Source organism: Nostoc sp., assembly GCF_036916985.1.
GTDB lineage: Bacteria > Cyanobacteriota > Cyanobacteriia > Cyanobacteriales > Nostocaceae > Nostoc.
Window position 1 is genome coordinate 57,672 of record NZ_JBALFD010000022.1, and the last position, 115,343, is coordinate 173,014.

Sequence of the window (115,343 nt, forward strand, 5' to 3'; positions counted from 1 at the left end):
CTCCCGTTAGCGGTAATTTCATTATGCAGGTACTACGTTGTTCCCCTAGAAAAGAAATCCTCAGCCTCAATGTCAGTTTGGGGCGTGGCGGTGAAGCTTGTGTTTACACAGTGCCATCCGATAACAACTTGGTGGCGAAGATTTACCACAAGCCAACTACTGCCCATGCTGATAAACTCCAGGCGATGCTAGCCAATCCGCCAGAAAACCCAACGGCTAGTTTAGGGCATATATCTATCGCTTGGCCAGAGGATTTATTACGGGCGGCAGATGGCAAAAATAGCATCCTGGGGTTTTTGATGCCACGCATTCAAGGGATGCGTCCCATCATCGACTTTTACAACCCCAGAACCCGTCGCCAACACTGCCCCCTATTCAACTATCAGTACCTGCTCCGCACGGCGCGTAACCTAGCGGCGGCTTTTGCAGCTTTGCACGCTAGTGGATATTGTATTGGTGATGTGAACGAGTCCAATATTCTCGTCAGTGACACCGCACTGGTGACTTTGATAGACACAGACTCTTTCCAAGTACCAGACCCAAACAATAATGTTGTTTATCGCTGTCCGGTGGGTAAGCCAGAGTTTACTCCACCAGAACTACAGAATAAAACTTTTGCTCAACACGATCGCGAAATCTCTCACGATTTATTTGGGTTATCGGTGCTAGTCTTTCAACTCTTAATGGAAGGCACTCACCCATTTTCGGGGATATTTCAAGGCGCGATTGAGCCACCACCCTACGAAGCACGCATTGCATCGGGTCATTTCACTTACAGCGAAAAGCGTTACGTACCCTACCTGCCAACACCCATTGCACCCCCTTGGGAAATTCTCCATCCTAGCTTACAAGAGCTATTTATCCGTTGTTTTGAAGAGGGTCACAATAACCCACAACTGCGCCCCAGTGCCCAAACTTGGCTTTCAGCAATCGCGGAAGCGGAAGATTCCCTGATTACCTGCACGACAAATCCCCAGCATCGCTACAACAACCACATGCGTAGCTGTCCGTGGTGTGAACGTACCGTGCGATTAGGTGGACGCGACCCCTTTCCATCACATCGGGCTATAGAAGCTAGAGAACATTTACAACCGCGAATCAAGCCAAGAAAGCGCTACAATCAAACACCGCATTTTCCGCAGCGTGGGATGTCACCGCAGCTAAGTAATTACTGGCAACCAATAATTACCCCCAGTGGTTCATCTTATAAACCTTCCAAGAAGTCAAAATTGTATCCGGTTGTTTTCTGCTTGCTGGGTTTTGGTCTATTGGGATATGCCGACTTAATGATTAAATTTACTCAGCCGTTGGTTTCCCAAAATGCCTACACCCAACAAACAATCAAGTCTCTCAAGCCAAATAATAAACTTAGCTTTGCTGATTCCTATCAGCAAGGTTATATTGCTTACAAAGAGCGAGACTATGACAAAGCAATTGTCAGCTTTACCGAAGCGATTGAACAAGAACCTACACATGCCAGAGCAATTGTAAATCGCGGTAATGCTCGCTATAACCTGAAAGACTATGAAGGAGCAGTTACAGATTATAGCCAAGCTCTCCAAATCAATCCCAATCAAATCAAAGCTCTGGTGAATCGGGGCAATGCCCGCTATATGCTAGCCGAATATAGCAACGATCCCGATCAAGAGTATAAACTAGCGATCGCTGACTATAATCAGGCTATTGGTCTGGATAAGAATGAAATCGAAGCTTATATCAGACGGGGAATTGTCCGCGCCCAAATGGCTAAATATAGCGGTGAATCCCAACAGGTTTACAGAAGAGCGATCGCAGATTTTACTTACGCCATCAAACTTAATATATCTAAAGCCGAAGCTTACTTTCAGCGGGGTGCTGTCTATTATCAAATTGCTCAATATAGCAGCAATTATGAGCAAGAATATCATCAAGCGATCGCTGACTTTAACCAAGCATTAATCCTCAGCCCCAAACTAGCAAAAGCATATCTCAAACGAGGTATGGTTCGCTATGAACTAGCACAATATGGTGGTAGTGAATCTAACCAAAACCAGACGAAAGCTGTTGAAGATATACAGGCATCTGCCAAAATATTTCTTGACCAAAATGACATGGATAATTACCAGCAAGCACTCAGTAACTTATGCGTAGTCGTAGAAAATAAATGTGATCCTTTATTCCAAGGAGCAAATAACGGCGAAAAAACTAACTAGAAATAAGTAGTTTTTATTACCTGCATATTTTTGGTTTTGATTGAAAAAATCAAGCCTGACTAGGGTTAGCTGGTGCTAATCCTAGCTATTTTATTGGTGATATTTTTATTCAATTAATTAAGTAGTTTATTTTCATGTTTATAGATATTCATACAGCTTTTATATAGAAAAGATTTTAATTTATATTTCCTTTATAATTTTGCCGGAAATTACAGTTAGATTATTGACGGAGAAAAAGAAATCAGAAATCAATTTTCCTCCATCTAAGTGCATCCTCTTCATATCGATAAAGTTAACCAATTTTAGATTTTAGGTTTGCGGTTTGGGATTAGTCATTGAACGTCACGAGCGTCAGAGTAGATTTATTACACCCACTTTCAGAGCAGGGTATGTACCAAAAAACTCTTTTAATCTAAAATCCAAAATCCAAAATCTGAAATTGGCACGGTCAAATAATTATATCCCTACAAATCTCCGAGGTAATTGCATGAAAGCGGTGATTTTGGCTGGAGGTCTTGGTACACGCCTCAGTGAAGAAACTAGTATCAGACCCAAGCCGATGGTTGAAATTGGTGGTAAGCCAATTCTCTGGCACATCATGAAAACTTACTCAGCCCACGGCATTAATGACTTCATCATTTGTTGTGGTTACAAAGGTTACGTCATTAAAGAGTATTTTGCTAACTACTTTTTACACATGTCAGATGTTACCTTTGACATGCGCTTTAACCAGATGAATGTGCATTCTGGTTATGCAGAACCCTGGCGCGTCACCTTAGTAAATACGGGTGATAATACCATGACAGGCGGACGCTTAAAGCGAATCAGCGAGCATCTTGGTAATGAGACTTTTTGCTTTACTTATGGTGATGGTGTAAGTAATATTAATATCACAGAGCTAGTTAACTTTCACAAACAGCAAAAGAGCTTAGGAACACTCACAGCCGTTCAACCAGCCGGACGTTTTGGTGCTATTTCTTTAGGATATGAGCAAACCAAAATCACCAGCTTTCGGGAAAAGCCGGAAGGTGATGGAGCTTGGATTAATGGCGGTTATTTTGTGTTAGAACCAGAAGTAATCAACTTAATTGCTGATGACTCTACAGTGTGGGAGCAAGAGCCATTAGAAAAGCTAGCTGATATGGAACAGCTATCTGCTTTCAGACATGATGGATTTTGGCAACCAATGGATACTTTACGCGATAAAAACTATCTCGAAGGGCTGTGGAAAAACAATCAGGCTCCTTGGAAGGTATGGTAAGGGGATTGGGAGCTGGGGACTGGGGATTGGGGATTGGGAAGATTTGAATGAAGATTCACATCCAAACCAAATCTTACTCATATTTTCTTACCCAGTACCCAGTACCCATTACCCAATCCCAAATAACTTTATAGATTTACTGTAATTTGAAGTGCGATAATACTAATGTATGATTTTGCGGTTATAGGTGGGGGAATAGTTGGACTCTCGACAGCGTTGGCTTTAGGAAAACGCTATCCCAATGCCCGGATTTTAGTACTAGAAAAAGAGAGTCAATGGGCATTTCACCAAACAGGCAATAATAGCGGGGTAATTCATTCTGGTATTTACTACAAACCAGGAAGTTTCAAAGCTAAATTTTGTCGTGATGGTTCTCGCTCAATGGTAGAATTTTGCCAAGAGCATGGAATTGACCATGACGTTTGTGGGAAAGTGATTGTCGCAACTGAAGAACAAGAGCTACCACGCTTAGAAAATCTCTACAAACGTGGCTTAGATAATGGCATAGAAGTCCAGAGAATCAGCCCCGAAGAAGTCAAGGAAATTGAACCTCACGTAAGATGTGTAGGTGGAATTCGGGTATACTCAACTGGCATTGTTAATTACAAGCAAGTTTGTTTCAAATATGCCCAGCTAATTCAACAGCAGGGTGGAGATTTACACCTCAATACAAAAGTCCTGAAAATCTCTGCAAGTGGTAAAAATCAGGTATTGCAAACAAACAAGGGTAACTTTGAAACCCGCTTTGTAATTAATTGTACTGGATTGCATAGCGATCGCACCGCCAAACTAGGTCAAGTTGAACCCCAAGCCAAAATTGTCCCATTCCGGGGAGAATACTACGAACTCACCCCAGAAAAACGCTATCTGGTCAAGACATTAATTTACCCAGTTCCCAATCCAGATTTCCCCTTCCTGGGTGTCCACTTCACCCGAATGATTGATGGTAGCGTCCATGCAGGGCCAAACGCGGTTCTATCGCTCAAACGCGAAGGTTACAAAAAAACCGACTTTGACTTACGGGATTTTCTGGAAGTTATCACCTATCCAGGTTTTTGGAAGTTAGCAGCCAAACACGCTGATGAAGGTATCCAAGAAATCATTCGTTCCTTTAGCAAAGCAGCCTTCACCAGAAGTTTGCAAAAACTAATTCCCGAAGTTCAAGCAGAAGACCTAGTTCCCACCCATGCAGGTGTTCGCGCTCAAGCCTTAATGAACGATGGCAAGCTTGTAGACGACTTTTTGATTGTTTCTGGTCAAAACTCCATTCATGTTTGCAATGCTCCTTCTCCGGCTGCCACATCTTCTCTAGAAATTGGCAAAGCGCTTGTGGCAGAAATTCCGCAACTTTCCCATCTAAATAGTGTGGTAACTGCATAGATAACATCGTTATTATTTCCGGGACTGTTGAATTAAGGGATGAATCTTGTATAGTGAGCATCTTTTCTCTACCTGCCTAGAAATACAAGAGACTGGTAAGATACCCATCCCACAAGATAAAAAGTGTAGTGCATCAATTAAGAACCGCTATAGGTGCTACCCAATGGGTTAGTCGGCAAACTGTGTAATGATTGTTAGCCGAATTATACATAGCACTTCTGGTTTTAGTCCAATGACCTAACCCCCAACCCCTTCCCTACAAGGGAATGGGAGTAAGATTCAAAACCTCTCTCCTCTTAGGAGAGAGGAATGGAAGTGAGGTCGAGTTATTGCATACAAACGAAAAATATAGCGGTTCCCTCTTAGATGCAACACCCTATAGGGCGAATATCTGTGCGTCCCTACTAAACGAAGAATTTAACTCATCAATACAAAGGCATTAACCACAATGAAAATATTAGTAACTGGCACAGAAGGCTATCTAGGTTCATTATTACCCCCTCTGTTAATTGAACGAGGACATGAAGTTATTGGTCTAGATACCGGCTTCTATAAAGTTGGTTGGCTTTACAACGCGAGTGGCGTAACACCCAAAACCCTCAACAAAGATATCCGCAACATCACCCCTGATGATTTGGAAGGTATTGAAGCCATAGTCCACATGGCAGAACTCTCCAACGACCCAGCCGGACAATTGGCACCAAATATTACCTACGAAATTAATCATGTAGGTTCAGTTCGTCTAGCTAGTCTGGCTAAGGCTATGGGTGTGCGTCGCTTCGTATATATGTCTTCGTGCAGTGTCTACGGTGTTGCTACCGCAGGTGATGTCACAGAAGAATCCCCAGTGAATCCCCAAACAGCCTACGCAGAATGCAAAACTCTCGTAGAAAGAGATGTCAGACCACTCGCTGACGATGACTTCTCTCCCACCTTTATGCGGAATGCTACAGCCTTTGGTGCTTCCCCCAGAATGCGTTTTGATATTGTTTTAAACAACTTAGCTGGGTTGGCATGGACTAGCAAAGAAATCAAAATGATTAGTGATGGTACACCTTGGCGGCCATTAGTCCACGCATTGGATATTTGCAAAGCCATAGTCTGCACCTTAGAAGCACCACGCGATATTGTACATAACCAAATCTTCAATGTGGGAGATACAGCAAATAACTATCGCGTTAAAGAAATCGCAGAAATTATTGCTGATATTTTCCCCGATTGTAAATTGTCCTTTGGTGACAACGGCGCAGATAACCGCAGTTATCGCGTATCCTTCGAGAAAATCAACACAATCTTACCTGGATTTAAGTGTGATTGGAATGCCCGACTTGGTGCCCAGCAGCTATTTGATTTATTTAGTCAAATACACATGGCTGAAGATACTTTCTTGTTTAGAGGATTTACTCGCTTAAAACAGCTAGAGTATCTGATTCGGACAGAGCAAATTGACAAAGATTTCTTCTGGAATAAAAAGTAGCTAGAGTTAGCTATTAGTGTGTAAATAAAAATTTAATTGTAGGAAATAGTCGTAATTCCTGTTTTGTAAATCAGGTATAAGCCACAAACCTATAAGAGTAAAATATACACACTAATAGCAACAAAAAAAGGTTTTTCAGACTTATTTTATCCACCAAATTATTTGCAATCAGTGACTTGAAAATTATGGCGATCGCAAAATGTCGTTTTAGTGGTCAACCTCTGCACCAAACCTTTATTGATCTAGGAATGTCACCTTTAGCCAATGCTTATCTTAGAGCAGAACAGCTAAATAATGCCGAAAAATTTTATCCTCTCCACGCTTATGTATCTGAAGACACTCTCTTAGTTCAATTAGAACAATTTGAAACTCCAGATCATATTTTTAGTGACTATGCTTATTTTTCTTCTTACTCGGTCAGTTGGCTAAAACATGCTAAAGCCTATACTGATATGATGGTAGAAAAGTTCAACTTTAATCATCATAATCAAGTTATTGAAATTGCCAGTAACGACGGCTACTTACTGCAATATTTTTTAGAGAAGGGAATCCCCGTTTTAGGCATAGAACCAGCGGCAAATATTGCCAAGGTTGCTGAAGACAGAGGCATTCCTAGTATCAACAAGTTTTTTGGAGTCGAAACAGCCAAAGAACTCGTGATACAAGGAAAACTAGCTGACCTTTTGATCGGTAATAATGTTTTAGCTCATGTACCGGATCTAAATGATTTTATCGCTGGGATGAAACTCATCCTCAAACCTAATGGTATTTTGACGATGGAGTTTCCTCACATCTTACAACTGATTCAAAAAAATCAGTTTGATACGATTTATCATGAGCATTTTTCTTACTTCTCATTCCTGACTATTGAGAAAATTTTTGCAGCACACAATTTGCAACTTTTTGACGTAGAAGAATTATCAACTCATGGTGGTTCACTAAGAATTTATGCCAAACATAACTCCGCCGATCATATCAGCATTAGTGAACGAGTTAGCCATTTGAAAGCTAAGGAAATTGCTGCTGGACTACATCGTATGGAGACTTACATTACATTTGGAGAAAAAGCCAAAGAAACAAAGCATAAGCTATTAAATTTTCTCTTAAAAGCTAAAGCAGAAGGTAAATCAATCGCTGGCTATGGCGCACCAGCTAAAGGCAATACATTGCTGAATTACTGTGGAATTGGAAAAGATTTTATTGATTACACAGTAGATTCCAATCCTTATAAACAGGGACTATTTTTACCTGGTACTCATATTCCTATCTTTGAACCAGATAAAATCCGTGAAACCAAACCAGATTATGTCCTAATTTTACCTTGGAATCTCAAGGAAGAAATTATGGAACAAATGGCATTTATTGGTGAATGGGGTGGACAGTTTGTCGTACCCATTCCTGAAGTAAAAATTTATCCCTGTCCTATTCCGGATAGGCTTTTAATAGCGTCGTAATTACTAAAGAGAAGCAAAAACGCCTCTTATTACTTACTAATAATTGAACTTTTTTGAGTAATTAAAAGGCGCATCTCTTATAAAAGTTATGTCGTCAAATCGCAAATAACTCAATTGCAAAGCAGCTTTTTAATTACTTAGTCTGCTGTTAATACTGGTTCTTCTTAACTACAGAGTTGAGCTTAATATGAATAAATTGCTGACCATTGCTATTCCAACATTCAATCGCGCCCAGCTTTTAGACAAACAACTTACTTGGTTAGCCAAATCTATTAAAGGCTTTGAGTCTGACTGTGAAATCTTTATTTCTGATAATTGCTCTACAGATAATACCCAAGAAGTAATTAAAAAATGGCAGATAATTCTCAGTAATGTAAAATTTACGTCAAATAGAAATAGTGAAAATATTGGCGTAATGGGTAATATTGCTTGTTGTTTAAAAGCCCCAACTAGTAAATATATTTGGACAATTGGTGATGACGATCCAATCCAGGAGAGAACTTTAGGGTATGTATTAACAACACTAAAAAAACATTCAGATTTAGCACTAATGTTTTTAAATTTCTCTGGTCGCCAAAAACGAACGGGTCAACTTGTTGTAGAACGCTGGTTAAATAGCGATCGCGACGAACTAAGAGTTGATGGTAAAACTGTATTTCAAAGTTATCTAAACGAAAACTTTGGTGGTGTACTTTTTATATCAGCAGCAATTTATCGCACAGATTTAGTACAACGCGCTTTACAAAAGTGGCCATCTGCTACTAGTAATTGGGCATCTCAAGCATATTGGACTGCATTTTGCGCTGCTCATGGAAGTGTCATTATCACTAAAGACACTTATTTAGAATGTACTATGGGTGCTAGTCTTTTGGATCTTGATCCAACATGGAACTTTAGAATGCGATATGCGTTCATACCTGAAGTTTATATAAAACTACTAAAGGTAGGATATCCTCATAAGTTTTGTCAGAAAATGATTTGGCAGAATTTCCAACAAAAAACTGACTTGAAAATCTTATTAGGTGCTTTAAAACGCTGGCCTTTATTGACAATTAAGACATTTATTCCTTACCTAAGTTTTTTAAGTATATCAGCTTGGGCAATTCTTTTTCCACCCAAACAGCTAGAGAATAGCCTGTAGCTTAGTGTGTTAATTGCCAAGTTATTGTTCTTGGCGATAACCACTCATATATCAATTTTATTAACTACTATTTCTTACCATGCCTAAATTACTGACCATTGCTATACCCACTTATAATCGTGCTGAGTTACTTGATAAACAGTTAGCATGGCTAGCTCAAACTATCAAAGGTTTTGAAGATGATTGTGAAATTTTAGTTTCTGATAATTGTTCTACAGACAATACTCAAGAGGTGATAAAAAAATGGCAAGCAACACTTAGTAATATCACATTTAAATCAAATAAAAATCCTAAAAATTTAGGCGTTGTCAAAAATATCATGTATTGCCTAAATTCTACAATAACAAAATATGTTTGGACAATTGGTGATGATGACCCGATTCAAGATAGAGCCATTGCTTATGTAATTAGCAAGCTCAAGCAATATGAAGATTTATCCTTATTGTTTCTCAACTTTTCCGGTCGCAACCAAATTACTGGTGAAGCAGTTCATCCACCCACAATTGTTGGTAATCGCTGGTTTGATATAGATAGTGAAGAAGGTGATGGTGATGGTAAAGCTATATTTGAGCATTGTTTCTCAAAAAGTGTCGGTGCAGTCATTTTTCTGACTGCTACAATCTACCGCACTGATTTAGTGAAACGCGCTCTCCAAAATTGGCAAGATGCTGAAAATAACTGGATATCTTTAGCATATTTAGCTGGGTATTGTGCTGCTAATGGTCGTGCAATTGTCACGAAAGAGACTTATTTAGAATGTGTTGTTGGTGTGAGTTATTGGCAGAAAGAGCCAAAGTCTGCACTATTAATGCAATACAAACACATACCCGAAGTGATTTTGAAATTGGAGCAGAGTGGATATTCTAAGCAGTTTTGTAGGCGAATGCTTTTGCAAAATGGCAAAGAAGTCAACTTGAAAGTTTTCTTGGGTGCTTTAAGAAGATGGCCTATGTCAGCAATTAAGACAGTAGTTCCATTTTTGGCTTTAGTCAGTTTGTGTGCTTTTGATGTGATGGTTTCTAAAGAATTTACTTTAGCAGAATCAGGTGAAATATCTACTCAAGAAGTACAGAGCTATAAGCCATAATCTACTGATAAATTTACATCAAAACTAGAAGGGATTAACACCATGCTTAGTGTAATTAAACGCAAAATATCTACACTATCTTCTGACTTAGAATATTATATAGCACGTTGGAAGCATAGCAAAAATCTACCAGCATTGGAAGGACGCGATCGCAAAATCCTTAATGCTCTCAAAAAAGATGGCGTTTATGCCACAACTCTGGCAGATTTGGGATTAAACTCTAGCTCCGAACTGCTCAAAGCTGCTTACCATCAATTGTCTCAGATGGAAAATCCCAACAACGACCATCTAGATGAAAAATTACCACAAATTTCTACAGTTACAGGCTTACCAGAATTTTATGCCTGGGGAATGGAGAAAAGGCTACTCAACATCATCGAAAATTATATTGGTCTTCCTATTGCTTTTCATGGTGTACATTTACGTAAAGATTTCAAGAGCAAACATCAGTTTGGTACATTACTATGGCATAGCGATGCCGAAGACCGTCGCATTATCAAAATCTTTATTTACTTGAGTGATGTAGAAGAAAAAACTGGGCCTTTTCAATACATTCCCCGCTCTTTAACTTCCTTGTTTAGTTGGAATTATATTCAGCTTTTCTACAAACTTTGGAAGTCAGGCTATATGGGTATCGATGATGAAGAAGTAAAACCAGTCATCCCCAAATCAGCTTGGAAATCCTGCCCAGGCCCAGCAGGTACAGTTCTGATTGTAGATACGAAAAATACTTTGCATCACGGCACAGTCCGCACAGAAGACCGGTCAACACTATTCTTTTGTTACACCGCAAATCCTCCCGAAAGACCAGACCTCTGCACCCAATACTGGGATGATACTTATCCCAGAGCAGAGTTACGTTCTGCATCAGATGTAATGTCTGTTTAGGGACTAATTATTTACTGTGGAGTGGGCATCTTGCCCGCATTTGGTTACTGGGCAGGCGAGACACCACCCCACAAAATTGGATAATTTATTTCTTGGAAATCCTTTAATCTGCGGACATTCTAAGACTCAACATTAATCTCAAAGGAATCATCATGATTTTCACCGAAACCGCACTCAAAGACGCATTCATTATTGACTTAGAAGAAAAGCCAGACCACCGTGGTTTTTTCGCTCGGTCTTTCTGCGCTCAAGAATTTGAAGCACACGGATTAAAGCCAACAGTTGCTCAATGTAACCTGTCTTTTAACTACAAAAAAGGCACTATCCGAGGAATGCACTATCAAATTCTGCCAGCAGCAGAAACGAAATTGATTCGCTGTACTAAAGGCGCTATTTATGACGTAATTATTGATATGCGTCCTGAATCTCCTAGCTTTTTATCACACATTGGTGTAGAGCTAACCCCAGAAAACCGCCGTGCTTTGTATGTTCCAGAAATGTTTGCTCATGGCTATCAAGCACTCACAGATGAGACTGAAGTCGTATATCAAGTGGGTGAATTTTACACCCCAGGATATGAAAGAGGTTTACGCTATGACGATCCATTCTTTAACATTGATTGGCCTCTAGATGTAACTGAAATATCTCAGAAAGATTTAAATTGGCCTTTGTTGAGAATGATGACTGTTGGCGGTACAGCTTCTAGATAAATTTAAACTCTTTATCTACACCTCCATCTGATACCCATTTCTTTCTTTCTTTCTTTCTTTCTTTCTTTCTTTCTTTCTTTCTTTCTTTCTTTGTGTCCTTTGCGCCCTTCGCGGTAGCCTGCGGCAAGCCGCTCTGCGTCTACGTTCCTCATATAGTTTGATGCATCTTCATACTAATTCTGTATGAAGAAAAAATAATTAACTTAGGTAGAAATAAATGCCAAATAATATTCTATCTCGTGTTGGAAATACTATCTCTTTCGTCTCCAACAAAGTCCAGGCTCGGATCAATTACGCTAAGACATTACAGGTTGTTTCCCTAAAGACTAAACAGCCTTTCAAAGGAAATGCACTTCTTTCTTATCGGATTGAACCATTTCTCATCAAACCAGGTCAGGCTGTGCCCAATGACCAGAGTTGGAACTGGGAATGTCTACTAATCGCCCAAACTTTTTTAGACATGGGCTATAACGTTGACGTTATCCAGTTCCACAATGATAAATTCGTTCCTCAAAAAGACTACGCATTTTTCATTGATATCCGTCATCGGCTAGAAGCACTTGCACCAAAGCTGAATAAAGATTGCATCAAAATTTTCCACGTTGACATTGCTAATATGATCTTTCGCAATGCAGCAGAATGCAACAGACTTCTAGAACTCCAACAACGCCGAGGAATTACCTTACGTCCACAGCGATTTGAAACACCCAACTTAGGAATTGAATATGCCGATTACGCTACTGTATTAGGCAACAATTTCACAGTTGATACATTCAAATATGCTAACAAACCAATGTATCGCATTCCCATTTCTTCATCACTTGTTTATCCCTCTCCTGACGAGAAAGATTTTGAAGCGGTAAGAAAGAATTTTATCTGGTTTGGTGGTAGCGCTTTAGTTCTCAAAGGATTAGACTTGGTTTTAGATGCCTTTGCCCAAATGCCGGAATACCATTTAACAGTTTGTGGACCGGTAAGCAATGATAAAGAGTTTGAACGAGCTTTCTATAAAGAACTGTATGAAACACCAAATATCCATACTTATGGGTGGATTGATGTTAGTAGCCCTGACTTTTTAAAGATTACAAATAATTGTTTAGGACTTGTTTATCCTTCCGTTTCTGAGGGACAGGCAGGTGCAGTAATCACTAGCTTGCAAGCCGGCTTAATTCCGATTTTAAGCTATGAATCTGGTGTGGATGTTCATGATTTTGGTGTCATTTTCGATAATCTTTCCCTTGAAGAAATTCAGGCGAAAGTTAGAAGTATTTCCAATTTACATGCTGAAGACCTCAAGCTGATGTCTTTGAAGGCATGGGAATACGCAAGAGCAAATCATACCAAAGAAAAGTTTGCCCAAGCCTACAGAAATGCTGTGGAGCAAATTATCGAAAATCACAGCCAGAAAAAACAGACATCTAGCAAACAACTGGTTAGCATTTAGCCCTGGCGATTAGAAATCGCACGCCAGTTGCTCATGGGGGAAACCCCCTTGGCGCTAGCCTCTCCCTTTGGGAGAAGACCGCACTGGCTTGGCTATACAAACCTAGACGCTTTGCGGCTTCCCGTAGGGTAGTTAAGGAAAAATTAAGGGTTTTAAACCCACCTCCGTGGGTTTTGCCTGTGTAGCCGTGACTTCTAGTCGTTTGGTTTAAGATGTCGCTAACACCAAATGTACTTAATATTTAGCTGTAATAAATTATTAAGTGCAAAATTATCGAGAATTTGTAACACAACAAACAGTTCCAAAAAGGAGTTTAGTTCATGATTATTATCGATCGCGCCTTACAAGCTCGTGCAGCAGCAGGAAATCCTATCAAAGTGGGAATGATTGGTGCTGGTTTCATGGGTCGAGGAATTGCCAACCAAATTGTCAATTCAGTGCCAGGAATGGAGTTAGTTGCTATCTCCAATCGTCAGATTGATGCAGCTAAACAAGCTTATTCGGAAGCAGGAATTGAAGATATTCAAGTTGTTGCAACTGTCAGCGAATTAGAAGATGCGATCGCTAACGGTAAATATGCAGTCACAGAAGACGCTAAATTACTGTGTCGGGCCGAGGGCATCGATGCATTAATCGAAGTCACAGGTGCAGTAGAATTTGGCGCTCACATCGTTATGGAAGCGATCGCCCACCGCAAACATGTGATCATGATGAATGCCGAACTCGACGGCACTATTGGCCCCATCCTGAAAGTGTATGCCGACAAAGCAGGCGTCATTCTCAGCGCTTGTGATGGCGATCAGCCAGGGGTACAAATGAACCTTTACCGCTTTGTGAAAAGCATTGGTTTAACTCCGTTATTATGCGGTAACATTAAAGGACTCCAAGACCCTTATCGCAATCCCACCACCCAGGAAGGATTTGCTAAACGTTGGGGTCAAAAGCCCCACATGGTGGCTAGCTTCGCTGACGGAACCAAAATTTCCTTTGAGCAAGCGATCGTTGCCAATGCCACAGGCATGAAAGTTGCCAAACGGGGAATGCTGGGATATAACTTCAACGGTTATGTCGATGAAATGGCCCATATATATGATGTTGAACAACTCAAAGAACTGGGCGGCATTGTCGATTATGTAGTTGGAGCAAAACCAGGCCCAGGCGTATATGTATTTGCCACTCACGACGACCCCAAGCAACAGCACTATCTCAATTTATACAAATTAGGCGAAGGCCCGCTTTACAACTTCTATACTCCTTATCACCTCTGTCATTTTGAAGTTCCCTTGTCCGTAGCGCGTGCTGTTCTCTTTGGTGATGCCGTTATGTCTCCACTAGCAGGCCCGCTAGTAGATGTTGTCACCACTGCCAAAATCGACCTGAAAGCAGGAGAAACCTTAGATGGCATCGGCTACTACATGACTTACGGACAATGTGAAAATTCCGATATCGTCCAACAGCAAAATCTTCTACCAATCGGTCTAGCTGAAGGGTGCCGCCTCAAACGAGATATTTCTAAAGATCAAGTCCTCACTTATGAGGATGTAGAATTACCCGAAGGCAGACTTTGCGACCAACTACGAACTGAGCAAAACAATTATTTCGCTCCAGAAAAAATCTTAGTAGCGGTTGGATAATATCGGTTCTAAAGATATTTGCGAGAAATGAATTGGCTGTAGGGGCGTACAGCTTTATGCCCCTAATACGTTTCGGATCAGATCCCCCCGCCTGCGGCGACCCCCTTAAGAAGGGGGTAAAAATTACAAAAAGCCCCCCTTTTTAAGGGGGGTTGGGGGGATCTCCGAGGCCCCTACCAACGTATTTGTCGCCAGAATTTCGTCAAGAGGATAGGAAGCTATACTGCGGGACACTAAAGTTGTTGATAGTAACTTGCTGGGGAGCGTTTAAACAACCCCGATCGAAACTTTAGGTCAAATTCATGAAAATTGCTCTCGTCCACGATTATTTAACCCAGCGAGGTGGGGCAGAGCGTGTGTTTGAACTGCTTTGTAAGCGCTATCCTGAAGCAGATATTTTCACATCTTTGTACGATCCCCAAAAAACTATTGATCTAGGCGATCGCATCGTTAATACAACCTTCTTACAAAAGATTCCTGGTGCAGCAAAATATTTTAGGTCAATGGCTCCTCTATATTTTCCTGCCTTTCGTGCTTTGGATCTGCAAGACTACGATTTAATTATTAGCAGTAGCACCAGCTTTGCCAAAGCAGTGCGAAAAAACCCCAATGCTCGCCACATTTGTTTTTGTCATAATGTCACCCGTTTTTTATGGGATACAGCAACTTATTTAAGAGAGTACGGAGACTATAGATATTTTGCTCCTTTAATCGAACAAGTATTTCAATTAATGAGAAAGGTAGACCTGAAATATGCACAGGAGCCTGACCTTTACATTGCTAACTCTAGTGTTGTTGCCCGCCGGATTGAAAATATCTATGGCAAAAAGGCAATGATGGTAAATTATCCAATTGATACTAGTAAATTTGTTTTTTCAGATATAAAAGATGAATATTATCTGGCCTCCGCTCGGATGATCAGTTATAAGCGACTTGATATAATAGTCGAAGCTTTTAATTGGTTAGGGTGGCGGCTATTAATATCTGGTGACGGGCCTGAACTTGCACGGTTAAAATCCAAAGCATTACAAAATATTGTGTTCTTAGGACACGTAAGTGATAGAACCCGCAAAGACTTGTTTTCCAAAGCCAAGTCTATTATTGTCGCAGCCTTAGAAGACTACGGATTAGTGCCAGTAGAGGCTAATGCTAGCGGCACACCAGTCATCGCATACGGAGCAGGTGGAGTATTAGATACTCAAATCCCAGGTGAAACAGGAGTCTTTTTCAAAAGGCAAACACCCGAATCTCTACAACTTGCATTACTAGAAGCCAACGGCATTTCTTGGGATTACGATCGCATCCGTAATCATGCAGTAGCAAATTTTTCAGAGAATGCTTTCTTTGGTAAGGTTGAGCAAATTATTAACCAAGCTTGTGGCGTGCATCAATTATTCATTTGATTTCTGAATCTCTTTCCACTATAAGATTACCTATTTATTTTCTCTCTCGTCTTTAGCGGTTTGTAAAAAATAGGTATTCTTCGGAGAATCTCTTAGCGTAAATCTCGAAGACAAGGATATAAAAGTGGTTCAAACTAGTCTAAATCCTCAGATAACTCCCGCTGCTGAAAGTGAACCAAGTTACGGACAAATGTTTGCCGTATTTGTGCGGAGATTTCCGTGGTTCTTAGCAGTATTAATTAGTTGTATTGCTATTGCTAGCATAGTAACTGTAAAGACCAAGCCTACTTATAAAAGTTCTATGCAGCTGCTAGTAGAACCTAACTATCAAGGTAAAACGGAGGGTGGTGCTGGGGTAGATAACCAGTTTACTGACTCTAATGTGGTCATAGATACTGCCACCCAGCTTAACTTGATGCAAAGTTCAGGACTTATCCAAAAAGCAGTTGATAAACTTCAGTCTGATTATCCAGATATAACTTCAGGTGAAATTAAAGCTTCTTTGGTCTTAACTCAATTAAGGAGCAAAGAAGATAATGTCGCTACAAAAATCTTTCAAGTTGAATACACTGCTGGAGATCCAGAAAAGACCCAAAAAGTTCTGGGTGCAATTCGCCAAGTTTATGTCGAATATAACAAACAACAACAGAATTCGCGTTTACAAAAAGGTCTGCAAATTATCAGGGAACAGTTAAGTAAAGCCAGTGAAGAAGTAAACGCAGCTGAGACAAATTTACAAAGATTTCGGAGAAATCAAAACTTAATCGATCCAGAGTCACAAGCCAAAGCGATTGAAACAGCTTTGAACAATATTGCCCAAGAACGACAGACAACTCGTGCCCAGTATGGGGAAGCTTTGGCACGCCAAAAATCTTTAGAAGAACAACTTAACCGTTCTCCTCAAAATGCTCTAGTTGCTTCTCGTTTGAGTCAGTCTACTCGCTATCAAAGCTTACTGAACGAAATTCAAAAAAGCGAACTGGCACTAGCACAAGAACGCTTACGCTTTACAGATGAAACTCCGAGTGTGCAAAAGCTCAAAGAACAACTCCAAGGACAAAAGGAATTATTGCAACAAGAGGTAGGAAGAACTTTAGGCGGAAAGTCTTCTGGTGCATTCACTTCTGGAGATTCTCTTCTCGAACGAGGACAACTTGGCCAAATTGATCTCAGCCTTGCTGGTCAGCTAGTGGAAACGCAAACCAATATAGTTGCTTTAACTGCTCGCGATCAAAGTTTGGCTCAAAAAGAAAACGAGCTACGTTTTGAAATCAAACGTTTCCCGCCTCTGTTGGCTTATTATAATCGGATGCTACCACAGTTGCAATTTAGTCGTGAAAGATTGGAGCAACTTTTAAGAGCAGAACAGCAATTACGGCAAGAACTTTCCAAAGGTGGATTTAATTGGGAAGTGGTGGAAGATCCTCAAAAAGGCGCACAATTGGGCCCCAATCTCCAGCAGAATTTACTGTTAGGTGCTGTAGTTGGGTTAATGTTAGGAGGTATTGCTGCCTTTATTCGGGAATCGGCTGATGATGCAGTTCACACCACTGCTGAATTAGAGAAGCAAATGGCCATGCCGTTATTGGGAACAACCCCCAAATTACCGCCAGCCAAACCCAAAGAATCAATGATCAAGTTGCCTTTTGGCAAGCCAGAAGTTCTCGCCCCCTGGACGATTCAGGTATTGCAATCTCCACCGCGTTGGGAATCGCTGGATCTGATTTACAAAAACATTGAACTTTTAAATACTGTTACTAATTTAAAATCTTTGATGATTACTTCGGCTTTAGCCGATGAGGGTAAATCAGCTTTGGCGCTGGGTTTGGCGATGAGTGCTGCCCGTTTACACAAAAGGGTACTGCTGATTGATGCCAATTTACGCGACCCCAGTTTGCACGAACAACTGAATCTTCCTAATGAACAGGGACTTTCAACTCTATTGGCGAGTGATACAACTCTACCCAACCAAATTAGTCTTCAATACTCAGGTTCCGCCTACATCGATATTTTGACTGCTGGTCCCAAACCTGCCGACCCCGCAAATCTGTTGAGTTCCCCACGAATGATGCAATTAATGGCAGCATTTGAGGAAAACTATGATTTGGTACTCATAGATGCTCCCCCAGTTCTCGGCTTGGTGGATGCCATGCTGACTGCATCATCTTGCCGTAGCGTGGTCATGGTGGCAAGCATTGGTATTGTGACACGAAGTCAGCTTACTCAAGCGACAGCGATGTTGAGTAAGTTAAATCTGATTGGGGTTGTAGCTAATGGGGTATCAAACTCTAGTATTAATTACGTACCCAATATCAAACAACAGCAATTAGCTCTACGTCAAGCTGTAGAAAAGTAGCTAGTACTGCTAGATGATAAATCCCCGACTTCTTTGAGAAGTCGGGGATTTTGCGTTTCGTATTTGTAACCAAAATTTCATTTTGTTGCAATCAGGAAAAATTAAGTATATTTATGCTATCTTTACTGGTTTTCAGAGAAATCACTGGCTCTTTAAAGAGTAAATAAAGAATTTATTTGAGCGATCGCTATTTCTACATAGTCTTATATTCTAGAGATTAAAGCACTTCCATAAAGGTTAGAACACAACTCTAGACTAGTTTTGGGCAATCTATCGACACAATGAACACCTTAGCCTAATTAAACATAGATATAAATTCATGGGTAATTTACCTCTACACTTTAGCATACTCAGTACTGAGTTATGAGTGCTGAGTTTTGAAGTTGAGTACTCAGTACTTTCGCACTATGGTAAACGCCCCGCCCCTCTGGTGCGTCCGCTGCGCGAACGTGGGTGGTCTTTTAACTCAGCACGGGCTAAACGCCCCGCTACCGCTAACGGAACTCAGAACTCAGCACTCTTCATTACTGTCAGTAGTTCCCGGAAAATCATGATTTACCCATGAATGTTAATAGTAGCGTTAAGAAGTAAAAAGCAAAAAGATAATCCCCATAAATAAATTTAGTTGCTCTCAAACGATTTTTCTTTTTCTTTCTTTTGCCTTTTAACTTTTTACTTTTGCCTTGTTCGGTGACTGCTACATATCTAATTAGTATCTGTCTAATTTGTACATCTCTACACCAGCAGAATTCTGCACAATAAATGCTTGGCTGAGTGGTAAATAATAACATATTTTGCCCTCAATTATCTCCAACTTTTTGGAGTTACAACAAGATTTGGATTTGGGTCTTTGGCATTGATAGCCTTTGATAACTCCTCAGCAATTCACTCCTGTATAATCCCAAAGACTTATGGCAACTTCAGTAATTCCAACTCTAGAGAATTTATATGATGTAACCCAGCAACAGCAAGGTAATCGCTCTGGGTACTGCACACTCCAGTGGCGACGGGGTAAGCTTTTGGTGAAGCCGCTTGGACGAGTTAAACAACCATATCTACCTGCATTAGATAATAAGCGATCGCTAGTAGAATGCTTACAACATTCTCCTGTAAGTTTGGTAAGCATAGATGCAAAACTGGGTGAAACTTTACTCAGGTTTTGGGCGGATGCGTGTGAAGAAGCTCAAAAACCAATATTTCTCAGCTTACCTGCTAGCAAGAAACTGCCTAACCAACCCTGGAGAAAATTACAGCGACTAATTGATTGGATTGCTGCTTTCGTCTTACTGCTATTAGTAAGTCCAGTCATATTGGGATTGATTGTATTAATGCAGGTTTATTCACCAGGATCAGTTTTTTGTCGTGAATGGCGTGTTGGAGAACGGGGTAAATTTTTTCGAGCAATTAGGTTTTGCACAACTACAAAGCATAACATCACACCATTAGGGCGTTGGATGCATAAATATGGCCTTGACAATTTGCCACAGTTATTTAACGTTCTGCGTGGTGACATGAGTTTGACCGGTTCTTGTTGTTGGACTTTGGAAGATGCAGTACAGCTAAATAAACTACCAGAAATTACAGCTTCATGGGAAGTAGAACCACAGTCTCACCTGTTACATCTAGATAGCCAAACACTGTAATTTTCTGTGCGGTAATTGATGATTTCATTTACCGCACTGAGGCGAAAACAAAAATTGCTCACGTAGAATCTATAGCACAATACATTTCAGTTAAGCTTCTCTTCCTTTGTGTCCTTTGCGGTAGTCTGCGGCAAGCCGCTCCGCGTCTACGTTAAAAAAAATCACATTGACAAAGAAAAAACCCTTAAGCGAACTGTATTGATCTATAGCAGTCTATCTACCTTGCCAAACTATTATTATAAAATTCATGAATTTGAATCTTCCACAAGCACTCAGTAATCTGCTCAAAGCTACTAGCTTCTGGCAGGATAACTATTTGATATTGCGAGAATTTAAACACTTTCGCAAAATTGCCATTTTAGCTCTGGTATTCTCGATTTTTGCAGCGACCTTTGAAGGCGTGAGTATTGGTTTTTTACTTTCCTTCTTGCAAAGTTTAACTAGCCCCAATGCTCAACCTGTCCAAACAGGAATAGCTTGGTTTGATATTTGGATTTTAGGAGCTAAAACATCAGCAATTAATCGTTTATACCGTGTATCTTTGCTGATTTTATTGAGTACTTGGTTACGTGCCGCCTTCAATTATTTTTCTCAAGTTTATACTGAATTATCTCAACTACATCTTGCCGATCGCTTACGTAAGCAAATTTTTGAACAATTACAATCCTTATCACTCAGTTACTTTGCCAAAACTCGTTCTGGTGAACTAATTAACACAATTACCACAGAAATCGAAAGGATTAGACAGGGTTTCAGTGGCGGAGCATTTTTAGTAACTAGAGGACTAACAACCTTTGTCTACTTAATATCAATGTTTTTGATATCGTGGCAATTAACAGTAATTTCTGCATTACTATTCACACTTTTAGGTGTGGGGTTGTCAAATCTGAATGCTAGAGTCAGAGAATCAAGTTTTGGCATGACAACTGCTAATGCTAACTTTACATCAACAGCCATAGAATTTATTAATGGTATTCGTACTGTTCACACCTGTGGTACTCAAGAATTTGAGCGTCAGCGTTACTATAAAGCTAGCGATAAGGTAATCAGTACTACAACAAAAGTTGTGTTTACCTGGACACTCGTTAAGCCAATTGCTGAAGGGGTAGCGACTACAGTATTGATCGGAATGATTATTTTGGCTTTCACTAGCCTTGTAACTAACGGAACACTACAAGTTGCTTCTTTACTAACCTTTTTCTTTGTGCTATTTCGCTTCATCCCATTTGTGCAAGATATTAATGGCACGAGAGCATATCTCAGTACTTTGCATGGTTCAGCAGACAACATTAAAAATCTGTTGACAAGTGATAAAAAATATTACTTTCAAAATGGCAAAGTTGAGTTCAAGGGATTAAAAAGGTCAATAGATTTAGTATCTGTGGATTTTGGCTATGATGAAGAAAATCTAGTCTTGCATAATATTACCCTGACAATTGAAAAGGGAAAAATGACAGCATTAGTTGGAGCGTCTGGTGCTGGTAAAACAACTCTTGCTGATTTAATTCCTCGCTTTTATAATGCTACAGATGGATATCTTTACATCGATGAAGTTGATATACGCCAGTTTGAAATTAACTCCTTACGTCGTAAAATAGCTGTTGTCAGTCAGGATACTTTTATCTTCAATACTAATGTTTGGGAGAATATTTCTTACGGGACTCCAGAAGCGACTAATGATGAAATTCAAGCAGCTGCTAAACTAGCAAATGCATTAGAATTTATTTTGGAAATGCCCGAAGGTTTTGATACCCAATTGGGAGATAGAGGTGTTAGATTATCTGGAGGACAAAGACAGCGAATTGCTATCGCACGTGCCTTACTGCGGAACCCAGAAATCTTGATTTTAGATGAAGCAACTAGCGCACTAGATTCACTATCTGAGCGGTTAATTCAAGATTCATTAGAAAAGCTATCTGTAGGTAAAACAGTAATTGCGATCGCTCACCGTCTTTCTACCATTTCTAAGGCAGATAAAGTTGTAGTTTTAGAACAGGGAAGGATAGTAGAGCAAGGTAAATATCAAGAACTCTTGGAACTCAAAGGTAAGCTTTGGAAATATCATCAAATGCAGTATGAAGTAAGACCATTGGATTAGAAATAATATCCAATTGCCAAAGTACCCGCAACATGTTTATCGGCTGTAAATCTCTACAGCCGTAAATCTCTAACTATGTATCAGTAGTTTTTAAATAGTAAAATAACAGGTTTTTAAATACTTATTGTCTCTACAAATAAGTATTTAAAATTAATGCTCTATTCTTAAAAATAACAGGAAATATGTATCAGAAAACATTTGACAAAAACCTTGTTTATCAATGCTCCAATTTTAATGTCGGTGGAAGCGGAGGTGTTGAAACTTATTTAGCTTCTCTATTTGAACATCGACCACCTGATATTAGCGATCGCGTGTTAAAATCACTGAAAAATATCGATCAAAGCCAGTTCAAACTGCTGCACATCCACAGTCCAGATTTGCTATTGCAGCTTACAGGCGAATGTCCGACTATCTTCAGCGTTCATAATCACTCATTATACTGTCCTAGTGGCACAAAATACTTAGCAGGTCAGCAGACAGTCTGCGATCGCAACTTCTCTTACTTAGGATGTACCTGGGGTAAATTAGTAGATAAGTGTGGTAGCCGTAAACCCTTAAGAACTCTTAAAGAACTGCAAACCACTCATCAGTTTTTAGATGTATTAAAAAAGATAAAAATTACTTTTATTGCTAATAGCGAATATGTCCGGCAAGAGTTAATTAAAAATGGTGTACCTCCAGAACAAACTGTAACTCTACACTGTGGAATCTCTATACCACAAACAGCAACAGCACCTTTGAGTTTAGAAGTCCATCAAAATCATAGAATTTTATTTGCTGGACGGATTGTTTCTGATAAAGGTCTGGAATGGTTACTCAAAACCTTAATACATACAGACTCAAAAATTCAACTTGATATTGCAGGTGAAGGTTGGGAACGACCACGATTAGAAAAGTTAGCAAATACCCTTGGATTGAATAACCGGATCACTTGGCATGGTTGGTGCGATGCTGACAAATTAAATAAACTTTATCAACAGTGTTTTGCAGTTATCTTTCCCAGTGTTTGGCCTGAACCTGCTGGTCTTATAACTCTAGAATCTTATGCTCGTTATCGACCTGTAATTGCTAGTGCAGTCGGAGGGATTCCAGAACATTTACAAGATGCAGAAACGGGTATTCTTGTTCCAGCTAATGATATCCAAAAGCTGGCTGATGCTATTAATGAGTTGTATATAGATCATCCAAAAAGCCGATACATGGGTGAACAAGGTCATGCTTTATTGATGAAGGAATTTACAATGGCTGCTCATGTAAATAATCTCCGAAAAATTTATGCAAAAACAATAGCTGAATTTCCTGATAAAGCTAAAAAAATATATAGCATTTCTCAAGCTAAATAAAGTTTAGTTTGGTCAACATATTAATAGGATTTACGCAATAGCTCTCTGAAACCCTCTTCCCTTCGCGCCCTTTGCGTTCTTTGCGGTTCGTTCTTCCATAATTTTGCGTAAGTCCTGTATTAAATGGTGCATCTTTTATCTATGAAATATAAAGAGAGAAAAATATGTCATTGCATCAAGAATCCCAACAACCTTTAGTCAGCGTTATTATCCCCACCTATAATCGACCAGAGTATCTCAAGCAAGCGATCGCCAGTGCTATAAAACAAACTTATCAAAATATTGAAATTATTATTTCTGATAATTGTAGTTCAGAAAATCCCCAAGAACTCGTCGCATCTTTTGGTGATTCACGCATCAAATTTTGGCGACATCAGCAAAATGTGGGTATGTTAGCTAATCAGCTGCATGGCTTCAAGATGGCGCGAGGTAAATATGTTGCTAGTCTCCATGACGATGATATCTGGAATGAAGACTTTTTAGCAAAGCTTGTACCACTACTAGAAGCAAATTCTGATTTAATTATCGCTTTTTGTGACCAATATATCATAGATAGTAATGGCATAATTATTGATGTTGGAACTGAAGAAAATACACGTGCTTATAAGCGAGATAAACTAGCAAAAGGAATTCATCAACCTTTTTACAAAATTGGATTGGTAGATAAAAGCATACCTACCGCAGCATCTTGTGTGATTCGCAATAATTTTGTGAATTGGGATAGTATTCCCTCAGAAGTTGGCGGTATGTGGGATTTATATTTAGCTTATCTATGCTGTATATCTGGTCATGGCGCTTACTATTATCCAGAAAGATTGACGCGATATCGTGCCCATGAGCAAACTGATACTATGCTCAGTGGTAGTCGAGATGTGCAGGCAAAACTCCGCAAAGCTAAAAGCGAAATGTTTTGTTATCAAGTCTTTATGGAAGATGCTCGTCTACAAGAATTTAGAATTTATTTTCAACAAAAATGGTTGGAAGCTAATACCACTTTTGGAATTGGTTTGCTACGAAGTGAACAGATAGCAGCATCACGTCCTTATTTTTGGAAGACATTGAAAAAACAAAAGTTTAATGTCCGAACTCTGGCGGCATTTGGTCTGAGTTTTACTCCGCGTTTTTTAGCCAACAAGTTAATGCGAATATCGAAGTAATCGAGGAATTGCACCTAAGTTATAGAAGTTATCTTTTAAACTAACCGCAGAGACGCAGAGGGCACAGAGAGAATAAAAATATTTTCAATTTTTATTTTGCATCTTTATGTGAGTTTATATTACTAAGGAAGATAGTGTATGAAACTTTGTATTGTTACTCATAAAATCAAAAAAGGTGATGGTCAGGGGCGGGTAAACTACGAAGTTGCTCAGGAAGCAATTCGTCGTGGTCATGAACTGACATTATTAGCTAGTGAAGTTGCACCAGAGCTAGAAGATAATAGCCAAGTTAATTGGATTAAAATTCCAGTTAAAGGCTATCCTACGGAATTTGTACGTAATTTTATATTTGCCCAAAAAAGTGCAGATTGGTTACGTCAACATCGCTCTGATATTGATTTAGTTAAAGTCAATGGAGCAATTAACATGGCTGCGGCTGATGTGAATGCTGTACATTTTGTCCACAGTTCATGGTTGCGATCGCCTGTTCATATTTCCCGCGATCGCCGCGATTTATATGGTTTCTACCAATGGCTGTTTACGGCTTTTAATGCCCGTTGGGAAAAACAGGCTTTCCAAAAAGCGCAGGTTGTGGTGGCTGTGTCGGAAAAGGTAGCTCAAGAATTAGTCAACATTGGTGTACCGCGTTCTCGGATTCGGGTAATTGTCAATGGCGTTGACTTAGAAGAGTTTACCCCCGGTGAAAGCAATCGTCAAAAATTAGGTTTACCGGAGAATGTCACCTTAGCCCTGTTTGCCGGAGACATCCGCACACCTAGAAAGAATTTAGATACAGTTTTACACGCCTTGGTGCAAGTTCCCGATTTACATTTGGCGGTGGTAGGTCATATCGAAGGTAGTCCCTTCCCACAACTAGCGGCTTCTTTGGGGTTAAGCGATCGCGTGCATTTTGTCGGATTTCGTCGTGATATCCCCGAAATTATGCGGTCAGTAGATTTATTTATATTTCCTTCCCGATATGAAGCTTGTAGCCTCGTATTGTTAGAAGCACTTTCTTCAGGACTACCAGTAATTACTGCCACAGCTACCGGGGGTGCAGAGTTGGTGACGCCAGAATGTGGCATCGTTTTAACCGACTCAAATGATATCGATGCTTTGGCTGTGGCGATGATGTCCTTGGTAAGGGATTCTGCCCTAATGCAACAGATGAGTCAATCAGCTCGTTCTGTGGCAGAACAACACAGCTGGACTACTATGGCTCAAACTTATGTGGATCTATTCGAGGAGTTAAGCAAGAATGCGGAACACCGTTCTGATACCAACTTATCGCCGTCCACAAGACTTATCACGCTGCCTTTTGGCGCTACAAGAGCAAACTAAACCAGTCGATCAGGTGATAGTGGTTGTCCGCGATACAGATGTAGAAACTTGGCAATTTCTGGCGCAACTAAACACAGACAAATTGCCACTGCATACTGTGAAAGTAACTGAACCTGGGGTAGTAGCAGCCCTCAACGCCGGACTAGCAGCAGTGGAGGGCGATATTGTTTCCATTACTGATGATGATGCCGCACCTCACCCCGATTGGTTGGAGCGCATCGCCGCTTACTTTACCTGTGATAGTCGTCTCGGCGGTCTGGGAGGGCGTGATTGGATACACCACGGCAGCAAACTAGAAGACGAATCCCGCCCAGTAGTGGGACAGTTGCAATGGTTTGGGCGAGTCATTGGCAACCATCATCTGGGAGTGGGAGAACCCCGCGAAGTGGATATTCTCAAGGGCGTAAACATGAGTTTTCGTACCCAAGCAATCGGACGATTACGTTTTGACGAGCGAATGCGCGGTACTGGAGCGCAGGTACACTTTGAGATGGCGTTTACTCTGACATTAAAGCGGGCTGGTTGGAAGATAATTTACGATCCTAACGTTGCTGTAGATCATTATCCAGCACAACGTTTTGATGAAGATCAGCGAAATAACTTTAATGAAATTGCCTTTATTAATTTAGTCCATAATGAAACCTTAGTTATACTAGAGCATTTGCCATTTATCCGCCGGATTGTATTTTTATTTTGGGCAGTATTAGTGGGTACATGCGATAGTTTGGGTTTAGTACAATGGCTGAGATTTTTACCTAGCCAAGGGCAGTTGGCAGGGAAAAAGTTATTAGCATCTTGGCGTGGACGGTGGCAGGGATATAAACAATTCGTAATTCGTAATTCGTAATGAATTCAATTTTTTCTTAGTTCTAGTTTACAGACTGGGAATTAAGACGCTTGGGCTACTGTCTCTAAAGAGCCAGTAATCCAAAATCTAAAATCTAAAATCTAAAATTGAATGAATTCTAAGCAGATACTTTTCAATAGTTTTTTACAAGAAAACTATTCTCCCGAAGAGCGATCGCAACAGGGGTGGATGGCGATCGCAGGCTTTATACTACTAACTGTAGTTTGCTATTTTGCTGGTGCTACTGCCGCATTGCGCCTAATTTACCCAGTGACAGCTTTAGCAGTAGGCATATTTTTATACTTGCGCCATCCCATTCTCTATATCAGCTTTACCTGGTGGATTTGGTTTCTCACACCTTTAGCTACCCGCTTAGTTGACTATCGAGTGGGTTGGGACGCTACTCGTCAAATGCTGATAGCACCTTACTTGGTAGTTTTTGTCACCATAGCAACATTCTTCCGACACTTTCCCCGCGCTTCTCGTGAAGGGGCTTTGCCGTTTGTTTTGGCTTTTATCGGAGTGTTTTATGGCTTTCTCATCGGTCTGGTTTATAACCCACCTATCCCTGTAGCACGCGGATTGATGGATTGGCTTAGTCCGATTATCTTCGCTTTTCACTTATTTATAAACTGGCGAGATTATCCTACCTATCGTCAGAATATTCAGCGAACATTTCTCTGGTGTGTGTTGATTTTAGGAACTTATGGCGTATATCAATTTGTGGTAGCTCCTGAGTGGGATAGGTACTGGCTGATACAATCAAAACTATTCATGAGTTCGGGAAATCCTGTACCTTTTGGGATGCGCGTCTGGAGTACATTGCACTCAGTCGGCCCCTTTGGTTCGGTTATGCAGGCTGGGTTACTGTTATTGTTTACCAGTTCAGGAAACTTAATTTTTCCAGCTTCAGCTGTTGGTTACTTGTCCTTTCTATTGACGCAAGCGCGGACTAATTGGGGGGGCTGGTTATTTGGAATAATTATGATTATGGGTTCAGTCAAAGCCAAAATTCAAATGCGCTTAATTACCATAATTGTGGTTATGGCAATTTGTGTCGTGCCGTTGACAACTATCGAGCCAATTGCTGGAGTTGTAGCAACCCGTTTGGAAACTTTTTCTAATCTTCAAGAAGATGGCAGCTTTAAAGATAGATCGGGAAGTTATGACAAAAACCTTGGTTTAGCCCTTTCTAATGGTTTAGGTAACGGCTTAGGAAATATCTGGAAAGTCAACGAAAAAACTGGTCAAATTGAAGTGGTGGTAATTGATAGTGGCATCTTGGATATGTTTTTCACCCTGGGCTGGTTTGGAGCCATCTTTTATATGGGTGGATTAATTTTGTTAATTGTTAGTGTTAGCAGCTATGGTGAAGGTCGTTTTGATAGCTTTATCAGTGCTGCCCGTGCCATTGGTATCAGTTCTGCTTCACAGCTAGTTATCGGTAGCGGTATGTTGAGTGTAGCCGGGATGATTCTTTGGGGATTTTTAGCTATGGCGATGGCAGGACATAAGTACTATAGCAATTCCAAAGATCCTCGACTTCTCTAATAAGTCGAGAATCCGATAAATCTTACAACTTAAATAGGACACTTATAGATTATGAAAGTAATTATTGTAATGCCACTGGCCGAGCAACGAGGCGGCGGTGAAATGATGCTTTGGGATTTGGTACAGCAGGGACGTAATGCTGGTGTCGAGTGGCTGGTGATATTTTTAGAAGACGGCCCAATGGTCGAACAAGTAAAGTCCCTTGGTATTGATGCGCGAGTTGTGGAAAGTGGACGTTTACGCCAAATCCACCGTTTTATTGGTACTGTTTTGCGGATAGCTGCGATCGCACGCCGCGAACGTGCAGATATAATTGTCAATTGGATGTGGATTACGCATATATCAGGAGGTTTGGCGGCAATGCTAGCGAGACTGCCTGCTGTGTGGTATCAACTAGAAGTACCCAGTGATAAAACTTGGTTAGTACGAATTGCTACTTTAATTCCAGCCCGTGCAATTATCACCCTTTCCCAAGATGGCAAGCAAGCACAGGCAGAGATTTGGCCCCACAGACCAACACCTTTAGTTTATCCTGGTGTCGCATTAGACCGATTTGAGCCTAATGCTTTACCAACTCCAGAAGAAGCACGGCGGAAACTAGGCTTACCTTTACACGGGCCATTGATTGGAATTGTGGGACGATTGCAACGATGGAAGGGAATGCATGTATTGGTGCAGGCGATGCCCAAAATTTTACAAAAGTATCCCGATGCCCATTGTGTGGTGGTTGGCGGTAAGCACGATTTGGAGCCGGATTATGAAGACTTCTTAAAAGCCGAAATCACCACTTTAGGCTTAAAAGACCAAGTAATTATGGCTGGACTACAGCGTAATATCCCAGAGTGGGTGCAGGCGATGGATGTATTCGTTCATGCGTCAGATAAAGAACCCTTTGGGATTGTGATTATTGAGGCGATGGCATTGGGTAAACCTGTAATTGCTGGTAATGCAGGCGGGCCGACAGAGATTATTACCGATGGTATGAATGGACTATTAACACCTTACGGCGATGCGGATAAATTAGCGATCGCAATTCTCCGCTATCTTGACGAGCAAGAATTTGCCCGAAGTGCTGGAATAGCCGCCAGACAACGCGCCCTCGATTTTTCAACACAGAATTATGCCCAAAATTTTATTAGTGCAATTCGTTCTGCAATTCCAAGTGTTTCATAGGTTGAATGAAACACTAAACTTCTTGCAAAAGACAATTTTATGAAAACATAACTACAGATTTAGACTGATTAATTATCTATGTAAATCTGTAGTTAAAAACAAAAAAATAGATTGAAAGGAATTAAATCAATGTTGATTGATAGCCGTAAATTACCAATAGATGAAATTATCAATACCGAAATTTGTATAGTTGGTGCTGGCCCAGCAGGAATTACACTTGCACGAGAACTAATTGGGCAAGACTTTCGAGTTTGCTTACTAGAAAGTGGTGATTTGGAATTTAATCAAGAGACTGCATCCCTTGGTGAAGGCGAAACCGTTGGAGATCCTTTTCCACCTTTACAAGATATGCGCCATCGCCAATTTGGTGGAATGGCTAATGTCTGGAATATTGAAATTAATAAAAATCAACTTGGTTTAAGGCACGTACCGTTAGACGAAATAGATTTTGAAAAAAGAGATTGGGTTCCATATAGTGGCTGGCCTTTTAATAAATCTCATCTGAATCCATATTATGAACGCGCTCAAGCAGTCTGTAAACTCGGTTCCTTTGCTTATGAAGCTGAGGCTTGGGAAAATGCTCAATCTCCTCGGACACATTTCACAAGTGACCGAGTTACTACTAGTATGTTTCAGTTTGGCCCACGCGATATTTTCACCAATGAATATCGTCACCAAATTAATCAATCTCCTAATATCACCACATTCCTGAACGCTAACGTGGTAGAAATTGAGGCCGACGAAGCAGCCCAAACGGTTAAACGCGTGCAAGTAGCGTGTTTATCTGGTAATAAATTTTGGGTGGCTGCAAAAATATTTATTTTAGCCGCAGGTGGTATTGAGAACGCACGTTTATTATTACTATCAAACCGAATTCAAAAGAATGGATTAGGCAATCAACATGATTTAGTGGGTAGGTTCTTTATGGATCATCCTTTTATCCGTTGTGGTATGCTTGTTCCGCAAAATCGCAAAATCTTCAATTCGATGGCTTTGTATGACTTACGCCGGGTGAATAATGTCACAGTAATGGGAAAATTTGCCCTAACGGAACAAGTGATGCGCCGCGAAAAATTACTAAATATGACTGCGTTGTTATATCCCAGAGATGAAAGATTTAGGTCGCCTGCAAAGGCTTCTGCGAAAATTTTGTTCTCTTCACTTCGGCAAAGACAGTTACCTAAAAATATTCTTCAACATTTACAAAAAGTCATTACTAATATTGATGATTTAGTAGCTGATTGGTATAAGTATAATGTCAAAAAAGAATATTTGTTCCCTGATTTGAGTCATGGAGGATGGTCTGAACATGAAGGTAATGAACAGAAATATACAAAATTTGAAGTTCTCAGCCAAACTGAACAAACCCCAAATCCAGATAATCGGGTAACACTCAGTAATCAACTAGATAAACTTGGCTGTCCTCAAGCAAAATTAATTAATCATTGGGGAAAAATAGATATTTGCAGTGTGAAGCGATCGCAGTTAGTATTTGCACAAGAGTTTGCGAGTGCAGGTCTGGGTGAATTGCAGATTGAATTGGATGGAGATCGTCCAGTTGCTTCTCTTAGTACCCATCATAATATGGGAACAACGCGTATGCATCATGACCCAAAACAAGGAGTAGTCGATGCAAATTGTCAAGTTCACGGCATCTCTAATTTATTCATGACAGGTAGCTCTGTTTTCCCTACAGGAGGCTATGCTAATCCTACGCTCACCATTGTTGCCTTAGCAATCAGATTGGCAGACCATCTGAAAGCTGAATTATCTCACTAAGTACAACTTTGAATAAAATCGTCACAGTTTTAAAGGTAGCGATCGCAATTCTCCTCTATCTTGACGCAAGAATTTACCAGAAGACAACGCGCCCTCGATTTTTCAACGCAGAATTATGCCTAAAATTTTATTAATCTAATTCGTTCTGCAATGCCAAGTGTTTCATAGACTGACTAACACTCTCAGCGTAAATTAATTAAAGCTTTGCAGTGTACCATTTTGGAAATCTTGCTACGCGTAGCGTCTCAAAGAGAGGGCTGAATATCTCTCTTTGAAATTATTTCAATGTTTTTGACATTTTTTACATTTTTTATTTAGTTAATATAGCTTGAGTTATAGACAGTACAGTATTAGACATCTGGTTAAATTATTATGCGTTCCCTGAAATCCTTGTAGAGAAGCGTTAGCGCTGCGGTACAAAGTACAATTTTACATATATATATTCTTATTTCAGATATCTCTATTCTAGAGTCTAGACCTTGTGGTACAATAATCACCAATGGTTACGCTCACATTCAAAAAGTTGTAGTAAGCCTCTACGAATTAATCAAAATCTGATGATACTAAATATTACAGTATTTATGAGCAGCTTAAGACAAAAAAATACTCCACCTTAAAAGTACATAGATACTACTCCTCAAACTAATTAGTATCACAATTTCCATTTTGTTGGACAAAATTGTTAGAAGAATCAACTCAAGTAAGGCGATACTTATAAGGCTACCATAAATTATTGGTGTTGTAATTACTTGGCTGTGAACTATTTTTATTCACCGATAAAATCAAGTAAGGTTTTGTTCGCAACAATAAAATAACTCACATAGCTGTCTAGATAGGAGTAGCTTTTAACTGGAAGTAAGCGCCAAAATAGTTTGTAGAGTGTGCAAATTGCATACAGATTACAAGCTGAATCAATGTATGCAAATTATTGACATAAAGTTTAGCAATATAGTGGTAAATCACAGAATAATTAGGGATTTAATCCTTGACACCATCTAGATTGCATTTGTGAATTGTCATACTTCTAATCATCAAGTTATTCAACCAAGTAAAAAAGTTGGCTAATAACTTATAAACCTAAATTTCACCCCTAAATTGCAGAGGACAACTTGAATACAACCGTTTTGAAGCGAGAATGGTTCTCCAATACTAAAGCAGACATCCTAGCTGGTACTGTAGTAGCCCTAGCGTTGATTCCAGAGGCGATCGCATTTTCCATTATTGCAGGCGTTGATCCAAAAGTTGGGCTGTACGCCTCCTTTTGCATCGCAGTAGTTACAGCCTTTGCTGGCGGTCGTCCTGGGCTGATTTCAGCAGCAACGGGAGCGATGGCGCTGGTAATGATCACATTGGTAAAAGAACATGGACTGCAATATCTGTTTGCAACGACAATTCTAACTGGTGTCATTCAAATTATTTGTGGCTGGCTCAAACTAGGTCGCCAGATGAAGTATGTGCCACGAGCCGTAATGATTGGCTTTGTTAATGCCTTAGCAATCTTAATTTTTATGGCTCAGTTGCCGCAACTTGTCGGGGTATCTTGGCAAGTTTATATAATGCTTGCTGTGGCTCTTGCCATCATCTACTTGTTACCCAGGCTTACCAAAATTGTACCTTCACCCTTAGTTGCGATCGTTGTGTTAACAGCCTTTTCCATGTTCACAAGGATAAAGGTTCCAACAGTAGGTGACATGGGCGAATTACCTACTACCTTCCCCTTGTTCAGCTTACCGACAATTCCATTAAACTATGAGACATTCACAATTATCTTTTCTTATGCATTGCCTTTGGCTGTAGTGGGTTTACTAGAATCATTATTAACAGCTTCACTACTTGATGAACTAACCGATACCCCCAGTGATAAAAATAGAGAAGCTATGGGTCAAGGTGTTGCGAATATTGTAGCTGGATGCTTTGGCGGCATGGCGGGATGTGCCATGATTGGGCAGTCAGTCATTAATATTAAGTCTGGAGGGCGCAGCCGTCTTTCTACCTTGTGTGCTGGGGTGTTCTTGCTATTCTTCATTTTGGTCTTAGGTAGGTGGGTGCGACAGATACCAATGGCATCCCTAGTTGCAGTGATGATTATGGTTTCTATTGGAACTTTTAGTTGGTCATCTGTGAAGAACTTACACCGCATACCGAGAGGTGAAAGTGCCGTCATGATTACGACGGTTTTATTTACTGTACTTACACATAACTTAGCAATTGGAGTTGCAGTTGGTGTAGTGTTTAGTTCAGTATTGTTTGCCCGTAGCATTGCCAAAGTCGTGTTTGTAGACACAGTTATTAGCGAGGATAAAACTTCTCGCATTTACAGCGTTGCAGGTCAACTTTTCTTTGTATCAGTAGAAGAATTTATCGCTGCTTTTGATTTTAAAGAAGAATTAGAACGGGTGAAAATTGACTTAACCTATGCCCATATATGGGATCAATCAGCAGTTGCAGCCATCGATAAGGTAGTGATGAAGTTTCGTAGGAATGGTGCAGAAGTAGACATCGTAGGGCTAAATGAAGCAAGTGCGACATTAATAGAAAAGCTAGCTATTCATGATAAACCAGATGCACAGGCAAATTTAAATAACCACTAAATTATCACAAACACAATTAAATTCTGAAAAGAATTTTTATCTACACTGATAGCTCTTATCTCTCTCAAAGTAGCTATCAGTAAGCTGCATAGCTAGTTCTTTGTATGGCTGCAACAATTGAAGTAATTTACGTCACAAATATCCTACACAAAAGACTGTTATAACAGTCAAATAATGTGACATTACTGGTATTAATTATTTCCAATAGCTATTAATCTTATATCTGTATTTACTCTTATTTTTAGTGATTATCTATTTAATTAATAGAGACTTATAGATAGTATAATTTATGTCTTAAATCAGGAAAATACTGGGTACATAAATATGCTGATTATTAAAGCTTTATATTTTTTCTTTAAACTTTACCGTTTCTTGATAATAATTGCGTGAGTCTCTTTTAGGATAGTGGAAGCACACTATTTATGTCGCTATCAAGGCGCTTTAGTGAATATCTAAATTCTCTGTGTACGTAATGATGACAACAGCAGCAGACTCTAAAAACTGGCTGCAAGTAAGCCGTTATAGTAATCGGGGAAGTGTTTATTTGTTTGCTCCGATGATTAACTTCAACGTGATGGCTGAAGTTGGAGATACTCCCCCCTAATTTAACGTGCTTGTACTTGCTTGGAAATTTTACGAGGAATTCAACAAATTACATCTTGATGGCAGCTAATAAATTTCATGCCGACTTTGGAACAGCAAAAACAGATGTAATTGAATTGAAGTAACTACTTTGATATTTGATAACTGATTATCTGAATTATAGGAGCTTGTAAAATTCCTAACTCATACACATCGAGGTTAGGTATTTGATGTTGTGGTAAAGAATGGCTCTTCAGTATTAATCAGTGCCAAATATAAAAAAGTATTTTCTCTAATTTCCAAATTAAGTACATATACTAAATACTAATTACAGAATTTGCTTGTAAATAAATACAGCATCTTTTGTATCGCTATTTCTAACAATTAAATAATCCCTGCATTTCATAGCTTCTATCCTTAGAGCGTGATTTGGGTTTTTCAAATCTCTGAAAAGCTCTATATTAGCCATCTTATTCTTTATTAATCTGCAATCTAACAATGCAGATATAGATGGTACATAGTAAGACTGAAATACAGGATGCCATTACTTAGGTATTTTACAATTCTAAAAATACCCAAATTTACAATGTAGTCGAGAAGAATAGAGCCATGAATAACTTGAAACATTTTTCAAAATTGAAGCGATTTCAACAACTTTTGCTAATCACTCTTTTAGGCGATATTCCAACAATTTTTGGGGGTGTAAAGTTACGTAATTTGCTATATCGAACTATCTTTTGCCATATAGGTAGTTCAGTTTATATTCAAGATGGCGTTGAATTTATTAGTGCTGATTCTATTGAGATTGGGAATGGAGTCTATATTTTCAAAGGTGTTCGTATCGATGGTAAAGGACACGAAAACAATAGAATTCATCTAGAAAATGGAGTTATCCTTGAGCGTAATGTTCTAATAGGGGCACTAAACAATACTTGTATTCACATCGGTCAAAATACTTTTATTGGCCCTAGCGTTTGTATTGGTGGCCCTGGAGATATCAAAATTGGCCAGAATTGTTTAATTGCAGCCCAAACTGCAATATATGCCAATAATCACAATTTTGCAGATTCGACAGAGGCAATTAAATACCAAGGTATTACTTGTAAAGGCATCGTGATTGAGGATGATTGTTGGCTGGGTTCTGGGGTGAAAGTATTAGATGGTGTGACCATTGGTAGAGGCTGTGTTATTGGTGCTGGTGCTGTTGTTACTAAAGATATTCCCCCATTTTCAATAGCTGTGGGTGTACCTGCACGAGTAATTAAAAGCCGTGATGGTAAGGAAATTACTAAGTCTACACAATTATCTCTGTCATCTTCAGACTAAGTTTTTATATGGTTCGCCTGATTGTTTTATTTGGACACAGGCGACCATTGATAACAGAAGATAAGACAATATATATCCTTAACTAAACAGTAATACTACTGTTAATAAGTGCTGGGATTATTATTCATCGAAACATATTAGGATATTAAGCGAATGACTAAAGCTATAGAAAAATCTACTGATAAGAGGCTACATCTACCTTATTTAGATGGTTTACGTGGACTAGCATCTCTGTATGTTGTTCTTGTGCATATTGAACCATCATTTGGAGAGCAATTGCCTAGATTATGGTCATTATTTGCCAGAACTATGAAATATGGTGCATTTAGTGTTGTAACTTTTATTGTTCTTTCTGGTTATGTTTTAATGCTGCCAGTAGCCCGTTCTGAAAATGGTTATCTAACAGGAAACTTGATGAATTATATTAAGAAGCGATCGCAGCGAATTCTACCACCTTACTATGTGAATCTGTTCATCTGTTTGCTACTAGCTGCAACTATCTTTATTTTAGAGAGATTTACCTATTTTCAGTGGAATGAATCAGCAGGAGCCGGAGCTTTTTCTCCTAAGTTTTCTTTGATAGATGTCTTATCTCACCTGTTATTAGTTCATAATCTTAGCGGTAGTACATATCTGACTATTAATCCCCCTATGTGGACTGTAGCAACAGAATGGCAGATATACTTTTTGTTTCCATTATTGTTGCTACCTATATGGCGGCGTTTTGGCTTGTTCTTAGTTGTCATTGTCGCTTTTGGAATTGGTATAACACCTATATATTTGTTCAATGGACTATTTGAATCAGCTAATCCTTGGCTTCTAGGCATATTCTGTTTAGGAATGGGAGCAGCAGATATTGGATTTTCTCGAAAACCTCAATTAGTGGCTATAAGAAACTCCTTACCGTGGGGTTTTCTGGCTATTATCTTCACTTGTATTGCCTTTTTAACTGAGTGGCGACAACTAGGATTACATATATGGATTAATCAGAGTTTTTGTGGTCTTGCTGTTGCTTGTCTATTTATTTCCTTAACTAAGTCAATAGTTGAGGGGAAACAGCCATCTTTAATACTACGGATATTGCAACACCCTTGGGCGATCGCACTTGGGACATTTTCGTATAGCCTATATCTGATGCATGGGCCAGTCTTGGTATTTGTGCGTTACTTTCTGTTTTATCTGCCAATTTCCGCAGATATGTTTGCAACTGCATCCTATTTAGTAGGCACTGTCATATCACTAATTATTTCTTATTGGTTTTATTTATTTTTTGAACGACCATTTATGTCCAGTTTCTTAAAAAAGCGCAAAATCAAAGATGCTATGAGTTTACAAAAACATCAGGCTGACTAAGCTGATATAACCCACATAATCAGAAGGCAAAATTTGACTCAGAATAAGGAGTTCTGGAATCATTTATCTAAGCTTTTGCGTAAGATTAATTCAAGTTTAAAACAATTGAACTAAAAATGTTGAGGCAGTTAACAGCTAGTGTGGGTTACAATTTTCACAACTCAGATAGGATTGCGATCGCTGTTACTCAACCGTCAAATAGCATAATTCGATTAAGATAGCAGGCACGTAATGTTCTTACTTAATATAAATAGCCGAAGAACCTAATCTAAAACCCCCATACCTTAAATGTACAGGGGTTATTTCAGCTTGCAGGGAAGGTTCAAAGAAAAGGTTAACTTGTATTGCATCAAATTACAAATTTACAAATAGTCATAGACAAAGCTGTATTTATCCAGGATAATTTGCTCCGGTTAATACTCCCAATTGCAAACGAACAGCGCTTATGTAATCTTGATTGTTTAAAACTTGTGCCGGTAACTTGTTAGCTTTGATCGCAGCCTTGACTAAATCTTGGGCAGTAATATTTCCACGCCGACCTTCAGAAATCAAAATTCCTCCACTAGGAACTCCTTGCTGTTTGAAACCACCTTGGTAAGCAAGATTAACTAGATTAAAGGGTTGAATATAGCTGACATTGCTGGAATTACTGCCTAATGCAGCAGAATTAACTGCTGTGTTTATTGGTTTCTCACTAGTGGTATCAGTACTTATATTGTTGTTTGCGGCTGTTTGAGCGCTAGCAATGCCAGATGTGAGCGCAAGAGAAGCAATGATCGCTGTAGAATTTATCCATGTTGTTAATTTCATAACTTACTCCTTACGTAGACGCAAGTAGAATCAATAGTTTCTACTAATAGATTCTTCTTATTTATATTTATAGAAATTAACTCATACAATTAACTCACCCAAACGGGTGATTTGTTTGTCATCCAAATGAGTGACTTATTTGCTGGTTTATCGTTCTGGCATATTGGTAGCAGCAAGCACATCTCATAACTCAATGATGAAACTGTCTCGTAGATGAAAGTCAGCCTCCGCGCCTCGATGAGTTAAAGCCCAGTAAGTTACCTCGCCATCTTTATATTTGATAACTGTAGTAATGCCAATTTCAATTTCTTGTTTTGCCGAGATAATTTTAGCCAAATCGACATCTAACGCCAGTAACAAAGCATCGGCTTGATTCTGAACGCTAAACGGTAGCTTTTCAAAGGCTGTTTCTTCTTGCATTCCTTGACGATATCCATCAAAGCGATAGACATTCCAGTGTCCGGCGGGGGAGAGGTTAAATTCCCAATACCGTTGAGAATCTTTGATGCAAAGGAAGAACTCGAAGCAAGTGTCTTCCCACAATTCGTACTTACGCGATGGTGCATTTGATGGTGAAGAAATTGCAATTTCTTTTAAGTCGCCTCCAAGGCTGTAGCAGATGGCAAGTTGATTAGCATTTCGGGAGATATTGCCTGTAATTTTCAAATGAGGAAAGGACTCAGTAGAAGGGAAAGGTTGCAGGGAAAATATCTGGTTGTTCATTTCATGTCTTGGATAATTTTGCGAATCTGCGTTTCTTGAGATTCAATACTTTCGGTCAGCTTAAACTGCACGATCGCTCTTGCCAAGTTATGTTCTGGGTGCTTAACTTTAAAGTAGACATTCCCTGCTAAATAATCAGCAAAAAATCTCAGTCCTAGTTCAAAAGTAATTAGACGGATGGCATCATATATATATGCATAATCATTCTCAGTCAGAAATGCCTTAGCCACAGCGAGATAACCCTGGAGGATTTCTTGACACAAATCGGTATCGAAATAAATACTTTCCCAATTCTCGGTTTCTTCACCAGCCGGATTGCAACCCGATCGCAGGCAATCACCAATATCATAATGTACCAGACCGGGTTTCACTGTGTCGAGGTCGATGACGCTGACAGCTTGCTGGGTAACAATGTCAAACATCACGTTATTAATTTTTGGATCGCCATGCATCAGACGCAGAGGTAGAATGCCTTCAGATTTAGCATTTTCTAGGATATGTGCAAAGATTTGGCGATCGCTAACAAACTGTAAGCAATAATTAACTTCAGAAGATTCACTCACACTAGTTTTCGCCAAAACTTCCTGGTAATGTTGGAGATAAAACGGTGTAATATGGAACCCTTCGAGGGTATCAGCAAGTTTTTCTGGCGGCAAATCGCTGATGAGATTGTGAAACATCCCCAACGCATAACCGATTTCTTTGGCGTGTGAGCGATCGCCTATACTATCAAAAGACTGGGAGCCTTCAATAAAGCTAATTGCCCGCCAAAAGGAGCCATCTGCATCCTTGCAATGGTCTTGAGCGTCTTTGGTTAACAGTACGCGTGGCACTTCCCAGCGACGATTAAGGGGTGTATCCTGCAACCTTTTTTGAACATGTTCCGTGAAGGTACGCATATTCCGCATAATCAATTGTGGCTGACGAAACACTTGTGTGTTGATGCGTTGCAGGACAAAATGTTGTTCTTTTGAAGAATCTAGAGTTGCTAAAAAGGTGTCATTGATATTACCACTGCCAAATGCTTTAACGCCTGTAACCTTTCCCTGTTGGGCGAATTGGTTAGCGATCGCCACTAGGTTTCGGGTATTCTGTGTATTGATTTCTTCTGTCATGTTGTTTGACCTGCACTACTCCTCATATACATTGCAAAGCAATAGGGGATATCCTAGCGCAAGTGTCAAGATAATTCGCGTAATACTCGCCTCCGGGGAGAAGCAAGCTACGTAATTCGTAATTGATTACCCAGATGTCAATTATGATTTTTTGGCTCTTCAGTACTTGTTATGCCAAACTAATAAATAAAATGCCAATTTAATAAGCATCTTACTCTAAACTTATTAAAGTTTCTGAACCCATCAGGTGAACGCTTAATTAGCTTGAGTTTGTTATTGATGCCTTTCCTGCCGAACGCTACGCGAACAACAGCACCACTTGTTGTCCTATGATCAAAGTAAGCTACTATTTCATCAAACCATCAGTTAACAATTCAAAATTCAAAATTCAAAATTAAAGAAATTTCAGACGTTCGCGTAGCGTCTCGTAGAGAAGAGAAGTGCCTTGCGCGGGTTCCCCGCGTTGTGGCAACTGACGCTCCTCCGTCGCTCATAGCGTTGCCATGCCGTTGGCGCAGCCTCTCGTAGAGAAGGCTTTACGCTAGCGCTAACGGGGGATTTAGCGAGAAACGCGGTCTTGGGATGCATCCCAAGTGGAGCGATTTCTCAAGACAAACCCCGACTGAAATGGGTGCTACATGTAGATTGCAGGTTCTTAAACCCTTTAATTTACGATAAAAGTATAATCCAGTGATTGCACCTCTTGCAATTAATGACGATAACCACTTTATTCAAGTATTAACAAATATAGCATTTAAACAAGGTATTCCCAGGCTTTATGAATGGGCTATACGCCATCCGCATTTAAGCTGGGATTAGTCATTATTTTGCCCTAGTAAATCTGCAATTGAGGTGAGTAATTCAGTTGGTTGTACTGGTTTGGCAATGTGTCTCTGAAAACCAGCTGCTAAGACTCGATCGCGATCGCTTTCTCCAGCATAGGCGGTAAGAGCGATCGCTGGAATTTCCCCGCCCTCCTCTTTGGGCATAGCTCTGAGCATCTTAATCAAGCTGTAGCCATCCATTTCTGGCATTCCTAAATCACTGATTAATAAATTAGGTACAGCCTGTGATATAGTTTTAAGCGCCTCATTTACCGATGCTGCGGCACTTATCAACGCCCCATTCTGTTGTAGCAAGAAGTGTAGAAACTCCCGCGTGTCAACATCATCATCGACAATTAATATCCTTAGTCCACGAAGAACTGACGAGTTAAATTTCTCCCCTGCTCCTCCTGCTTCTCCTGCACCCTCACTCTCCTTCATTAAGGGCAGTCTGACAGTAAAAACTGCTCCCTGTCCAATTCCTGGACTAGCTGCTGTTGCAGTACCACCATGCAACTCTACTAAGTGATGAACTATGGCTAATCCCAATCCCAGTCCCCCAAATTTTCTGGTTGTGCTGCTATCAGCTTGACGAAAATATTCAAATACATGGGGTAGGAATTCAGGGGAAATACCTTGACCTGTGTCTTTAACTTGAATTAGTGCTGAGTCGGAAGTAAATTCACGACTCAATGATAGGCTAACTTCGACTGAACCACCAGAGGGAGTAAACTTGACTGCGTTTGAGAGTAAATTCCCTACAACTTGCAGTAAACGATAATAGTCGCCTAACACTTTACCAACATTGGGGTCAACCTGTACTTTAATCTGGATCGATTTGGTTTCGGCGATTAACCTGACTGTCTCCAATGCAGCATCAATTACAGCTACTAGGTTAACAGTGGCAAAAGTCAGGTTCAACTTACCGCGAATAATTCGAGATACATCTAGCAACTCATCAATTAATTGAATCTGCAATTGAGCATTTCTTTCGATGGTTTCTAAAGCACGATTAGTAGTAGCTTCATCAAATTTGCGGCTTTTGAGTAGTGATGACCACCCTAAAATCGGGTTGAGGGGCGATCGCAATTCATGAGAGAGAATGGCGAGAAACTCATCTTTATTCCGGTTGGCTTGTTTGAGTTCCTCTGCTTGTTGCCTGAGTGCCTTTTCTAATTGCTTCCTGGGTGTTAAATCAAGAATAAAACAGATCCAAGATACGGGATCTCGCTCCACCAAGGCACCACCGATTAATATGGGAATGCGAGAACCATCTTTGCGGATGTATTCTTTTTCAAAAGGAGTACATATCCCAACCGTTAAAAGTTGCTCTAGTCCTTGCCGGTCGAGAGTGTGATATTCAGGTGGGGTCATGTTTTGTCTGCGTATCTTACCCGCTAATAGTTCCTCTCGGCTATAACCCACCATTTCTAAAAAAGCCTCGTTCGCCTCAGTAATGCGATCGGGAGTGGCGAATATAATACCAATAATATTGGAATCAACTAACCGCCTTAATTGAGTTTCGCGTTGGCGCAAATCATTTTCTACTTGTTTGCGCTGGGTAATATCCTGGGTAGTACCCATCATCCGTACTGCCTGACCCTCGGCATCATAAAAGACGCGACCTTTAGCAGCAATCCAATGAATACTACCATCAGACCAAAGGATGCGGTATTCTATGTCACAGTCAACCTTTTCTTCAATAGAGCAGGCGATCGCTTCATGAATGCATTGGCGGTCTTCTGGATGTACACAGTTGAGGAAAATCTCAAAGCTGATTTCGGCTTCTAGAGACACTCCAAATAGCTGCCGACATTTGTCTGTCCAAATTACCTCGTTGGTGGTGATATTCCAAAACCACATACCCAGTTCAGCAGCATTAGTGGCCAACCGAATCCGTTCTTCACTCTCACGCAGATTTGTTTCAATTTGCTGGCGTTCCTGTAGCGCCGCTTGCTGTTCGGTAATATCAGTAGTAGCACCAACTACCCTAACTACCTGACCATTTGCATCCCGGACTGCAAACCCCTGGTCTTGCACCCACAAATAGCGGCCATCCTGGTGACGCACTCGATAGTCAATACGATAACGGTTTCCATTGGCCATACTAGCCATGAACTGGTCATTAACTCTTTCTTGGTCATCGGGATGAATGCGTTCTTGCCACCACTGGAAGGTCGGTTCAGTTTCTTGTTGTGTGTAGCCAAAAACCTGGGTTAGACCTTGAGTTCTTTCCACGGTATTTCTCCCAATCTCCCAGTCATAGATTAGGCAATTAACCGCCGCCGCTGCTAACTCAAACCTTTCGTTACTTTGTCGTAGGGAAATTTCTATATGTCGTCGCTCTGTAATATCAAAAGCAATCCCCAAAAGATATTGCGGTAATCCATCAGCAGTTCTGCTGTGCAAAGTGTCATAGCTACAAAACCAGCGCCATTCTCCATTGGCGTGTCGAATCCGGTATTCAAAGCTGAGGACTTCACCTTGACGAACAGAATTAAATTTTTCAAGATAGCTAGGGAGTCGTGCCAAATCTTCAGGGTGTAGAAGCTGGGTAGATAAATCCTTTCCCATTGCCTGGATTTCGGCTGGTGTATAGCCCCAGCTTTGAGCAATTTCGTAATTTACGTAGGAATTTTGCTGCTCAATTAGGTCATAAATGTAGAGTATCCCTGGAAGAGTGCCAGCAATTTGTTGAAACAGACGGTGACTATCCCAAAGTGTTTGAAATTCATCTGTATCAACTCGTTGAGTATCTGGTTCACAGTTAGCATTCTGCTCAAGGTGGGCATCCTTAGATTCCGTAATATCCGAAAAAGTTGTGACGATCGCATAGAGATTGCTTCCTTCTGCTTGAAACAGAGGTTGGGAAGACAACAATAGCCAGACTAGTTCACCATTTGGCTGATAAAAGCCACACACCACATTTAAACAAGGTTTACCTGTATTTTTAGTAACACCTATGGGGTGAGTTTCACTGAGTACAGGAGTGTTATCTTCATGAATAAATTGCCACTTGGGATCGAGCAAATTTTGTCCCACAAGCTGTTGTGTGGTTAGTCCCAAAATGCGATCGCCAGCCGCATTACAAGCCTGGATAGTGCCATCAGTCAACTGAAGCAGCATTCCCTCTTCTCCACTGGCGACTAGCGGATAATTGGCTTTTTTACTAACTTGCCGATGCAGCAGCTTGCCATTAGCCAGCTGGTTCTGGGACTTTTCCGCGTCTGGCATTGTATAAAGTTAAATAAATTTCAAGTTAATTTAAGATTCAGCGGCTCATACTTACATAAATTTTAGGGCAATTTCTTCCACCTTGAGGCTGAAGCTGCGATCGCTACTTCTATCACCGAAACAGTTCTGAGTGCTGAGTAACTCGGCTTAGAGTAAAAAAAAGTAATAATCGCACTCATCACTCATCACTCATCACTCATCACTCATCACTCATCACTCATCATTCAGTACTCCTAAATCAACCCCCAACGTGAATACCAGGTCGCATTTGGGGATTCTTTTCAGCGCGACGGAGGACTTCACGGGTAACTACAGCAATGTCACCTTCACCAAACAAGATAAAACGCAGTAAGTATTGTATGGGATTTCCCTCAACCCAACCGAAGTAAGCATGAGGAATCTTACCTGTTTGGTCACGAATATAGAGTAGTAAAGCTGCGATCGCATTCGGTACTGCTGCACTTTCAGCCCGGAGAATACGATAATCACCAACTTGCACTCCTTTGACTACAATCACATCCGCAAATTCCGAAGCATCTGATACATGAACCTCTAGAAACAGAATTGGATCGTTGGGTGGAATATGGTTGTCCTCGCGTACCTCTTTCTCTTTCATAAAATACTCTAGGGCATCGCCTGTATTCAAGCGGTTTGCAATTAACCGTATTGCTCCCTGGCTCTCTTCGGCAAGGAATTGGGCAGCAAGTTCGTCAACTTCGATTCGTTCTGCTCGCAGTTCCGTTGAACGCCAAACACGAGAAACCAGCGAGGTAAAAATGATCGCACCGATGAAAAACCCAGCGATCCTAATCCCTTCTGGTCTTTCGATGATATTGACAACGGTGGTATATAAAAATAACAGTGTAATGATTCCAAAAATGAGTTTGGCCCGCTTCTGTCTATGACGGTGAGCTGATAGGGTGACGGCAAAGGCGGCTGAGGTGATTAACACCAGTACACCAGTTGCATAAGCCCCACCTTGGGCTTCTACACTTGCTTTGAAGATAATTGTGACAACAAAAGCGATCGCTGTGTAGACTAACACCAAAGGTCGCGTTGCTCGTGCCCAATTAGGAGCCATACCATAGCGTGGTAGGTAGCGAGGCACAATATTCAACAGCCCTGCCATTGCAGACGCACCGGCAAACCACAAAATAGAAATAGTACTTAAATCGTAAATAGTGCCAAAGCCATTGCCTAAATGAAGGTGTGCTAAATAAGCAAGGGCTCGTCCGTTGGCTTTGCCTCCAGATGCAAACTCTGCGGTTGGAATCAGTAAAGTAGTTATAAAGCTGGTGGTGAGCAAAAAGAAGCTCATAATCAAAGCAGCAGTGGTAAGCAGCTTGCGTGTATTCCGAATGCGCCCTTTGGGATGCTGCGGAGTGCTGTTATTGCTACCTTTTACTAGGGGCATAACGGTAACACCAGTCTCAAAACCTGACAATCCCAGTGCTAGTTTGGGGAATATAAGCAGAGAGATACCAATTAATATTAAAGGGTTGGAATGGTGGGCAAAAAGTGCAGTTTGCCAATTCGCGATCGCTTCTGGGTGAGCTAGAATCTGATACAGACCGACGCTAACAACAATGAAGTTTAACAGCAGATAAACTGCCACCAAAACTACAGCAATCCCAATGGCTTCTCGGAAACCTCTCAAGAAGACTGCACCTAGTAATGCAACTAATATCAGAGTAACTGCGATCGTCTGACTGTGAAACCAAATTGGTGTCAGCGGATTTTCGATGATATGGGCAGTAGCATCAGCAGCAGACAAAGTAATGGTAATAATAAAGTCAGTTGCTACGAAGCCAAGTAAGCACAGCACAAGTAATTTGCCTTGCCACCAGGGGAGCAAACGCTCTAACATTGCGATCGACCCTTCACCATGAGGGCTTTCAGCAGCAATGCGCCGATAGATTGGCAATGCTCCAAACAGCGTCAGCAAAACCAGAATTAGGGTAGCTATAGGAGAAAGAGCGCCGGCCGCCAGTGCTGCAATCCCAGGTTGATAGCCAAGGGTCGAGAAATAATCTACACCAGTCAAGCACATTACCTGCCACCAAGAATGCTGGCGATGTGGTTCTTCTTTGCGGTAAGGCCCTTCCTTCTCTCGTCGTCGGTCTTCTTCAAGCAACCACTGGATTAACTGGTTGCCGAGCCGTTTTGTTGAAACAATTGAATTAGCCATCAAATACGGTTGTGTTGCAAAAGTCGGCTTTGTGATTTTTTTAAGCCTTCGTAGTTTATTTAAATTTTTAACTACAAAGATATAGCACTATATATTGTAGGTTAAGCATCCTATCCGATTTATAAAATATATAGTAGCTGCTCGTAGTCGTCTAGCGTATCAAGAGCAATTGCAACCTCTGGTATGAAAGATTCAATACTGTATCCGTACATTTTCGGTTTAAGGCTTTCACACCCTTAGCATTTTCAAGCTGCATCAGTTCTAACCATCTAAGTTACTAGACTGAAGAACAAACAGACCAATAATAGACCTAATAGCAACAGCAAAGCTTGGTTGCGTTTTACCCAAATTTTCACCGTTACTGCAAAACTGTTGGTGTAACGCTGCTGTTCTAACTCTAACTTTGTCTCTTCAATATTTTGGTAGAGGGTACAGTCTTTGGCGTAGGGACGCTGGGGAAAATTGCAAGTATCATCAGCGTGATAAGTGCAAGTGTCGCATAGATACCCGTCCCCAATAGCGCGGTGCAATGGAATACCGGGATGACCGTAAGCTTTGAGTGTTGTCCGGCAATAAGGACAACTAATAGCTTGACTATCAACAAGTTGATGACAGTGGGGACAAGATACAGTAGCCAAAACCTTTAGCGCAAATAAGTTAAGTAAACTCTTTGATTCTAGCCATTCTTGGATTTTACTAACAACAGAGGCAAAAATTTTTGCAAGGGGGAAATTAGCGGATAGAATTGTAAAGTTGGATGGTCTCTGTGTGCTAGTATGATTGCTGACTATGACTCGACCCTGCAAAACATTTTTCAAGCGATCGCTCCAAATAGTAACGAATCCGATGTAGAGCAAAAGGTAGTAGTTCCCCCCATACCCATAGCCTAACCTTACGTGAATTCGATTCCTCATATAATATCTACCCAATTTGCTCAATCAAAAAACCTCTAAGAAGGTTTTACTACGCAAAACCGTCCCTCTCCGAGTCGGAGAGGGAAAGACTTGAACTTTAGTTCAAGGCAGGGAGAGGTTCGTCGAACTCACGTTAACCCCGCACCTGTCGCAGTGCATTAAAAGCCTTACCTCGCAACCCGATAGGTAACAACGATAAACCTAAACCAGTCCAAGCTTTAGGAGTCGAAAAAGACTGTCCTGCTAAAACTAGCTCTCTGCCTTTTTGCGTTTCACCCTTTTCAATTAAACGCAAACCTAATAATAATTGTGTTTCAGTTAGACGATTTTTCCTGATTGTCTCTATTTTTTCTGACTCAAACTTATATTTTTCTAAATACTGGATTTTATCAAATAAATAAGGAATGGCTCGATTGATACCTTGCTGTTCTGCATGGTAGCGATATTCCATCAATAATTCTGGTAAATAATAGCCCTTTTTTCCAGCCAAAGCCAGACGCACAAATAAATCATTATCCTCACAATTTTGCAGATTTGCCTGCATATATCCTAATTCTTGCAAGGTTTTACGGCGAAATAATGTCGCCCCAACTTGAAAGCTTTGCTGAATAAATACCACTTCCAACAAATTATTTACAATCCCTGCTGGTAAATTATTCCTACCCCAGCGATGAGAATTTTCTTGAGTTTTTGCCTCATCTCGTATATTGTTAATATCAATTATCCAATGGTCTGTACCAACAAAATCAATGCTAGAGTCTTGAGCAAGAATAGCTGCGGTACTTGTGAGAAAATCGGGTGTGAGACGATCGTCATCGTCAAATTTAATAAAATACTCACCACTGGCTGCATCAAAGCCAGAGCGCATATTATTACTTTTACCAATATTTTGGAGATGACGGATATATTTAATCCGCTCGTCTGTGTACTGTGACATCAACTCAGGTGTGCCATCTTTAGAACCGTCATCACAAACAATTAGCTCAAAGTCTTGCTCAGACTGATTGAGTACACTGTCAATAGCATAAGGAAGGAGATGAACACGATTAAAAGTAGGAATGCAAACAGTAATTTTAGCCATACTATATACTAATAACTAGGTGAGAATGAAGCTATTTTAGTTATGGATGATACTAATATTAATATTACGCGCTGTTTGTCTGCATTGGCAAAAGTCGTGCTGTGGTATAGCTTCTCCCAAAAATGCCCCGTGTCCTTGAGATTTCGATTAAAACACATGGCAAGGTAGATAACAATTCAAAATTCAAAATTAAATAAATTTCAGGCGGGGATTTAGCGAGAAACGCGGTCTTGGGCTTTGCCCAAGTGGAGCGATTTCTCAAGACAAACCCCGCTTGAAATGGTTGCTACATGTAGATTGCAGGTTCTTAAACCCTTTAATTTACGATAAATAACAACAGACTATCAAAAAATCATATCTCAACCCCCGATATCGAAGCTAGGGTTGCAATTTTAGAACCGAGGTTGCTTGCCTCAAGCAGCAACTTCCAGTTTCTCCTATTCCTTGGTGGAAAACCATTATAGAGGCAAAAATTTCATAATATTTGTTACTTTCTTTAAAGTTTTTAATTCTGGTATATCTGGTTTTAATTTTTCTGCGATCGCTAAATTCGGTTCAGCTTGTAAGGGTTGAAAATTATATAAATAAACAAAAGCTAAATAAAGATATGTGTAAGGATTTTCAGTATCATATTTAGTTAATTCTATTAAATTTTGGATTAGTTCTGGAACTTGCCGCTGTAAAAGTTGCGATAAGACTAGAGTGTAACGCAAATTTAAGTTATTTGGCTCTTTTTGCAGATGATAATTACCTGCAAATTCAATTTGTTTTAAATAATCTTGAGTAGGATCGTATTGATTGAAATTACTTATCTGTACAAATAGATTATCTAATTTTCCATGTTGTAACTCTTGTGCTAGTTGTGAAGTTCGGGTAACTAAATCTAAAGGTGGCGATTTTTCTACTGTTCCTACATCTGTCACATTTACAGTAATATCTGGAATATTTAAAGATGTGATTTTCTTGTTTCTCCTATCTAAATAGAGTGCTGATAGTTGATATTTTCCTAGTGGTAGTGTTTTGGGAATAAATGTAGCTAAATCTTCTTTTACCCGGAAACTTCCTTCTGGGTGACATTTGATGCCACAGTATAAATTACCCAAGCCAATGGCATGATCGTGATACCAATATGATTGGCCATTTTGCCATTTTAACAGTAATAATCCATTTTGCAAATCATCCCATGAACCTGTTATTTGATAGGTTACAGGATTATTTTTATCTAAAATTAGTTGCTGAGAAATTGCAACTTTTTCTAGACTAATTCCAGACTCAGTATTACTTGTTTTTTGAACAGCTACATAAGGATTTTTACGGTGATATAATCGCAATTTATCTCTACCAGGTAATATCCAATCACCCTGTAATTTCAAATCAGTAGAAGATTCTACTAAAGATTTTAATTTCCGTTTAGTTTCTCCACTTTCTCCAGGTTCATCTGCTTCATTCTCTCTGGTGACATACCAAGAGAAATATTGTAAATCTTGCTCTATGCGAGATAAGCTTGTTGTTAATTTTCTACCATATACACGAAAGTCTGCTAATGTCCCAAAATAATCTAACGTAAACTCATTTATCTGAGGTGCTGAAACAGGAATTACCCCTAAATTTGACCTTAAATATAAATCTGTTTCGTTGATTTTATTTATCAGTTTATCCAGGGGATATTTCCTAGCATCATCATTAGGTAAATGTTTACCACCCCATGTTTGAATTAGGGGTAATGGAAACAAATTATTGAGTAAAACTATGCCACTTAACACCAAGGTAGTTAATCTCAGTCTATCAAAATATATGTTTTCAATTAAGTTGAATAAATCCGCTAATATTAAACTAATTATCGGAAAGCATGGCAGAATAAATCTAATATCTTTATTTGTGCCCAAAGTACAAATTATATAGCTACTTACTAAGGTAACTAATAACCAAATTCGAGCCGATTTATGAAGATTTCCTGAAATTAAATCAGTATTAAATCGATATTTAATCAGATAAACCAATAAAATACCAATACTCACAAACAATATTGGTAAACCAACGCTTTCTGGGATCATCTGTGGATAGTATAACCATCCAGCAATAGTTGTGGCAGAAGGATCGCCCTCCCCTTTTCCGACTTGGTTAGCCTTTAATGCCGATGTAATAATCGTTAACCAATTTACGCCATACCAAAAATGACAAATTAACCAAGCTATCATCAAAGATAAGCAAGTTTGAATTAGCTTGGTGAATCTATGTTTTTTAATAAAACTAATTAATGTCCAAATACTAGGAACTAAAATAAAAATAATCCCTGTAGATTTAGCCAACATGATTAAACCTATTCCTATGCCCAAGACGATAGTTAAACCCCATGATGCAAACCGAATATAACTATCTTTCCAAATCGTCAGAACTGTGAAAGTTAGGATAACAATTGCTGTCAAACCATAATCTAATAAATAATCTGTCCGGATAATTCCAAAAATAGGAAATAACAGACAAAATATGCTGGCGGTTATGCTAGTTTTTCGGTTTTTAAATAAAAAATTCCCTAAATGATACACTGAAAGTATAATCATCGCAGTGTACAATAAGTTGACTAAACTTGCTTGGTCAGATCCCCGTCCAAACAACATCAAAAATGGTACAGTGCAAATATATACAAAAGGAGCGCGATAACTTGGAGTTAATTGCCACAGAGATAACCACCAATCTCCTGAGAAGATATTGAAGTTTTGAAAAACTTTATAATGATATAATGCTACCGTTAAATGTGCGCTTTGATCGTAGGCTGGAATCGATTCATCTAAGAAAAACCAAGTTCTATCTATAGCTAATGCTATCAGCCAAATTATTAAGAGAATGATATAGTCTTTTCGTTGCGGATAATGGTTAAAATAACTCATCTTTATTCACTCAAAAGCAAAGTTTACCAATTATATATCTGTAATGTATCGCTGTTTAACTAACGATTGTCAGAGAAAACAGAAAGGCTTCCAGCACTGGGTATCAGTCAGGGCGATAGATCGAATTGACGGCTTCTTCAGACACTTGCCATAAGCGATCGCACTCACACAACTTGACTGCGATGTACCAGTCCAAAATAGGCGGCGAAAGAAGCGATCGCAAATGTGGCCATAACACTAGACATGGCGATCGCTGTATGACCATCATAAAGAAATGCTACCAGTCCACTAGCGACAGCACCAGCCAACATCTGCATAAATCCGACTACAGCAGCAGCAACCCCAGCACTTTCTGGGACTGGCTGAATTGCGCCATGCATCGCATTGGGTGAAATAATCCCGCGACAGAAGGTATTAATTACTAGCAACGGCATCAGTGTTATTACTTGAGCAGCACCACTCACTGACACAATTACCAGCGCGATCGCTGATGCTGTAGCAGTTACTAATCCCACAGTCAACAAACGTGAAGGTAACACACCTCCAATACTCAAGCGTCCATTTAAGAAAGAGCCTGCCATGATACCAAAGGCGGTGGAGGCGAACAACCAGCCGTAAGTTGTGGTGGAAACACCAAAAACGTTGAGCATCACTAAGGGAGAGCCGGCAACATAAGCAAACATACAGCCAAAGTTAAAAGCATTAACAAGGGCGTAACCAAGACAGATTGGGTTGGTGAGAATGCGCCCGTAATTTTTAATTAAGCGAACTGGTTGGATAGCATTTACATCACGATGCCCTATAGATTCACTTAGTCCTAGAGCAATAGATAACACCAGCAATAAACCTGCGATCGCAAGTGTCCCATAAATAGCCCGCCAACCAGCCACCATCAGCACTCTACCGCCGATTGTCGGTGCAATCATTGGTGCTACACTCATCACCAAGTTGACATAAGAGAGTTGGGCGCGTGCAGTTGCACCCTCAAATAAATCGCGGACAATCGCCAATGTCATCACCATACCAGCACCAGCACCAGCACCTTGAACCAAACGCCAAGCGATGAGACTATCGATTGATGGTGCAACAGCACAGGCTGCTCCTGCTAGGGTGAAGAGTCCGCAGCCAAATAGCAGAACTGGTTTGCGTCCAAAACGATCTGAGAGGGGGCCGAAGACGAGTTGGGCAAGGGCAAAGCCAAGCATGAACAAACTCAGCGTTAACCCTACAGATCCAGAAGATGCCTTTAATGCCTCGCTAATTGTCGGGAAAGCTGGTAATCCCATATCGATTGATAGGGGTGGTAGAGCCGAGAGTGCCCCTAAAAATACAGTGAAGCTCAAGGTGTTAGGTCGAATTCGCATTCTTTTAATTGGGACTAGTGCCGCAAGGCGGAATTAAAAATTAAAAATTAAAAACAGCCTAAGTGTTTTACTCATTTGGAATGGGTGGTCTATTGATGCCCTACTGGACTAGATTTTTCACTACTACAATATCTTTTGACAAATTTATCATTGTGGTGAACTGCTCATACGTGTCAACTTAACGCGAAATGGGCGGTTAGAAACCGCGTGGGTTTCAAAACCTTGATTTGACCTAATTTACTGGTATAGCCGCGAATTCTATGACTCTGTTGGCGAATTGCGTAGGCGCATCCCACCGTAGGTATCGCTATCCTCAAAAGCTTGAGATGTCGTAGCGTCTCACCCCAGAAATTGCGGTTTACATGAATTCGCTAGGGCAAAAGTAGACACCAATGAGCAATGCTGTGCCCCTACCGCGTTGTCTATTTACCTGAAAATAGCTGTAATACCTTGAATGTATGACCAGAGGGCTGCTGCCTCTAGTCATCTGGCTATACTATTACACCAATGCAGATATCGCTCTGAGCAAAGATATACACATTGCATAATCGGAGGTCGCTTTGATGACAAAGTTTAACAAAGCTAAGACGATTGCGTTGTGGAATTTTACAACAATCTTGGCAGCACTTTTACTATTTGTCGGGATTTTAAAGCTTACGGGTGCTGAAAAACTTGTAGTCAGCTTCTTACCTTTAATCGGAATCTGCCAAATTAAAACACTTTATATATATTCTCAGCGGCAATATGTCAAGTGTTCGGTAAAAAAATCCGATAGGATTCGCTATCCATCAAAATTCTGAAACCTAGCCACATCAGCACAAAGGGGAAAATCTTGCTAGCATAACGGCTGAGTACCAACGCGATGCCAGGTAGACGAGTCAGATTGTAGGACATAAATAGCCAGCAGCCAACAATGAAATAGCAAACTGGTACGATTACACTGAGATTTTGGATTGAGCTAGTGGCAAACAGAGGTATATAAATCCCAAGATTGTTGCCGCCGTTGGCAATTGTTACCGAGGAGACGCGATAGGTCTGGGGATCGCGAATTACGTCCCAGAGCGATCGCTTTCTGGAATCAAATCCTCGAAATTTAGAATTTCTTTTCAGATTGGCTGACTTATCTTCGGCTGAATCATCCTTATTCAGGTTGAGCAAATTTTTCAAGCCAATGAGTATCGGCAGAATCCCCAGTAGACCAGTCCAAGTTGACGGAATTACTAGACCCAGTAAGAAACCAAGTAAACTTACTATCACTAATGCCGTGAATCCTAGAATTTCACCAACTACAACATGTTGAGGACGAAAAGTCCGATTAACCTCGCTAAAAAAAGCAGTTAGATAAATATTGTCATCAAACGTTGTTGCTACAGCCGCAGCTAGGCCGATCTTAATTGTTGCAATTAACCAATCCATCACTATTCCTCACTCAACACCTATCTGATAACCGAAACTAGCTATCCCTCAACCTTTGTAGAGAATTACCACAATATCGATATGATAATGTGAGTATCGCATATTGGGTGTAACTCAGAGCAAATCTGGTAGTTTATACATATCAAGCAGTGCTTTGACTTTATCCCCCATCTCCAATTCATTCGGCGATTTCCATTACCTATATTTATCAAAGGAGTCATTATGATTAGCCGTTTGATTGACCTTCTGCCTAGATACACAGGTCAAAACATCTTACGGTTGCTCAGATCAGCCACTCATAGATCGGCTACCTACAGGTTTGCAGTTCGATTTGGCATCGGACTTGTCTCGATTTTGGTCTTACCTCTAGTTTTTGACGGTCATGTTATTGCTGCTTCTGAATCTGGTAATCAGTTCCAACTATCCAAAAGCTCCACAATCCAATTACTGGAAACCGTGGGACTGTTTATGGGGGGGATAATTTTCTGTATAGTTTTGGATCGCTGGTTTTCTCAGCGTTCTGCCCAATCTAGCAACACGCCCTTAGCAGAGCAAGCGCGGCGGCTCAAGCAACTCAAAATTGGATATCCAGAGGGGATGACAAATCTGGAAGTTCTCCGGGATCAAGGCTTGTTGGAAAACCGTTTGCGACCTTATGGGCTGAGTGTTACCTGGACAAGTTTTTTATCAGCTTCTTCTCTAATAGAAGCACTGAGCAATGGGACAATTGACTTCTGCGGCGGCGGTGGTACAGCCAGCATCTTCTCTCAAGCGGCAGATCATGTATTTGTGCGGGTGGCTAAAGAAAAATATACCGCTCCTAAAGGTCAAGCAATTTTGGTGCCGGAAGATTCGCCAATTCAGACACTAGCAGACCTGAAGGGTAAAAAGATCGCTTTTGATAAAGGCTCAAGCGCACATTATATACTTGTGCGATCGCTGGCAAAAGTCGGCCTCGATTTTAACGACATCGAGCCAGTTTATCTCACCCAACCGGAGGCGCTGCCGCGATTCCGCCGGGGTGAACTTGATGCTTGGGTGATTTGGGTTCCCTACACAGCGACTCAAGCCCGGAGTGCTTACCCAGGGCGATCGATTACAGACCTAGAGAGCATATTTGGTGACAAAGCCTCCGTGGAAGTTCCCACTTATTACTACGCGATTCCAGAACTGGTACGCGACTATCCCGACTTACTCAAGGTGATTTTAGAAGAGGTAAACGAAGCTGGAACTTGGGCTAAGAGGCAGGAATTAGAAGCTGTTCAACGATTGGCAGAACACCATGAAATCGATCCATCCATCGTAGAAACTTTACAGAAACATAGTGGCGAACGTGCCATCATCCCGATTGATGACCAATCGCTCAATGCTTTACAACATCAGGCAAATATATTTAGAGATTTAAATCTGATTCCTGAGCGGGTGAATGTGAAAGATGGAACCTATAGTTTGCAGACTAAGCAAAACTGGACTTATTAATCCGATTTTCGTACCTCAACCTCGTCCATTTTGAAACCTGGAGTTTTTAAGGAGAGTGCATTATTCGGTCATGCCTTGAGTAATGAGCTTTACCTAATTCCAAAAAACTATGGTTTTCAAGGTAGACGCGGTTTAATTTAACTAACATGATAAGCTGTTCTATATTTAAATTGCATAAGCTGGACGCTCATGTTGCCCACCCCACAAGAGTTGTGTTTAATTCGATTATGCAAATTAGATGTTTTTAGTTTATTAAATGCGAAGTAGTAAAAGACCACTTCTTAAAACTTCATTCCACTGAGACAATTTTTGAACTTCTAGCAAAGAAAGAGGCTGATTTACAGGGAAAGGTAGTTCTTGTTGCAGAGATAGTTGCCACCAGCCGACATCGTGCCACTCACTAAATTTATATCCAACTCTGCGAAATACACCTACAGGTGAAAAACCGACAGCTTCATGCACAGCGACACTTGCTGGATTAGGTAAAGCGATCGCAGCAAAAACATTATAAAATCCTTGGAGTTGCAGCAACCCAAAAAGGGAAGTATACAAAGCTTTAGCAACTCCTTTTCTGCGATGTTCAGCATTTACGTACACGGATGATTCTACAGACCATTGATAGGCAGCACGAGTCCGGTAGGGAGTAGCATAGGCATAACCTAAAAGCTCACCGTTAATTTCACACACTAGCCAAGGCATCTGCTGTTGATAGTTATTAATGCGTCCTTCAAATTCCCTTTGGCTGGGAGGCTCTATTTCAAAAGAAATTGCAGTTTCCCGCACAACTGGCGCATAAATTGCCAGCATTTTTAAGGCATCACTTTCGTTAGCTAGTCTAATTACAGCCTTCACAGCAGATCCTTTTTGGGTTTTAATTACGTGAATTCGATTACTCATATAAAATCTACCAAATTTGCTCAATCAAAAAACCTCTAAGAAGGTTTTACTACGCAAAACCGTCCCTCTCCGACTCGGAGAGGGACAGACTTGAACTTTAGTTCAAGGCAGGGAGAGGTTCGTCGAACTCACTTTAATTATTATGGAATAGGGAATAGAAGAATTAGCCCCGGATATTGGTTTAAAGCCGTACTTCTCTACGAGTTTTTTTTTGACTGAAGCTCAAAACTCAGAACTAAAGTTTTAGAGAACTCTTAACTGGAAACCTTTTGTTCTCTATTCCCTATTCCCTTTTTTTGTAATATTAGAAAGAATCGTTAAAAGGTAATCATGTCAGCTATCCAAACAACTGTGGTTCTTGCCATGACGGCCGATGGAAAAATTAGTGCCGTAGATCCGAAAGCGCCTCGTGAATCCGATGTAGCCGATCAAGCACACTTGGAGTATCAAGTTTCTCTTGCCGATTTAGTCCTGGTAGGAGCAGGGACAATTCGGGCTGAGGGAGGAACTTTTTCAATTCGCAATCCTGAGTTGTTGGCAGCACGTGAGGTTCGGGGTCAGTCTCCTCAGCCGATTACCTGTGTTGTCTCAGGTTCCCTAGACCTATCGCTGGACTTGCCTTTTTTGAGTCAGGACATTGACCGATGGATATTCACCACACGGACTGGTTTAGAGCGCAATTCTGATGCAACAATCCTCCACAAACTGGCTGAATTAATTGATTTGGGAGATACAAACCTAGACTGGGATCGAGCCTATACCTTGATGGCAGACCGGGGTATTCACAAAGTTGTTGCTTTGGGAGGCGGCTCTTTAACAGCTGCTCTATTGCAGGCAGGACGAATTGACGATTGGTGGTTAACCATTTGGCCAGTCATTTATGGAGGAAAGAACGCCCCTAGCCCAGTGGAGGGAGAAGGTTTTATTCCTAGTGCTGCTCCTCATCTTCAACTCGTTGAAACTCGTCAGGTTGGAAGTGAGTTGTTTTTACACTACCGCACACTTAAGTGATTTTTTCACTGATGAATTGCGTCTCTAGACGCAATTCATTTGGTTTTATTAGCCAGGGGGCCAATCTAACTGCCGTCCTCCTAAAATATGTAAATGTAAATGATGGACTGTTTGACCACCATCATCACCAGTGTTGATGACAACTCGATAACCATTTTTCAGTCCCGCTTCTTCTGCAACACGTTTGACGGTTAACAAAAGATGACCCAATAGAGCATGATCCTCAGATTCAGCATCAGCTAGTGTAGCCAGGGGTTTTTTGGGAATGACCAGGATATGAGTCGGCGCTTGGGGATGGATGTCTTTGAATGCCAGGGCTAAATTATCCTCATAAACAATATCAGCCGGAATTTCCCGACTAATGATTTTGCTGAAAATCGTTTCTGTAGTTTCACTCATGCCAATTTACCTACTTATCTCTTAGAGATTTTATATTAGACCCAAATCTCTGGTAAAAATGATGCAGGCAGAATACCCTGCGGGAAGCCGCTCCGCGTCTACATGAATTCTGCTTACGAAGGATTTTGAGCAACGTCTAATTAATTTTTGAAGATGCCTATAAAGTTTGTTAACAAGTTTTGAATAATCGCACACATCCTAGCTTGTTGCTGCTGATTTTTTGCCATTTCCGTTGCTGCTAATGTCAGCAACAAATGACGGTTGCTGCGATCTGGTAGTTGGCGACTTGCCTCGTAGTCCCTTACGACGCTGGGTCTTAGGCACTCCTCCTGCCATGTCATACTCTATTCCCGGATTTCTCACAAGACTTGAGAAAAGAGGGGTCTTAAACCCTTTAATTTACGATAAAATTTCACATCCAGTTCAGAGCTTAATCGCACAAAGAATATATGGCTTAATCATGGGCTATAAAGATATAAATGACCATGAAACCCTGCGTCACGAGCGTCATGTCTGGGGATTTGGGAGCTAAATTTTTACGATGACAGATTTTTTCTGTCTATGTTTTTGTTACAATTATTGAAATTTTTACCTAAAAATACCACTATGGCTTTATATGCTGAATTACATAGACATCTGGGCGGCTCGGTTGTACCACGAGTTTTATGGCAATATTTCGAGCGACATGCTTCGGAGTTGATTTCCCGCTTTGCTGACTATTCAGAATTTGAAGATTTTTATACCCGCCCACGTAACACCCTAGATGAGTATCTAGAATTACACACCCTGGTAGAAAGTGTGCAAACTGTGGAGACTTTGCCTTACTTTATCTATCGCTTGGTGCGCGGTGCTTACATATTTGAAAATTTGGCTTATCTGGAACTGCGCTACACTCCTTATCTGCGGACACCTGAGCATTTGAGTCAATCCGAAAGAATTGACAAGATGGCAGAAATTGTGCAAGTAGTAGGACTTGCCAGCCACCAGCCAGAATATCCGATTGTTACTAGCCAAATTCTCTGTATGCACACGCGTCTACCTTATGAGGTGAACAAGGCGATTGTTGATTTGGCGGCGCAAAATCAACAGTATGTCTGTGCAGTAGATGTAGCGGGGGGTGATAGCTATTACGCCGATCGCTTAGAAGAATGGATTAGTCTATATGATTATGCGCGATCGCTAGGCGTTAACACCACGGGACATCTATATGAAACCACCGCAGGTTGTTACCCAGAACTGTTACCCTATCTAATGCGAATCGGTCACGGCATCCAAATTCCCTTACTATATCCAGAGTTACTTAATGATGTGGCTAAACGCGGACAGTGTTTAGAGGTTTGCCCCACAACTTACCTTAAAACTGGTACTTTGCAAGATATACGTCAACTCAAATTAGTCTTTGATCGTTGTTTTGATGCTGGGGTTGATATCGCTATCTGCACTGATAATGCTGGATTACACAATGTTCGTCTACCATTTGAGTATGAAAATCTCTTGACTTACAACATTATTAGTTTTGAACAATTACACGCTTGTCAAGATGCAGCTTTCCGTCATGCTTTTGCTTGGCCTTATAGTCAACCTCCTGCATCCCTGTTGAACGGTTTACTCAAACCCGAATCACCTAAAGTTTTGGCAATCAGGGAAAGTAATTAACGACCATCTAGAGATATTCATGTTGTAATTCACCTCTCTATCTCCATTGCCCCCAGAAGCTATAAACTATAATTTATGGCATCTACTATTCAAGCTCTACCAACAGAAGTCGTATATCTCATTACAGCTGGAGAGGTAATCGACTCTTTAGCCTCTGTGGTGCGGGAATTGGTAGAAAATTCCCTAGACGCAGGTGCAACGCGAATTGTGGTTTCTCTATGGCCGCAGCAATGGCGAATTCGTGTGGCAGATAATGGTTGTGGAATGAATCTAGATGATTTGCAACAAGCAGCCACAGCCCACAGCACAAGTAAAATTCGCTCTAGTGCCGATTTATGGAAAATTCACAGTTTGGGGTTTCGTGGTGAGGCGTTGCACAGTTTAACGACTCTGGCAGATTTGGAAATTTTGAGTCGTCCTGTAGGCGGAAAATTGGGATGGCGGATGATTTATGGTGATGGTGGGAAAGTTGTGCAAGTTGAAGCAACTGCGATCGCACCTGGTACAGTGGTTACAGTTTCTCATCTTTTCGGTAATTGCTCATCTCGTCGTCAGGGATTACCCACAGCTGCACAGCAAATGAAAGCTGTGCAAGCCACAATTCACCAAATCGCCCTCTGTCATCCCCATATCACCTGGCAGATTTGGCAAAACGATCGTCAATGGTTCACCATCTGTCCAGCTGCCACAACAGGGCAACTCCTACCGCAGATTTTACCCCAGGTGCGACAAGGTGACTTGCAAGAAATAAAACTCGAAATACCCAACCCACTAAACTCAGAACACAGAACTCAGAATTCAGAATTCAGCATTCCTAACTCCTCACTCCCCACTCCCCACTCCCCACTCCCCACTCCTAACTCCTCACTCCCCACTCCCCACTCCCCACTCCCCACTCCTAACTCCTCACTCCCCACTCCCCACTCCCCACTCCCCACCCCCCACTCAGCACTCAGCACTCAGCACTCAGCACTCACTTTAGTGATAGGATTACCCGATCGCTGTCATCGTCATCGTCCAGATTGGGTACGTGTAGCCATTAACGGCAGAATGGTTAAGACACCGGAACTAGAGCAAACCATATTATCAGCATTTCACAGAACATTACCGCGCGATCGCTATCCAATTTGTTTCTTACATCTTGCCATTTCCCCAGATCAAATTAACTGGAATCGCAATCCCGCAAAAACAGAAATTTACCTCAACGAAATCGTTTATTGGCAAGAGCAAATTACCCAAGCAATTAACCAAGCACTCAGCATTTCTTCTACCAATCTCAAAGAAGCTGTTCACACAACACGAGTTAGTAAATTACTCAAAGCCGCAGAAGCTAAAGGCGGTTACAATTTTCATCCTCAAAATCCCAACGAAAATCACAAAACTCCTAACTCCTCACTCCCAACTCCTAACTCCCTAAAAGCTGTCGCTCAAGTTAGCAACACCTACATTGTGGCGGAACATTCAAGTGGGATGTGGTTAGTAGAACAGCACATTGCCCATGAACGAGTTTTATATGAGCAATTATGTGATGATTGGCAACTTGTCCCCGTCGAACCGCCAATCATTCTTTATCAATTGTCGCCAGCGCAGGTATCGCAACTGCAACGCATCGGTTTAGAAATAGAACCCTTTGGCGAACAACTTTGGGCTGTCAGAAACATACCTGCACCTTTGCAACAGCGAGACGACTGTGCAGAAGCCATTTTAGAACTTAGTTGGGGAGGCGACTTACAAACAGCCCAAGTAGCCGTCGCCTGTCGTAGTGCCATTCGTAACGGTACACCCATGAATCACCAAGAAATGCAGACACTTTTAGATAATTGGCAACGCACACGCAATCCCCGCACATGTCCCCACGGCCGCCCAATTCATCTATCCTTAGAAGAATCAGCTTTAGCTCGGTTTTTCCGACGTAATTGGGTAATTGGCAAAAGTCATGGAATTTGATATTTCCGATCACTATTTACGTGAAAACTGCTGTAACTGAACCGGATTGAATTGAATATCTGATTTCGCTTTTAAGCTAATACAAAACCTCCACTTTCTCTAAGTTAGTGGAGTAATTAAATTAATATTAGATTATTACTAATAAATACTAATAAATTATATAGGATTAATATCTGATTTTTGAACAAGATTTCACATAAAACCCTTATAAAACAGGCTTTTCAGTCTCAGTATGTTTTCAGAAATAAAATCGGAGTCCTATAGCTAGTACACCACGGCGTAAATAAACCACGCATTTTAAATAGCCAGAAAGCTTACAAAATAAGCATTCTTTCTTTTTACTTTTGCCTTTTTACTTTTGCCTTCTTGTACTAGTGGTCTATACGATTAATTTTGTTGGGCTGTTAGATCCCCGACTTCTTCAAGAAGTCGGGGATCTGAACACCACTCTAAATTAGTCTACAATTTTCTTAACTTCGTCCTTAATGTTTTCTACAGTGTGAGAAACTTGGGCTTCAGCTTGCTTTGCTTGTCCTTCAGCTTTCTCTTGTGGATTACCGGTTATTTCACCCACAACCTCTTGAATTTTTCCTTCAATATTTTTTGCAGTAGCTTCTATTCTTTTTTCGATACTCATGGTTTTTATCTCCAGCTTGTAGTTAATTCACCTATTACATAAACTAACAACAAGGTATTTTTTTTTACATCCCCCAATGGGGAGAATAATTTGATAAATTAACTTAACCTAAGATAGATGTGGAATGGCATGCTAGCACACAATTGTAAAATATGAATGTATCGTACATAAGATTTATATTAATTTTCAATCTCCACCGGGGTTAGTCCCGCCGAAGCGATCGCAATTTCCATAACTACCCTACGCTGTGCGATCGCTTCAAATCTGGAATTTTTCTGACTTAAGGAATAGAGATTTATATTGCTAATGATAGAGCAGATAACATTATTTATCAGTTAGATTTTAATGTTAGTGATTTTAACGAATTATTAGTAACTTTCAATTTTGACTAATTATTCAAAAAAGTCGAAATCAATTATTTAGCGAAAAACAAATCATTCAAGATTTACTTATGTATGTAACTTTATGGCCAGGTAAAGTATATCCTTTAGGTGCAACTTGGGATGGTAAAGGAACAAACTTTGCTTTATTTTCGGAAAATGCAACAGGGGTAGAACTTTGTTTATTTGATAGTGATGACGAAGAAATTCGCTTACCTCTGACAGAAAAAAACAATTTTGTTTGGCATGGTTATTTACCAGGAGTTGGGCCAGGTCAAAAGTATGGGTTTAGAGTGCATGGAATGTGGGCACCAGAAGTAGGTCATCGATTTAATCCCAACAAACTATTGATTGACCCCTACGCTAAAGCAATTGACGGTGAATTTAGTAACGATCCATCTGTCTTTGGCTACTCTCTAGACGCTGAGGAAAAAGACTTAGTTTTTTCTGAATTAGATGATGCCAAAATAATGCCCAAGTGTGTTGTGGTCGATCAATCTTTTGATTGGGAAGGAGATCAACTGCTTACGACACCTTGGCATACAACTGTTATTTATGAAACTCACGTCAAAGGTTTTACTAAACTACATCCAGGTATTCCAGAAGAGTTGCGCGGCACTTATGCCGGGTTGGCGCATCCGGCCGCAATTCAACACTTACTGCAATTGGGAATTACAGCAGTTGAATTGATGCCAGTACATCATTTTCTATCTCATCCAGGACATTTAGAAGACAAAGGATTAAAGAATTACTGGGGCTACGATTCCATCAACTATTTTGCACCCTATTCTAGTTACAGTGCTAGTGGTACTGGGGGACAACAAGTCGCTGAATTCAAGCAAATGGTCAAGGCACTACATTTTGCTGGAATTGAAGTTATTTTAGATGTAGTTTACAACCACACAGGCGAAGGAAATCATTTCGGGCCAACGCTATCTTTGCGAGGTATTGATAATTCTGTATATTACCGTTTGGTAAAGGACGATCCTCGCTACTACATGGATTTTACAGGCTGCGGTAACTCTCTGAATGTGCGACATGCTCAAGTTCTGAAGTTAATCATGGATAGCCTGCGCTATTGGGTAATAGAAATGCATGTAGATGGCTTCCGATTTGATTTGGCCTCGGCGCTGGCACGGGAATTATATGAGGTAGATAACCTATCAGCTTTCTTTGATATTATTCATCAAGACCCAATCTTGGCAGATGTGAAGCTCATTGCTGAACCTTGGGATTTAGGAGAAGGCGGCTATCAAGTCGGGAATTTTCCACTGCGTTGGTCTGAATGGAATGGAAGATATCGGGATACAGTCAGAGATTTTTGGCGTGGTGTAGATGATAGTTTAGGACAATTTGCTTACTGTTTTACCGGTAGTCCTGACCTGTATCAAACAAACGGGCGCAACCCAAATGCAAGTATTAATTTCATCACTGCTCATGATGGTTTCACGTTAAATGATTTGGTCAGCTACAACGAAAAACATAACGAGGCAAACAGGGAAGACAGTAGAGATGGTGAAAGCCATAATAGATCGTGGAATTGTGGCGCAGAAGGCGAAACCGACGATCCAGAAGTAATGCGTTTGCGCGAACGACAACGACGAAACTTTTTAGCAACTCTAATGCTATCTCAAGGTGTCCCAATGTTATTAGAGGGGGATGAAATTGGCTGTAGTCAAAAGGGAAATAATAATGTTTACTGCCAAGACAATGAAATTTCCTGGCGGCATTGGGATTTGCATAAAGCGAACTCGGATTTACTAGACTTTACACGTGAACTAATTAATTTTCGTAATCAGCATCCAGTATTTCGACGGCGTAAGTGGTTTCAAGGTCGCCCCATTCACGGTTTAGGCATTAATGATATTGCTTGGTTTAATTCTGATGGCAGTGAAATGACCGAGAAGCAATGGCTAGTTAGTTATGCCAAAGTAATGGAGATTTTTTTGAATGGGCAGGGAATTGCTACTCCAGGGGATCGTGGTGAGCGGATTATTGATGAAAGTTTTCTGTTGTTTTTTAACGCTCATTACGAGCTAATTGACTTTGCTTTGCCCAATGAATTTAAAGAAAAAGTATGGGAGATAGTAATTGACACTAATGAACCTCGCTTTTTAGATCGGGGAAAACTAGTTTCAGGCTCTCAAACTTTACCAGTTACGGATCGTTCTCTGATGGTGTTACGCCTGATCGGTTAGCAATAAGAGGAAAAAAAGAGACTTAACCTTAGAGGATGTTTGAAAAGTATTTGACTGTGATTTTAGGCACTTGTTGATCCCCCCTAACCCCCCTTATAAAGGGGGGAACCAGAATTAAAGTTCCCCTTTTGAAGGGGGATTTAGGGGGATCTAGAACGTTTTGATACCTACAATAGGACTTTTCAAACAACCTCTTATAGAGAAAGATATTTTTCTATAAGGTTACTATAATGCTTCAACGATTCCATAAATATGAATAATTTAAATCAAGAAATTACTGACATATTTGATGCAGTTCTTGATAATAACTTATCTAAGATAAGCGAACTTATTTCTAATGGAGTAAACATAAATCATAAACATTCGCATACCAGGCTAACTCCATTAATAAAGGCGATTAATTTGCTTCGTATAGAAGTTATTAAGCTTCTTATTGAAGCAGGAGCAGATGTACATTTATATCAATATATTCAAACTACACCATTAGGATTATCAACCTCATTGGGTAATCTTGAGATACTCAAACTATTACTTCAAGCAGGAGCTAATCCTGATTTGGGTGGTATTGATGATCCTCCTATTCATAGGGCAGTATTAATAGAACGTGTTGATATAATTAAAATTTTGATTGAAGCAGGAGCTAATATCAACCATCTAAATTCTAGTAATTTCACTCCTTTAATGGTTGCTGCTAATAATGGAAAATTTGAAATAGTTAAATTTTTAGTGGAAACAGGATGTGTATATATAAATGCGACAAATAAAGAAGGAGAAACAGCTTTAGATAAAGCTATATATTGGGGGTATCAAGAAATAATTGATTATTTGCATCCTCTAACAAATCTGGAATTGCGACAAAAAGATTAGTTACAAAAAAATTTGTTGATTGGGTTGAGGAACGAAACCCAACACCCCAACACTCCATCCGAGCAATGTTGGGTTTCCGAGACGCGATTTATCGCCGTCTCTACAAGTGTTTCGGGCTTATCTGAACTGTATTGCTTCATAAGCAAGCTAGCCTCCAAAAAGCGAAAAATAATAAGACTCAAATACCTTTACCCTGTAACAATTACGAATTACGTTAGTATTGAGAAAAATGGATGCTTCACAAACACAATAGAAGACAATAATTTATGATTCAAACCTTACCCAAACTAGTTACCTTCGATGAATTCGTTGCTAAATATCCTGACAAAACAGGAAAACGTTATGAATTGCATGATGGAGTAATTGTAGAGATGCCGCAACCCACAGGCTACCATGAAGAGGTAGTTGGATTTTTAGCTTTTGAAGTTACTAGAGAATGTATTCGTTTAAATCTCCCCTACTTCATACCTAAAACAGTATTAGTCAAACCGCCTGAAAATGAATCTGCTTACTCACCAGATGTGCTGATATTAAATCGCCCCAACTTGGTAAACGAACCTTTGTGGAAAAAAGAATCTACTGTAAGCCAAGCAGAATCAATAGCCTTAGTAATTGAGGTAGTGAGTAGCAATTGGCGTGATGATTATTTAAAAAAAGCTGCTGACTATGAGGCTGTAGGCATCCCAGAATACTGGATTGTAGATTATGCTGCTTTAGGCGGTAGGCGATTTATTGGCAACCCTAAACAACCAACTGTCTCGCTCTACACTTTAATTGATGGAGAATATGAAGTCAGCCAGTTTCAAGGTAGCGATCGCATTATCTCACCTCTTTTCCCCGAATTAAACTTAACCGCTGAACAGATTTTTCAAGCTGGTGGATACCCTGCATAGTGCTGAAAGTCTTATAAAAGAGCGATTTCAGTTGCAAAGGAGATTTTTTGTCGCAGATTCTTCAGTAAATCTAGAGTTTTTTCGTAGGCAACTCTCTTTCCTTGGTTTTCAAAGTACTCAGATGCTTTTTGTAAATCAGCGATCGCAGCTAAATGATATCCTAAGCGATACTGAGCTATCCCCCGATTAACATAAGCCTGGGCATTACTGGGGTTAAGTTTGATTACTTGAGAAAAATCACGCACTGCACCAAAGTCATCTCCGTTTCGGCCGCAAGCACAAGCTCGGTTAAAGTACGCTCTATAATCCTTAGCATTGAGGCGAATTGCTAAACTAAAGTCGAGCATCGCAGCTTGGGTATCTTGCAAGACAAAATGCGCTAAACCTCGGTCATTATAGATATCTGCAAGCAGTAAGCTAGTTATTCGAGGAATTTGAGTTAGGGCTAAATTAAAGTCAAGAATTGCCTCTGAGTCTTTCCCATCCCCAGCACGGGCTAACCCTCGGTTGTAGTAAGCTCGAAAATCGTAGGGTTTAAGTGCGATCGCTCGGTTATGATCGACAATGGCAGCAGGATAATCCCCTTGTCTGTAGTGTGCTACTCCCCGGTTCAGATAAGCCTCAAAGTTATTCGGTGCAAAATTTATGGCTTGCGTACAATCTGCGATCGCTTGATGGTAATCTTGTAGTTGGAGATAAGCAAGACAGCGATCGCTATAAGCCACAGCCAAATCTTTTTCAAGTGCAATCGCCTGGTTGAAATTCTCTATTGCTTCCTGATAATCACCGCCTCGCATCTTATCTACACCCAACTCTAAGAAATCACCTGCTGTAATTTGGGTAATTAAAATGGGTGCAGAATTTACAGGTAAAGTCAAGAAAGTGAGAGGTAAAGCAATAATTATACTGAAGAATAATCGCCAGAAATTACTCATAATACCAAATTAGGATAGGTAGTATTGTTTAATATTTTTGGAACAGTCTTTTTCTAAAGACTCTTTAATCCAAAATTGGTATAAGCATCCTATTTGATCATTTCAGTGGCAACAAAATTGGCGGGACAAAAAGCCCCGCAAATTCTTAAATTTTGAAGTTAGATTTTAGTCTACTTCCACCCCTTATCTGCTTGTGAAAGCACATAAGCAGCTACATTTTCAATTTGTTCAGGCTTCAAGCGTTTGCCGAAAGCAGGCATAGCATTTTTACCGTTTGTAACTTGGGTAATAATTGCCTCTGCTGAGTACAAACCATACTTTTCCAAAGCTTCCTTCTTCAAGTTTTTGGCAGCTTGAACCAGATTCTTTCCTCCCGCATGACAAGAAGCACAATTGGCACTAAATACTTTAGCTCCACTAGCAGCATCCCCCGCCAAAGCTGGACTACTGAAGGCAAAGGTGAAGATTGCTATGCCTAACAGCATGACTGTAATCATTTTTTTCATTTCGTGTTCCCTCTGCAATAACGGCTTATTCGGTGCAATATCCTCCATAATTGTCAGTTGAGCCGCTACCATAGTCAAACGACAGGCTGTCAAACTTCGCTTTATTAAATAAAATTTTTAGTTTTTGAATCTTTGAGGTTTTTTAGATTTAGGGTTGTTATCAGCAATAATATCTGACGAGAAAGTGCTTCTTGACGAAATACTACATCTAGACTATGGCAATCTTAAATTACTTCGTATTTATGTAAGTTCGGATATTCTATCAAAAAAATCATCAAAACTTAAGGATGAAATATTCAAGATGAAAATTTTCCTGCTTCATCTTTTATATTTCATCCTTTATTTTTCATTTAACCGATCCCAACTGAATCAGCGCATCTTCTGTAACACGACAGATTCGCCAATCATCTAATATAGATGCTCCCATACTACGGTAAAATGCTTGGGCTGACTCGTTCCAATCTAAGACACTCCACTCTAATCGCCCACAATCACGTTTTACAGCTATCTGAGCTACTTTAGTCAGGAGAGCCTTACCAATACCTTGCCTGCGATATTCTGGTAAAACAAATAAATCTTCCAGATAAATTCCTGGCTTAGTCAGAAATGTTGAATAATTATGAAAAAACAGCGCAAAACCAACAGCTTGACCCGCAGATTCCGCTAAGATTGCCTCTACATATCTCCGTGAACCAAATAAATGCTCCTGAAGTGCTAGAGCATTGCCAGTAACAGCGTGAGATAATTTTTCATACTCTGCAAGTCCCTCAATTAATTTAAACAGCGCGCTGTAATCGGCTGGTTCGGCAAAACGCACAATTAAATTATTACCCGGAGTCATTAGTCTATAGTCCATAGTTGATAGTCCATAGTCTATAGGTAACTGGGCAATTTTTTTGAGTATTGACTAAATAACAACCAAAAAAAGCTACAAAACGCTTGATTTTTGCGAATTGCAAAACTAATTAGGTTAGGTATTGCATCTCTATCTTGAGTAATGTAATTAAATCAACCAACCTTTTAAACGTTTAGCTATGTGAGGACGGCGCAATTTCCGCATGGCTTTGCTTTGAATTTGACGCACTCGCTCACGAGAAAGATTGAACATATTGCCAACTTCTTCTAAAGTGCAGGGTTCGCTGGTTGTCAAACCATAGCGCAGAGAAATCACATCTTTCTCTCGTGGAGTTAACACATCACCCAAGACTTCCCAAATCTCCTGACGCATCATGTTTTCATTCATTTTTGCTTCTGGAGACAAGTTGTCTTCATCTTCTAGCAAATCCATCAATTCTGTGTCTTCTTCTTTACCGACACGATGGTTGAGAGAAAGTGCTTGTCGCCGTAGTTGTTGTAGCTGGCGTAGTTGTTGTACACTCATTTCCAAAGCTTCTGCCATTTCAGCTTCGGTGGGATTACGAGAAAGTTTTTGCTTGAGTTCCCGTTGGGCTTTTTTCAGCTTGTTAAGCTTTTCAACAATATGTATTGGTAGCCGAATTGTCCGTGCATCGTTAGCTATAGCTCTAGTAATCGCTTGTCTAATCCACCAATAAGCGTAAGTAGAAAACTTATATCCTTTGTCGGGATCAAACTTTTCGCTAGCACGATTTAAACCCATTGCTCCTTCCTGAATTAAATCCAGAAAAGGCACTCCCCGATTTAGATATCGCTTGGCAATAGATACTACCAATCTTAAGTTTGAGCGAATCATTTTGCGTTTCGCTACTCTCCCTTGATACAAGCGACTTTCTAATTGCTTTTCCGTCATTTCTAGCTCGGAAGCTACTTCTAGTTTGCTGGCTTCACGTTCCAGTTTTAACTCTAAAGCCGCTTGTATTTCTCTGACTTCTTCTAGAAATCTGACTCGCCGCGCTAACTCTACTTCTTCATCAGCTTTTAAGAGCGGATAACGCGCCATTTCTTTAAAAAATGCGCCAACAGCATCATCATGTTCGGTTTTGTTGTATCCCGAAGGACGAGCCGCCGCCATTTCATCTCCATCGCGTTCGTCTGATTCCAGATTTTCTACTACAATTGGAGATTCTTCTTCTGCTACTGCATTTAAACTATCGAGTGATGGTTCTTCAATATCAGCAGCATTCTCCAGTATTTCCATTTTTCCTAATTCAACAATATTCATAGTTTCCTTTAGGGATTGTTGCTTGATTTGGTACAGAATTTAGTTACACCTACTCTTTTGAGGCTTGGTAGTTTTCCCTAATGGACGATGCACCCCTTTAGATGACGAAATACAGGCTGATGCTAATTTATCTACAGAAATAAAAATTGCATCTACTTAGCACCTATAGGTTACAGTTATATACAACCTATAGCGAAACTTACCTTAGCACCCAACAAAACTTTTTTCTCGGATTCCCAACAGATATATTCTTCATTTTTTTCTGAATTATCAAATATGTCAAATCCCCCTCAAACTTTCTCAACCTTAACAAATATAAAAATCTCAGTTAATCATCCAATTTTCTTAAGCTTTCATATATTTTTCTAAATATTTTTAATGTCTTAAGTGCTAGATGTCACTAGATAAGAGAAAAACCTACTACTCGATTTATCTATTGCCAATTTGATTTAAAGTTGCCTACACGATACAAATTATAGGAATGGCAGCTTAATTTTGGTACGGTCTTACTTTGTATAAAAGCATCTCATAAGCAGATAGATTTGAATATCTACCGATAGGCGGAAAAAGGCTACTCCATATTTAGTAGATAGAGCAACTTTTGCAGCAATAGCCGACATGCTTTTATTTGTATAGTGGGCACCAAATATTTATTGCATGTATAGTTGATACGAATTTGTCTAGTAGATTACATAAGAGGAAAATTATCAAGTATTATGAAGAATAACAGTATTGAGAAATACCATTTAAATTTAAGAAAAAGAAAAATCAGAGTTTAGTTTAGCGAGGTTGATTTTAACCAGCTACGTGAGGAAAATATCTAAATATAAAGTCAGCAAGTATGTATATTAATGAAATAAATTTATCTCCTTTAGTAGTGGCCCAAGCAGGTGAATCATACCAGTCAGGTGCAAATCTGAATCGGTGGGTTGAAGTATTAGTAGACTGTCCAGGAAGTACAGGACTATTTACTTATCGATTGCCAGCCCAGTTAGAAATCAAACCAGGGGATATTTTGAGCGTGCCATTTGGGGCACAACAATTAGGAGCGATCGCTATTCGGTTACTGGCACAACCTAATATCGATTTACCACCAGAAAAAATCCGGGAAGTAGAAGATATAGTCAGCGTTGGATTTTTCCCAAGTGCTTATTGGGAATTACTCAATCGAGTAGCTGCATATTACTATACGCCACTGATTCAAGTAATCCGGGTTGCTCTGCCACCAGGGTTGCTGGGGCGATCGCAACGTCGTATCCGCCTGGTTAAAGGCGGGGGGGCAGGGGGGAGTAGTTATTTGCTGGGATCTGCCGATCCTTTGGCTTTTTTGACTCCGACGGCGCGGCAAGTTTGGGAACTTTTGCAAGGGCAGGCGGCGGGGGACTACAGTTTTGTTTACCTTCAGCAAAAAGTCAAATCTGCTTATCGGGGAATTCGGGAATTATTGCGATTTGGTTTAGTAGAAAGCTACTTAGAACCACCGCGACTAACTCGACCAAAGTTGCAAAAAGCAGTCACGCTCACAGGTATAATTGACCAAGAGTTAACCACTCGCCAACGAGAGATTCTAGAAGTGCTGCGGCGACATGGCGGGGAGTTGTGGCAAACCGAATTACTGCAAATTTGCAATGCTAGTTCCTCTATTCTCAAAACTTTGGCACAAAAGGGTTACATCGTTGTTGAAGAACGGGAAGTATTGCGAACAGAGCAAGGCCCAACATTAGTAGGTGATGGTGCTAAATCTTTAACTACAGCCCAAGCCAGCGCCTTAGCGACAATCCAGACACTAGATGGATTTGCTCAAGTTTTATTGCATGGGGTGACAGGTTCAGGAAAAACCGAAGTATATTTGCAAGCGATCGCACCTCTCCTCAACCAAGGTAAATCTGCTCTGGTTTTAGTCCCAGAAATTGGACTTACACCCCAGCTAACCGATCGTTTTCGTGCCCGTTTTGGTAATAAAGTTAGCGTCTATCACAGCGCCCTTTCAGACGGTGAACGTTACGATACTTGGCGGCTTATGCTCACAGGAGAACCCCAAGTTGTCATTGGGACTCGTAGCGCCGTTTTCGCCCCTTTACCCAACTTGGGTTTAATTATTTTAGATGAAGAACACGACAGCAGCTTTAAACAAGATTCCCCTATACCCACCTACCACGCCCGCACCGTCGCCCAGTGGCGAGCCGAATTAGAAAATTGCCCCTTAGTGTTGGGTTCTGCTACGCCTTCCTTGGAGAGTTGGGTAAGTGTGGGGATGCAGGGGGCAGGGGGAGAATTCATAACTCCTCACTCCTCACTCAGCACTCAGCACTCAGCACTCAGCACTCATTCCGCACTCAGCACTCATTACTTAAGTTTGCCTGAACGGATCAACTCTCGCCCTTTACCGCCGGTGGAAATAGTCGATATGCGGCAAGAGTTACAGCAGGGGAATCGTTCTATATTTAGTAGATCGCTACAAGCAGCTTTGCAAGAGTTGCAAGAAAGAAAACAACAGGGAATTCTATTTATCCATCGCCGGGGACACAGTACTTTTGTCTCTTGCCGCAGTTGCGGATATGTGCTGGAATGTCCGCATTGTGATGTGTCGCTGGCGTATCACCACACCGAAGAAAAAGCGCCGGAATTATTGCGGTGTCATTACTGTAACTATGCGCGATCGCACCCCAAATTTTGCCCTGATTGTAGTTCCCCTTACCTGAAATTTTTCGGTAGCGGTACTCAACGGGTAACGCAAGAATTAGCGCGACAGTTTCCAGGGTTGCGCTTGATTCGTTTTGATAGCGATACCACCCGCAACAAAGGCTCACATCGTACCCTACTCACGCAGTTTGCCAACGGCGAAGCAGATTTGTTAGTCGGTACGCAAATGCTCACCAAAGGTTTAGACTTACCACAGGTGACACTTGTGGGCGTTGTCGCCGCCGATGGATTGCTAAATTTATCAGATTATCGCGCCAGTGAACGGGCATTTCAAACCTTGACTCAAGTCGCCGGACGTGCTGGGAGAGGTGATGATCCGGGGAGGGTGATTGTACAAACTTACACTACAGAACATCAGGTAATTGCAGCAGTGCGATCGCACGATTATCAATCTTTCTCTCAAGCGGAATTAGAACAACGCCAAGCACTTAATTATCCTCCTTATGGGCGGTTAATTTTGCTGCGTTTAAGTAGTCTCGACCCGATTCAGGTGCAAAATACGGCGCAAATTATTGCTACAACCTTGAGTACAGAAGAAGAATTTGAAATATTAGGCCCAGCACCAGCCAGTATTTTACGAGTAGCTAATCGTTATCGCTGGCAGATATTGATTAAATTTGACCCCGATGCCTTACCAAAGTTGCCAGATTGGGAAGAGGTGCGATCGCTTTGTCCTTCGTCTGTAAGTTTAACTATTGATGTAGATCCAATTAATATTATGTAAGCGGTCTATTTAGGCATAATCTGCCCTGAGATAGATGAAGTGAATCGCAGCATTATCTATGAATAAGAAAAAGTTAAACTTCTTGCTTAATTAACGTGAGTTCGACAAACCTCTCCCTGCCTTGAACTAAAGTTCAAGTCTGTCCCTCTCCGAGTCGGAGAGGGACGGTTTTGCGTAGTAAAACCTTCTTAGAGGTTTTTTGATTAAACAAATTGGGTGGATGTTATATGAGCAATCGAATTCACGTTTAATTAATACAAATCAACCATAAATCAAACGCTTGTAAATACTCGATTTCAAACATCTCGTTGTTATGCTGTTCTTTATAAGACCAATTAGAGGAAGCTGTGAAAGCTTTTTAGCTAGAGGTTACACAGTTATCAAATCAATCCAGGTTTTGAAGTGGATACTTTATTAAGCAATTTAATGCTGCGGTCAAGGTATCTAAAACCAGATCGCACTCAACAGCTTATTTTCATAACAACAATCAAGCACTTAATGAATAGCAGGCATATTTGCCCTGGATGTTCAACCGTTTTACTCCGCCACATAAGTATAGGAGGGCTTTATTGGCGTTGTAGCTGTTGCCATCAGAAGATGCCAGTTTTTTGAAGAAGAATTCAGAATCAAGACACGGACTCGCTACCACTGCGCTATCAGTGGGCGATACCCTGTGAGAAGTAAGTGACAGACTTAGCACTGATTGTTCTTGCTTGTTACGTCACCTAGTTAAGACCACCAAATTTTCTTGTTTTGTGGGGGTATTAAACCCAGTTATTTATTCGCCAGTCGTACAAAATTACAGCACTTTGCAAGTAAGAAATAAGAATTAAATAACATACAATTTATGTCCCTGGGTTACCTCACCCTCAATACCTCTCCTTATAAAGGAGAGGGAAGCTAGAGACAGGATGAAGTTTTGCATCTTATTTAATCCATGTTCCTAAATGAAGTATACCCTTCCATTGGCAAGGGGCTACAGTAAATTACCCCCCTTAATCCCCCCGATAGATATATTGGGGAAACAGCAAATCTAGTTCCCTCCCCTTTATAAGGGGAGGGTTAGGGTGGGGTCTTTTTGTACCTTACAACTCCCAATCTGCTGTAATTCTGACTCCTGAATTCTGTTTTATAAACAAGACTAGGAAAATCAGAAGTAAATCCTAAAATTTCTCTTTTTAATTAGGTTGCTAAAAAATGTCGCACACATTAATCAATTTAACATTACCAATCGTCATTCAAGAAATTGATCATGTCTTGAATGAGTATCCTGAACATCCTTATCAATTAGCCTTTTCAATTCATGAATTGCGGCAAAAGCTAATTGCCCACATTTTAAGTCATGTCCCTAATCGCTATGTAGTCGAGGAGGTAGAGGAATCATCTAGACACCCTAAAGTTTTCTACTCTTCCCCTTTAAAGGAGCGGCTACATTTGGAAACGGTCGTTCACGGAAGTATTCTGCATATCCTACGTGAAAATGCTGATTGGCTGAGTCGCCATATTCCACATATTTAATTTTATAACTTCACTGGTAAAGTCAGAGTGAACGCTGTTTGACCAGAAGATATTGACTCAAGAGTGAGATCGCCACGATGGGCGCGGGCAATTTCGCGGGATAGGCTGAGTCCTAGTCCGATTCCTTCTATTTTGCGGTTGCGTGAGGGATCGCCGCGATAGAAGCGGTCAAAAATGCGATCGCATTCGCTTCTTGGAATATCTTGGGATGCATTGACAATGGTTACATTGAGGGTTGCTGGAGTTTGATGAGTGCGAATTTTTATCCAGCCGTTGGGAAGATTGTATTTGATGGCATTACTAAATAAGTTTTGCAAAACTTGAATTAAAAGATCGCGATCGCCTTTTACCCACAGTCCATCAGTGAAGTCAGTTTTCACAGTCAACTGGGGAGCTAGCATTTCCACATCTTCTAGCATCTCCATAAGCAACTCAGACATATCTACCTCAACCAGATACAAGCTCATTTTTCCCGCATCTGCCAGAGATAGCAACAAGAGTTTCCGCATAATTCCACTCAGGCGGCGCACCTCATCCAACAGGTTGCTTAATCGCTGTTGCACTTCACTACCAGAATCAACCTGCTGTAGTGTTCGTTCGAGTTCGCCTTGTAAAATAGTTAGTGGGGTTTTCAGTTCATGAGCCGCATCACCACTAAAGCGGGAAGCTTGAGTAAAACTGCGTTCCAAGCGTTCTAACATCAAGTTAAACACCTGAATCAGTTCGACAAATTCCACATCAGTTGTTCCAATAGGAATCCGCTGATCTAACCCTTTGACAGTCACCTGTTGAATTACGCCCGTTAATTGACGGATAGGACGCAAAGCACCACCAGAAACTAACCATGCTCCCACTGCAACTAGCAACAGCGCTCCCGGAATTGAAACCAGAAAGATATTGCGAATGCTAGCCATTTCTTGATCGACGGCTTGTAAGCTAACGGCAATGGCAATCTGAGCATTGGGAAATTTAGTGGCCCCAATCCGCCAGACTGCTTTTGCCGTCTGTTCAGTGACAAGTTGAGGTGGACGTGGACGAATCGGCGGCGGCGGCTCGAAGGGTGGATTTGTATTGGGGGATAAAGGCGGTGGTTCTCTCTTCGGGGGTGGTGGTAAAGGTGTCACCTGGAGACGCGCCAGCAACAGATGATTCACCTCAAGATCGGCAGGTAAGGAGTTTGATTGATAAAGTATATTGCCGTTTGAATCAAGCACTAGAACGGCGACGGGGGTTTTTGTATTAGTTCCAAAAGTATAAGATAATGAATCTTCGTAAGATTGGCGATCGCCTGATTGGAAAAAACTTCCGGGAATGGGAGGTTCCTGTCGTTGAGGCGAGTTCGGAATTGCCCGCAGCAATTGATTTAATAGTTCTGCATCCAGGCGGCTAATCTTAGCATTGTAAATCTGCAACCAGGAAATTGCACCAAATCCGACTAATGTGCTTCCAGCTAGAGCCGCAGACAACAGAGCAAGGCGGAGTCGAAAGGAAGGGAGTTTCATGAGGAAGAATCTGGCTTGCGAAATCGGTATCCAACCCCTCGAATGCTTTCAATCCAGACTGCTTCATCAATGGGGTCAATTTTTTTACGAATTCGCTGAATACAAACATCCACAACGTTGGTGTTGGGGTTGAAATCGTAGCCCCAAACGTGTTCTAGAATTTGGGTACGAGTGAAAACCCGTCCAGGAGAGCGCATCAGATATTCTAGAAGATTAAATTCGCGGCTGGTGAGTTCTATCGCCTGGTGATTGCAAGTGACTTCTCTGGTAATGCGATCGAGTTTAATCGGCCCAACGCCAAGTACATTTTGGCGTTCGCTCACACTCCGACGCATAACAGCATGAATTCTAGCCACTAACTCTTCCACAAAAAACGGTTTAGCAATATAGTCATCGGCTCCCAAATTTAGTCCTTGCAAGCGATCGTCTAGTTCATTCCGAGCCGTCAACAAAATTACTGGAGTATTCCGACCTTGCCGCCGCAATAGTTTTAGAATCGATAGTCCATCTTTTCCCGGCATCATAATGTCGAGTAAAATCACATCATAAGCGTTATCTAATGCCCGCAGATATCCTTCATCACCGTTATCGCAGTAATCTACAACAAATCCCTGCTCTTTCAGCCCAGCCCGGACAAAGTTAGCAATTTTCGCTTCATCTTCGACAAATAGAACGTTCACAAGTATTTATGAGTTCACATATTATTCCATTCTAAATTCATTATTTTCTGTTTAAATTACAAAACTGTAATTTATAAAATAGGCAAGCTGTAATTTTGAAGTGGCTCAATTATAAATATGAACACCTACCTTTTGAAGGTTGATTTTTATGAATACTCGTCGAGTCTTAGCTGTAGCAGTGATTCCTTTAAATTTATATTTATTTAGGAGTATGTTAATTTTTAATTTTTAATTCTTAATTTTTAATTCCCGAAAGGGGTTAGACTGTCATTTTGAGATGACTTAATTAGAAACATAAATTTTTGGAGATTTAATGATGAATATTCGTCGAGTTCTAGTGGTGACAGCAATTCCTGTTTTAGTTGGCACATTTGGTTTTATTTCACTCAATCAAGTAAATGCTGCTAATCAATTCGATAAAATAGCACAGGCGCAACAACTACCCAACCAACCATCAAACGAACAGCCGCGTCCACCCAGACCTGATTTTGCCGCCGCAGCCGCTAAGTTAGGAGTCACTGAAGCACAGTTAAAGGCTGCGTTGGGAGTTCCTGCCAATCCTCCAAATCCAGGCGATCGCAATCAGCGTCCACCCAGACCGGATTTGAAAGCCGCAGCCACCAAGTTAGGAGTCACTGAAGCACAGTTAAAGGCTGCGTTGGGAGTTCCTGCTAATCCTCCAAATCCAGGCCAGCGTCCACCTAGACCTGATTTGAAAGCCGCAGCAACAAAGTTAGGAGTTACAGAAGCACAGTTAAAGGCTGCGTTGGGAGTTCCTGCTAATTCTCCGAATCAAAGCGATCGCAATCAACGTCCACCCAAACCGGATTTTGCTGCCGCAGCCACAAAGTTAGGAGTTACAGAAGCACAGTTGAAAGCTGCGTTGGGAGTTCCTGCTAATTCTCCAAATCCAGGCCAGCGTCCACCCAGACCTGATTTTGCAGCCGCAGCTACAAAGTTAGGAGTCACTGAAGCACAGTTAAAGGCTGCTTTGGGAGTTCCTGCCAATCCTCCAAATGCAGGCGATCGCAATCAGCGTCCACCCAGACCTGATTTGAAAGCCGCAGCCGCCAAGTTAGGAGTTACAGAACAACAGTTGATCGATGCACTAGGTATTCCACCTCATCCTCCTAGCGAGGATCGCCCTAATGCTCCAAAATAGCTGAACATTATCTAAATTAAGGAAAAAATTCAATTATCCAGTAAGACTTTAGTCCTTAATATTCTATGAACTAAAGTCCTTACTACAATACCTAACAATAAATATGGTTTCAATGTCAACCATATCAACGACTTTACTCATAATTTTATATACTAATTGACTAATTGACGATTTTTCACTTGGGTCACTAATTATTTGGCATAATAAGTCCTGAAGAACCAAATGCTTGCTTATTTAAGTAATTTAAGCACTTATGAGAGCGATCGCTATGTAGCAAAAACCATTGTAGATTTGCCGTAATTATCTCAGACTATTCAATACTGAAGTTATTTAAGGTAAAGAATATCAACAGTGCTATATTATGCTATATTACAAGATGTAATCTTATGGCTCATAAAAAAGAAGCTCTCCGATGTTACAAAAAGCAGTACGTCGTACCGCTGGTATGAACTCAATTGATCCAAATTTAGATGTGGGCAATGGACTTACCCTATCGGCTTTCTCAACTCTCATTGAAACGATGCGAACTAAAGAAAATGTCTTAAATCCTTGAATTTACGATCAAATAGGAGTCCTGGTAGATGAATAGCAAAGAACTAGCGCAATACATCGAAGCAACCAATAGCATTACTAAACCTTGGCTTTTAGTACAACTGCGCCTTAAAAAATTACAAGAGCGTCGAGCTATGCTTGCAGACGATGTTTATACCAAAGAATTAGAAGATATTCACCTAGACTTGATGAAATTGGGTGAATGGTGGCGCGGTATTGAAGATGAGGTATTTTAAAGTGAGGAGTTAGGAGTTATGAGTTATGAGTTTTCCTAACTCCTCACTTTCCACTTTTCACTTAAAACGCAACCTGATGGCTCAAGCTCTCGATCAAGTCGATTACGATACTCTCGATGCTGCAAAACGACGCTTCATCGATGCTGCAAAACGCACACTGGGCTTTGCAAGCACATACGGCATAGTGCCCGCGTCGGGTTTAGGAGCCAGCGCCAACGCTTTCAGCTTCAACCTGGCTCCATTTCTAGAGGCGGGGGCTAGAGAACTTTCGATGACACTTGTACCCGAAGGACTGGGCACCGCAGACGATACCCGCCCTGACGACCTCAGTGAAGAAGAACTGCGACGATTCTGGTGGAATATTGGTATTAAGATTATCTCGTGTCTGACGAATGATGCTGCAACTTCCGGTATGCAGACTATACTTCTCGGTCTTTATTTGCCGTCGAGTACTCCTGAAACAATCTTTACCCCCGCATTTCTTGATGGGTTTCTGGATGGAGTGGTTGAAGCGTGCAAACGAGTGGGTTGTGTCTATCTTTCAGGGGAAACTCCTCAACTAAAAACGAAGATGATTCCAGGGCGACTCGACATTGCTGGCTCGGTTTTTGGCGTTATGCCGGCTGGTGTTGCTCCGATTGATAGCTCGCGTCTGGATGCCGGAAATACCATTGTTCTCGTCGAGAGTTCGGGACCCCATGAGAACGGCTTTACCCCATTGCGAAAGCTGGCTGAGTCGCTCCCTGATGGCTATAGAACAAAACTCCCAAGTGGGCAGGAGTTCTGGGAAGCGATAAATGCTGCATCATATCTCTATACGCCGCTTGTACAGGCGGTGCTTGGCGAAGGGATTCATCCCACGGCGATGGAGAATATTACTGGTCATGGCTGGCAAAAGCTGATGCGTTCGGTGAAACCGCTCCGGTATGTTATCGAAACGATGCTCCCAGTGCCAGAGATATTTACCTTTGTTGAGGGTCATCTTGAGGGCGGGGCCCAGACGATGCTTTCGGTGTTCAATTACGGTGCAGGATTCGCATTCTATACAGAGTCAGAGCAGGATGCAGAGAAAATTGTCCTACTTGCAAGAGAACATCAACTCTCGGCTGTGATTGCCGGAAGGGTTGAGGCTTCCCTTAGTCGCGAGGTAGTAATAGAACCCTTGGGAATCACCTTGAAGGGAGATTCTTTTGGGATTGAGCGAGGGGTGTAATAAGCTGCTAGCGTAGACATCGCCAATTTTCTGAGAGTTATTCTAAACTCACAGGATCTTCTTATTTATGCGGTGGCTAAAGTTGTTATTAGTTAAATCAAGGCGATAATTACTGAGGTAAATAACGATTTTTACACACAAATTCTAATTGCATTTTCGGCTGATTATAGCTAACTACTCTAAAAAGCCTTTAGTATCTAAGTCATTTAGCACAGATGCTATAGGCGTATTTATTAAGTTTTAGATGCAATATTTATTACTACTTAAAAATAAAGTAGTTCAAATTACCCATGACTACTGAGATTAAGATTTGCTAACGTAGTCTTAACATATTGAAAAATTTGCTGAGAAAGCTGAGAAAGTAGCAACCAACACTAATTTTTTAGTGGTGGATCTTTCTTATCTGTAGATGTAGCGTTTTAGTGTGTTAAGAATATATATTTTTGTTCAGAGGGAGTTATGGCTGTAAATTTGGCCCGGACTACTGCTTCGGCAGAACTTTTGAAGCAAGTATTCCATAACATTGATGCACATAGTTGTCCAAAGTTATTCAACTTTCACATGCACACTGTCTACTCGGATGGCAGATTGCAGCCGAGTGCATTGATGGAGCAGGCGATCGCTATTGGGCTGAAAGGGTTAGCTATCACTGACCATCATGGTATTATCGGCTATCAAGCATCACTTGCTTGGTTAGAAGATTGGAAGTGGAGTAATTCTGGTGCCAGCACTCCTTACTTGTGGAGTGGTGTGGAAATCAATGCCAATCTTTTGGATACAGAAGTTCACATTTTGGCTTACGCTTTTGGAACAGAACACCCTAGTATGAAACCCTATCTGCAAAGAAGGCCGACTACAGGGCAAGAATATCAGGCAAGTAACGTAATTGCCGCAATTCATGAAGCTGGGGGATTGGCAGTTTTGGCTCATCCGGCTCGTTACAAGCGATCGCATTTCGACTTAATTCCCGCTGCTGCCCAAAAAGGTATCGATGGCGTGGAAACTTTCTACGCCTACAATAACCCTAACCCCTGGAAACCCAGCGTCGTGGAATCAGAACAAGTGCAAAAATTGGCTGATGAGTACTTTCTTTTCAATACCTGTGGTACTGATACCCACGGTTTGAGCCTGTTACAACGCTTGTAAAGATGAATCAATTTGTTTTTATACCCCTGGTTCAAGCAGCCAGGAGGTTATCTTTTTTTGGATGTTCAATAGTCAAACCTGATATTAACCCACATTTGGCAGGTTAGCTTGAAAATCAGGGTATTTTCTCCAACTAAATAAAGAAACTGCTCACTGCAATATTTCCCAGCGCGGGTAAAGTACCTGTTAATCCCGTTAAATTGACCAACACATCACTACTCGCCTGAAAACCAGCAATGCTATCGTTAATTGCGAGATAAGTTCCAGCGATCGCTCCACTTGTGACTTTGACTAAGACTGCACCATTCACCCCTAAAGCTTGATTTCCGGCTAAGGCTCCATTTACATCGGTAAATACCTGATTGGCTAAATTTAGTAAGGTGGTGGCAGTGCTATCGGCGGCGCGGGAAAAACTGCTAGGTGCATTCACGGCTAATCCACCTTGATTCACTAAATCAATTTTATCTGTGCCAATGGTGAAGTCGGTAATGCGATCGCCTACTGATACTAATGATTTTCCAAACTGCAAAAGAAATATATCTGCGCCTTGTCCGCCAGTTAAAGTATCAGTACCACCAACACCAGCATACAAAATATCATTTCCATTATCGCCATTAAGCACATTGGCTCCAGAGTTACCGAAGAGGATGTCATCGAAAATCGAGCCTTATTACCCGCAGCAAAGAGCAGATGGGCGATATGCCCATGCCACAAGAAGTAGTTGAGTATTTTTTATTTGGAAATCTTTTAGCGTAATGGTTACGCCATGTCAGATAGTACCATTCTTTTTCAAAAATATCACCAAGCCATCTATTTTTCCAGATGTAAGATAATTGATGTAGTGATTAACAGAACAAATTTGCCTTATCTAAATAGCGCTTTTTTATAAATCTGATGAGAGAAAAATAAGATACTGACTTTGAATCTTTTTCAGAGCCTAGCTTAATCGGCAGAGCTAAAAAATTCTTGTTGGGAACCAAGTCAAAAGCCGCCGATTGGTGAGAGACTATGAGTTACTATTTATTTACCTTGCCATGATTCGGATCATGGTAAGGCGATTAGCATAACATTTGACTCCTCAAAACTTTTCAAACACCCTCTTAGCGCGACTCTTGTTTTTTTTGTGTCGCTGCGATGCTAATCTTTTTTTGGTTTGCTGACGAAGTTGCTGTGCTAGGAGTGCGGCTTCCCTTTCGGCTCGGAATAAATCAACTCTTCGCGTTGTCAAAACAAATGATTCATCCGGCTTTCGTCTCACCCAAGGGACGCTAACTGCGAAATACTGACAAATATTTTTGTATTCCTCCTGATTTAGAATTGGGTAACGTTTTTGAGTATTCAGTGTGTTAGCGATCGCTTTCAACTCCAATATCGCTGCTTCTAACTCCCCTGCCATCTGATTAATGCGTTCGACTTGCGTGATTAAACGCTCCTGTTCACTGATGATTTTTTGCTCTTGGGGTTGCAGTGGCACTATAGCAGTAGTTACAGATGTCGGCTGCAACAGCGAAACTTTCAACAAAATGGGCTTTTTGTCCGTGTTTTGAATTTTTTTCATACTACTACCTCAAGTAAGGCTAGCTGACTTGTAAGGCATTGTAGCAGCATTTTAGTACAAATGTACTAAAATATTTGCCGTACTCAGAACTCAGCACTCAGAATTCAGCACTCTTCATTTCTGTGATGCTGATGGATACTTATATATATGGGAATTAAAAATTTAACTATGGAAAAACAGGCGATACAAGTAATTGGAGGTGGACTAGCTGGAACAGAAGCAGCGTGGCAAATAGCTCAGGCTGGAGTACCAGTAATTCTGCATGAAATGCGTCCAAAGCGATTTAGTCCTGCTCATCATACAGAACATTTAGCAGAACTAGTGTGTAGTAATTCTTTTGGGGCAATGGCAAGCGATCGCGCAGCAGGATTATTGCACGAAGAGTTACGCCAACTAGGTTCTATCGTCATCTCCAAAGCTGATGAACACGCCGTCCCGGCTGGTGGAGCGCTAGCTGTGGACAGGGGACAATTTGGCCAAGACTTGACTGAAACTTTGGCTAGTCATCCTTTAATTGAATTCCGTCGGGGTGAAGTGTCTGCAATTCCCGAAGGAATTGTAGTTTTAGCAACCGGGCCTTTAACTAGTCCCGACTTAGCAGAAGATTTGCTCCGCTTTACAGGCATGGAATACCTGAGCTTTTTCGATGCAGCGAGTCCGATTATTGTTGGAGAATCGATTAACCGTGACATTGCTTTTATGGCATCACGTTATGACAAAGGCGAAGCTGCTTATCTCAACTGCCCAATGAATAAAGAGCAGTACTTGCATTTTCGAGAAGAACTTTGTAAAGCTGAACAAATAGAACTCAAGGGTTTTGAACGGGAAACAGCAAAATTTTTTGAAGCTTGTTTACCCATAGAAGAATTAGCACATCGGGGGGAAGATACCATGCGTTACGGCCCCCTAAAACCAGTGGGATTGTCAGATACTCGCACAGAGGAACGTCCTTATGCTGTGGTGCAGTTGCGACAAGAAGACAAAGCCGGTCAACTGTGGAATATGGTAGGATTTCAAACTAATCTGCGTTGGGGTGAACAAAAGCGCATATTTCAGCTAATTCCCAGTTTGGAAAAAGCGGAGTTTGTGAGGTTGGGAGTGATGCACCGCAACACTTTTATTAATGCTCCCCAGTTAATGCATCCTACCTTGCAATTTAAAGCGCGTCCGACATTATTAGCTGCTGGACAATTGATTGGTACTGAAGGTTACACTGCTGCGGCTGCGGGTGGCTGCTTGGCGGGAATTAATGCAGCGCGGTTAGCTTTGGGTAAAGAAGCTTTGGTTTTACCACCAACAACAATGATGGGTGCGTTATTGGAATTTATTAGTTCTGCTTCGCCCAAGCATTTCCAACCAATGCCGCCCAACTTTGGGATTTTTCCCGATTTAGGAGTGAAAATCAAAAGTAAACCAGAGCGTTACGGACGTTACCGCGATCGCTCTTTAACTGATTTGGCAAACTGGAAAGTTAATCGTAATTAATGGGCATGGGGCGTTAGGAGTGCTGAGTGCTGAGTTAGGAGTTAGGAGTTAGGAGTTAGGAGTTAGGAGTTAGGAGTTAGGAGTTTTGTTTATCTCCCTCATCTCCCCCCTCCCCACCTATTTTTTAATACTGACTAATCCATGTATCCCTAGCGCTGTAATTACGCCTCCTAGCAATCCCCAAGTACCATCGGCAAATACGTTGATGCGATGAATGTAGGTACGATGATAGGCATACTCTAACTGTCTATCATTTACTTTTCCCACCTCTACCAGCTTTTCTACATATCTTTCAGCTTTGATCAGTGCTGCATAATCGAGATTAAACCAATACAAGGATACTCCCACCACCGCTAAACCTGGACACACCAAAGTAATTAAGAGAATTACTATGCGTGCATTCATATATACCACCTGCTAATATATTTGCTCAATGCTGACATAGCTGGAATCCTTGTGTTACAACTTGGCATACCAATTTAATAATGCGTTGGAGTGGGTGAATCAGATTTTGGGAATAATCCTCATAGTGTTTGAAAGCATAGTTTTGGTGGGGCTTCGCACTATGAGAGCGCGATTTCTACAAAAAAAGCAGATTTATTGCTGTTTCTCAATTGCATTTTGCTGCATTTTGTACATTTGTTTGGCATTAATTCCAGCCTACGCAATATCCACAGGGTCTATTGATAATTTGAGACAACAGCAACAACAGATGAACCAGCAGCATCAGAGTGTGGTTCAAGATCGCGATCGCTTAACAAATCTCCAACGAGAGGCTCAAAAAAACCTCACTGGCTTAAAGCAAAATGTGCAAACTACAGATAGCTACATTCAAGAGAGCGAATCACGATTACAACTCGCCGCCCAGCGTCTCCAGAAGTTAGAAGCTGATTTAGATGTGGCGGAACGTTCATATCAGGAGCGTCAAGTAGCAACAGTAGCACGATTGCGTTATCTCCAGCGATCGCCTGCTTCTTTTGGATGGGCAGTTTTGCTTGAAAGTGAAAATATCAGCGACTTTTTCAGCCGTCGTCATCAGTTGAAGTTAGTCTATCAGGCAGACCAGAAAATTTTGCTAAAACTCAACACCCAAGCAAAGCTGATCGATAAACAAAAAACGGAAGTAGAACAGCAAAAAAATGAAATTGCCTTGATTCGTGAGCAACTGCTGGCACAAAAATCCGATTATCAAACCCAGGCACAATCGCAATCAGAATTAATTCAACGCCTAAATAGCGATCGCCTGGCCTTGGAAGCGGCACAAAATCAGCTAGAAAGGGAATCGAAAAATCTTGAAGTCTTGATTCAACAAAAGGTAGCAGAAGCCAGATCGTCAGAAGAAGCCCAAACAAAAACCAACAGCCGTACAAATATCATCATCCGGGGAACTGGTGTAATGACATATCCCAGCGATGCTCCTACTAGCAGTCCCTTTGGCTGGCGGATACACCCTATTCTTGGCTATCGTCGCTTTCACGCCGGCTTAGACTTTGCCGCCAGTTATGGCAGTAAAATTCGGGCAGCCGACTCAGGAAAAGTAATTTTTGCTGGGTGGTATGGCGGCTATGGCAGAGCAGTAATTATCGACCACGGCAATGGGCTGACGACACTCTACGGTCATACCAGCGAGTTGTATGTCACCGAAGGACAAACAGTTGAACGGGGACAAGCGATCGGTGCTGTCGGTTCCACAGGTTTCTCAACTGGCCCCCACCTCCACTTTGAAGTTCGTCGCAATGGTACACCAGTCAACCCCACTGATTATCTTTAAGTCATTGCCAATTCGACCGCAAACTTTATCACAGACGTGCTATGATCGGGAATAATGAGGGCGCGTAGCTCAGTGGATAGAGCAACAGATTCCGGTTCTGTGGGTCGGGGGTTCAAATCCCTCCGCGCTCGTTTATCGTATATTCTCATTGTCCAAAAAGCGGTAGTACCTCACTTGTTCTGCTCTGTTTTTACTTATTTGTCGAATGCCGACTGATTAAGGATCTGACTTTTCACGGCATCTGGAAAACCTCACTTCTATTTCTCTCTCCTAAAAGGAGAGAGACTTTGAATTTTCCCCCTTCCCGTGTCGGGTAGGGGGTTAGGTTTTTGGTGGACTTTTCCACATAACGTGAAAAGTCAGAAAAAGGAGAGGGAAGCTAGAGAGAGGATGACATTTTGCATCTTATTTAATCCACACTCTTTAATAGGTTACAGTTTCCGCAATGCAGTACCAACCGGTTAACAATTCAAAATTCAAAATGACGCTCGTGACGCTCGATGACTCGTTAACGCTGCGCTAACAAAATTCAAAATTAAAGAAATTTCAAACGGGGATTTAGCGAGAAACGCGGTCTTGGGCTTTGCCCAAGTGGAGCGATTTCTCAAGACAAACCCCGACTTAAATGGGTGCTACATGTAGATTGCAGGTTCTTAAACCCTTTAATCTACGATAAAAATTTTGAATTGTCACTAACAAGATTTTTCCATTAACTTCTAAATTTTGCTGTATTTTAATTATTTAATTTTTTTAGCTTTTATCATACAATTTATACATTACTCAACCGCTTATTCAAACACGATTTCTAACACTAGAATGTTATCTTATAAAGAATTAGCAAATTATATATAACCAAGTGAAATAAATGGTTAATGTTGATACTGCCGTTAACGCTGGTTCTTTTAGCACTCTAATTGATGCAATCAAGGCTGCGAATCTGATAGATACTCTCAAAGGTGTTGACTCGTTTATCGCCTCTGCATCCACAGACCAAGCTTTTGCAAATCTACCACCAGAGACTATAGAGAGGTTGCTTAAAAATATTAATAAGATTCAGGAACTCGTGAGGTATCATGTCGTTTCTGGCAAGGTAATACCGATGAAGCCGATTGAAGGCTCAAATTTTAAAATTGACCCTTTCAATAGTTTAAATACAGATTATGATCCGCAAGATCAAAACCCGATGCTGCTGATGATAACGGTGTCTTCCACATCATTGTTGATTCCTCGATAAATATATAGATAGCCAATAATGTTTGTGAGATAAAAACTATTTATAGTAACTACTCATAACTATCTAGATATATTTTAAGTAACTCAACTTTTCATAGGTTTCGGTTAATAATAATAGCTTTTAGATTGTCTCGTTCCCAGTGGGAGACTGGGAATGTTCGTCTTTGAGGCGGAGCCGCTTTTGAGTTGCATTTCCAGCCTCCGGCTGGAAACGAGGTTTTAAAGGAGTTTCAGTTGACACCAATGACCAATGCTGTACCCCTATAGCGCTTCTCGAATGGAAGCAATACATTTTGACCTCTCTCCTAAAAGGAGAGAGGCTTTGATGCTCACTCCCCTTCCCTCGCAGGGAAGGGGCTGGGGGTTAGGTCTGTATTTCACGCAATTGAGAACCGCTATATTTACCTGAAAATAGCTTTAGAGGATGTTTGAAAAGTCTTTTTCTTAGTAGCAAAACGTTTTAGATCCCCCTAAATCCCCCGATAAATTGGGGGACTTTGATTCCAGTTCCCCCCTTTTTAAGGGGGGTTAGGGGGGATCAACAAGTGCCTAAAATCACAGCTAAATACTTTTCAAATAACCTCTTAGGTCTATGTTATGTTTTTTTAGTAAATACTTTGGATATCAACATCATTTATCTTCAAAGTTACCTGATAAATAAAGACATTTAGGATTTTAAAATGAAACGTCTATTATCAGAAAATGCCAGTTTAGAAAAATACACATTAACGTGAGTTCGATGAACCTCTCCCTCCCAACCTCCCTCTCCGAAACGGAAAGGGAGGAGCAACGAAAAATTAAGCTTTTTGCTCCCCTCTCCGACACGGAGAGGGGCTGGGGGAGAGGTCAAATAAGACTTGTCCAACTCACGTCACATTAACAAAAAATCTAGAGCAATCTAGAAATAAAAACTATCTTTGATCGAGTTTAATTAATCATTGGTATCCCTCATGAATTCATTTCAATCTAATCAATCAGAGTTTGCCTGGTGGGTAGAAATTAACACCGCCGTTCCGCGCTGTACTTATTACTTTGGCCCTTTTGATAGTGAAAAAGAGGCACAACTTTCTAGAAGTGGCTACGTCGAAGACTTATATCAAGAAGAAGCCAGAGACATCATTGCTGTAATTAAGCAGTGTCAGCCTCATGTCCTGACAATTTCTCACGATAAAGCAAAAGTCGAAATATCTAGTTTTTGAAGCCCGTCTCGTAGATATTTTGCTAAAAGGGGTCTTTCGAGAATATAACTGGTTGCCTGATTTTGAGGTACAATTTCCAATACTTTTTTAACGAAATGGGGGAAGTCTTCTAATTTCCCATGTGATATACTTCGACCAAGCCACATCAAAGCTATTACCTCTGCTTTTTCTTCATCGGTAAATTCATTTATATATTTGTGTAATATGTTTACCGAATATCTTGCTGGAATGTTGAAATCTTGTAAATAATTAGACAATTTGTCTATAAAGGTTTCTGGTTGCTTTGTTATATCATCTTCTATCGTTCCATAAACTAATTCAGCAATTTTAATCACGTTGTATATTTTTTTGATTGATAATAAGCTCATATTTTTTATTTCACTTGGAGTTAATAAACAAAATCTAAGCATAGAAAAAACTAGCGATTTTTGCTACTTAAATTTTCTAGATAGATATCTATCTATATCAAGCAAATAATTACTAAGTAACCCTTTCTTTAACGCTCAAGCATTGCAGGCAAGTGTTTGAATTTAAGTCTTATGAAAAGATTAAAATGTATAAGATAAGGTATAGCGTTTGATTTCGATACAAAAAGTTAAAAAATTGAGAGTATACTCTGGATTTTTGTATAACTTTAAGTAAGCAGAATGTTATTATCATAAAGAAAGCGATAAGATTGCAGATATTAATAAAAGTTAAAGTTCATGATTTGAGGAGCAAAGTTTTGTCCTATGGTCAAGCGATCGCTCCAAGCATCACTCAACGGTATTCAAGAGGCTAAAAGAGCATTTGCTCGCAAGGGGTGGACACAAGACAATCTAGCAGCGGAAGTCAACCTCAAGACTAGACAACCGATTTGGCGGTTTTTTAGTGGCCGTCCGGTTGAGCGTCATACCTTTATTGAGATTTGCTTGGTTTTAGAACTGAATTGGCGCGAAATTGCTACTAATCCTCCGGCAGAATTCTTAGAACTAGAAGAATATCCCCAGCCTCCTGTGGTGCATATTGATAAACTAGTGCAGCAAGTGCGATCGCAACGTTTCGACAAAATTCAAGACCAGTGTGGTATTTTGCAGTTATTGGATGTCAGCCATCCCGTTGCGATCGATGACATATATATAGATGTGAATATTTTGGAGCAAATTGCCAGTCAACAGTGGGTAGAAATCAGTGACTTGCAAAATCTTGATCCCAAAGACTTTGACCGTTTTGGCTTAGGTGAGATTGACCAGAACCAGATACCTGGGATGAATGTAGTTGAAACATACTCCAAACTCAGGGTGCTAGGCAAACCAGGAGTAGGTAAAACCACCTTTTTGCAATATCTCGCCATTCAGTGTAACCACGGTGCATTTGCAGCGCATCAGATACCCATCTTCATCACACTGAGAAATTTTGCCCAAGAGTCTAAGATTAGCAAAGACTTTAGTCTATTAAAGTACATCAGCCAGGAGTTTTTCACATCTAAAATTTCAGATACCTCAGTCATCGAAACCTTGCTTAGTGAAGGCAGAGTGTTATTGTTGCTTGATGGCATGGATGAAATTCTTAACCAACAAAGCAATGCTGTCTTAAGCGAAATTCGCAGATTTTCAGAGAAGTATCACAAAAATCATTTCGTGGCCACCTGTCGAACAGCATCTCAAAAACTTAGACTCCGAGGCTTTACCGATGTTGAAATTGCCCCATTGACTTCAGAACAAATCCGAGCATTCGCTCAAAAATGGTTTGTGGCATTTACCAAGACTAACATTCAAGATGGTCAGGCGCAGTCCGTTCAGTTTCTTGAGAAGCTGGAGTTACCTGAAAACTGGCAATTTCGCCAACTCATCGTCACACCCCTATTTCTGCATCTTGCCTGTTGGATATTTCACGGTAAAGATAAATTTCCGATTAAGCGGACTGATTTTTATAAACAAGGTCTAGACCTTCTGTTGGGTAAATGGGATGAAGCCAGAGGCATTGAACGGGATGAGGTTTACCGAGGGTTTTTATTACCACAAAAGCTCAAATTACTGAGTCAGATTGCAGCAGCTACATTTGAGCAAGGTCAATACTTTTTTGAACAACGCATCGTTGAGCAATACATTGGTGACTATATTCAAAATCTGACCAAAATACCAATGGATACAGATGAACTGCAAGTAGAAAGCGAAGCGGCACTGAAAGCAATCGAGGCTCAACATGGGCTACTGGCAGAACGGGCGCGGGGAATTTTTTCCTTCTCCTATCTGGCCTTTCAAGAATACTTCACGGCAAGGAAAATAGTTGCCAGCCATAATCTACAGGCATTTGGACAAGCGCTCTCTGGTCTGGTCAATCATATCACTGACCCCCACTGGCGGGAAATCTTCTTATTAACCGCTACCATGCTCAGAAGTGCAGACGGATTGGTACAGTTAATGAAGCAACAGATTGATACACTGGTTGCCGAAGACCCTTATTTACAAGATTTTTTGACCTGGGCCAGCCAAAAATCTCGCACCATTCCCGCCCAAGCAAAAGATGCAACAGTTCGAGCATTTTACCTAGCCTTGAGTCGGACTCCTCATATAGCTTCTCACTTTGCCTTAGCCAGCACCCTCGACCAGGGGATGTTTCTGGATGCGGCATTAGATGACCTGCTGCTGGAGTGTGCAATTGATGGAAACCAAGACTTTGCTCACATCCACGCCTGTGGAGAAGCTATGAGCAACATTCTGGGTATTGTTCTGGATGTAGGACTCCATAAATCCCTGCAACAACTCTCTGACCAATTGCCAAATTCTGATCAAAGTCAACAACGGTTTGAGCTATGGTCGCAAACGAGCTATTCAGCTTGGGCTAAACAGGTAAAGAAGACAGTCGTTAATTATCGCAATATTAACCACGAGTGGCAGTTTAGCTCTGAACAAGAGCAAGTGCTGCAACGCTACTATGATGCAAATAAGTTACTACTCGATTGCCTGCACAGTAATTGTGAAGTAACGGCTGCTATCAGGCAAGAAATTGAAGCGACCTTATTATTACCTCAAAAGGAACTTGAGGATAGGGAATGGCAATAGTTTTGTTGGTTAAACTTTTATAGCTATTTTCAATTAATTGAAAAGTTTTCCTACGTTTTGTGTCGTAGTTAATCAACTCATGTAAGAAATCAAACAACACTAGCTCATAGTACAAGAATCGAGCCGCGTAATTTTAACCATTAAGTGGTTCTCTGCTAAGTAGCCATCATGAACTGCTTACACCAGAACAGATGAAAGAGGAACTGGGGATTAGTATTTTTTACTCACCACTCAGTACTCAGCACTTTCAAGTCAGGTAGGCAAGAAAATTTAGAACTATGTCATTGCGAACTGAGCGAAACAAAGTCAAGCAATTGCAAGGGTTTCAAGCATTTTGTATTTCGTTACATAATTGGGTTTATTTGTGCCTACCTACTTTTATCGTAAATTAAGGGGTTTAAGAACCTGCAATCTAGATGTAGTACCCATTTGAGTCGGGGTTTGTCTTGAGAAATCGCTCCACTTGGGCAAAGCCCAAGACCGCGTTTCTCGCTAAATCCCCATCTGAAATGTCTTTAATTTTGAATTTTGAATTTTGAATTTTGAATTTTGAATTGTTAATTGACCTATTCGGTTGTCTCGTTTCCTGAAAACTAAGGGTTTTTCAGATCGCTTTCCCCTTAAAGTCCTAATTGCAGGTCTTATTATGAATTTAATCAATGACTTTTGCTTGGCAGATGGGATACTTCAAGGTGTACAAGTACTCGTTGTAGACAACGATCGCGATAGTAGAGATTTGTACGCGTTTTTACTCAAAGACTTGAGCGCCAACGTAATTACTGCTGGTTCCATAAGAGAAGCTTTAGAAATCCTGAGTTGGTTCACACCTAACATCCTGGTTTCTGAAATCAGGTTTTTAGGTGAAAGCATTTATACATTGCTCAATACACTGCATGTTATAAAAGCTGACAATGGAAATCATATCCCAATTATTGTGACTTCAACCTCTACCACAGGTACTTATGATCAAATTCCAGATGTAGAGTTTGAAGAATATTTACTTAAACCCTTCGACCTCGATCAATTAGTTTCCCTAATTCAGAATTTAGTACATAAAGAGGTGAAAGAAAATTTTTGCCATGATGTACTAGTTTTACAGTAGTACAGGGCAATATGGTTCAGTTAAGGGCGCTACCTCGTCGTCTATTTAGCTGAAAATAGCTGTAATAACTCCTAACTCCTCACTTCAATCAAACTATGAAAACTCTCGCTCCTTTTTTGACATCTCTAGTTGTAGCGGTTTGGGTAATTGCGATCGCAATTATTTCAGTCCAAAATGCCACACCCGTATCGTTAAAATTCTTAACGTTCCAATCGATTCAAATACCAATGGGTTTAGTGCTAGCTTTTAGTGCCGTTGTCGGGTTAATTGGCATGGCACTGTTGCAACCTCTGTGGGGACTTGCTGGTATTGGGCAGGGTAATTCTCGATTGGAAGACGATGCCGAATTTTTTGTTGATGATGAAGATTTTTGAGGTTTGAAAAAAACACACAGAAGTACATCAGTTAAGTACTCCTCCTCTAATAATATGCACGAATGTGCATACAATAGATTGAGATAGCGTATCAGTGGGATAGAGATAAGGCAGCAGCCAATCTTCGCAAGCATGGAGTTGACTTTGCTGATGCAGTAACCGTGTTTTCTGACGATTTAGCAATTAGCATCATAGATGAACGTTTTAATGAAGAGAGATTTATCACTATTGGGATAGATGCTTTGAGTCGAGTTTTAGTAGTTGTGTATACATGGTGCAATGATGAAATTCGATTTATTTCTGCCCGTAAAGCTACGCGCTATGAACAAAAGCAGTATGAGGAGGGATAAGTGATGGAAGCTGAGTATGATTTTAGCCAGGGCAAGCGGGGAGCGATTGAATCAACACCAACAGGCAAAACTCGAATTACAATTCGCCTAGATGATGAAGTACTAGCATGGTTTCGTGACCAAGTTCACGCGGCAGGTGGGGGAAATTACCAAACTTTGATTAACGATGCCTTACGTGAGTACATTCAGCAACGCCGTGAACCGTTAGAAGAGACATTACGGCGAGTATTGCGAGAGGAACTTGAGCGCATCGGAAAATAAGGATATTTTGGCTTAAACTATGCAGCTGATCGATAAAGGCTATGAGCGCAACCTATAAAGCAGATTTTAACTTGTGGATTGAACAGACAACCCAACTATTGCGATCGCGATTCATTCCAGCTGCGATCGCATCAAGTGCAGCTTTGCGATCGCTATCTATCCGAAACGTAATATTTTCTTTGCTCATTGTTTTGTGAAAGTTGTCTTGCAACATATAGTGGCGATCGCTATTCTCTCACTTCAAAACGCTATACTAGTATCGTTAAAATTTTGAACATTCCAATTGATTCAACTATTGGTAGTTTTAGTCCTAGCTTTTAGTGCTGGCATAAAGTTAATTGGCAATTTCAAATAGAATAATAAAAAGTGAGTGACAGACTTAGATATATATTAAAAATTTACAGATTCAGAATTACGGTCCCATAGATAATATAAGCTTAAATTTAGAATTCAATAATAATTCATATCCAATTTGCCCCTTAATATTTCTTGGTAAGAATGGTGCGGGAAAAACCTTATTATTATCGTTTATAGTTGATGGAATTATTGAACTAAAAAGAAGCAAATATGGAAAATTACAGGAAGTAGAAGAAAATCATTTTTTCAGAATAGGCAGTAAGAATTATATAAAAGCTTCTAAAGACTTTAGTTATGTAAATATTGATTTTGAATCATATGGTAAAATATTAAGTTATACAGAATTAGTTACTAATTTGTCATATTCTACATTTAATTCAAATTACTCGACAAAAGCATTTATTAATTTTGATATTAATGAAAATATCTTCCAAGAACATGGTTTTTATAAAAGAACATCTCCAATAAATGAAGTTATAGGAACTTTAGAAAATAATATTTTTTTATATTTTCCACCAACTAGATATGAAAAATCGGCATGGTTAGGGAAGAGTGCTAAGATTGATTTTCAATTTTCTGAAAAAATTATAGGAGTATCAGATAGGAATATTGTAAAAAACAATGTTTTGAAAGAGATAGAAGCATGGATTTTAAATCTTTTACTAGATCAAGCAATTTATGAAAAAAGAATCGAGACAAGATTTACACCATCAGGCTCGTCGGAACAATTATGGTTAGGTTATTCCGGCAAGAATACAGATATACTTGAACTTATTAATAAATTACTAATAATAATTTACAAAGTAAAGTATAAAAATATTGAGTATGCCAGAATAGGAGTGGATGAAAAAAATCAAAGAAATATAGCTATAATAATAAAAATTAAAAATGAGCATGAAATCAACATATCACCTTCATTTTCTCATCTATCTTCAGGAGAAATGATGCTATTAGCATTATTTGCTTCAATACTCAAAGAATATGATTATATTAATAATAGTCAAGCTCATAACACATCTGATATATCAGGAATTGTATTAATAGATGAAATAGATTTACATCTTCATATTGAATTACAAAAAGAAATACTTCCACAGTTATTAAAGTTTTTTCCTAAAATACAATTTCTTATTACTACCCATTCTCCGTTTTTTATTTTGGGATTAGATGCAGTTTATAATAATCAAGTGAAACTAATTGATTTACCTATAGGTAATGAAATAACAATTACAGAATTTAGCGAATTTCAAAAAGCGTATGACATATTTATTGAAAAAAATGAGCAATTTAAGACTTTATATAAGACTATTAGTCAAGAAATATTAGTCTTGAGAAAGCCAAGAATTATTACAGAGGGAAAGACTGATTGGAAGCATTTAAAAAAAGCATTAATAAGATTACAGAAACAAGAAAAATTTAAACAATTAGATATAGAATTTCTGGAATATGAAAATGAAATACAAATGGGAGATGGTGAATTAATTAAAATGTGTGAGCAATTTTCCAAAACTCACCAGGAGAAAAAAGTAATATTTATTTTTGATAGGGATAGTCAGGATATTATAAAAAAAGCCAATGGCAATAACCTATTTAAGGATTGGGGTAATAATGTTTTTTCTTTTTGTATACCAATCCCATCACATAGAACAAAGTATTCAAATATTTCTATTGAATTTTATTATAAAGACGATGAAATTAAAACTATAGATAACTCAGATAAAAGACTTTATTTTTCTAACGAAATCGACATTATTACTAAACAAAGTGCAACCAATAAGGTAGTAGAAAAGCATATCAATGCATTAAATAATCCTAAATTAAATGAAGAATATGATAAAAAAATATATGATCAAGATGTAGATAAAATTCAAAATGACACTGGTAACTTAGTAGCTTTATCCAAAAGTAACTTTGCAAATAATATTTACAATGAGAAAGATGGTTTTAAAGAGTTTGACATAATTGAATTTGAGAAAATATTTGAGATAATTCAACAAATATTATGCTCATAGAAGTAGTGTTCATGAACATAATTTATACAGTAATGTGATCGCTTATCACGGTAAATTGATTTGACGTGAGGAAACCCAGCAATTTACAGCGGATTGCATTTTTAGCGGCTTGCCGCAGGCATCGCCGTTATCTCCAGTTGACACCTCAATGCAATAGACAAGCGATAGCAATTATCTAAAACTAATGCAAACTAATGCAACAGAAGCTAAATTGAGTAGTTTTGGGTTAGTTGCAGCTTCAGGTAATCAAGAAAGTCCAGAATTTCTGTATCAGTGAGTTGCAGGCGCGTAGGCGTAGTCCCTCCTAGACATCGCTTGTCATGACAAAATCTGGTTAATCTAAGACAAAGTTTCTGGATCAACGCCAAGTGCATTCAACCTTTCCGTTAAGATTTTCACCTGTTGTTCTACTTCCACCCGTCGCTGTTCTTCAAAAGCTGTGCGTTCTTCTGCCTCTCTGATGCGTTCTTCTGGTGTCAGCAATTTTTGCCCTTCTTCGTCATACCAGTACAACCACTCCCGCACTATACCTTGATAAATTCCCCGTTCTCGCCCAATTCCTAAACCAATTTCTGGTAGCCAAACGGGATTTCCTGACATTAAAATATATTCCCCATCAACTAAGCGATACACTTCTAAAGGTGTCTTTTTACGCCGAAGAGGACTATATACAACGTAGTACAAAATTCCTAAATCTTTTGCATAAAATTCTTTCTTGGTACTATATTCTTCTCGATATATTTGGGAAACAACTTCTAGCGCTAAAATTGGCAGCTTCTTTTCTTCCCACAGCACATAACTTAGGCGTAAGTCCTCATCAATAAAGCGTTTCACTCCTAAGCTGAAAAACCCATCAGGGACAACGGCTGGTTTTTCTGGGTCATAATAAATACCCATATCAACACCAAAGAACCAATCCCAGCGATCGCACCAAACCAAAGCTAGTATCGTTTTTAGCAAGCCGGGAATTAAATTTTGTAGTTCATTATCCACAGCAGTATCATCTGAGTCGGGTAGTTCTTCGGAAGATGGCAAACAATGTAGCGGATTGTAGTTTAACATTAGCGGTTTTACCACATCTGATTCTACCTTGATTGTAGAAAATTTATCGATAATTAAGTAGGTATATGAGGGACAATTAATTGTGGATTAAAATATTCACATAAATGTGACGAAAATCAGCTTCTTGGATGAATATGACCGATATTAGCGATGTCTACGACGGGCTACGCCTACGCGCTGATTTTGATAGCCCTTGGAAAGAAATTATAGAAGCTTATTTTCCCCAAGCAATGCATTTCTTTTTTCCAGAAACTTCTGCATTAATTGACTGGGAACGTCCCTACGAATTTCTAGATAAAGAATTTCAGCAAATAGCTCGTGAAGCTGAACAGGGTAAGCGATATGCCGATCAATTAGTCAAAGTTTGGCAAACCCAAGGGGAAGAACTTTGGTTATTAATCCATGTTGAAATTCAGGCACAAAAAGAAGATAATTTTGCCAAGCGGATGTTTACCTACAACTTTCGCATATTTGACCGCTTCGAGCGACCAGCAATTAGCCTTGCAATTCTCTGCGATTCAAACCGCGAATGGCGACCAAGCAATTACAGTTACAATTATCCCAATACTCGCTTAAATTTTGAATTTGGCAGTGTTAAACTTTTGGATTACGAAAATCGCTTTCACGAGTTAGAAAATAGCGATAATCCATTTGCAACTGTCGTCATGGCGCATTTGAAAACGCAGCAGACACGCTCATCACCCGAACAGCGCAAAATATGGAAATTTAGTTTAATTCGCAGACTATATGATTTGGGCTTAGAAGAGCAGGATATTCGTAATCTGTATCGATTTATCGATTGGGTTATGATATTACCAACGGCATTAGAAAATCAGTTTTGGGAAGAGTTTAAACAATTTGAGCAGGAGCGAACTATGAGATATGTAACTACAGGTGAGCGCATCGGCTACGAGCGCGGTAAACTAGAAGGTAAAAAAGAAGGTGAACAAGAAGGTGAACAACGACTTATTTTAAAATTACTACAAAGACGAGTGGGAGAATTATCACCAGAATTACAAAATCGCATCCAATCTCTTTCTTTAAATCAATTAGAAACCCTTGGCGAAGCTTTGTTAGATTTTACTGCTATGGAAGATTTACTTAACTGGTTGCAAACAAATCAATCAGCTTAAAACCTATTTTTATGAAATTTGAGCATTTGATGATGTGTTTGGAGGACAAATTAATATTCTCTACAAAGGTGAGGAAACCTTCTTGGCATTAGAAAAAAATAAGAATATTTTGAATATTTAAACTATCTAAGTAATGTACATAAAAAAGGGCAGGTAGAAAACCCGCCCTCAAAATAATCAGTATTTAAACTCGCAACTTAATTACCAATTCTCGGCGCACTCAAAGAAACCTTTAGTGTTTCTTCTTGTTGTTGTGCTAATGTCGGTACGGAATCACGCAATCTTGCTGTCAATTGTACAGTTGTAGCGTCGTACATTTGAGTCAGCAATTTGGGATAGAAACCAATACCAATAATTGGAATTAACAAACAGGCAATGATAAATACTTCACGGGGTTCGGCATCTATCAAAGCTTGGTGAGAAACTAATTCCTCGTTCTCTTTACCGTAGAAAATTTCTCGCAACATCGACAGCAGATAAATCGGAGTTAAAATCACTCCCACTGCCATCAAGAACACCACGATCACTTTGAAGGTAGAGCTATAAGCATCGCTAGTAGCAAAGCCAACAAATACCATTAATTCTGCCACGAAACCGCTCATCCCTGGCAATGCCAGAGAAGCCATTGAACAGGTGGTGAACATGGCGAAAATCTTCGGCATTCTCTTAGCAACACCGCCCATTTCATCCAACATTAGGGTGTGGGTGCGATCGTAAGTTGCGCCGACAAGGAAGAACAAACTCGCCCCAATTAACCCGTGGGAAACCATTTGCAAGACTGCCCCACTTAATCCCAAATCGGTGAAGGAGGCAATACCAATCATCACAAAGCCCATGTGAGAAATTGAGGAGTAGGCAATTTTTCGCTTCAGGTTTCGCTGGGCAAAGGATGTCAAGGCAGCGTAGATGATATTAACTACCCCCAAAACCACCAACACTGGCGCAAAATAAGCGTGGGCATCGGGGAGCATTTGGGCATTCATCCGAACTAAGGCGTAACCGCCCATTTTTAGGAGAATACCTGCTAATAACATGTGTACGGGGGCTGTAGCTTCACCGTGGGCATCAGGTAGCCAGGTGTGCAAGGGAATAATCGGCAACTTGACGGCGTAGGCAATTAAGAAGCCAGCATAGAGGGCAAGTTGGAAATTCAGGGCGAAATCTTTTAAGGCGAGCGATCTCATGTCAAACGTCACCGTATCGCCGTAAAATCCCATTGTCAGGGCAGACAGCAAAATAAACAGCGAACCGCCGGCGGTGTATAAAATAAATTTAGTCGCTGCATACTGCCGCCTTTTGCCTCCCCAAATCGACAGCAGAAAGTATATCGGTACTAGTTCCAGTTCCCACACCAGGAAAAACAACAGCATATCCTGGACAGCGAACACGGCAATCTGACCGCCATACATCGCCAAAATCAAGAAGTAGAATAGCTTGGGCTTGAAGGTAACAGGCCAAGCTGCTAAAACCGCCAGCGTAGTAATGAATCCAGTCAAAATAATTAGGGGCATGGACAAGCCATCAGCCCCTACTGACCAATTCAAACCCAGTTGTGGTACCCAGGGGTAACTTTCCACCAACTGCAAATCTGGATTGGAGAAATCATACCCAGTATAAAAAGCGTAAACAATTAGTGCAAAATCTATCAGCCCTACAACGAGGGAGTACCAGCGCACTGTTTTGCCTTCTTTGTCAGGGATGATGGGAAGAAGTAGCGACGCCGCTATCGGAAACAGAATAATCGTCGTCAGCCAGGGGAAATTAGCTATATTCATCACAATCAATCTGCTATCAAAATCATGTTTGGCAAAAAGTCACTAGTTATTAACTAACAGCTTTTTAGCAATTTTTCCTTCATTGTTAGGTTGATTTAATTAAATTGGCAATCCCCCGTTTGGTATCCGAGGAGTCTATTTTTACTTGAGGGAATGCAGAATGTCAGTTTAAATACTGGTAGTCAAGTCAAAAATTTACCCTAACAAAAGCCGCTAAACTAGAATTTCAGGAATGTGCGATGTCTACTACGCGTAGCCCAACCCATCGCTAAAAATACAATATGCTATTTGGTGGTTGTAGAGAAAAGGATTTAGTGTAAAAAAAGCATAACAGGAGAATTAACCCTATGATAATCGCACAAATTGAAAGTCAAATTCGTTATGTCACCAACGTAAATGGAGAAACAACAGATGTACTCGTCCCTGTAGAACTTTGGCAACAGCTTATAAGTTCCATAAATTCTGATAATGTCAGTGGTTTAGCTTGGATTGATGAAGAAGAGCCAAAAGCACAAATATTAGCCGATTTGCAAGAGTCTGTGCGACAAGCAGCAGCAGGACAAACTTTCCCAGTTTCAGAGCTTTGGGACTACAGTAGGCGATTTGATTGAGTTTTTTTAGTAAAATAGACAGTGAAAGTTGATAAGGGAAATTCGATTATGTCATCTCCAGCGATCGCTACTGTAATTAAGATGATGGAATCTTTATCTGAAGATGTGCAAGAAAGAGTTGCAGAACATCTCCGAGAGTACCTAGAAGATTTGCAAGATGAATTCAAATGGAATAAATCATTTAACAAAACTCAACAACAACTGATTGCATCTGCCCAATCTGCTAAAAGAGAGATTTCGCAAAGATTACCTTGAGCGATCGCGTAGTCAAACCCATAGCTTAAGTAGAAACGCCAATAAAAAAACTAAGCTGCATATCTAATAATCTCCAATTCTGCTCCATTATTAATAGCTGACTCTGCTTTTTCTAAAACCTGTTTGGTAACTGCATCACTTAAATAATATTCACCACAGTTATCACAAATTTCTGCTGGAACTTTTTTGAAGACAATAATACATTCATCTCTTTCTAATGTCACAGTTACTAAACCTGGTTTAGTTTCTCCATGCTGACAAATTACGCATCTCATCATCTTTGTTTCCTAGTTTTAAAACCATCCAACCAAATATTAGCATCAGGAATATAAGCTGTTACTACATATCCTGTATCTGTAGCTTCATCGTAGGAAAATACCACATGAATCGGCTTACCTTCTATAAAATCCAATATTAGATAACTGGGGTAGGGTGTATCATGAGGATTTTCTTCTATCACTTCTCCATAAGAAATCGCAGCTTTTACTTCTTTTTGGCTGATGCGACGATAAAACATTTGTTGGATAGCATGACGGGAAAAAACTAGATTTTCACAATACATACATGAATTATTTTTAAATTATAATTAGTGATAAACTTATTATTTTGCTGAATCTTGGGCTTATATTAATTTTTCTCTTAAGAGATTGCCCAGAATACCATATCATTTATCTACTGTGTAGTCTGTCTCTCATAGCAATAACTTCATGCCTTTAAGCCTATTCAAGAGCTTATCAACCAGATGTCTAGAGGTCAAACTGCTCACCTTTATGCAGAAGACTTGCAACATCTGCGCGTTCCCATTCCACCTATGAAAATTCAGCAAGTAATCGTAGATGAATTAAACAGGCGATGTAGTGGAGCAAAAGGTTTGTATACTGAAGCTGAAAATTTACTCACTGAAGCAAAAGCCCGCATTGAGCGCATGATATTAGGAGAAGAAGAGGTGACATGAAGGAGGGCAGTAAATACCAGCCACTCCTTGAGTTTTTACGTGGCAGTGAGCAAAATGAAATAACTTTATCATTTGCTGAAATTGAAACTTTAATAAATGATGTGTTGCCTGAATCAGCAAGAAATAAACAGGCATGGTGGAGTAACCGCAAACAAGGCTCATCACAAGCTTACGCTTGGATGGAAGCGGGATATCGTGTTGAGAAAGTGGATTTTGATCAGCAACAAGTGACATTTCTTAAACCTCCTGATAAATATCAAGTTCAGCTTCAGGGTGATACTGTGCTGTGGAATGCTGAATTAATCAAAGCATTGCGGCAGCACATGGATTTAACACAGGTGCAGTTTGCACAAAGGCTAGGTGTGCGACAAGCAACAGTGAGCCAATGGGAAAAAAGTGTATATGAGCCGACTTTAGCCACATCTAAGTATTTGACCTTAATTGCAAAACAAGCTGGATTCAAAATTTAAACTAAACCTATTTACATAAAAATACTTTACCGCATATATTGTTTTTAGATTAAACATTTTATTCGGTAGAGCATGAAGATTCAAAACACAAAACCCAAAGCCCTCTTACTCTCTCCTGACAGCAACGTATACCCCGACAACCTAATTTGCATAAATATTCCCTGAAGAACTGCGTAGTTTACCGCCGTAGGCATCGCTGCGCTTATTCAAGTGCCGGATGTGGCTATGGCTAGTTGTCCCAGGACTGCACGACCATGATGCAACCCAGCTTTTACCACAAAATCTATGAGATGAGAGTGTTTAGAAGCGATGAAAACACACTCACACTTACCGCAACCAGGCAACAAAATTACAAATCTTGTCAAAAGCCAGCAAATAAGTTTCCGAGGCTTCCTGCTGGCTCTTGGCTCCCTAACAAAAGGAGACATTCACCATGATAAAACCAGTTATTGCCCAAAATCATCCTTGGGCGATCGTAAAAACTGTAGTGATTACCCAATCTCACACCGTCGCCCGTTTTGCTAACCGCCAAGATGCAGACGACCATTTAAGATTTTTGCGTCGAACTATTCCCAATGGAGGTTTTGAGATTGTGTTTGAACCGCCAGATGATGTAAAAGAAGACTTGAATATTTAATTGCTGATTCTCAGCCAAAGGAGTCTAATTTTAGGCTCCTAAGAAACAAGGCAAGAGGGAAGAGAATTTTACTTGTTTCTTTCATTCATAAGAGTTACGCACCGCCCGTCGGACGCTTTCAAAGATCGGCTCTAACTTAGTGTTAGCCAGCTTCATCACTAAGCATCTTAATAATATGTTTTGCAAGTTGCTCTTTGATTTCTCTATGTCTGGGAACAGCTTGAGAAATTTTTGTTATTGGATTCTGATACCAATCATGTTTGCCACCATGACGAACGAAGATACAGCCCATTTCTTCAAGCTTACTAATTAAATCTCTTCGTTTCATGAAACTTCAAGTTCTGCAACTCTACGAATATTGTGGATATTTCCACTTGTTAATTCACTGTAAATATCGAGTAGATTTTCTTTTAGCTCCTCTTCGGTTTCACCCTGAGTCCAATAGTCAGGATATTCTTCGAGATAACCTAACCACATATCATCATCTTGCCAGTAAATGTATTTCTTCTTAATCATTTGCCTATTCGCTGCCTTTTTTTGAACTAGGAGGTTTTTGAGTAATCTAGGAGACTGTAAGTAAGTGGGCAAGAATAAATCAAACTATATTAAGTAATGTGAAATTCAATTGAATTTGCTCGTAGTAAGGGCTTTAGCCCTTAAGGGAGGACTAAAGTCCCCACTACAAACCTTTAATTATTTACGCCCACTTACTTGTATTAAATTACTGAACTATCAGCCAAAAAAAGGAGTCTAATTTAGACTCTTAAAAAATTTAGGGGCGGACAGCCGCCCACCCCTATAAAAATCAGGTGACACCAAAGACAATCACTAAGCCCAAAACCGCCCCAAACACAATCAAGGCATAGAATTGAGCGCGACCGTTTTCTAGGTACTTCAGACCTTCACCGCTAACAAGAGTAAAAAAGCCTGTGAGGTTAACAGCACCATCGACAACGCGGAAGTCAACTTCCATAACTTGTCTAGCTAGGCGACGCAAGCCGAGGACAAAAACCCGATGGTAAATGTCATCAAAGTACCACTTGTTGAGAGATAACTCGTAAAGTGGTTGGATTTTAGCAGCGATCGCAGCCGGGTCAATCTTCCCTCGCAAATACATCAGCGAGGCTAAGGTAATCGCAACTAAGGAAATTCCCACTGAGGCACCCGCCATAATGTAGAATTCCGTCGGATTGAACTCGGCAGCCTTTTCTATAACTTCGGAGAGGGTTTCGCTAGGAGGAAAGATAAACTCTTCAAAATAATTGGCGTAAGGAGTTCCCACCAAACCAATCAAAATCGAAGGCACAGCCAACAGTGCCAATGGTAGGGTCATTGTCCACGGCGATTCGTGGGGGGAGTCGCTGTGATGCCCGTGGGAGTCATGGGAATCATGATGCTCACCAGTGGCAGCCAATTCTCCTTTCTTCATCGCCCCAGGCCCAAAATTCGGCGCTAGTTCTTCTGACTCTAATTCCAGGACAATTGTCGCGGCCGCCTTCTTAAGTTTTTGCTTGATTTTCTCGTCAGTACCCCGGAATTTGCCTTCAAATGTCGAGAAATACATTCTAAACATATAGAAAGCAGTAATCCCGGCAGTTAGCCAGCCGATGAACCAGAGGAGTGGATTAGCCTCAAAAGCCTTCCCTAGAATTTCATCTTTTGACCAGAACCCAGCAAAGGGCGGGATACCAGAGATTGCCAAGCAACCAATCAAAAAGGTAATTGACGTGACAGGCATATACTTTCGCAGTCCACCCATCAAGCGCATATCTTGAGCTAAGGCGGGGTCGTGTCCAACGACACCTTCCATGCCATGAATTACTGAACCTGAACCCAAGAACAGCATCGCCTTGAAATAGGCGTGGGTCATCAGGTGGAATAGTCCAGCACTGTAGGAACCTATGCCCATTGCCATCACCATGTAACCCAGTTGGGAAATGGTGGAGTAAGCCAAGCCCTTTTTGATGTCGTTTTGGGTAATGGCAATGGTTGCCCCCAAAAACGCCGTAAACGCCCCAGTAAAGGCAATGACATTCATTGCGGCTGGAACGTCTTCAAATACTGGGTACATCCGGGCAATGAGGAAAACACCCGCCGCCACCATTGTTGCCGCGTGAATCAAGGCAGAAATGGGGGTGGGGCCTTCCATTGCATCTGGTAGCCAGACATGGAGGGGGAATTGGGCTGATTTTGCCACTGGCCCTAAGAAAACTAAAATCGCAAACAGGACAGCGAGAAAATTGCTGATAGAACCTGATTCTACGAGTTGGGCGAGGCGATCGCCCATGATATTAAAATCAAAGCTTCCTGTTGCCCAAAATAGCCCTAAAATGCCGAGCAACAAACCAAAGTCGCCGACGCGGTTGGTTACAAAGGCTTTTTGAGCGGCATCGGCTGCTGACTTGCGATCGTACCAAAAGCCGACCAACAAGTAGGAACACATCCCCACAAGTTCCCAGAATATATAAATCTGTACTAGGTTGGGGCTGACCACCAGACCTAACATTGAGGAGCCAAACAAACTGAGATAGGCGTAAAACCTCACGTAACCGGGATCGTGAGCCATGTAGCCATCGGTGTAAAGCATGACTAAGCAGGCTACTGTTGTGACAATCACCAGCATTAGGGCTGTCAGGTGGTCGATAGTGTAGCCCATGCTCAGGTGAAAATTACCTGCTGCTGCCCACTCAAAGGTGCGGAGATAAGGCGCGTGTCCTTGAATTTGACTCCACAACAAGGCAAACGACAGCCCCATAGCTGCTGCCATCATGGAGATAATCACCACAGCGTTAAGCTGCCGTAGGCGGTTTGTCACCTGATTCAACGAGATTAACCCTAGACCGACCAGCATTGCCCCAAGAAGCGGGAACACTGGAATCAGCCAGGCATACTGATAGATTACTTCCATCACTGACGCCTACTTTTAGAATTCTTGATTAGTGTGTCGAAACTGTTAATAATTGTGACACACACCCTTTAGCATAAAATAACCCACCCAAGGCTGATTGGGTGGGGTATTAAGCATGGTTTTAGATTTGGTCATTAGTCATTAGTCATTTGCCCAATGCCCCATACCCTTCAGGAGTGCTGAGTGCTGAGGCTGAGTGCTGAGGCTGAGTGCTGAGGCTGAGGCTGAGTGCTGAGGCTGAGTGCTGAGGCTGAGTGCTGAGTGCTGAGGCTGAGTGCTGAGTAAAGAAGTGAGATTCCCTACTCAGCACGGGCTAAACCTTAGCTATCGCCTAACAGAACTCGGAAAAGAGGAACTGTTTTGCCCAATGCCCCATACCTTTTAGGAGTGCTGAGTGCTAAATAAAGAACTGAGATTCCCCACTCAGCACTCGCAACTCAGCACTCTCTTCAGGCTGATCGACGTTCTAAATCTACTGCTTTGGAACTAGCGTAGATTTTCGGGCAATTGCTGTAGCTGGCTTTAATCTCTTCTAAAGCTAGACGTAAATCTTCTCTGCCGCGAAAGCATTCCAAGCGATGGTAAACAGTGCCATTTTTAATCAATAGTAAAGTAGGTAGTGATTTTAGCCTATAAGTAGTTGACAATTTAAAATTTTGATCGGCGTTAACGGCAACTAATTTAATTTCTTCCCCACATTGGGCTTGAAATTCCAACAATAGTGGGTGGATAATCCGACACAATCCACACCAGGGTGCTTCAAAATTAACTAAAACAGGAATAGGAGATTCTAAAACTTCTTGAGTAAATGTCCGCTCACTAACCGAAAACACCATGACGCCTCTTGGATTATAAGGTTTTTATATCAAAACTAGCTATCAGGACTGAAGTGAAAGATTGGCAAGTCATTAACTGCCGATAGATGCTTTCAGGACAAAAATTTCAGGACATAGAAAAAATGAGCGCGTTAATGTGTCTCTGACAAAAAAGCCACCGTGGAAATCGCGCTGGCTTTTTTGGATGTTAAACTCCTGATTGCCGTGGCTGCCTGGAGATTTAACTGAATCTGCCACGTTTTTCCAACTAAAGGCAACTGACCAACGACTACCAATAGATTTCAAACTGACTCAATGCACCCCCATTTATAGATGTTTGAATTTATCCTACATTGATTTGGGGCAATTGATAAGCTGAAATTTCCATCTATTTCGGATTTTTGCTGACACTGGGGATCATCTAGAGTTACCATCCTATCCTACTAGTTGCTTCCTGTAACAGAGGGTGCGACCACCAAAGCAAAGCGATAAAAATGGTAACTCCCAAATAGGCAGGTCGGAGAAATTCCTGCCATAAGAGAGATTGACGCCCGTCAATAATTGCTTTAAAGGGAATAATTGAAGTCCGCTGTTTGGCAGCTTCAAAAGCTTCGCCATACCGATCGCTCAAACGGCGATCCCCATGCCAAACCCCAAACAAGTGATGCAACACCAATCCAATGGAAGTCACAAGGGTAAAGGTAGTTCCCAGCCAGAGAGTATGAGCAACACACCACATTATTTGCCCCACCATTTGGGGATGACGGGTAATCCGAATAATTCCTGTTTCGTAGAGATGAACTTGGGGCTTTTGAATGGCAGCAATTTCTAGTAGATTGAAGGTAGCAGGATATAAAAACAAAAACGAGATTGCTGACAACAGCCAAACAAATTCTCGCACTCCTGGCACTCCTTGTACCTGCCAAAGTTGCAAACCATCATAACGGTGCCCAAAAAAGTAAATAATTAATATCACAGCCAACGGTAGGCTGACTAATGCAAAGAGAATGCGATAAAGCCTTGGGCCAATGTATTTTTCAGCCCTTGGACGCAAAGCAGCGCCTCCACTGTGAGCGATCGCAAAAACTATTTGTAACCCCAGTATGACAAAATGACTGGGTGTCAACCAAGAAATCAACGGCATATAAATGAGTGAAGTAATTTAAAGAAAATTGAATTCAGTACAACCAATACCACAAAGTATTCAAAAGGGGACTTTAGTCAAGATGTTGTGCCACTGTCTTTTTCGAGTCAAGCCTTCAAGTTCAATATGCAACAAATCATACCCAGCTGATTGCTGCTAAACCTGATTTGTTGTGTGCATCCGCTCCTTTCAAAGTTTGTGGGTTGAGCCTTATGTCTGACCTTCCTTTCACTTTAGATCAGTTACGTATTTTAAAAGCGATCGCCCAAGAAGGAAGCTTCAAGCGTGCCGCTGATAGTCTTTACGTCTCCCAGCCCGCCGTCAGTTTGCAAGTCCAAAATCTCGAACGGCAGCTCGATGTCCCCTTATTTGATCGCGGAGGACGACGCGCCCAATTAACCGAAGCCGGGCATTTACTCTTAAGCTACGGTGAAAAAATCCTCAGTCTGTGTCAGGAAACTTGCCGCGCCATTGAGGATTTACAAAATCTCCAAGGTGGGACTTTAATTGTCGGTGCTTCTCAAACTACTGGCACTTATCTCTTACCCAGAATGATCGGTATGTTTCGACAAAAATATCCAGATGTGGCAGTGCAATTACACGTCCACTCTACCCGGCGGACTGCTTGGAGTGTCGCGAATGGACAAGTTGATCTGGCGATTATCGGCGGTGAAATTCCCGGTGAACTCTCAGAATCTTTAGAAGTTATTCCTTACGCTGAAGACGAACTGGCCCTGATTCTACCTGTCTTTCATCCCTTCGCCAAACTTGAAAAAATCCAAAAAGAAGACCTATATAAATTACAATTCATTGCCCTAGATTCCCAATCGACTATCCGCAAAGTAATTGACCAAGTGCTAGGACGCTGTGAAATTGATACCAGACGTTTAAAAGTTGAAATGGAATTGAATTCCATTGAAGCGATTAAAAATGCTGTGCAATCTGGTTTAGGGGCTGCTTTTGTTTCAACTAGTGCGATCGCTAAAGAGCTACAAATGGGCGTTTTGCACCGTACCCCCATTGAAGGTGTAGTCGTCAAACGGACACTGTGGCTGATTTTTAATCCCAATCGCTATAGATCCAAGGCCGCAGAAGCCTTTAGTCAAGAAATTTTGCCCCAGTTCGCTAACCCAGGATGGAATCAAGATGTGTTAAAATTAGCACAAAAAAACATAGTATTAACTACATTGGAGGTAGCAACACCCACCTTATCCGGCGAAGACTAAAATCAGGTTATTAGTCATTTGTCCTTTGTTTTTTTGTAAATGACCAAATAATTCGTAATAACGCTTCTCTGTCGCTAACGTAATTCGTAATTATTAACCCATCGATTTTTGTACAGGATGCCGTAGACAAGCCAAGGGTTTGATATCAGGAAAAAAGTTTCCTGTTCTCCAATTAATAAATTTAGCTGCTCTGTAACCTGAACTAATTACGAATTACGTAGCTTGCTTCTCACTATTGGCGTAACATCTCGTAGAGAAGGTGAGTATTATCAATTACGAATTATTTTGACTAATCACGAAAATGGAAGTTTACTGCACTCGTCCACGTTGTCCACGCCCACAAAACTATTTTGCCGATTTAGACGATATTACGACACTGAAAACAACCCAGCAAAAGTATTGCACTACCTGTGGTATGCCACTGATGCTAGATGGTCGATATGTGCCAACAAAGCTATTGGGAAGGGGCGGTTTTGGAGCAGCCTTTTTGGCACGTGATCGCCGAATACCAGGAATGCGTCAATGCGTGGTTAAGCAGTTTCAACCAGCGGGAAATTTAACCCCAACTCAACTGCAACAAGCGCAGTTAATGTTTGAGAGAGAAGCAGAAGTTTTATCACAGCTTGGTAACGACCACGAGCAAATTCCTGATTTATTTGCTTTCTTTCCAGTAATAGTTAATAGCTTGCAATCAGGACAAGAAGACCAATTTTTTTACTTGGTGCAGGAATACATTGATGGGCAAAACCTAGAGGAAGAATTAGTTCAACAAGGCAAATTCTCTGAACAGCAAGTGTTACAGGTATTGCAAGAAATCCTGAAAGTACTAGAGTTTGTCCATGACAGAGGCATTATCCACAGAGATATCAAACCTTCAAACATCATGCGTCGTCGTGATGGTAAACTTTTTCTACTAGATTTTGGTGCAGTCAAGCAAGTAACAAACGCTGCTTCTGCGGCTTCTTCCACAGGAATTTATTCTATGGGATTTGCACCGCCTGAACAGATGACTGGAGGTCAAGTATTTCCATCTACGGACTTATATGCTTTAGCTGTCACTCTGATTACCTTGTTAACACATCAGGAAGCAATTCAACTATTTGATGCCTATAGCAATCAGTGGAAATGGCGATCGCAAGTAAATATCAACCCCCGCCTTGCTGACATTTTCGATAAAATGCTGCTACCTGCTGCTAATCAGCGCTTTCAGTCAGCGCAGGAAGTTCTACGTGCCCTTAGTTCACAGGCTTTAGCGCCTACACAACTTAATTCACCCTCTGCAACACTCCCGCCACAAGCATCCAAAGGTTCCAGTATTTTCGCCCGCCGTTCATCAACTCAACCAGCATTTTCTACATTGGAATTGTTGGCTGGGGCGGCATTTAGTGGATTTGAGGGTGCATTAATCGCGATCGCCCTCTTCAGTCTAGTAAAATCACCAATAATTGTTTTTACTACTTCCGCCCTGATTTTAGGTATACTAATTTTTGCCCAAACTAGGCGGTGGATTGAAAAGTTCGATTTATTAATTATTCCCACAATTACTTTTGCGATTATTTTTTTTCTCCCATTTTTACGGGGTGGTCTTGACATTCTGCCGGTGGTTATTTTAGCCGTTGCAGCTGGCTTAGTAGCTATTTCACTGACAGCCATATTTCGACTTATTTATAAATTATTATCTCTCTTACTTTAAAAAACTCCTGGTGCTAACAGCTACATAATGTCTCAGAAAAACGAAACACTTAGTCTTTTTTTAGCCATTATCATCACCATTGGTTTAATCTTTGGTGGTCTATGGTTTCTTATGGAACGATGGGCGCAATTAAACGGAACTGTTTCTAAAGCTTCCGGGAATAGCAACACAGGTAATCCCATAAACCAGTTTGTCAACAACAATAGATGTAATGTGCCAAATCTCCCAGAGGGAACATTTAACTATGGTGGTAGTACAACCTGGGCACCCATTCGTAAAGACGTAGACTCAGTATTAGAAAGCCTGTGCCCTCAGTTTACTTTACGCTATACTCAACCTCCTTCAGTCCAAGCCGGTTCTGGAACTGGGATTCGGATGTTGATAGATAATCAACTGGCTTTTTCTCAATCTTCTCGCTCAGTGAAAGCTGAAGAAAATACCGAAGCTAAACAAAAAGAATTTAGTTTGAAAGAAATTCCGGTGGCCATTGATGGTATAGCGATCGCAGTTAACCACAATCTCAATATTCCAGGTTTAACTGTCGCTCAACTCAAAGACATCTACACGGGCAAGATTACTAATTGGCAACAGGTGGGTGGGCCAAATTTACCAATTACAGTCTACTCTCGAAGTAAAGAAGCTGGGGGTACAGTAGAGTTTTTTGTGGAAAATGTTTTAAATAAAGAGAACTTTGCTACCAACATTAGTTACATTGGCACGACCACAGAAGCCGTGCGAAAAGTAGCAATGAATACTGGCGCAATTTACTATGCTTCTGCCTCAGAGATTGTACCCCAGTGTACGATTAAGTCTCTACCACTAGGGCGGATAAGCGGTCAATTTGTGCCTCCCTACCAGGAACCATTTATACCTCAATCTGAATGCCCAAGTAAGCGGAATCAGTTGAATAATAAAGTATTTCGGAGTGGAGAATACGCAATTACCCGCAATTTATTTGTAATTGTTAAACAGAATGGTCAAAGAGATCAGCAAGCTGGAGAAGCTTATGCAAATTGGCTTTTGACATCTCAAGGTCAAGAACTGATCGAAAAAGCTGGATTTGTCAGAATTAAATGATCAAAATGGTTAGATTTAGCCAAATAATTAAATTAGGACTTATGCAAAAACTCTTATAGACTCCGTGTTCTCTGTGTCTGGAGTAGTTCGTTTTTTATCTTAATCCATAAGTTCTACAAATAATAAACATTTTTACTTTATTCAAACTTGTTCATGTCACAAAAGAATGAAACCAAAATTTTAGCCTTGGCCTTGCTGCTAACAGTTGGCATAGTTGGCGGTGGTTTTTGGTTGTTTGCTAAAAACTCTGGGGTCAAAATTGGTAATACTGCCATTCCAAATCAGGCCGCAGGTAACAATACATCCTTACAAGACCGCATTAGTTTTGGGGAAAAATCCTTGACTCCAGGTGAGATTTCTCCAGTGAAAAAAGAAGGAGTACAGGCGATCGCTGCTAAAAGTTATGATAAGGCGATCGCCAATTTCACAGCTGCCCTAAAACTCAACCGTAACGATCCAGAAGCATTAATTTTTCTCAACAATGCCCGCATCGGTTCTTCCAAGAGCTATACCATTGTGGCTTCTGTACCATTAGGCACTGACCCCAATGCTGCTTTAGAAATTTTACGTGGCATCGCCCAAGCCCAAAATCAAGTTAATACCTCTGGGGGAATTAAGGGAGTACCTTTAAAAGTAGGGATAGCTAACGATGACGACAATCCAGAAATAGCCAAGCAAATCGCTTCCAACTTAGTCAGCAATTCCGAAGTATTAGGTGTAGTTGGGCCGAATACTAGCGATTCTACCTTAGCCGCAGGTACTATCTATAATTCTGGACAACTTGTAGCAATTTCTCCTACCAGCACATCTGTCAAAATTTCTAACTTTAGCCGCTACGTTTTTCGCACAGTTCCCAGTGATTTTATGGCTGCGAGAAGTTTAGCTAACTATATGGTGAAAACTTTGCAGAAAAAAAATGCAGTGGTTTTCTTTAATTCTCAAAGTAATTATAGCCAGTCTTTAAAGTCAGAGTTTGTCTCATCTGTTTCCCTAGAGGGTGGACAAGTATCTAGCGAATTTGACTTATCCAAGGCTGATTTTAGTGCGGCTAAAAGTGTAGAACAAGCAACTAAACAAGCTACAGAAGTGTTGATGTTAGCTGCTAACACCGAAACTCTAGATAAAGCGCTGCAAGTAATTCAGATTAACCAGAAAAAGTTAACTCTGCTGGCGGGAGATGATGTTTACACCGCTAAAACTTTAGAAATTGGCAGAGAGCAAGCTGCGGGAATGGTAGTGGCAGTTCCCTGGCATATTGATGGCGATCCTAAATCAGATTTTCCTCAGAAATCGCGGCAGCTATGGGGTGCTGATGTGAGTTGGCGAAGCGCCCTTAGTTATGATGCTACTATTGCTCTAATTAAGTCATTAGAACGAAATCCTACACGATCTGGAGTCCAAGAAGCATTGGCATCCTCTGATTTTTCTGCCAGCGGCGCTTCTGGTACAATTCGATTTTTACCATCAGGCGATCGCAATGCGCCAGTCCAACTTGTAAAAATTGTTCCTGGTTCTCGCTCTCGCACTGGTTATGACTTTGAGCCAGTGCGTTAATCAGCAATAAAAAATTAAAAATTAACCAATACTTAACCTAGAGAAACTCTCAACATGAGAAATTGAAATTCATGGGAAAAATTTTAGTGTTCCTTGAGAGAAGAAACGAATAATCTAGGTGAAATTTATCATAACTTGGCTTCTAAGGGACTTCCAAATAAAAAAAACATCCCAAATTTTATTATCGGGTGCGGATCTTGTCGTCCCTAAATCTGGGAAAGGTGGGGACACACACCCCACAAGATGGATCATTTATTTCTTAGAAGTCTCGAAAGTAAGTGGTCAGAAGTTAGGATTTATCAGAATTTGCTAACAAAATACCCGTCCTCCAAATACAATCTCAAGTAGCAAGTACTTATCAAGCACTTATATTGAATGGACGCGGGAGTAATTTACTATGTCCCAAAAAAATGAAATACCTATTCTTGTATTATCAATTCTGATTACAGTTGGGCTAGTAGCTGGAGGTTTTTGGTGGTTTAGCAGAAAGTCTGGTCTGGAGCTAAATACAGTTAATTCTAGTAGCACTAATACACCCCAAGCCACATCAGGAAAACCTAGCAGCGGGACTTTCTCTTTAGTAAAAGATGTTCCTACAGGATTGTTTAATTACGGAGGTAGTACATCTTGGGCACCGATTCGACTAGTAGTTGATCCAGCAATCCAAGCCGCGCGGCCAGAGTTACGGCTGCGCTATGTAGAACCCAGCAATGCTTCTCCTGGTTCTGGTACTGGCATTCAGTCCCTAATAGACGGTCAACTAGCCTTTGCCCAGTCCTCCCGACCAGTTCTAGATCAGGAATTAAGCCGTGCCCAGCAGCGTGGATTCAGTTTAAAACAAATTCCTGTGGCAATTGATGGTTTAGCGATCGCAGTTAATCCCAACTTGAATATCCCAGGACTAACGGTAGACCAGTTAAAGTCAATTTACACAGGCAAAATCAATAATTGGAGCCAGGTGGGCGGCCCCAATATCCAGATTAAGCCCTATTCCCGCCGCATTGCTGATGGCGGTACGGTTGAGCTTTTTGTCCAAGACATCTTGGGTGGTCAAGCTTTCAGCCCGAATGTGGAATTTATCTCCACAACCACCCAAGCCTTGCAAAAATTGGCTGGTAGCCCTGCCAGTATCTACTACGCTTCTGCCCCAGAGGTGATTCCTCAATGTTCAATCAAAGCCTTGCCGTTGGGGCGGACACAAGGACAATACATTGCACCATACCAAGAACCTTCTGTCCTCCCGTCTGAATGTCCTGGGAAACGGAACAAATTGAACATTGATGCTTTCCAATCAGGAAAATACCCGATTACCCGCAATCTGTTTGTGGTGGTCAAACAGAATAATCAGACCGAGCAGCAAGCGGGTGTCGCTTACGCCAACTTACTGCTGACTGAGCAGGGACAGGAATTGATTAGCCAAGCTGGGTTTGTCAAAATTCGCTGACTCTTGCGATCGCTTCCGGCGGGGCGTAGCCCATCGCACTCAAGACAGAGTGGCGGAAATCGCCGCTCTGAACTGTGCTTTAACCAGCTCTATTAATCGACTCTGCTGGCAAGCAAATGAGGTTATCGCCTTGAGTCAGGATTAAGCCACGTTGACGCAGCTTACCCATCAAGCGGGTGACGGTAACACGAGTGGAACCAATCGCGCTACCAATTTGGGCATGGGTGAGGGGGAAGGGCAGAGCATAGCCGCGAATCACATCAGGATCAGTGTCGCTCATGGCTGGTTCTCCATATTCCTCAATTAACAATGTGAGAAATCCTAAGAGTCGGTCAATTGTGCGGCGTTGTCCCAAGGCACTCAACCACAGCAGCTTACGCTGGTGCTGATACCTAAAGGCATCCATAACTTCGCGACGGAAGTGAGGCCAATTGTCTAAATCATGCCAGTACATCCACAGCACCGCAGTTTGGTCAACATGGGCGTAAGCCTGGAGTGTGAATGGTGATTGAGCAACAATTTCAAATGGCTGTCCCGCTCCCACAAAACCCAAGAACGCTTCTTCTGGAGTTCTGTTAATTCGTCGAGACGTTAGCTGACTAGCAGTCGCACTAACTTGTGCGGTTCCTACCATACGGATCGCACCCCTTTGCACCAAATACAGCAATCCAGGGCGGGCTGGAATGCGC

The 115,343-nt window shown here is 40.8% G+C and carries 99 protein-coding genes, 1 tRNA gene and 1 pseudogene (1 of these 101 only partly in view); 62 read left to right on the forward strand and 39 right to left on the reverse strand.

The features are described 5' to 3' along the window. Positions 1-23: 23 nt before the first annotated feature. The 27 genes from V7L07_RS08535 to V7L07_RS08665 all read left to right on the forward strand — a co-directional run bounded on the left by V7L07_RS08535 (position 24) and on the right by V7L07_RS08665 (position 37,211). Positions 24-2,192, forward strand: a complete 2,169-nt coding sequence (locus V7L07_RS08535) for a tetratricopeptide repeat protein (protein WP_335056835.1) — start codon at positions 24-26, stop codon at positions 2,190-2,192. 487 nt (positions 2,193-2,679) lie between these two features. Beyond that, the gene (rfbF, locus tag V7L07_RS08540) at positions 2,680-3,453 is read left to right on the forward strand and encodes a glucose-1-phosphate cytidylyltransferase (RefSeq protein WP_334699096.1); all 774 of its coding nucleotides are present in this window, start codon (positions 2,680-2,682) and stop codon (positions 3,451-3,453) included. Positions 3,454-3,618: 165 nt separating this feature from the next. After that, the gene (lhgO, locus tag V7L07_RS08545) at positions 3,619-4,833 is read left to right on the forward strand and encodes an L-2-hydroxyglutarate oxidase (RefSeq protein WP_335056837.1); all 1,215 of its coding nucleotides are present in this window, start codon (positions 3,619-3,621) and stop codon (positions 4,831-4,833) included. Positions 4,834-5,281: 448 nt separating this feature from the next. After that, positions 5,282-6,310, forward strand: a complete 1,029-nt coding sequence (locus V7L07_RS08550) for an NAD-dependent epimerase/dehydratase family protein (protein WP_179065986.1) — start codon at positions 5,282-5,284, stop codon at positions 6,308-6,310. 185 nt (positions 6,311-6,495) lie between these two features. Further along, entirely contained in the window at positions 6,496-7,764 is a 1,269-nt protein-coding gene (locus tag V7L07_RS08555) for a class I SAM-dependent methyltransferase (protein WP_179065987.1), read from the forward strand. Positions 7,765-7,951: 187 nt separating this feature from the next. Beyond that, positions 7,952-8,905: a glycosyltransferase family 2 protein gene (locus tag V7L07_RS08560; RefSeq protein ID WP_335056839.1), complete on the forward strand. Its 954-nt coding sequence runs from the start codon at positions 7,952-7,954 to the stop codon at positions 8,903-8,905. Between the two features lie 79 nt (positions 8,906-8,984). Continuing rightward, a complete protein-coding gene (locus V7L07_RS08565; protein WP_335056841.1) occupies positions 8,985-9,992 on the forward strand; it encodes a glycosyltransferase family 2 protein in 1,008 nt (335 codons plus the stop codon). Positions 9,993-10,034: 42 nt separating this feature from the next. Then, positions 10,035-10,880: a phytanoyl-CoA dioxygenase gene (locus V7L07_RS08570; RefSeq protein ID WP_335056843.1), complete on the forward strand. Its 846-nt coding sequence runs from the start codon at positions 10,035-10,037 to the stop codon at positions 10,878-10,880. Positions 10,881-11,032: 152 nt separating this feature from the next. Then, positions 11,033-11,590: a dTDP-4-dehydrorhamnose 3,5-epimerase gene (rfbC, locus tag V7L07_RS08575; protein ID WP_335056845.1), complete on the forward strand. Its 558-nt coding sequence runs from the start codon at positions 11,033-11,035 to the stop codon at positions 11,588-11,590. A gap of 217 nt (positions 11,591-11,807) precedes the next feature. Further along, positions 11,808-13,034 (forward strand): glycosyltransferase, encoded by a 1,227-nt coding sequence (locus V7L07_RS08580; protein ID WP_335056846.1) that lies wholly within the window; start codon positions 11,808-11,810, stop codon positions 13,032-13,034. Between the two features lie 320 nt (positions 13,035-13,354). Beyond that, positions 13,355-14,668 carry an NAD(P)H-dependent oxidoreductase gene (locus V7L07_RS08585; RefSeq protein WP_335056848.1) on the forward strand — a complete coding sequence of 438 codons (1,314 nt, stop codon included), beginning with the start codon at positions 13,355-13,357 and terminating at the stop codon, positions 14,666-14,668. A gap of 302 nt (positions 14,669-14,970) precedes the next feature. Next, positions 14,971-16,071, forward strand: coding sequence for a glycosyltransferase (locus tag V7L07_RS08590; RefSeq protein WP_335056850.1), 1,101 nt, complete (start codon positions 14,971-14,973; stop codon positions 16,069-16,071). Between the two features lie 124 nt (positions 16,072-16,195). Beyond that, positions 16,196-18,427 (forward strand): GumC family protein, encoded by a 2,232-nt coding sequence (locus V7L07_RS08595; RefSeq protein WP_335056851.1) that lies wholly within the window; start codon positions 16,196-16,198, stop codon positions 18,425-18,427. Between the two features lie 367 nt (positions 18,428-18,794). Continuing rightward, positions 18,795-18,992, forward strand: a complete 198-nt coding sequence (locus V7L07_RS08600; RefSeq protein ID WP_335056853.1) for a hypothetical protein — start codon at positions 18,795-18,797, stop codon at positions 18,990-18,992. 346 nt (positions 18,993-19,338) lie between these two features. Beyond that, the gene (gene hepC / locus V7L07_RS08605; protein ID WP_335056855.1) at positions 19,339-20,070 is read left to right on the forward strand and encodes a heterocyst development glycosyltransferase HepC; all 732 of its coding nucleotides are present in this window, start codon (positions 19,339-19,341) and stop codon (positions 20,068-20,070) included. A gap of 247 nt (positions 20,071-20,317) precedes the next feature. Further along, positions 20,318-22,168 (forward strand): heterocyst formation ABC transporter subunit HepA, encoded by a 1,851-nt coding sequence (gene hepA / locus V7L07_RS08610; protein ID WP_335056857.1) that lies wholly within the window; start codon positions 20,318-20,320, stop codon positions 22,166-22,168. A gap of 182 nt (positions 22,169-22,350) precedes the next feature. Further along, positions 22,351-23,511 (forward strand): glycosyltransferase family 4 protein, encoded by a 1,161-nt coding sequence (locus V7L07_RS08615; protein ID WP_335056859.1) that lies wholly within the window; start codon positions 22,351-22,353, stop codon positions 23,509-23,511. A gap of 164 nt (positions 23,512-23,675) precedes the next feature. Then, positions 23,676-24,668, forward strand: coding sequence for a glycosyltransferase family 2 protein (locus tag V7L07_RS08620; RefSeq protein WP_335056861.1), 993 nt, complete (start codon positions 23,676-23,678; stop codon positions 24,666-24,668). Positions 24,669-24,806: 138 nt separating this feature from the next. Beyond that, the gene (locus V7L07_RS08625; protein ID WP_335056863.1) at positions 24,807-26,009 is read left to right on the forward strand and encodes a glycosyltransferase family 4 protein; all 1,203 of its coding nucleotides are present in this window, start codon (positions 24,807-24,809) and stop codon (positions 26,007-26,009) included. Continuing rightward, positions 25,927-26,856 (forward strand): glycosyltransferase family 2 protein, encoded by a 930-nt coding sequence (locus V7L07_RS08630; RefSeq protein WP_335056865.1) that lies wholly within the window; start codon positions 25,927-25,929, stop codon positions 26,854-26,856. The genes V7L07_RS08625 and V7L07_RS08630 overlap by 83 nt, the downstream gene beginning before the upstream one ends. A gap of 111 nt (positions 26,857-26,967) precedes the next feature. Then, on the forward strand, positions 26,968-28,407 hold the full coding sequence (locus V7L07_RS08635) for an O-antigen ligase domain-containing protein (protein WP_335056867.1): 1,440 nt from the start codon (positions 26,968-26,970) through the stop codon (positions 28,405-28,407). Positions 28,408-28,458: 51 nt separating this feature from the next. Beyond that, complete coding sequence (locus tag V7L07_RS08640; RefSeq protein ID WP_335056869.1) at positions 28,459-29,580, forward strand: glycosyltransferase family 4 protein; 1,122 nt, start codon at positions 28,459-28,461, stop codon at positions 29,578-29,580. 129 nt (positions 29,581-29,709) lie between these two features. Then, positions 29,710-31,359 carry a GMC family oxidoreductase gene (locus tag V7L07_RS08645; protein ID WP_335056871.1) on the forward strand — a complete coding sequence of 550 codons (1,650 nt, stop codon included), beginning with the start codon at positions 29,710-29,712 and terminating at the stop codon, positions 31,357-31,359. Between the two features lie 1,109 nt (positions 31,360-32,468). Continuing rightward, positions 32,469-33,950, forward strand: a complete 1,482-nt coding sequence (locus V7L07_RS08650) for a SulP family inorganic anion transporter (RefSeq protein ID WP_335056873.1) — start codon at positions 32,469-32,471, stop codon at positions 33,948-33,950. 472 nt (positions 33,951-34,422) lie between these two features. Next, complete coding sequence (locus V7L07_RS08655) at positions 34,423-34,554, forward strand: hypothetical protein (RefSeq protein WP_269141781.1); 132 nt, start codon at positions 34,423-34,425, stop codon at positions 34,552-34,554. 587 nt (positions 34,555-35,141) lie between these two features. Next, a complete protein-coding gene (locus V7L07_RS08660) occupies positions 35,142-35,858 on the forward strand; it encodes an acyltransferase (protein WP_335056879.1) in 717 nt (238 codons plus the stop codon). A 153-nt stretch (positions 35,859-36,011) separates the two neighbouring features. Continuing rightward, the gene (locus tag V7L07_RS08665) at positions 36,012-37,211 is read left to right on the forward strand and encodes an acyltransferase family protein (protein ID WP_335056881.1); all 1,200 of its coding nucleotides are present in this window, start codon (positions 36,012-36,014) and stop codon (positions 37,209-37,211) included. 390 nt (positions 37,212-37,601) lie between these two features. On the opposite strand, the gene V7L07_RS08670 is transcribed toward V7L07_RS08665, so the two are convergent. The 11 genes and pseudogenes from V7L07_RS08670 to V7L07_RS08720 form a co-directional block, all read right to left on the reverse strand. Then, positions 37,602-38,021, reverse strand: coding sequence for a hypothetical protein (locus V7L07_RS08670; RefSeq protein ID WP_335056883.1), 420 nt, complete (start codon positions 38,019-38,021; stop codon positions 37,602-37,604). Between the two features lie 183 nt (positions 38,022-38,204). Then, positions 38,205-38,744 carry a DOMON-like domain-containing protein gene (locus V7L07_RS08675; RefSeq protein ID WP_335056885.1) on the reverse strand — a complete coding sequence of 180 codons (540 nt, stop codon included), beginning with the start codon at positions 38,742-38,744 and terminating at the stop codon, positions 38,205-38,207. Continuing rightward, positions 38,741-39,859, reverse strand: coding sequence for a phosphotransferase enzyme family protein (locus V7L07_RS08680; protein WP_335056887.1), 1,119 nt, complete (start codon positions 39,857-39,859; stop codon positions 38,741-38,743). The genes V7L07_RS08675 and V7L07_RS08680 overlap by 4 nt, the downstream gene beginning before the upstream one ends. A 179-nt stretch (positions 39,860-40,038) precedes the next feature. Then, positions 40,039-40,221, reverse strand: a pseudogene (locus V7L07_RS08685) (transposase); the annotation flags it as partial. A gap of 453 nt (positions 40,222-40,674) precedes the next feature. Continuing rightward, the gene (locus V7L07_RS08690; RefSeq protein ID WP_335056889.1) at positions 40,675-43,917 is read right to left on the reverse strand and encodes a PAS domain-containing protein; all 3,243 of its coding nucleotides are present in this window, start codon (positions 43,915-43,917) and stop codon (positions 40,675-40,677) included. 238 nt (positions 43,918-44,155) lie between these two features. Beyond that, positions 44,156-46,105, reverse strand: coding sequence for an amino acid transporter (locus V7L07_RS08695; RefSeq protein ID WP_335056891.1), 1,950 nt, complete (start codon positions 46,103-46,105; stop codon positions 44,156-44,158). A gap of 269 nt (positions 46,106-46,374) precedes the next feature. Continuing rightward, positions 46,375-46,743 carry a zinc ribbon domain-containing protein gene (locus V7L07_RS08700; RefSeq protein WP_335057090.1) on the reverse strand — a complete coding sequence of 123 codons (369 nt, stop codon included), beginning with the start codon at positions 46,741-46,743 and terminating at the stop codon, positions 46,375-46,377. Positions 46,744-47,152: 409 nt separating this feature from the next. Beyond that, complete coding sequence (locus tag V7L07_RS08705) at positions 47,153-48,100, reverse strand: glycosyltransferase family 2 protein (RefSeq protein ID WP_335056893.1); 948 nt, start codon at positions 48,098-48,100, stop codon at positions 47,153-47,155. Positions 48,101-48,558: 458 nt separating this feature from the next. Next, a complete protein-coding gene (locus V7L07_RS08710; protein WP_335056895.1) occupies positions 48,559-50,988 on the reverse strand; it encodes an ArnT family glycosyltransferase in 2,430 nt (809 codons plus the stop codon). Between the two features lie 164 nt (positions 50,989-51,152). Then, positions 51,153-52,352, reverse strand: a complete 1,200-nt coding sequence (locus tag V7L07_RS08715; RefSeq protein ID WP_335056897.1) for a multidrug effflux MFS transporter — start codon at positions 52,350-52,352, stop codon at positions 51,153-51,155. Positions 52,353-53,099: 747 nt separating this feature from the next. Continuing rightward, positions 53,100-53,768 carry a cadmium resistance transporter gene (locus V7L07_RS08720; protein ID WP_335056899.1) on the reverse strand — a complete coding sequence of 223 codons (669 nt, stop codon included), beginning with the start codon at positions 53,766-53,768 and terminating at the stop codon, positions 53,100-53,102. A gap of 222 nt (positions 53,769-53,990) precedes the next feature. Between V7L07_RS08720 and V7L07_RS08725 the strand changes: the two genes are divergently transcribed. Further along, positions 53,991-55,247 carry an aliphatic sulfonate ABC transporter substrate-binding protein gene (locus tag V7L07_RS08725; RefSeq protein WP_335056901.1) on the forward strand — a complete coding sequence of 419 codons (1,257 nt, stop codon included), beginning with the start codon at positions 53,991-53,993 and terminating at the stop codon, positions 55,245-55,247. A 252-nt stretch (positions 55,248-55,499) separates the two neighbouring features. Here the strand turns inward: V7L07_RS08725 and V7L07_RS08730 are convergent, their stop codons facing one another. Further along, the gene (locus V7L07_RS08730) at positions 55,500-56,144 is read right to left on the reverse strand and encodes an arsinothricin resistance N-acetyltransferase ArsN1 family B (protein ID WP_335056903.1); all 645 of its coding nucleotides are present in this window, start codon (positions 56,142-56,144) and stop codon (positions 55,500-55,502) included. A gap of 330 nt (positions 56,145-56,474) precedes the next feature. Here V7L07_RS08730 and V7L07_RS08735 point away from each other — a divergent pair, with 330 nt between their 5' ends. Next, positions 56,475-57,155: a RibD family protein gene (locus tag V7L07_RS08735; RefSeq protein ID WP_335056905.1), complete on the forward strand. Its 681-nt coding sequence runs from the start codon at positions 56,475-56,477 to the stop codon at positions 57,153-57,155. Between the two features lie 48 nt (positions 57,156-57,203). On the opposite strand, the gene V7L07_RS08740 is transcribed toward V7L07_RS08735, so the two are convergent. Both V7L07_RS08740 and V7L07_RS08745 read right to left on the reverse strand, forming a co-directional pair. Then, positions 57,204-57,554: a histidine triad nucleotide-binding protein gene (locus V7L07_RS08740; RefSeq protein ID WP_179064094.1), complete on the reverse strand. Its 351-nt coding sequence runs from the start codon at positions 57,552-57,554 to the stop codon at positions 57,204-57,206. A 140-nt stretch (positions 57,555-57,694) separates the two neighbouring features. Beyond that, complete coding sequence (locus V7L07_RS08745) at positions 57,695-57,895, reverse strand: hypothetical protein (protein WP_335056907.1); 201 nt, start codon at positions 57,893-57,895, stop codon at positions 57,695-57,697. A gap of 265 nt (positions 57,896-58,160) precedes the next feature. Between V7L07_RS08745 and V7L07_RS08750 the strand changes: the two genes are divergently transcribed. Both V7L07_RS08750 and mutL read left to right on the forward strand, forming a co-directional pair. Beyond that, positions 58,161-59,210 (forward strand): adenosine deaminase, encoded by a 1,050-nt coding sequence (locus V7L07_RS08750; RefSeq protein WP_335056909.1) that lies wholly within the window; start codon positions 58,161-58,163, stop codon positions 59,208-59,210. A 75-nt stretch (positions 59,211-59,285) separates the two neighbouring features. Beyond that, complete coding sequence (gene mutL / locus V7L07_RS08755; protein ID WP_335056911.1) at positions 59,286-61,157, forward strand: DNA mismatch repair endonuclease MutL; 1,872 nt, start codon at positions 59,286-59,288, stop codon at positions 61,155-61,157. 454 nt (positions 61,158-61,611) lie between these two features. Here mutL and V7L07_RS08760 read toward each other — a convergent pair whose 3' ends face one another. Next, on the reverse strand, positions 61,612-61,794 hold the full coding sequence (locus V7L07_RS08760; protein WP_179064105.1) for a CsbD family protein: 183 nt from the start codon (positions 61,792-61,794) through the stop codon (positions 61,612-61,614). Between the two features lie 451 nt (positions 61,795-62,245). On the opposite strand from V7L07_RS08760, the gene glgX reads away from it, so the two are divergent. The 3 genes from glgX to V7L07_RS08775 all read left to right on the forward strand — a co-directional run bounded on the left by glgX (position 62,246) and on the right by V7L07_RS08775 (position 66,132). After that, a complete protein-coding gene (gene glgX, locus V7L07_RS08765; RefSeq protein ID WP_335056914.1) occupies positions 62,246-64,372 on the forward strand; it encodes a glycogen debranching protein GlgX in 2,127 nt (708 codons plus the stop codon). Positions 64,373-64,624: 252 nt separating this feature from the next. Beyond that, a complete protein-coding gene (locus V7L07_RS08770) occupies positions 64,625-65,239 on the forward strand; it encodes an ankyrin repeat domain-containing protein (protein WP_335056916.1) in 615 nt (204 codons plus the stop codon). A gap of 266 nt (positions 65,240-65,505) precedes the next feature. Further along, complete coding sequence (locus tag V7L07_RS08775) at positions 65,506-66,132, forward strand: Uma2 family endonuclease (protein WP_335056918.1); 627 nt, start codon at positions 65,506-65,508, stop codon at positions 66,130-66,132. 11 nt (positions 66,133-66,143) lie between these two features. Here V7L07_RS08775 and V7L07_RS08780 read toward each other — a convergent pair whose 3' ends face one another. From V7L07_RS08780 to V7L07_RS08795, 4 genes are all read right to left on the reverse strand, one after another. Continuing rightward, complete coding sequence (locus V7L07_RS08780; protein ID WP_335056920.1) at positions 66,144-67,067, reverse strand: tetratricopeptide repeat protein; 924 nt, start codon at positions 67,065-67,067, stop codon at positions 66,144-66,146. 170 nt (positions 67,068-67,237) lie between these two features. Further along, the gene (gene petJ, locus V7L07_RS08785; protein ID WP_334776111.1) at positions 67,238-67,573 is read right to left on the reverse strand and encodes a cytochrome c6 PetJ; all 336 of its coding nucleotides are present in this window, start codon (positions 67,571-67,573) and stop codon (positions 67,238-67,240) included. A 346-nt stretch (positions 67,574-67,919) separates the two neighbouring features. Continuing rightward, a complete protein-coding gene (locus tag V7L07_RS08790; protein WP_335056922.1) occupies positions 67,920-68,414 on the reverse strand; it encodes a GNAT family N-acetyltransferase in 495 nt (164 codons plus the stop codon). 162 nt (positions 68,415-68,576) lie between these two features. Continuing rightward, positions 68,577-69,749, reverse strand: a complete 1,173-nt coding sequence (locus tag V7L07_RS08795; RefSeq protein WP_335057093.1) for an RpoD/SigA family RNA polymerase sigma factor — start codon at positions 69,747-69,749, stop codon at positions 68,577-68,579. A gap of 805 nt (positions 69,750-70,554) precedes the next feature. Here V7L07_RS08795 and priA point away from each other — a divergent pair. Beyond that, a complete protein-coding gene (gene priA, locus V7L07_RS08800) occupies positions 70,555-73,140 on the forward strand; it encodes a primosomal protein N' (protein ID WP_335056924.1) in 2,586 nt (861 codons plus the stop codon). Between the two features lie 1,197 nt (positions 73,141-74,337). Then, a complete protein-coding gene (locus tag V7L07_RS08805) occupies positions 74,338-74,658 on the forward strand; it encodes a hypothetical protein (protein WP_334775010.1) in 321 nt (106 codons plus the stop codon). A 2-nt stretch (positions 74,659-74,660) separates the two neighbouring features. Here the strand turns inward: V7L07_RS08805 and V7L07_RS08810 are convergent, their stop codons facing one another. Together V7L07_RS08810 and V7L07_RS08815 are read right to left on the reverse strand one after the other, a co-directional pair. Further along, a complete protein-coding gene (locus tag V7L07_RS08810; RefSeq protein WP_335056927.1) occupies positions 74,661-76,160 on the reverse strand; it encodes an ATP-binding protein in 1,500 nt (499 codons plus the stop codon). After that, the gene (locus tag V7L07_RS08815) at positions 76,157-76,840 is read right to left on the reverse strand and encodes a response regulator transcription factor (RefSeq protein WP_292852363.1); all 684 of its coding nucleotides are present in this window, start codon (positions 76,838-76,840) and stop codon (positions 76,157-76,159) included. The genes V7L07_RS08810 and V7L07_RS08815 overlap by 4 nt, the downstream gene beginning before the upstream one ends. A gap of 313 nt (positions 76,841-77,153) precedes the next feature. Between V7L07_RS08815 and V7L07_RS08820 the strand changes: the two genes are divergently transcribed. The 4 genes from V7L07_RS08820 (at position 77,154) to V7L07_RS08835 (ending at position 81,149) form a co-directional block, all read left to right on the forward strand. Further along, complete coding sequence (locus tag V7L07_RS08820; RefSeq protein WP_335056930.1) at positions 77,154-78,002, forward strand: hypothetical protein; 849 nt, start codon at positions 77,154-77,156, stop codon at positions 78,000-78,002. A gap of 581 nt (positions 78,003-78,583) precedes the next feature. Continuing rightward, positions 78,584-78,790 carry a hypothetical protein gene (locus V7L07_RS08825; protein ID WP_179064108.1) on the forward strand — a complete coding sequence of 69 codons (207 nt, stop codon included), beginning with the start codon at positions 78,584-78,586 and terminating at the stop codon, positions 78,788-78,790. A gap of 25 nt (positions 78,791-78,815) precedes the next feature. After that, positions 78,816-80,003 carry an AIR synthase related protein gene (locus V7L07_RS08830; RefSeq protein ID WP_335056932.1) on the forward strand — a complete coding sequence of 396 codons (1,188 nt, stop codon included), beginning with the start codon at positions 78,816-78,818 and terminating at the stop codon, positions 80,001-80,003. A 459-nt stretch (positions 80,004-80,462) separates the two neighbouring features. Next, entirely contained in the window at positions 80,463-81,149 is a 687-nt protein-coding gene (locus tag V7L07_RS08835; RefSeq protein ID WP_335056934.1) for a PHP domain-containing protein, read from the forward strand. Between the two features lie 133 nt (positions 81,150-81,282). On the opposite strand, the gene V7L07_RS08840 is transcribed toward V7L07_RS08835, so the two are convergent. Both V7L07_RS08840 and V7L07_RS08845 read right to left on the reverse strand, forming a co-directional pair. Further along, complete coding sequence (locus V7L07_RS08840; protein WP_335057095.1) at positions 81,283-81,810, reverse strand: bluetail domain-containing putative surface protein; 528 nt, start codon at positions 81,808-81,810, stop codon at positions 81,283-81,285. Between the two features lie 417 nt (positions 81,811-82,227). Beyond that, the gene (locus V7L07_RS08845) at positions 82,228-82,707 is read right to left on the reverse strand and encodes a hypothetical protein (protein WP_335056936.1); all 480 of its coding nucleotides are present in this window, start codon (positions 82,705-82,707) and stop codon (positions 82,228-82,230) included. Positions 82,708-82,875: 168 nt separating this feature from the next. Between V7L07_RS08845 and trmFO the strand changes: the two genes are divergently transcribed. Beyond that, a complete protein-coding gene (gene trmFO / locus V7L07_RS08850; RefSeq protein ID WP_335057097.1) occupies positions 82,876-84,192 on the forward strand; it encodes an FADH(2)-oxidizing methylenetetrahydrofolate--tRNA-(uracil(54)-C(5))-methyltransferase TrmFO in 1,317 nt (438 codons plus the stop codon). 117 nt (positions 84,193-84,309) lie between these two features. Here trmFO and V7L07_RS08855 read toward each other — a convergent pair whose 3' ends face one another. After that, complete coding sequence (locus tag V7L07_RS08855) at positions 84,310-84,597, reverse strand: hypothetical protein (protein WP_335056938.1); 288 nt, start codon at positions 84,595-84,597, stop codon at positions 84,310-84,312. Positions 84,598-84,757: 160 nt separating this feature from the next. Here V7L07_RS08855 and V7L07_RS08860 point away from each other — a divergent pair, with 160 nt between their 5' ends. The 3 genes from V7L07_RS08860 to V7L07_RS08870 all read left to right on the forward strand — a co-directional run bounded on the left by V7L07_RS08860 (position 84,758) and on the right by V7L07_RS08870 (position 87,197). Beyond that, positions 84,758-85,963, forward strand: a complete 1,206-nt coding sequence (locus V7L07_RS08860) for a murein hydrolase activator EnvC family protein (RefSeq protein ID WP_335056940.1) — start codon at positions 84,758-84,760, stop codon at positions 85,961-85,963. A gap of 58 nt (positions 85,964-86,021) precedes the next feature. Next, a tRNA-Arg gene (locus V7L07_RS08865) sits at positions 86,022-86,094 on the forward strand. Positions 86,095-86,828: 734 nt separating this feature from the next. Continuing rightward, on the forward strand, positions 86,829-87,197 hold the full coding sequence (locus tag V7L07_RS08870) for a fasciclin domain-containing protein (protein ID WP_335056942.1): 369 nt from the start codon (positions 86,829-86,831) through the stop codon (positions 87,195-87,197). 120 nt (positions 87,198-87,317) lie between these two features. Here V7L07_RS08870 and V7L07_RS08875 read toward each other — a convergent pair whose 3' ends face one another. Next, a complete protein-coding gene (locus V7L07_RS08875) occupies positions 87,318-87,488 on the reverse strand; it encodes a hypothetical protein (protein ID WP_335056944.1) in 171 nt (56 codons plus the stop codon). Positions 87,489-88,146: 658 nt separating this feature from the next. Here V7L07_RS08875 and V7L07_RS08880 point away from each other — a divergent pair. Next, the gene (locus V7L07_RS08880; protein WP_335056946.1) at positions 88,147-88,395 is read left to right on the forward strand and encodes a DUF1816 domain-containing protein; all 249 of its coding nucleotides are present in this window, start codon (positions 88,147-88,149) and stop codon (positions 88,393-88,395) included. On the opposite strand, the gene V7L07_RS08885 is transcribed toward V7L07_RS08880, so the two are convergent. Further along, on the reverse strand, positions 88,359-88,763 hold the full coding sequence (locus V7L07_RS08885; protein ID WP_335056948.1) for a DUF3775 domain-containing protein: 405 nt from the start codon (positions 88,761-88,763) through the stop codon (positions 88,359-88,361). The genes V7L07_RS08880 and V7L07_RS08885 overlap by 37 nt on opposite strands. A gap of 363 nt (positions 88,764-89,126) precedes the next feature. On the opposite strand from V7L07_RS08885, the gene V7L07_RS08890 reads away from it, so the two are divergent. The 5 genes from V7L07_RS08890 to V7L07_RS08910 all read left to right on the forward strand — a co-directional run bounded on the left by V7L07_RS08890 (position 89,127) and on the right by V7L07_RS08910 (position 93,526). Then, positions 89,127-91,439 (forward strand): NACHT domain-containing protein, encoded by a 2,313-nt coding sequence (locus V7L07_RS08890; RefSeq protein WP_335056950.1) that lies wholly within the window; start codon positions 89,127-89,129, stop codon positions 91,437-91,439. A 646-nt stretch (positions 91,440-92,085) separates the two neighbouring features. Then, positions 92,086-92,541, forward strand: a complete 456-nt coding sequence (locus V7L07_RS08895; protein WP_335056952.1) for a response regulator — start codon at positions 92,086-92,088, stop codon at positions 92,539-92,541. Between the two features lie 95 nt (positions 92,542-92,636). Continuing rightward, a complete protein-coding gene (locus tag V7L07_RS08900; protein WP_335056954.1) occupies positions 92,637-92,915 on the forward strand; it encodes a LapA family protein in 279 nt (92 codons plus the stop codon). Positions 92,916-92,998: 83 nt separating this feature from the next. Then, positions 92,999-93,265 carry a BrnT family toxin gene (locus tag V7L07_RS08905; protein ID WP_335057099.1) on the forward strand — a complete coding sequence of 89 codons (267 nt, stop codon included), beginning with the start codon at positions 92,999-93,001 and terminating at the stop codon, positions 93,263-93,265. 3 nt (positions 93,266-93,268) lie between these two features. Next, on the forward strand, positions 93,269-93,526 hold the full coding sequence (locus tag V7L07_RS08910; protein ID WP_100901828.1) for a BrnA antitoxin family protein: 258 nt from the start codon (positions 93,269-93,271) through the stop codon (positions 93,524-93,526). 52 nt (positions 93,527-93,578) lie between these two features. On the opposite strand, the gene V7L07_RS08915 is transcribed toward V7L07_RS08910, so the two are convergent. After that, complete coding sequence (locus V7L07_RS08915) at positions 93,579-93,713, reverse strand: hypothetical protein (protein ID WP_335056956.1); 135 nt, start codon at positions 93,711-93,713, stop codon at positions 93,579-93,581. 202 nt (positions 93,714-93,915) lie between these two features. On the opposite strand from V7L07_RS08915, the gene V7L07_RS08920 reads away from it, so the two are divergent. Next, positions 93,916-95,895, forward strand: coding sequence for an AAA family ATPase (locus V7L07_RS08920; RefSeq protein WP_442936032.1), 1,980 nt, complete (start codon positions 93,916-93,918; stop codon positions 95,893-95,895). 339 nt (positions 95,896-96,234) lie between these two features. Here the strand turns inward: V7L07_RS08920 and V7L07_RS08925 are convergent, their stop codons facing one another. Next, positions 96,235-96,957 (reverse strand): Uma2 family endonuclease, encoded by a 723-nt coding sequence (locus V7L07_RS08925; RefSeq protein ID WP_335057101.1) that lies wholly within the window; start codon positions 96,955-96,957, stop codon positions 96,235-96,237. 134 nt (positions 96,958-97,091) lie between these two features. Here V7L07_RS08925 and V7L07_RS08930 point away from each other — a divergent pair, with 134 nt between their 5' ends. Beyond that, positions 97,092-98,090 carry a DUF4351 domain-containing protein gene (locus V7L07_RS08930; RefSeq protein ID WP_335056960.1) on the forward strand — a complete coding sequence of 333 codons (999 nt, stop codon included), beginning with the start codon at positions 97,092-97,094 and terminating at the stop codon, positions 98,088-98,090. A gap of 197 nt (positions 98,091-98,287) precedes the next feature. Here the strand turns inward: V7L07_RS08930 and V7L07_RS08935 are convergent, their stop codons facing one another. Further along, positions 98,288-99,865 (reverse strand): NAD(P)H-quinone oxidoreductase subunit 4, encoded by a 1,578-nt coding sequence (locus V7L07_RS08935; protein ID WP_335056962.1) that lies wholly within the window; start codon positions 99,863-99,865, stop codon positions 98,288-98,290. A 347-nt stretch (positions 99,866-100,212) separates the two neighbouring features. Between V7L07_RS08935 and V7L07_RS08940 the strand changes: the two genes are divergently transcribed. Both V7L07_RS08940 and V7L07_RS08945 read left to right on the forward strand, forming a co-directional pair. Further along, positions 100,213-100,476, forward strand: a complete 264-nt coding sequence (locus V7L07_RS08940) for a hypothetical protein (protein ID WP_335056964.1) — start codon at positions 100,213-100,215, stop codon at positions 100,474-100,476. Positions 100,477-100,524: 48 nt separating this feature from the next. Next, the gene (locus tag V7L07_RS08945; RefSeq protein WP_335057103.1) at positions 100,525-100,731 is read left to right on the forward strand and encodes a hypothetical protein; all 207 of its coding nucleotides are present in this window, start codon (positions 100,525-100,527) and stop codon (positions 100,729-100,731) included. A 50-nt stretch (positions 100,732-100,781) separates the two neighbouring features. On the opposite strand, the gene V7L07_RS08950 is transcribed toward V7L07_RS08945, so the two are convergent. Together V7L07_RS08950 and V7L07_RS08955 are read right to left on the reverse strand one after the other, a co-directional pair. Further along, entirely contained in the window at positions 100,782-101,009 is a 228-nt protein-coding gene (locus V7L07_RS08950; RefSeq protein WP_335056967.1) for a type II toxin-antitoxin system MqsA family antitoxin, read from the reverse strand. Continuing rightward, positions 101,006-101,293 carry a DUF4258 domain-containing protein gene (locus tag V7L07_RS08955; protein WP_335056969.1) on the reverse strand — a complete coding sequence of 96 codons (288 nt, stop codon included), beginning with the start codon at positions 101,291-101,293 and terminating at the stop codon, positions 101,006-101,008. The genes V7L07_RS08950 and V7L07_RS08955 overlap by 4 nt, the downstream gene beginning before the upstream one ends. A 171-nt stretch (positions 101,294-101,464) precedes the next feature. Here V7L07_RS08955 and V7L07_RS08960 point away from each other — a divergent pair, with 171 nt between their 5' ends. The 3 genes from V7L07_RS08960 (at position 101,465) to V7L07_RS08970 (ending at position 102,793) form a co-directional block, all read left to right on the forward strand. After that, on the forward strand, positions 101,465-101,686 hold the full coding sequence (locus V7L07_RS08960; protein WP_335057105.1) for a restriction endonuclease subunit S: 222 nt from the start codon (positions 101,465-101,467) through the stop codon (positions 101,684-101,686). Beyond that, positions 101,683-102,156 (forward strand): helix-turn-helix domain-containing protein, encoded by a 474-nt coding sequence (locus tag V7L07_RS08965; protein WP_335056971.1) that lies wholly within the window; start codon positions 101,683-101,685, stop codon positions 102,154-102,156. Before V7L07_RS08960 ends, V7L07_RS08965 begins: the two co-directional genes overlap by 4 nt. 433 nt (positions 102,157-102,589) lie before the next feature. Then, on the forward strand, positions 102,590-102,793 hold the full coding sequence (locus V7L07_RS08970; protein ID WP_335056973.1) for a hypothetical protein: 204 nt from the start codon (positions 102,590-102,592) through the stop codon (positions 102,791-102,793). A 142-nt stretch (positions 102,794-102,935) separates the two neighbouring features. Here the strand turns inward: V7L07_RS08970 and V7L07_RS08975 are convergent, their stop codons facing one another. From V7L07_RS08975 to V7L07_RS09005, 7 genes are all read right to left on the reverse strand, one after another. Then, positions 102,936-103,121 carry a type II toxin-antitoxin system HicA family toxin gene (locus V7L07_RS08975; protein ID WP_193918417.1) on the reverse strand — a complete coding sequence of 62 codons (186 nt, stop codon included), beginning with the start codon at positions 103,119-103,121 and terminating at the stop codon, positions 102,936-102,938. Beyond that, positions 103,118-103,381, reverse strand: a complete 264-nt coding sequence (locus tag V7L07_RS08980; protein WP_335056975.1) for a type II toxin-antitoxin system HicB family antitoxin — start codon at positions 103,379-103,381, stop codon at positions 103,118-103,120. Before V7L07_RS08980 ends, V7L07_RS08975 begins: the two co-directional genes overlap by 4 nt. A 217-nt stretch (positions 103,382-103,598) precedes the next feature. Next, the gene (locus V7L07_RS08985) at positions 103,599-105,701 is read right to left on the reverse strand and encodes an NAD(P)H-quinone oxidoreductase subunit 5 (RefSeq protein WP_335056977.1); all 2,103 of its coding nucleotides are present in this window, start codon (positions 105,699-105,701) and stop codon (positions 103,599-103,601) included. Between the two features lie 145 nt (positions 105,702-105,846). Continuing rightward, positions 105,847-106,011: a hypothetical protein gene (locus tag V7L07_RS08990; protein WP_335056979.1), complete on the reverse strand. Its 165-nt coding sequence runs from the start codon at positions 106,009-106,011 to the stop codon at positions 105,847-105,849. Positions 106,012-106,150: 139 nt separating this feature from the next. Further along, positions 106,151-106,537, reverse strand: coding sequence for a thioredoxin family protein (locus tag V7L07_RS08995; protein WP_335056981.1), 387 nt, complete (start codon positions 106,535-106,537; stop codon positions 106,151-106,153). 72 nt (positions 106,538-106,609) lie between these two features. Then, the gene (locus V7L07_RS09000; RefSeq protein WP_335056983.1) at positions 106,610-106,822 is read right to left on the reverse strand and encodes a hypothetical protein; all 213 of its coding nucleotides are present in this window, start codon (positions 106,820-106,822) and stop codon (positions 106,610-106,612) included. 121 nt (positions 106,823-106,943) lie between these two features. Beyond that, on the reverse strand, positions 106,944-107,660 hold the full coding sequence (locus V7L07_RS09005) for an NnrU family protein (RefSeq protein WP_335056985.1): 717 nt from the start codon (positions 107,658-107,660) through the stop codon (positions 106,944-106,946). 212 nt (positions 107,661-107,872) lie between these two features. Between V7L07_RS09005 and V7L07_RS09010 the strand changes: the two genes are divergently transcribed. The 5 genes from V7L07_RS09010 (at position 107,873) to V7L07_RS09030 (ending at position 114,654) form a co-directional block, all read left to right on the forward strand. Continuing rightward, a complete protein-coding gene (locus V7L07_RS09010) occupies positions 107,873-108,886 on the forward strand; it encodes a LysR family transcriptional regulator (RefSeq protein WP_335056987.1) in 1,014 nt (337 codons plus the stop codon). Positions 108,887-109,187: 301 nt separating this feature from the next. Further along, complete coding sequence (locus tag V7L07_RS09015; protein ID WP_335056989.1) at positions 109,188-110,579, forward strand: serine/threonine-protein kinase; 1,392 nt, start codon at positions 109,188-109,190, stop codon at positions 110,577-110,579. Positions 110,580-110,606: 27 nt separating this feature from the next. After that, positions 110,607-111,656, forward strand: coding sequence for a substrate-binding domain-containing protein (locus V7L07_RS09020; RefSeq protein ID WP_335056991.1), 1,050 nt, complete (start codon positions 110,607-110,609; stop codon positions 111,654-111,656). A gap of 153 nt (positions 111,657-111,809) precedes the next feature. Beyond that, positions 111,810-113,210: an ABC transporter substrate-binding protein gene (locus tag V7L07_RS09025; protein ID WP_335056993.1), complete on the forward strand. Its 1,401-nt coding sequence runs from the start codon at positions 111,810-111,812 to the stop codon at positions 113,208-113,210. Between the two features lie 397 nt (positions 113,211-113,607). Further along, positions 113,608-114,654: a PstS family phosphate ABC transporter substrate-binding protein gene (locus V7L07_RS09030; RefSeq protein ID WP_335056995.1), complete on the forward strand. Its 1,047-nt coding sequence runs from the start codon at positions 113,608-113,610 to the stop codon at positions 114,652-114,654. Between the two features lie 79 nt (positions 114,655-114,733). On the opposite strand, the gene V7L07_RS09035 is transcribed toward V7L07_RS09030, so the two are convergent. After that, positions 114,734-115,343, reverse strand: the 3' portion of a protein-coding gene (locus V7L07_RS09035) for a Crp/Fnr family transcriptional regulator (protein WP_069068606.1). Its footprint extends 110 nt past the window's final position; the window shows 610 of its 720 coding nt (coding positions 111-720); the start codon falls outside the window, past its right edge; its stop codon occupies positions 114,734-114,736.

Excerpts from the sequence above, each read along its gene's own strand:
- V7L07_RS08535 (WP_335056835.1), top strand. The coding sequence starts at position 24 with ATGCAGGTACTACGTTGTTCCCCTAGAAAAGAAATCCTCAGCCTCAAT.
- rfbF (WP_334699096.1), top strand. The coding sequence starts at position 2,680 with ATGAAAGCGGTGATTTTGGCTGGAGGTCTTGGTACACGCCTCAGTGAA.
- lhgO (WP_335056837.1), top strand. The coding sequence starts at position 3,619 with ATGTATGATTTTGCGGTTATAGGTGGGGGAATAGTTGGACTCTCGACA.
- V7L07_RS08550 (WP_179065986.1), top strand. The coding sequence starts at position 5,282 with ATGAAAATATTAGTAACTGGCACAGAAGGCTATCTAGGTTCATTATTA.
- V7L07_RS08555 (WP_179065987.1), top strand. The coding sequence starts at position 6,496 with ATGGCGATCGCAAAATGTCGTTTTAGTGGTCAACCTCTGCACCAAACC.
- V7L07_RS08560 (WP_335056839.1), top strand. The coding sequence starts at position 7,952 with ATGAATAAATTGCTGACCATTGCTATTCCAACATTCAATCGCGCCCAG.
- V7L07_RS08565 (WP_335056841.1), top strand. The coding sequence starts at position 8,985 with ATGCCTAAATTACTGACCATTGCTATACCCACTTATAATCGTGCTGAG.
- V7L07_RS08570 (WP_335056843.1), top strand. The coding sequence starts at position 10,035 with ATGCTTAGTGTAATTAAACGCAAAATATCTACACTATCTTCTGACTTA.
- rfbC (WP_335056845.1), top strand. The coding sequence starts at position 11,033 with ATGATTTTCACCGAAACCGCACTCAAAGACGCATTCATTATTGACTTA.
- V7L07_RS08580 (WP_335056846.1), top strand. The coding sequence starts at position 11,808 with ATGCCAAATAATATTCTATCTCGTGTTGGAAATACTATCTCTTTCGTC.
- V7L07_RS08585 (WP_335056848.1), top strand. The coding sequence starts at position 13,355 with ATGATTATTATCGATCGCGCCTTACAAGCTCGTGCAGCAGCAGGAAAT.
- V7L07_RS08590 (WP_335056850.1), top strand. The coding sequence starts at position 14,971 with ATGAAAATTGCTCTCGTCCACGATTATTTAACCCAGCGAGGTGGGGCA.
- hepC (WP_335056855.1), top strand. The coding sequence starts at position 19,339 with ATGGCAACTTCAGTAATTCCAACTCTAGAGAATTTATATGATGTAACC.
- hepA (WP_335056857.1), top strand. The coding sequence starts at position 20,318 with ATGAATTTGAATCTTCCACAAGCACTCAGTAATCTGCTCAAAGCTACT.
- V7L07_RS08615 (WP_335056859.1), top strand. The coding sequence starts at position 22,351 with ATGTATCAGAAAACATTTGACAAAAACCTTGTTTATCAATGCTCCAAT.
- V7L07_RS08620 (WP_335056861.1), top strand. The coding sequence starts at position 23,676 with ATGTCATTGCATCAAGAATCCCAACAACCTTTAGTCAGCGTTATTATC.
- V7L07_RS08625 (WP_335056863.1), top strand. The coding sequence starts at position 24,807 with ATGAAACTTTGTATTGTTACTCATAAAATCAAAAAAGGTGATGGTCAG.
- V7L07_RS08630 (WP_335056865.1), top strand. The coding sequence starts at position 25,927 with ATGCGGAACACCGTTCTGATACCAACTTATCGCCGTCCACAAGACTTA.
- V7L07_RS08635 (WP_335056867.1), top strand. The coding sequence starts at position 26,968 with ATGAATTCTAAGCAGATACTTTTCAATAGTTTTTTACAAGAAAACTAT.
- V7L07_RS08640 (WP_335056869.1), top strand. The coding sequence starts at position 28,459 with ATGAAAGTAATTATTGTAATGCCACTGGCCGAGCAACGAGGCGGCGGT.
- V7L07_RS08645 (WP_335056871.1), top strand. The coding sequence starts at position 29,710 with ATGTTGATTGATAGCCGTAAATTACCAATAGATGAAATTATCAATACC.
- V7L07_RS08655 (WP_269141781.1), top strand. The coding sequence starts at position 34,423 with ATGATGACAACAGCAGCAGACTCTAAAAACTGGCTGCAAGTAAGCCGT.
- V7L07_RS08660 (WP_335056879.1), top strand. The coding sequence starts at position 35,142 with ATGAATAACTTGAAACATTTTTCAAAATTGAAGCGATTTCAACAACTT.
- V7L07_RS08665 (WP_335056881.1), top strand. The coding sequence starts at position 36,012 with ATGACTAAAGCTATAGAAAAATCTACTGATAAGAGGCTACATCTACCT.
- V7L07_RS08670 (WP_335056883.1), bottom strand. The coding sequence starts at position 38,021 with ATGAAATTAACAACATGGATAAATTCTACAGCGATCATTGCTTCTCTT.
- V7L07_RS08675 (WP_335056885.1), bottom strand. The coding sequence starts at position 38,744 with ATGAACAACCAGATATTTTCCCTGCAACCTTTCCCTTCTACTGAGTCC.
- V7L07_RS08680 (WP_335056887.1), bottom strand. The coding sequence starts at position 39,859 with ATGACAGAAGAAATCAATACACAGAATACCCGAAACCTAGTGGCGATC.
- V7L07_RS08690 (WP_335056889.1), bottom strand. The coding sequence starts at position 43,917 with ATGCCAGACGCGGAAAAGTCCCAGAACCAGCTGGCTAATGGCAAGCTG.
- V7L07_RS08695 (WP_335056891.1), bottom strand. The coding sequence starts at position 46,105 with ATGGCTAATTCAATTGTTTCAACAAAACGGCTCGGCAACCAGTTAATC.
- V7L07_RS08705 (WP_335056893.1), bottom strand. The coding sequence starts at position 48,100 with ATGGCTAAAATTACTGTTTGCATTCCTACTTTTAATCGTGTTCATCTC.
- V7L07_RS08710 (WP_335056895.1), bottom strand. The coding sequence starts at position 50,988 with ATGAGTTATTTTAACCATTATCCGCAACGAAAAGACTATATCATTCTC.
- V7L07_RS08715 (WP_335056897.1), bottom strand. The coding sequence starts at position 52,352 with ATGCGAATTCGACCTAACACCTTGAGCTTCACTGTATTTTTAGGGGCA.
- V7L07_RS08720 (WP_335056899.1), bottom strand. The coding sequence starts at position 53,768 with ATGGATTGGTTAATTGCAACAATTAAGATCGGCCTAGCTGCGGCTGTA.
- V7L07_RS08725 (WP_335056901.1), top strand. The coding sequence starts at position 53,991 with ATGATTAGCCGTTTGATTGACCTTCTGCCTAGATACACAGGTCAAAAC.
- V7L07_RS08730 (WP_335056903.1), bottom strand. The coding sequence starts at position 56,144 with ATGAGTAATCGAATTCACGTAATTAAAACCCAAAAAGGATCTGCTGTG.
- V7L07_RS08735 (WP_335056905.1), top strand. The coding sequence starts at position 56,475 with ATGTCAGCTATCCAAACAACTGTGGTTCTTGCCATGACGGCCGATGGA.
- V7L07_RS08740 (WP_179064094.1), bottom strand. The coding sequence starts at position 57,554 with ATGAGTGAAACTACAGAAACGATTTTCAGCAAAATCATTAGTCGGGAA.
- V7L07_RS08745 (WP_335056907.1), bottom strand. The coding sequence starts at position 57,895 with ATGACATGGCAGGAGGAGTGCCTAAGACCCAGCGTCGTAAGGGACTAC.
- V7L07_RS08750 (WP_335056909.1), top strand. The coding sequence starts at position 58,161 with ATGGCTTTATATGCTGAATTACATAGACATCTGGGCGGCTCGGTTGTA.
- mutL (WP_335056911.1), top strand. The coding sequence starts at position 59,286 with ATGGCATCTACTATTCAAGCTCTACCAACAGAAGTCGTATATCTCATT.
- V7L07_RS08760 (WP_179064105.1), bottom strand. The coding sequence starts at position 61,794 with ATGAGTATCGAAAAAAGAATAGAAGCTACTGCAAAAAATATTGAAGGA.
- glgX (WP_335056914.1), top strand. The coding sequence starts at position 62,246 with ATGTATGTAACTTTATGGCCAGGTAAAGTATATCCTTTAGGTGCAACT.
- V7L07_RS08770 (WP_335056916.1), top strand. The coding sequence starts at position 64,625 with ATGAATAATTTAAATCAAGAAATTACTGACATATTTGATGCAGTTCTT.
- V7L07_RS08775 (WP_335056918.1), top strand. The coding sequence starts at position 65,506 with ATGATTCAAACCTTACCCAAACTAGTTACCTTCGATGAATTCGTTGCT.
- V7L07_RS08780 (WP_335056920.1), bottom strand. The coding sequence starts at position 67,067 with ATGAGTAATTTCTGGCGATTATTCTTCAGTATAATTATTGCTTTACCT.
- petJ (WP_334776111.1), bottom strand. The coding sequence starts at position 67,573 with ATGAAAAAAATGATTACAGTCATGCTGTTAGGCATAGCAATCTTCACC.
- V7L07_RS08790 (WP_335056922.1), bottom strand. The coding sequence starts at position 68,414 with ATGACTCCGGGTAATAATTTAATTGTGCGTTTTGCCGAACCAGCCGAT.
- priA (WP_335056924.1), top strand. The coding sequence starts at position 70,555 with ATGTATATTAATGAAATAAATTTATCTCCTTTAGTAGTGGCCCAAGCA.
- V7L07_RS08805 (WP_334775010.1), top strand. The coding sequence starts at position 74,338 with ATGTCGCACACATTAATCAATTTAACATTACCAATCGTCATTCAAGAA.
- V7L07_RS08810 (WP_335056927.1), bottom strand. The coding sequence starts at position 76,160 with ATGAAACTCCCTTCCTTTCGACTCCGCCTTGCTCTGTTGTCTGCGGCT.
- V7L07_RS08820 (WP_335056930.1), top strand. The coding sequence starts at position 77,154 with ATGATGAATATTCGTCGAGTTCTAGTGGTGACAGCAATTCCTGTTTTA.
- V7L07_RS08825 (WP_179064108.1), top strand. The coding sequence starts at position 78,584 with ATGAATAGCAAAGAACTAGCGCAATACATCGAAGCAACCAATAGCATT.
- V7L07_RS08830 (WP_335056932.1), top strand. The coding sequence starts at position 78,816 with ATGAGTTTTCCTAACTCCTCACTTTCCACTTTTCACTTAAAACGCAAC.
- V7L07_RS08835 (WP_335056934.1), top strand. The coding sequence starts at position 80,463 with ATGGCTGTAAATTTGGCCCGGACTACTGCTTCGGCAGAACTTTTGAAG.
- V7L07_RS08845 (WP_335056936.1), bottom strand. The coding sequence starts at position 82,707 with ATGAAAAAAATTCAAAACACGGACAAAAAGCCCATTTTGTTGAAAGTT.
- trmFO (WP_335057097.1), top strand. The coding sequence starts at position 82,876 with ATGGAAAAACAGGCGATACAAGTAATTGGAGGTGGACTAGCTGGAACA.
- V7L07_RS08855 (WP_335056938.1), bottom strand. The coding sequence starts at position 84,597 with ATGAATGCACGCATAGTAATTCTCTTAATTACTTTGGTGTGTCCAGGT.
- V7L07_RS08860 (WP_335056940.1), top strand. The coding sequence starts at position 84,758 with ATGAGAGCGCGATTTCTACAAAAAAAGCAGATTTATTGCTGTTTCTCA.
- V7L07_RS08870 (WP_335056942.1), top strand. The coding sequence starts at position 86,829 with ATGGTTAATGTTGATACTGCCGTTAACGCTGGTTCTTTTAGCACTCTA.
- V7L07_RS08875 (WP_335056944.1), bottom strand. The coding sequence starts at position 87,488 with ATGTATTGCTTCCATTCGAGAAGCGCTATAGGGGTACAGCATTGGTCA.
- V7L07_RS08880 (WP_335056946.1), top strand. The coding sequence starts at position 88,147 with ATGAATTCATTTCAATCTAATCAATCAGAGTTTGCCTGGTGGGTAGAA.
- V7L07_RS08885 (WP_335056948.1), bottom strand. The coding sequence starts at position 88,763 with ATGAGCTTATTATCAATCAAAAAAATATACAACGTGATTAAAATTGCT.
- V7L07_RS08890 (WP_335056950.1), top strand. The coding sequence starts at position 89,127 with ATGGTCAAGCGATCGCTCCAAGCATCACTCAACGGTATTCAAGAGGCT.
- V7L07_RS08895 (WP_335056952.1), top strand. The coding sequence starts at position 92,086 with ATGAATTTAATCAATGACTTTTGCTTGGCAGATGGGATACTTCAAGGT.
- V7L07_RS08900 (WP_335056954.1), top strand. The coding sequence starts at position 92,637 with ATGAAAACTCTCGCTCCTTTTTTGACATCTCTAGTTGTAGCGGTTTGG.
- V7L07_RS08910 (WP_100901828.1), top strand. The coding sequence starts at position 93,269 with ATGGAAGCTGAGTATGATTTTAGCCAGGGCAAGCGGGGAGCGATTGAA.
- V7L07_RS08915 (WP_335056956.1), bottom strand. The coding sequence starts at position 93,713 with ATGAGCAAAGAAAATATTACGTTTCGGATAGATAGCGATCGCAAAGCT.
- V7L07_RS08925 (WP_335057101.1), bottom strand. The coding sequence starts at position 96,957 with ATGTTAAACTACAATCCGCTACATTGTTTGCCATCTTCCGAAGAACTA.
- V7L07_RS08930 (WP_335056960.1), top strand. The coding sequence starts at position 97,092 with ATGACCGATATTAGCGATGTCTACGACGGGCTACGCCTACGCGCTGAT.
- V7L07_RS08935 (WP_335056962.1), bottom strand. The coding sequence starts at position 99,865 with ATGAATATAGCTAATTTCCCCTGGCTGACGACGATTATTCTGTTTCCG.
- V7L07_RS08940 (WP_335056964.1), top strand. The coding sequence starts at position 100,213 with ATGATAATCGCACAAATTGAAAGTCAAATTCGTTATGTCACCAACGTA.
- V7L07_RS08945 (WP_335057103.1), top strand. The coding sequence starts at position 100,525 with ATGTCATCTCCAGCGATCGCTACTGTAATTAAGATGATGGAATCTTTA.
- V7L07_RS08950 (WP_335056967.1), bottom strand. The coding sequence starts at position 101,009 with ATGATGAGATGCGTAATTTGTCAGCATGGAGAAACTAAACCAGGTTTA.
- V7L07_RS08955 (WP_335056969.1), bottom strand. The coding sequence starts at position 101,293 with ATGTATTGTGAAAATCTAGTTTTTTCCCGTCATGCTATCCAACAAATG.
- V7L07_RS08965 (WP_335056971.1), top strand. The coding sequence starts at position 101,683 with ATGAAGGAGGGCAGTAAATACCAGCCACTCCTTGAGTTTTTACGTGGC.
- V7L07_RS08970 (WP_335056973.1), top strand. The coding sequence starts at position 102,590 with ATGATAAAACCAGTTATTGCCCAAAATCATCCTTGGGCGATCGTAAAA.
- V7L07_RS08975 (WP_193918417.1), bottom strand. The coding sequence starts at position 103,121 with ATGAAACGAAGAGATTTAATTAGTAAGCTTGAAGAAATGGGCTGTATC.
- V7L07_RS08985 (WP_335056977.1), bottom strand. The coding sequence starts at position 105,701 with ATGGAAGTAATCTATCAGTATGCCTGGCTGATTCCAGTGTTCCCGCTT.
- V7L07_RS08995 (WP_335056981.1), bottom strand. The coding sequence starts at position 106,537 with ATGGTGTTTTCGGTTAGTGAGCGGACATTTACTCAAGAAGTTTTAGAA.
- V7L07_RS09005 (WP_335056985.1), bottom strand. The coding sequence starts at position 107,660 with ATGCCGTTGATTTCTTGGTTGACACCCAGTCATTTTGTCATACTGGGG.
- V7L07_RS09010 (WP_335056987.1), top strand. The coding sequence starts at position 107,873 with ATGTCTGACCTTCCTTTCACTTTAGATCAGTTACGTATTTTAAAAGCG.
- V7L07_RS09015 (WP_335056989.1), top strand. The coding sequence starts at position 109,188 with ATGGAAGTTTACTGCACTCGTCCACGTTGTCCACGCCCACAAAACTAT.
- V7L07_RS09020 (WP_335056991.1), top strand. The coding sequence starts at position 110,607 with ATGTCTCAGAAAAACGAAACACTTAGTCTTTTTTTAGCCATTATCATC.
- V7L07_RS09025 (WP_335056993.1), top strand. The coding sequence starts at position 111,810 with ATGTCACAAAAGAATGAAACCAAAATTTTAGCCTTGGCCTTGCTGCTA.
- V7L07_RS09030 (WP_335056995.1), top strand. The coding sequence starts at position 113,608 with ATGTCCCAAAAAAATGAAATACCTATTCTTGTATTATCAATTCTGATT.